The following is a 105,326-nucleotide window of genomic DNA, read 5'->3' as shown; positions in this document are numbered from 1 at the left end:
CTCACAGAACGACATGGCTACGTCCGACTTCTCCGCGACGGCGGCGGGCGAGCGTCCCCGCCCTGCGGACCCGCGGGGCGTACCGGGCGGGGCCGCCCTGCGGCGCCCGCCGGCTCCGGCCGGGTGCCCGCTGCCGCCCGCAGGGCGGCGTCGGCGCACCCGCCCCCGGACGCGTTCCGTAGCCGCCGCCGATCGCGGGCCCGGCATTTTTTGCGCTTTCTTAGCGCCCGCGCGCGTTAGAAACCGGCCGAAGGACCTCGGTCGTGCTGGACGGCCGCCGGGGGACCCGGCACGGGGTCTCCCACCGGCGCCGCACGCCGCACCCCGGCGGAAAACCCGACAGGACCGCCCGCAGGAGAGCGCCCCCGCCCCGGTCCCGGCCACGCGGCCCGCGGGGCCCCGGAGCCGCCCGCACCGATCAGGCCGCGGGGCCGCGCCCGGCCCCGGCCTCAGGCGACTCCCCCGCCGCGGCCGAACCGGAGTCCGGCGCCGCGGTCGCGGTCTTGCCGGGCGGCGCGTCGGGCGCCTCCCCGGGAGCGGCCTGCGCCGCTTCGCCCTTCACGGCCGGCTCTGCGCCCTCAGCGGCCTCTCCCGCCGGGTCTGCGCCGGCCTCGGGGCTCCCGGCGCTCTCCCCCGGCTCGGCGCCCGAGGACTCCTCAGCGCCGTCCTGGGCGGCCTCGTCGCCCGTCTCACCACTGGCCGTGGAGCGCCGCTTGGGTACGCCGATCACGGTGCCGCAGACCGCGCGCAGTCGCTGCACGGAGATCGCGCCGTCGCGCAGTACGCGCGGAACGGCGTAGGTCAGGTCGACGATCGTCGAGGGGACGTCGTCCTCGCACGCACCGCCGTCGAGGTAGGCCGCGGCGGCGTCGCCGAGCTGCTTCTCGGCCTCCTGCGCCGTCGTGGCGGCCGGGTTCCCCGACAGGTTGGCGCTGCTCACCGCCATGGGGCCGACCTCCTTCAGCAGTTCGAGGGCGACCGGGTGCATCGGCATGCGCACGGCCACGGTCCCCTTGGTGTCGCCGAGGTCCCACGAGAGGCTCGGGGCGGCGGCGCAGACGATGGTCAGCGGCCCGGGCCAGAACTCCTCGATGAGGTCCTGGCCGTAGTTGCCCAGGTCCTCGATGAGCGCCTGGGCGGCGCGCACGGAGCCCACGAGCACGGGCGGCGGCATGTCGCGTCCGCGCCCCTTGGCGTCCAGCAGCGCCGATACGGCCGCCGGACTGAACGCGTCGGCGCCGATGCCGTACACCGTGTCGGTGGGCAGCACCACCAGCTCGCCCCGGCGGACGCTCGACGCCGCGTCGGCGATGCCGTCCTTGCGCCCCTGCGCGTCGGCGCAGTCGTAACTGCGGCTCACCTGAGGTCACCTCTTCTCTCGTCGGCGCCCGGACGGGCGCGCTGACCGCCTGCCTGTCACGTCGTGAGAACCGCGGAGCGCGCCGCCGGCACCGCCGTCAGTCCTCGGCCCTGCGCATGACCACGAACCGGTCCCGGTGGGCCAGGTCCTTGCGGTTGCGCACGTCGCGCCATCCCCGCTCCTCGGGGAAGAGCCGCGGGATGTCGATGCCCTGGCCGTCGCCGTGCTCCAGGGCCATGGCCCCGCCCGGCCGCAGCAGCCGGCGCCCCACCGCCTCCAGGTCGCGGATGGCGTCCAGGCCGTCGTCGCCGGCCCACAGCGCGGGGCCGGGGTCGTGGTTGGCGACCTCCGGGGGTATCAGCGCCGCCTCGGCGGTGGGCACGTAGGGCGGGTTGGAGATCACCAGGTCCAGCCGCCCGTCGAGGTCGGCCGGCGCCGAGCGCATGTCGGCCTGGTGGGCGGTGATGCGGTCGGCGTGGCCGCTGGCGTCGATGTTGCGCTTGGCCCAGCCCAGCGCGTCGGGGTCGAACTCGACCGCGTGCACGCGCGAGCGCGGGACCTCCTGGGCGATGGAGATGGCGATGGCGCCCGAACCGGTGCCCAGGTCGGCGACCAGCGGGTCGGCCACGTCCATGGCGCGCAGGGTGTCGATCGCCCAACCGACCATGATCTCGGTTTCGGGCCTGGGCACGAACACTCCGGGCCCCACCTGGAGTTCCAGGTAGCGGAAGTAGGCGCGCCCGGTGATGTGTTGGAGCGGCTCCCGCGCGGCGCGGCGGGCGACGCACTCCCAGTAGAGCGCGTCGAAGTCGGAGTCGGCGACTTCGTGCAGCCGTCCTCGACGAACGCCGTGCACGAACGCCGCGAGCTCCTCGGCGTCGGTGCGGGGCGAGGGGACGCCCGCTTCGGCCAGCCGCAGCGTGGCCCGGGCGACCTCGTCGAGCAGGAAGTTCATGACTCGGCCTGCTCCAGCCTTTCCTTGGTGTCGGCGTCGATGAGCGCCTGCAGGACACCGCCCAGGTCGCCGTCGAGGACCTGGTCGAGGTTGTAGGCCTTGTAGCCGACACGGTGATCGGAGATGCGGTTCTCCGGGAAATTGTAGGTCCGCACGCGCTCGGAGCGGTCGACCGTGCGCACCTGGCTCCGGCGTTCGGCGGCGGCCTCGGCGTCGGCGCTGGCCTGGGCCTCGGCCAGGAGCCGGGAGCGCAGGATGCGCATGGCCTGCTCCTTGTTCTGCAGCTGGCTCTTCTCGTTCTGGCAGGACACCACTATCCCGGTGGGCGCGTGGGTGATGCGCACCGCGGAGTCGGTGGTGTTGACGCTCTGGCCGCCGGGGCCCGAGGAGCGGAAGACGTCCACGCGCAGGTCGTTGTCGTTGATCTCGACCTCGACCTCCTCCGCCTCGGGCACCACGAGGACGCCGGCGGCCGAGGTGTGGATGCGCCCCTGGGACTCGGTGACCGGTACCCGCTGCACGCGGTGCACGCCGCCCTCGAACTTCAGCTGGGGCCACACGCCCTGGCCGGGCTGGGGCGCGCCCTTGTTCTTGAAGGCGATGGTGATGTCCTTGTAGCCGCCGAGCTCGGAGGGCGTGGAGTCGATGACCTCGGTCTTCCAGCCGTGCCGCTCGGCGTAGCGCAGGTACATGCGCACGAGGTCGCCCGCGAAGAGCGCGGACTCCTCGCCGCCCTCGCCGGCCTTGACCTCCATGATGAGGTTCTTCTCGTCGGCGGGGTCGCGCGGGATGAGCAGGTGGTGCAGGCGGTCGACGAGCTCCTCGCGGCTCTTCTCCAGCTGCCGGGCCTCGTCGGCGAAGGCCGGGTCCTCGGCCGAGAGCTCCTTGGCGGTTTCGAGGTCGGACTCGACCCGGGTCAGCTCGCGGTAGGCGGAGATGATCGGCGTGAGCTGGGAGTAGCGCTTACTCAGAGCGCGCGCCTGCGACTGGTCGGCGTGCACGGCCGGGTCGGCGAGCTGCTGCTCCAGCTCGTAGTACTCGCCCAGGAGGTCGTCCAGCTTCACGTTTGGTATCCAGCTTCCGTGGGTGGCGTGGTGGTCGGGCGCGCGGGGCCGGCGAACGCCGCCGGCCGCGGGTGTGCCCGCGCGGCCCGCGAGGGCCTGCCTACGAACAGCGGCGCCGGCCGCGCGGCCCGGAATCGGGACCGCGCGCTCCGGCGCCGCCTGCGGAGCTACTTGTTGGAGCGCTTGCCGAAGCGCTTCTCGAAGCGGGCGACCCGGCCGCCGGTGTCCATGATCTTCTGCTTGCCGGTGTAGAACGGGTGGCAGGCGGAGCAGATGTCGGCCCGGATCTCACCCGTCGATGCGGTGCTGCGGGTGGTGAAGGTGTTCCCGCAGGTGCAGGTGACCTGGGTTACGACGTACTCGGGGTGGATGTCGGCTTTCACGTGGATCTCCTCGCTAGTGGCGGTCGCCGGGCGCACTGGGCAGGGCGCGCACTGCTGCGCGCCGCATCGCTGCCTACGACGGCGTGAACCGGTACCGCGGCGGTCGATATACCAGTTTGCCAGACCTTCGAACAAGAACCGACCAGCGGCTATTCCCCACGGCGCGGACACCGGGGCGCACGCTCGCGGCCCGCGCCTGCGCGCCCTCTCCGGTGCCCGCGCGGCCGCCGCTGCCGGGGCCGCGTCCGACCGCCGCGAAAGCGGGCGGACGCCCCGCCCCTCCCATGCACGGGGGCGTCCGCCCGGCTCGTCCGGCGTCAGCGGACGTCGGTGCCGGTGGGCGTGCGCCCCCGCCCCGGGGCGCCGCCGCGCGGCGTGCGCCGGATCAGCACCACCAGGGCCGCCAGAGCGCCCAGGATCAGCGCGAGCATCAGCAGCCCCGCGTTGAGGCCCAGGCCGTAGGCCATCAGGTAGGTCAGCGCGCCTGCCGTCAGCAGGTAGTAGGTCATCGGGATGAAGGTCTGGCGGATCAGGTCCCCTTCGCGCCCGACCAGGCCGACGACCGCCGACGCCGCGACGACGTTGTGCACGGTGATCATGTTCCCGGCGGCGCCGCCGACCGCCTGCCCGGCCACCACGGTCTCGGGCGCCACACCGATGTGCTCGCCGGTGGAGAACTGGAACAGCGAGAACATCAGGTTGGAGACGGTGTTGCTGCCGGCGACGAACGCGCCGAGCGCGCCGATCCACGGGGCGAGGATCGGCCAGGAGCCGCCCGCGGCGGCCGCCGCGCCCTGCGCCAGGGTGAGCGGCATGCTGTCCAGTCCGCCGGCGCTGAACTCCGACCCGGAGTTGATGAAGACCCGCACCAGCGGGACCGCGAACAGCAGGGCCACCGCGGCGCCGGCGAGCTGGCCCCCGGCCATGCGCCAGGACGCGGCGATCTGGGTGCCGCTCATCCGGTGCAGCGCGTAGGTGACCAGGCACGCCAGGATGAAGACCGCACCGGGCGAGTACAGCGGCTGCACGGCGTCGCCGATCGACGTGCCGAACAGCTCGCTCGCGCCCAGCTCGAACGACTGCAGCCACTCCGGCACACCGGGCAGCACCCGGGTGGCCACCAGGACCCCCGCGACCAGCAGGTAGGGCGACCACGCGCGCAGCAGCCCGATGGACGGCGCGCCTCCGCCGGAGGTTTCGGGACCGTCGCCGTCGCCGGGGCTGAGCCGGCCGGTCCAGCGGGCCGGCCAGCTCTCGCGCGGCCCGAAGTCCCAGGTGGTCTTGGGCAGCAGGAAGCCGCGGCGGGCGGCGGCGACCACGATCAGCAGCCCGGTGAGGCCGCCCAGCAGCGACGTGAACTCCACACCGAGGAAGGCGTTGTAGAGCACGGAGGGGATGGTCATGGAGAAGGCGGCGAACAGGGCGAAGGGCCAGACCTGCAGGCCGTCGGCGAAGCGGCGGCGCTCGCCGTAGAAGCCGCAGAGCAGGCAGCACAGGAAGAGCGGGATGAGCGTGCCGGTGATGCCGTGCACGATCGCGGTCTGCAGCCCGATGCGCTCGACGAGCTCGGGCACGGCCAGCCCCAGCTCCTGCGCCCGCTGCTGCACCGCCTCCGAGCCGGCGAGCCCGCCGTCGACGCCGACCAGGATGGGAGTTCCCACGGCGCCGAAGCTGACCGGTGTGCTCTGGATGACCAGGCCGACCATGACGGCCGCCATCGCGGGAAAGCCCAGCGCCAGCAGCAGCGGGGCGACGATGGCGGCGGGGGTGCCGAATCCCGAGGCGCCCTCGATGAAGCTGCCGAAGAGCCAGCCGATGATGATCGCCTGGACGCGGCGGTCGGCGCTGATGCCGGTGAAGGTGGCGCGGATCGTGTGGATGGCCCCGCTCTTGGTGAGCGTGGCCAGCAGCAGGAGGGCGCCGAAGATGATGTAGAGGAGTCCGACGGCGAGGATGAGGCCCTGCACCGTGGAGGCGGCCACCGCGGTCCACTCGATCTGCCACACGGTCAGGGCGACGAGCACGACCACGGCGTAGCCGGCGGGCATCGCGTACTTGGCGGGTAGGCGGAATCCGACGAGCAGGACGCCGACCACCAGGATCGGCGCGATGGCGAACAGGCTGAGGACGGGGAGGCTGTCCATCCGCTTCACTCCCGGGGGTGGAGTAGTACACGGTATGCAGTACGCGCCGTACGCCGTGAACCTTAGATCACATGATCCCATCGGGTAAAGGCCGAAAGTCCGCGGAATCCGCACATCCACAGGTCATCCGGATCACACGGATTCACAGCGGATACACGCCCGCACCGGGCGGGCTCCGCGCGCCTGCGGCGGACGCTCGGGCGGGGAGGAGTACGCAGGAGCGTCCGACGTCCGCGGCGGCCCCGAGCGGGCGCGAAAAAGCGCGGCGCCGCGTCCCGGCCCGGGACGCGGCGCCGCGCTCACACGTGCGACGGTGCGCGGCGGCCGGTTGCGGGCCGCCGCGCACCGTCAGTGCTCGTTGGGTCCGCCCACCGTGGTCTTCTGCACCTGCAGGAGGAACTCGGTGTTGCTCTTGGTTTCCTTCATCCGCTCCAGCAGCAGCTCCAGCGCCTGCTGGATGTCGAGGGCGTGCAGCACGCGGCGGAGCTTCCAGATGATGTTGAGCTCCTCGCCCGACATCAGGATCTCCTCCTTGCGGGTGCTGGAGGAGACGACGTCGACCGCGGGGAAGATCCGCTTGTCCGACAGGGACCGGTTGAGCTTGAGCTCCATGTTGCCGGTGCCCTTGAACTCCTCGAAGATGACCTCGTCCATCCGCGAGCCGGTGTCGACCAGCGCGGTGGCCAGGATCGTCAGCGAGCCGCCGTTCTCGATGTTGCGGGCGGCGCCGAAGAACCGCTTGGGCGGGTACAGCGCCGTGGAGTCGACACCGCCGGAGAGGATGCGCCCGCTCGCCGGCGCGGCGAGGTTGTAGGCGCGGCCGAGCCGGGTGATGGAGTCGAGCAGCACCACCACGTCCAGGCCCATCTCGACCAGGCGCTTGGCGCGGTCGATGGCGAGCTCGGCGACGGTGGTGTGGTCCTCGGCCGGGCGGTCGAAGGTCGAGTGGATGACCTCGCCCTTGACCGTGCGCTGCATGTCGGTGACCTCTTCCGGCCGCTCGTCGACGAGCACGACCATCAGATGGGTCTCCGGGTTGTTCTCGGTGATCGCGTTGGCGATCGACTGCAGCACCATGGTCTTGCCGGCCTTGGGCGGCGAGACGATGAGGCCGCGCTGGCCCTTGCCGATGGGCGCCACGAGGTCGATGATCCGCGTGGTCAGGATGCCGGGCTCGGTTTCGAGCCGCAGGCGGTCCTGCGGGTACAGCGGCACCAGCTTGGAGAACTCCGGGCGGTTGCGCGCCTGCTCCGGGGTCATCCCGTTGATGGTGTCCAGGCGCACCAGCGCGTTGAACTTCTCGCGGCGCTCGCCCTCGCGCGGCTGGCGCACCGCGCCGGTGATGGCGTCGCCCTTGCGCAGACCGTTCTTGCGCACCTGGGCCAGGGAGACGTAGACGTCGTTGGCGCCGGGCAGGTAGCCGGTGGTGCGGACGAACGCGTAGTTGTCCAGGATGTCCAGTATCCCGGCGACCGGAAGCAGCACGTCGTCGTCGCTGATCACGGGCTCGGGGTCCTGGCGGTCGCGGCGCCGGTCGCGGCGGTCCCGGCGGCGCCCGCGCCGGCGCCCGCCGGCGAAGTCGTCGTCGCCTCCGCCTCCGCCGCGGTTGTTACCGCCCTGCTGCTGGCCGGAGTCCTGGCTCTGCTGCTGGCCGTCGCCGCCGGAGTCGTCGCGGTTGCCGCGGTTGCGCCGGTTGCGCTGGCGCTCGCGACCGCCGCCCTGCTGGCCGCCTTGGCCGCCGCCCTGCCCGGACTGGCCGCCCTGGGAGTCGGTCTTCTGGGAATTGGATGTCTTCGTCACGCTGCTCGCGGGGGTAGAGGGATCGGTACCGTCCGAGTGCCGGTTCTGGTCTGCGGAGTCCTCACCGCGCTTGCGCGGGGACCGGCGGCTGCGGGCCGGCTTCTCGGAGCGGTCGGCCTGCGCGGACTCGGAGCCGCGCCCGCCCGATTCGGCCTTGGCCGAGCGGGCCTCGGCCGCGGGGGCGCTCTGCCCTGCGTCCTGCCTGTTGTCCTGCTGCTCGGGGGCGGGCTGCGCGGCAGCCTGCTGCCCGGTGGTGGCGCCGCCCTGCTGCCCGGCGCTCTGGTCAGGACGGTCCGCGGCCGGCTTGGCCGCGCCGTCGGCCTGCGGCGCCGAGACCGGGCCGCCCTGCTTCGCCTCGATGGCGGCGATGATGTCGTTCTTGCGCATCCGCCCCGTGCCCGTGATACCGAGACTCGACGCCAGGCGCTGGAGTTCGGTCAGCTTCAGCGCCGACAGCCCGGTTCCGCCGGACCGCGACCGGGACGACGTGCTCTTTCTGGACGAGGTCGCGGCGTCGCCGGCGTCCGCAGCGGACGCGGTCGTCTCTTGCTGCTTGCTGACCGCCGCGTCCGTGTGGAGTTCGGTGGTGTCGCTCACTAAGGGTCCTTCCCAAGGAGCGGGCTCAGGCCGTCATCGTGTCGCTAACGGCCGGCCCGGTGGTGCGAACCGGCGGGGGCCGGGTCGGGCATGCCCCACGCGGATGTGTCGGGAACCGTCGATCCCCTACCCGATCGCGGCGGGCTCTGGGTACAGCCAGGCGTGAGGGCGATGAGTCCGGTAGTGCCGCCCGTGACCCGTTCTGCCGCCCTCGTCGGGCGAGCCGGCGACACAGTCAGGGTGGACGGATTCACGGGTGCGCCGCGAACTCAACACAGTGGTAACCGTGCGCAGTGATCGCATGGCCAAGACCACGTACACCTTGGACGCGGAAAACACTGTGGCGGATGAGCACACGCCCCGCATCGGGGCATCTGGTGCTTCACCCAGCCTAACATCACCGGAGCCCACAGCTATTCCTTGACACAGGTCTATGAACGGGGAGTTTCGATCCACGCTCCTGCCGGATCGATGGCTAAGGGGCGTATGTGCCAATGCTTACCCGTCCGGTGCCGAATCGAATCAACCAGGTCGTCACTGATTTGCGGGACATCCGCCGCTTCCGGCGATGCGGGGCCGTGTGCGTCGGGCCCCCCGTCGACCAGCACGAGGACGGTGGGCCCGGCCCCGGAGACCACCGCCGCGAGCCCGTCGAGTTCACGCAGCTCACGGGCGATGCGCAGAGTCTCGGGCATCGCCGGGCGCCGGTACTGCTCGTGCAGCCGGTCCTCGGTGGCGTCCAGCAGCAACTCGGGGTGGCCGGAAACGGCCGCCACCAGCAGCGCGGCGCGCCCCGCCGTGAACGCCGCGTCGGCGTGGGGCACCGTGTCGGGCAGCAGACCGCGCGCCTCCTCGGTGGAGAGCCGGTCCTCGGGCACGCACACCACGGGCCGCAGGCGCGCCGACGGCGCCACCCCTGTCGCGCGCCACTCCCCGGCGCCGCGCCAGGCGACGGTGAACCCGCCGTAGACGCACGGCGCCACGTTGTCGGGGTGTCCCTCGATTTCGGCGGCCAGCCGGAACACGCGGTCGCGGTCCAGGCGCCCCAGCGCCGGATCCGCGCCGCTGAGCAGCGCGGTCGCCGCGCACACGCCCGTGACGATGGCCGCGGCCGACGAGCCCAGTCCGCGCCCGTGCGGAATGCGGTTGGTGCAGCGCAGGTGAAGTCCGGGCAGCGGCTCCCCCGCCTCATCGAAGACCGCCCGCATCGCCCGCACCACGAGGTGGGTGCCGTCGCGCGGCACGTCGGCCGCGCCCTCGCCCTCGACGTCGACCACCAGCCGGCCGTCATCGGTCAGGCGGACGTCGGCCTCGTCGTAGAGGCGCAGGGCGAGCCCGAGCGCGTCGAATCCGGGACCGAGGTTCGCGCAGGTGGCGGGGGTGCGGACGTGCACCCCGGTGGGGCGCGTCTGGAGCATGCGTACGCTCTTCCGTGGGTCGGGGGTCTCGTGGGGGGCGCGTCGCGGCCGGTGCGGCCGCGGTCCGCGGCGGGCGGAGCCGCGCCGGCTCAGGCCAGGCCGAGGGCCGAGGCCGCCGCGTGCGCGTCGACGGGCACCGTCGTTGCCGTGGAGGCACCGGCCAGCGCCCAGTCGGGGTCCTTGAGGCCGTTGCCGGTCACCGTGCACACCACGCGGGTGCCGCGCGCGATGTGGCCCGCCTCGACCGACTGGATGAGCCCCGCGACGCTCGCGGCCGAGGCCAGCTCGACGAACACGCCCTCCTCGGCGGCCAGCATCCGGTAGGCGGCCAGGATCTTGCGGTCGGTGACCGAGTCGATGCGCCCGCCGGACTCGTCGCGCGCCCGCTCGGCGTAGAGCCAGGAGGCCGGGTTGCCGATGCGGATGGCGGTGGCGATGGTGCGCGGCTGCTCGACGGGAGCGCCCGAGACGATCGGGGCCGACCCGCTGGCCTGGAAACCGAACATGCGCGGGGCGGAGGTGGCGGCCCCGGAGTCGGCGTACTCGCTGTAGCCCATCCAGTAGGCGCTGATGTTGCCGGCGTTGCCCACCGGCAGGCAGTGCACCGCGGGCGCGTCGCCCAGCGCGTCGACGATCTCGAAGGCCGCGGTCTTCTGGCCCTGCAGCCGGTAGGGGTTCACCGAGTTCACCAGCGCGACCGGGTAGTCCACCGACAGTTTGCGGGCGAGCTCCAGGCAGTCGTCGAAGTTGCCGTCGACCTGCAGCAGCTTGGCGCCGTGCACCAGCGCCTGGGCGAGCTTGCCCATGGCGATCTTGCCCTGGGGCACCAGCACCGCGCACGTCATCCCGGCGCGCACGGCATAGGCGGCGGCACTGGCGCTGGTGTTGCCGGTCGACGCGCAGATGACGGCCTTGGCGCCCTCCTCGGCGGCCTTGGTGATCGCCATCGTCATGCCGCGGTCCTTGAAGGACCCGGTGGGATTGAGGCCCTCGACCTTGAGGAACACCTCGCACCCCGTCAGCTCGGAGACGCGTGCGGCGGGAACCAGGGGGGTCCCGCCCTCCAGCAGGGTGACGACCGAGGTGTTCGCAGTGACCGGGAGATGGTCGCGGTACTCCTCGACGACCCCCCGCCATGCCCGTGCCATGCTCACGACAGGGCCCTTTCGAAAAGGAACGGATGGAAAAGCGTATTCGCAAAGCGGCCGTGCCGCGGATGGGAGCACGCCCGCTCGCGCGGCGTGCCCCGGCGGATGTGCGCGGCAGTTGCGGCGGACGCCGACGGGCGCCCCCGCGGCCGTGTATCCGCCTCCGAGTCTAGAGCCCGAAAGGCGTGGCGCGTGCATCCCGCGTCCCTCGTCTCAGCAGTTGGGACGGTGTTTTCGCGCGGTGCGCGCCCGTCCGGGCGCCGCCGCGCCCGCGGGCGTCACGCGTCCTCGGAGAACGCTTCGACGCGCATCACGCTGGCCACCGACCGCACCATGTCCAGCCCGCGCAGCCGCTCGACGGTCTCGGCCAAGGCGGAGTCGGGCGCGATGTGGCTGACCAGCACCAGCTGCGCGTCCTCGCCGGAGCCCTCCTGGCGCACGTTCTTGATGGACACGCCCATCTCGGAGAAGACCTCGGCGACGCGGGCGAGCACGCCGGGGCGGTCGGCGACGTCCAGCGAGATGTGGTACCGCGTGACCGTCTCGCCCATGGGGTGCACCGGCAGCCCGGTGTCGTGGCCGCCCTCACCCGCGGAGGTCCCGGCGAGCCGGTTGCGCGCCACCGCGACCAGGTCGCCCAGCACGGCGCCGGCGGTGGGCACCCCCCCGGCGCCGGGGCCGTAGAACATCAGCCGGCCGGCCGACTCCGCCTCGACGAACACGGCGTTGTAGGCCTCGGTGACCGCGGCGAGCGGGTGCTCGCGCGGCAGCATCACGGGGTGGACGCGCACACCCACCGAGTCGCCGTCGGGGGTGCGCTGGCAGATCGCCAGCAGCTTGACCACGCAGCCCATCTCCCTGGCGCTGGCGATGTCGCCGGCCGAGACCTCGGTGATGCCCTCGCGGTGCACGTCGGCCGCTGTGACGTGCTGGGTGTGGAACGCGAGCCGGGCCAGGATCGCCGCCTTGGCGGCCGCGTCGAACCCCTCGACGTCGGCGGTGGGGTCGGCCTCGGCGTAGCCGAGCGTCTGCGCCTCTTCCAGCGACTCGGCGAACCCGGCCCCCTGGCTGTCCATCCGGTCCAGGATGAAGTTGGTGGTGCCGTTGACGATGCCCAGCACCCGGTTGACCCGGTCGCCGGCCAGCGAGTCGCGCAGCGGGCGCAGCAGCGGTATGGCCCCGGCGACCGCGGCCTCGTAGTAGATGTCGACGCCGGCCTCGCGCGCGGCGCTCAGCAGCGTCGCACCGTCCTCGGCCAGCAGCGCCTTGTTGGCGGTGACCACGGACTTGCCGGCCTTGACCGCCTCCAGGATCAGCGAGCGGGCGGGCTCGATTCCGCCGATGACCTCGATTACGAGGTCGATGTCGGGCCGTGTCACCAGCTCCGTGGCGTCGGTGGTGAACAGCTGGGGGTCGACTCCGGTGCCGCGGTCGCGCCCCAGGCGCCGCACGGCGATCCCGCCGATCTCCAGGGGTGTTCCCACCCGTGCGGCGAGTTCGGACGCCTGCTGGTCGACCAGCCGCACCACTTCCGCACCCACAACGCCGCATCCCAGCAGCGCCACCTTCATCGCCATAAGAGGAGTGACTCCCACTTCTGTCACGTCGTGCCGTCCACTTCGTCCGCCGCCGGAGGCGCGCAAGTCAGCCTACGTCCAAGCGGAGGAGGTCCTCCTCGGTCTCCCGGCGAACCAGCGTGCGCGGGACGCCCTCGCGCACCGCGACCAGGGCGGGGCGGGGAAGGTGGTTGTAGTTGCTGGCCATCGAGAAGCAGTAGGCGCCGGTCGCGGCGACGGCGACGAGGTCGCCGGGGCGCACGTCGGAGGGCAGGTAGAGGTCGTGCACGATGATGTCGCCGCTCTCGCAGTGCTTGCCGACCAGGCGGGAGAGCACCGGCTCGGCGCCGCCGGCGCGCGAGACGAGCGCGCAGGTGTACTCGGCGCCGTAGAGCGCGGTGCGGATGTTGTCGCTCATGCCGCCGTCGACGCTGACGTAGGTGCGGATGCCCTCGACGTCCTTGACCGTGCCGACCTCGTAGACCGTGATCCCGGCCGGCCCCGAGAGGGCGCGGCCCGGCTCGACCGCGATGCGCGGCATCGGCAGGCCGTGGGAGTCGCACTCGCGCTGCACGATGCTCAGCAGGCTCTTGGCGATCGCCTCGGGCTCCAGCGGGGTGTCGTCGGAGACGTAGGCGATGCCCAGGCCGCCGCCCAGGTCCAGCTCGGCCAGCTCGGCGCCGGTCTCGCGGTGGACGCGGGTGAGGAACTCGGTGACGCGGCGCGCGGCCACCTCGAACCCGGCCGTGTCGAAGATCTGCGATCCGATGTGCGAGTGCAGGCCGACCAGCTCGACGTGCTCGCAGGCCAGGACCCGCCGGACCGCCTCGGCCGCGGCGCCGGTGCTCAGCGCGAGGCCGAACTTCTGGTCGTCGTGGGCGGTGGCGACGAACTCGTGCGTGTGGGCCTCGACGCCGGTGGTCACGCGCACCAGGACCTTGGGGACGCGGCCGCGCTCGGCGGAGATGCGCTCCAGGCGCTCGATCTCCTCGAAGGAGTCGACGATGATGCGCCCCACCCCGGCCTCGACGGCGCGGGCCAGCTCGGCCTCGGACTTGTTGTTGCCGTGCATGCCGATGCGCTCGGGCGGCATGCCCCCGGCCAGGGCGACGGTCAGCTCGCCGCCGCTGCACACGTCGAGCTTGAGCCCTTCCTCGTGCACCCAGCGGACGAGGGCCTTGGTGAGCAGCGCCTTGCCCGCGTAGTAGACGTCGGCCTCGGCGTCGCTGAAGGCCTCGCGGTAGGCGCGGGCGCGGCGGCGGAAGTCCTCCTCGTCGAGCACGAACAGCGGCGTGCCGTACTCGGCGGCCAGCCGGCGCACGCCCACGCCCCCGACGGCCAGCTCGCCGTCGGCGCCGCCGCGCCCGGCGGTGGCGGGCCACACGCGCGGGTCCAGGCGCGCCAGGTCGCGCGGCGGGCTCGGGGGGTTCTCCTCGGGCAGCACCTCCGCGTGGCGCGGACCCGCGGGGTGGGCGTAACGGCTCATCAGTGTGCACTCTCGACGTGTGGGCGGGTGTTCGTGCCGGCCGGTCCGGGGCGGTCCGGCGTGGTCGGGACCGGCCGAACCGGGTGCGGTGCGGGGCGCGGGGACCGGCGTGCGAGCGGCAGGCGTGCCCCCGGCGTCGGCGTCGGCGTCGGGTGCCGATCCTCGGGCCGGCCCGCGGCGCTGCGGGCACGGTCGGCGGGCGTCCCGGTCGGGCCGAAGCGCCCGCACCGCCCCCGCTGCCGTGGCGTTGACGGGGCGTCCCCGGGGACCGGAGCGGGTGCGGACGGTTCTCGCCTTCGGAGTGCTCACAGCCTTGTGGGCGCGGACACGCCGAGCAGGGACAGGCCCGCGCTCAGGACCTCGGCCGCCGCGGCGCACAGCCGCAGCCGACCGAACGCGGACACGGGTTCCCCATCCGCGGGGCCGCCGGCGGCCTCGACGATCAGTCCGCCGCAGGAACCCCGCCAATCATGGTAGGCAGCCGCGAGACCTTCGAGGTATCTGACCAGCATATGGGGTTCGCTACGTCTCCGTGCCGCGTGGAGCACCAGGGGTCCGTCATACAGCGCTCCGGCGAGCTCGGCGGCGGCGGGCGCCTGCAGAGCGGCGGCGAGGGCGGCGCCGGCGCGTTCTGCGGCCGGATCGGAGGATCCGCGGGCCTCGGGCGCCCGCGCCGCGCGGGCCTCGTGCGCCTCCCGCGCCCAGCGCAGGGTCGAGGCGGCGTGGGCGTGGGCGTAGCGGACGGCGAAGGCGGGGTTGGCCGCGGTGCCGAGCGCCCAGGCTCCGGGATGCTCGGCGGTCGGCACCGCGGGCAGGCCCGGCCCGGTCTCCTCGCCCGGTCGCGGCCGGTCGGCGGCCGAGCGGCAGAAGGCGACGCGCGCGCTCGCCTCGCCGACGGCAGCGAGCAGCCGTGCAGCGGGGGTCGCCGCGCCTCCCCCGCCGTCGATCCGGGGGTCGCGCCAGGAGACGTCGCGGGCGGGCGCGGTCCGGCCGCCGCCTCCCGGACCGGTCCGGGAGGCGGCGCGCATCCGCCGGAGGGCGTCGCCGCGCGCCAGGCGGCGGAGGTCCTCGACGCCGGCGGCCTCGTCGAGCGGTTCGACGGAGTGCCGCTCGCCCGCTGCCGCGGCGACGGTGGGCGAAGGGGCGGAGGGCGCGGCACCTGCGCGGTCCGGGCCGGGGGGGTCGCCGAGGTGGCCGATGCCCTCCAGGTAGTGCAGGTAGCCGCGCAGGAACCGGTCGCCGTCGGCGGCCGCGGCGCGCACCATCGCGGCGCGCGCCTCGGGGGTCGCGTCGAGGGCGACGAACCCGCCTCGCTCGACCCCGGCGTCGGCGACCCCGGGGCAGTCGAGCAGCGATTCGACCGCGCGCTCGGCCAGCCGGGACACGTTCAGCCCGAGCGGGCGGGCGGTCCGCAGCGGCAGCGCGGTCGAGCAGCGAAAGGACCCCGGCGGTGCGCCGCGCCGCGGCTCGGCCGGGGGGACGTCCTCCGGCGGGCATGCCGCCGCCCGGGCCACGGCGCCGCGCAGCAGGGCGTCCACACGCCACGGGGCGGCGCCGTCCGGTCGCCACCACAGGCCCGGTCCCTCGGGACGGTCGGCGGCCACGGATCAGCCGGCCCGCTCGGCCCGGTTGCCCGCCGCGAGCTCGCGGACCAGGCGGATGAGCTCCGTGGGGTCGAAGGGCTTGGTCAGGTAGGCGTCGACGCCGATCTCCTTCCCGCGGCGCACGTCGTCCTCCTGGGCGCGGGCGGTGATCAGCAGGACGCGCATGCCGCGCGTGGCCGCGTCCTCGCGCAGGCGCGAGGCCGTCACCCATCCGTCGAGCCTGGGCATCATGATGTCCAGGGTGATCACGTCGGGCTGGACCTCGCCCACACGGGCGAGGCAGTCCTCGCCGTCAACAGCGGTGTGCACCTCGAAGCCTTCGAGCTGCAGGTTGACGGCGATCAGCTGCCTGATCACCTCGTTGTCGTCGACCACCAGTACCCGTGCCAGAGCATCACCCACGGGCGCGAGAATAACGCTCCGCCCCCCGCCTCCGCTGGCGATCCGCCAAGCCCGCGGACATTGCGCGATCCACCCCTCGGCGCCTGCTATTCTTGATCTCGCAAAGCGCCCCCTTAGCTCAGGGGATAGAGCAACGGCCTCCGGAGCCGTGTGCGGAGGTTCGAATCCTCCAGGGGGCACCGCACCGAGAGCACCGGCTCTCACCGATGACCAGCGGAGACGCACCTGCGCCCGCTGGTTTTCCTTTTCCCGGGCCCCCGGTACCGGCCCCGCCCGCAACCGCGCGAGCGCGCGGCCGGGCCGCTTCGAGCCGAGGACGAGCGGAGTTTCCAGGCCGCCCGGCCGCCCACCCGCCTCCGCACGCCGCATATGTGATCTACGCCACACAACCCCCAAACCCGGCGCCCTGCAAGCGCGCCCCGCGGGCGGGCGTGGGGTCGATGGGGCGGGGGGCGCCGAGCCGCAGGGGTGGGCGAGGGGGCGCGGGATAGACTGCGGAACTCGTGACCAACGGATGCCTTCGACTCGGGACGGCGTAGGGCTGTGCGGCAGAACCTCGGCAGCATCGCCCGGCGCAAAATGGCTTTCGCCCGGACCCGGTTCGACGGATGGCGCCCGCTTCGCGGACTGCTGGTGCGCCTCCAACACCCGTCGGTGATCGTGGTGGGCAGCTTCGCCGCCGTGGTCCTCGCGGGCACGGCGGTGCTGATGACACCGTGGGCCTCCCGCGAGGGCACCGCCACCGGGTTCGAGAACGCGCTGTTCACCGCCACCTCCGCGGTGTGCGTGACCGGGCTGATCGTCCTCGACACCGCCTCCTACTGGTCGGGCCTGGGCATCGTGGTCATCGGCGCACTGATCCAGATCGGCGGCTTCGGCATCATGGCCCTGGTCTCGGTCGTGGTCCTGCTCCTGGCCCACCGCTTCGGACTGCGCATGCAGCTCAGCGCCCAGATGGAGACCAAGTCGCTGTCGATCGGCGAGGTGCGCCGCGTCGTGCAGGGCGTCTTTCTGGTCAGTGTCAGCGTCGAGGCGGTCCTCGCGCTCGTCCTGGTGCTGCGCCTGGCCCTGCACCACGGCTACTCCTGGCCGCGGGCGCTGGAGTACGGCGTGTTCCACGCGGTCTCGGCGTTCAACAACGCCGGCTTCGCGCTCTACACCGACAGCCTGGTCCGCTTCGAGTCCGACCCGTGGATCCTGGTGCCCGTCGCCCTCGCGGTCATCGCCGGCGGACTCGGGTTCCCCGTGTGGTTCGAGCTGTGGCGGCACGCGCGGCACAGCGGCCGGCGCCAGTGGTCGCTGCACTTCAAGATCACCGCCGGGACGACCGTCCTGCTGCTCGCGGCGGGAACGGCGCTGATCACTCTGCTGGAGTGGCGCAACCCCGCGACGCTGGGCACCTACACCACCGCCGGAAAGCTGCTCAACGGCTTCTTCCACGGCGTCATGCCGCGCACCGCCGGGTTCAACAGCCTGGACGTCGGCGAGATGCGGCCCTCCACCCTGCTGGTGACCGATGTGCTGATGTTCATCGGGGGCGGCAGCGCCGGCACCGCCGGCGGCATCAAGGTGACCACCTTCGCCCTGGTGGGCTTCGTGCTCTGGGCGATCGTGCGCGGCGAGCCCAGCGTGCACGTGATGGGGCGCCGCCTGGATACCGGCGCGCAGCAGCAGGCGCTTGCCGTCGCGCTGCTGAGCATCGGCGGCGTCATGGTCTGCACGCTCATCCTGCTGTCCACGACCCGGTTCAGTCTGGACCAGGTCCTGTTCGAGACGGTGTCGGCGTTCGGCACGGTGGGTCTGTCCACCGGCATCACGGCCGAACTCCCCACGCTGGGCCACCTGCTGATCACGCTGCTGATGTTCGTGGGCCGCCTCGGACCGATCACGCTGGCCACCGCGCTGGCGCTGCGCACCACGGGCCGCCGATACGAACTGCCCGAGGAGCGCCCGATCGTCGGCTGAGCCGCGGGGCGGCCGGAGCGGCGCCGGACCGCGACGGCCGGGACGCCGCGTCCCGCTCAGCGGGGGTGCGGCGGCCCGGCCGTTCGCATCGGGTTTCCGCGGACTAGGCCGCGGCGTCGGGTTGGCCCGGACGCTCGAGCGCGTACCGGAGGAGGATCTTCAAAACATTGCCCGCCGAGTTGCGGTCGCGGGCGTCGAAGTCGACGATCGGCACGTGCGGGGCGATCTCCAGCGCCTCGCGGATCTGGTCGACGGTGTAGGGCAGGTCGTCGTCGAACCGGTTGACGGCGACGATGTAGGGCACGCCCTGCGTCGTCTCGAAGTAGTCGATCGCGTCGAAGCAGTCCGCCAGCCGGCGGGAGTCGACGACGATGACCGCACCGATGGCGCCGCGGACGATGTCGTTCCACATGAACCAGAACCGCGCCTGCCCCGGCGTGCCGAACATGTACATGATCAGCTCTTGTTCGAGGGTCAGCCGGCCGAAGTCCATGGCCACTGTGGTGGTGACCTTCTCCGGAGTGGAGGAGAGGTCGTCGTGCTTCTCGCTTGCTTCGGTCATGACGGCCTCGGTCGAGACCGGGGGGATCTCCGATACCGAGCCGACCAGCGTGGTCTTTCCCGCACCGAATCCGCCGGCGACGACCACCTTGGCGGAGACGAGCGACCGACCCGTTGCGCTGGAGCTACTGGAAGAGACGTTCGAGTCCACGAAGCGCCCTTTCAAGAACTTGGTTTTCCGACGGGCTGTGGCCGGTGATTGTTGGGTGGATGTAGACGAGCTCCTGGTCGGCGAGATCGCTGAGCAGGACCTGCGTTACACCCAACGGAATCTTCAGCGCCGCGGAGAGCTCGGCGACCGAGCGCGTCTCGCGGCACATCTCGTAGATGCGCTGTGCCTCGGGAGGCAGGTTGGACGGGGTCTCGGTGCCCGCGTCGGCAGCGGAGACGAGTGTCTGCACCAGCAGCGGGTGGCGGGAGCGCGTGCGACCGCCGGTGAAGGTGTAGGGGCGGATGCGCCCGCGCCTGCTCCTGCGGTTCCTCATTCGGCTGCCACCCTCTTCGTCCCCGCCGTTGCGCACGGGCGTTCGTTGACTGGCAATGGTTCCCTCACGGTGACACGACCCCGCGCAGCTGTGAGCGGAGCTGCGGGGTGAGCGCGTGCCCGGCGCTCTCCACCAGCTTGGTCATCTGGTAGGCGACGACCTTCATGTCGGCGTTGGGTGCGCTGAGCACCGCAAGGCACGAACCGTCGCTGATCGACATCACGAACAGGTGACCGCGCTGCATGCGCACGATCAGCTGCTCGCACTCGCCCTTGCCGAACATCTTCGCCCCGCCCAGCGCCAGGCTGTGCATGCCGCTGGCGATGGCGGCCAACTGCTCGGCGTACTGCTCGGGGAAGTCGCGAGACGCGGTCAGCAGCAGGCCGTCGGAAGAGACCACGATGGCGTGCTCGACGCCGGGGACGTCGTCGACGAAGTTGGAGATCAGCCAGGTGAAGTTCTCCGCGTCGGCACTCTCACTCAAGCGGTTGTCCATTTCGGTCCAGCTTCTTCAGTGGTTCGGGTGGTGGTCCTGAGCCGATCACGGCGGTCAGACATCCTCGTCGCCCCGCGCGGCCTGCTCGCCCTCGACGAATCCGGCGAGGTCGTCGCGGATGCGCTCGGCTCTGTTGTCGGACTCCGCCTCGTCGGACTCCTCGGCCTGCGCCTCGGACTCCCACGTCTCTGCGGTCGGCAACGGCGACGTGGTGCGGTGTGCGCTGCGGCGCGGCAGGCCGGCGGGGGTGACCGACGAGGAGGAATCCATGGCGCTGCGCTCCTCTTGCGCATTCTGGACAGGAGCCGCTGCCCTCGGGGACTCGGGGGCCGGACGGCGCGGGGCCGGGGGAGCCGCCGGGAGCGGGGGTGCGGGGGCGGGAGCGGGAGGCTGGGGACCCGTCTTGCTGACCAGGTCGGAACCGACCATCACGTGTGCGCTGATCCCGCGGAAGGCGCGCGCCTCCAGCTGCACCTCCATGCCGTGGCGGTGGGCGATGTTGCTGACCACGTACAAGCCCATGTGCCGCATGACCTGCTCGTCGAGCACGGGTTCACCGCGCAGGCGCTCGTTCAGGTCGGCGATCTGGTCGTCCGGGATGCCGATGCCCTCGTCCTGGACGGTGATCAGCAGGCGCTCGCCGTCGACCATGTACTGGCCGCTGACGACCACCTGGGCGTGCTCGGGCGACTTGCCCGTCGCGTTGTCCATCAGCTCGGCGAGGAGGTGGCTGAGGTCGTCGGCGGCGGTGCCCGCGACGAAGATCTGCGGCAGCCGCCCCACCTGGACGCGCTGGTAGTCCTTGATCTCCGAGATCGCGGCGCGCGCCACGTCGAGCATCGGCACGGGCTCGGCCGAGGGGTCGCCGGTGTCCTGGTCGGCGAGCACCAGCAGGTTCTCGCTGTTGCGTCGCATCCGCGTGGCGAGGTTGTCGATCTTGAACAGGCTGTCCAGCAGCTCGGGATCCTCGCTGCTGTCCTCCAGTTCCTCGACCACCTCGATCAGCGAGTCGACCAGGGCCAGGTCGCGCATCGCCAGTCCGGCCAGGGTGCTGGTCACCAGCTTCACCGACGCCTGCTCGCCGGCGGCGGCCGCCTTCGCGGAGGCGCCGGCCGATGCGGCCGAGTCGCCCTGGCCGACCGGCTCCGCGGGCGCGGCGGGTTCAACCGGCTGCGGTGGTGCGGCCTGCGGGAGCGGCTCGCCCGGGGTGGGGTGCCACTGGTAGCCGCCCTGCGGCGGCGCCTGGCCGGGCTGCTGGTAGGCCTCGGGCTGGGGAGGGCTCCCCGGAGCCGGAGGCGGCGGGTACTGCGGCCAGGCCGCCTGGGGCTGCCCGGGGTACTGGGCATGGCCCGCGCCGTTGGGCACCGGCCGACCGTTGAACTGCTGGTTCAGCGCCTGCTGCTGGGCGGCGAACAGGTCGTTGGCGGTCATCCCCTGCTGCGCCGACCCGCGTCTGCCGATGCCGAGCCGTCTCAGCATCCGCTTCCAGCGGCCTTCGGGCTGGGGCGCCGGCCACATGGGCGGCGGGGGGTTCTGATGTGTGACCGGCGGCTGCGCCGGGGGCGGATTCCCCTGGCCGGCCGATGACGACGCCTGCGCCACGGCACACCTCCTCTTATGCGGGAACGGGTGAGCGGCGGCCGGTTCGCCGAGTCCCGCGAGCCGGAGCAGCGTGGGGCGCAGCTCCGAGCGGTCACCCGGGTCCGCGCCGCGGGCAGAGCCAGGCGCACTCCGCGAAAGATCGCTCCCGAATTCCTGCACCGGGCACGATCCCATTGCAGCAAGCGCCTGGAATCCGACGAATCGGCGGTTACGCTAGCACAGGAAAGCTGTTCCGTAGAGATATCGCCCGACAGCGCACACCCCAGAAAAACGCCACACGAGGCCTGCGGCTCACCCAGCCGCCACAGATACCCGCGAATCAGACATTTAGTGCGGCAGAATTCCGGGGCGGCCGACCGATCTCAAACCTACCGCCACGGCGGCGCTCCGGACTCCCGGCCCTCGATGCGCAATACGCATGACGGCCGGGCACACCTTTGCCGACCGCGCCGAATATGGCACTGACCTGGACCGGGCTTCCGCAGAGGCGAGAATCCGCATACCGGCTCGCGCACCCGGACAGAAAACGCAACCCGTGAGCAAGATCACGTTCGCCGCCGATGCATGCGCCGAGCCTGATTCCGGGTGAATCGGACACTACCGCCCCGGAGACCGTGAACGGGACGGCGGCGCTGCCCGCTGCCCGCTGCCCGCTGCCCGCTGCCCGCTGCCCCGGCGATTCTGCCACCCTCCTTCCCCCGGAGTCCCCCGAGCACCGGCCCGCCGCGCCGGCGGGCGCGCCGCGGGCCGCCGCAGCGCTCCCCGTCCGTCGCCGCGCCCGCCCTTACGCGCCCGCCAACCGGGAGCGCAGCGCCCTCTTGTCGATCTTGCCGACGGCACTGCGCGGCAGCTCGCCGCCGTAGGAGAAGGCGGCCGGGATCTTGTAGCGCGCCAGGCGCTCGGCGAGGAAGCCGCGCAGCTCCTCGGCCTCGGGCCGGCGGCCCGGCACGGGCACGACCAGCGCGGCGCCGGACTCGCCCCACGTGTCGTCGGGCACACCGACGACCGCGCATTCCAGCACGTCGGGGTGGGCCGCCAGGGCCGCCTCGACCTCCGCCGGGTAGACGTTCTCCCCGCCGGAGACGTACATGTCCTTCACCCGGTCCACGATGCGGAAGTAGCCGTCGGCGTCGACCTCGGCGGCGTCGCCGGTGTGCAGCCACCCGTCACGCAGCGCCGCCGCGGTCTCGTCGGGGCGGTTCCAGTAGCCCGGGGTGACGTTGGGCCCCTCCACCAGCACCTCCGAGGGCCCCGGTCCGGGCTCGGCGGTGCGCACGTCGGTGAAGAACGCGGGTACGCCGGCGCTGCCGGCCTTGCCGGCGCAGTCGGCCACCGGCAGCAGCAGCGCGCCCGGCGCCGCCTCGGTCAACCCGTAGCCCTGGACGAACGCCAGGCCGCGCCGCATGTAGCTCTCGATGAGGGGCGGCGGCACCGGCGCGCCCCCGCACAGCAGGAGGCGCAGCCCGGACAGGTCGGCGCCGGGCCACCGGGGCGAGCGGGCGATGCGCTCGTACATGGTGGGCACGCCGAAGGTCACGGTCACGCCCTCGCGCTCGATGAGGTCGACGGTGCGCTCGGGGTCGAACCGCTCCTCCAGCAGCAGGCGGCCGCCCTTGAGCAGGACCGGCAGGCACAGCATGTTCAGCGCCGCCGTATGGAACATCGGTGCGCTGACCAGGGCGGTGTCGGTGCCGGCCAGGTCGGTGTCGACGATGGAGTTGAGGCAGTTCCAGGTGACGTTGCCGTGGGTCAGCACCACTCCCTTGGGCCGGCCGGTCGATCCGGAGGTGTAGAGCAGCAGGAACGGGTCGTCGTGCTCGACGGGCCGGTCGAGTGCCCCGCTCGGCGCGGCCGCGACCGCGGGCTCCAGGGCCCGGGGCCCGTGCTCTCCGCCCGCCGCTGTGCCGACGGTGAGATAGCCGCCCACCAGGCCGGCGCGGTGGAGCGCCTCAGCGTCGGCGCCGCGGTCGGCGTCGGCCAGGAGGAGGGCGGGCGCGCTGTCGGCCGCGAGGACCTCCAGTTCGGCGCGCGCCAGGCGGGTGTTGAAGGGGGTGAACACCGCGCCCAGCAGCGCGGCGCCGAACATCGCCTCCAGGAACTCGGGCCGGTTGGCGCCGAGGTAGGCGACGCGGTCGCCGCGCCGCACCCCGTGCTCCTCCAGGACGCGGGCCACCCGGGTGGCGCGCTCGTCGAGCTCGCGGTAGGTGGCCGAGCGCCCCTCGTGCACGACGGCGGCGCGCGCACCTGCCGCGCGGCTTCTCCGGGCGGGCCAGGATCCGATGCCGTGGTTGAGCATTGCGGTCTCCGTGCGAATCGCGGATGGGCACAGTCGGTGGGCGGATGCGCGGGGCGCGGCCTTCGGGGATCGCAGCGGGCGGGTCAGATCCGCCGCAGGTCGCGTGCGGAGGTCTCGGGAGTCAGCAGCACGGCCAGGGTCGCCAGCAGCGCCATCCCGGCGAGGTAGAGGCCCACGGCGGCGGATCCGCCCTGGGCGGCGAACAGAGCCGTGGCGGCGATGGGCGCCAGGCCGCCGCCGACCACGTTGCCCAGCTGGTACCCCGCGGAGATGCCGCTGTAGCGCACCCGGGTGGGGAACAGCTCGGCGAGCAGCGCGGGCAGCGGGCCGTACTGGGCGGACACCACGATGACGGCGAGGGTGCAGGCCAGCAGCGCCCAGGCCAGGCTCTCCCGGTCGAACATCGGGAAGAAGAGCAGGGCCAGCGCGATCTGGGCGAGGCCGCCGCCGATGAAGACGCTGCGCCGACCCACCCGGTCGCTCAGCGCCGACCAGCCCACGATGGCGGCCAACTGCACGCCGCTGGCGATGGTGACCACGGCCAGCAGCGCGTCGCGCGAGTAGGACAGCTCGGTGGTGCCGTAGGAGAGCGTGTAGACCAGGACGATGTAGCCCAGGCCGGTGGAGGCCGCCGTCGCGAACACGGCGCGCAGGACGCCCAGCGGGTAGCGGCGCACGACCTCGGCCAGCGGCGGAGAGCTCGGGGCTTCCGCGGCCCCCTCCGCGCGCTTGCGCCGCTCCTCCTCGAACAGCGGGCTCTCGCTGATGCGCCGGCGGATCACGTAGCCGACCGCGATGAGCACGACGCTGGCCAGGAAGCCGATCCGCCATCCCCATTCGGCGAAGGCCTCGGCGGTCATGGTCGAGGCGCCGAGCATGACGAGGTTCGCGGTGATCGCACCGGCGGGCACGCCGAGCTGCGGTGCGGCGCCGTAGAGCCCGCGGCGGCCGGCGGGCGCGTGCTCGACGGCCATGAGGGCGGCCCCGCCCCATTCGGCGCCCACGCCGAGCCCTTGGGCGAGCCGCAGGACCACCAGCAGGATCGGCGCGGCCACACCGATCTGGGCGTAGTTGGGCAGCAGGCCGACCAGGACCGTCGCGCATCCCATGACCAGCAGCGACACGACGAGCATCCGCTTGCGGCCGATGACGCGGTCGCCCAGGTGGCCCGCGATGATCCCGCCGAGCGGGCGTGCGACGAACCCGACGGCGAACGTGGACAGCGCGGCGAGCTGGCTGGCGAGCGGGTTGTCGGAGGGGAAGAACTGGGGGCCGAAGACGAGAGCGGCGGCGGCTCCGTACAGGAAGAAGTCGTACCACTCGATACTGGTTCCGACGAAGCTGGCCAGGGCGATCTTGCGGGCTTCGCGCTGCTGGGACGCTGCGGTGGGGGGCACAGAGCTGGTCACGTCGGTCTCCGTTGCAGAGGGGGGATCGCCCCGGTTCCTGGCCGTGGCGGGGGGCGGAGCCGGGGCCCGCTGCGCCCCCCGGGCCTGTCGGCGGGGGGTCAGCCGCGCGCGTAGCGGCCGAGGCCGGGCCGGTAGCTCTTGGAGTCGAGGAACTGCTCCAAGCCCTGGCTTCGCCCCTGCTCGGGGTCGAGGAACTGCGACTGCTCCAGCTTGGCGTAGAGGTAGTCCTCGGCCTGGTCCCAGGACATCTCGGCGGCGAGCTTGTAGCCGGTTTTCGCGGCCCGCAGCACCGCCGGGTTCATGGCGGCCAGCCGCTGGGCGAGCTCGCGGGTGCGGGCCCGCAGGTTCGCGGCCGGGACCGCCTCGTTGACGAGGCGCATGCGCTCGGCCTCGCGGCCGTCGAAGGCCTCGCCGGTCATGATGTGGTACAGCGCGTCGCGCCGGGGAACGGCGGCCGCCAGCGCCCGGCTGACCACCCCGCCGGGCGGGATTCCCCAGTTGATCTCGGAGAGGCCGAAGCGGGCGTCCTCGTCGGCCACCGCCAGGTCGCAGGCGACCAGCGGAGTGAACGCGCCGCCGAAGCACCAGCCGTTGACCATGGCCACGGTGGGCTTGGCGTAGGTCGACAGCCGCCGCCACTGCCACTCGGCCGCGGTGCGGCGCACCCGGTTCTGCAGTGCGGGATCGCCGGAGGCGTCGACGTCGCGGAAGTACTCCTTGAGGTCCATGCCGGCGCTCCAGGACTCCCCCGCGCCGGTGAGCGCCAGGACGCGGCAGCGCTCGTCGCCCTCCAGCGCGTCGAGGGCGGCGACCATCTCCTCGTTGAGCGAGGGGTTCATGGCGTTGCGCTTCTCGGGCCGGTTGAGCGTCACCCAGGCGACGCCCTCGTCGAAGTCGACGAGGACCGACTCCCCCCAGGGCTCGGCCGGGGCGCTCGTCGCCGCTCCACCCTCTGACTCCATGTCAAACTCCTTGATATCAGGGACCTTGATGAAGGTGTTTAACAAGAACCTTGATAATGTGTCAATCATGATCACTCCAGCCGGTGCCGACGACACCGCCGAGTCCCCTGAGCCGCGCATCATCTACCTGGTCAAACGCGTGGAGCTCATCGCCCGCGCGCAGCTGGACGCAATCACCCGCGAGTACGGGCTGACCACGCTGCAGTACACGGCCTTGAGCGTGCTGCGCGCCCAGCCCGGGCTGTCGGCCGCCCAGCTGGCCCGGCGGTCCTTCGTCAGTCCGCAGGCGACGACCGAGATGGTCGGCACGCTGGAGGCCAAGGGGATGATCCGCCGCGAGCCCGACCCCGGGAACCGCCGCGTGCTGCGCACGCACCTGACCGATGCGGGCCGCGCGGCGCTGGAGGCCTGCGACCGCGCGGCCGACCTGCTGGAGGAGCGCATGCTGCGCGACGTCGCGCCGCACGACGCGGCCGCCCTGCGGCGCGCCCTCACCGCCTGCGCCTCGGGGCTGGGCGCGTTCACCGGAGCCGAGGCGGCCCGCGCCTGAGCCCTTCGGCGGCGCCCGCCGCGCCCGGGATGGAGCGCCCCCGCGCGCCGCCCGCCTTCGGGGCACCGGCCCGACGGGGGCCGCGCGCCGCGTCCTCGCTGACAGCGGCGCCGTCCGCCGAGCGTGTGGCGGTCTTGTCCCGGACCGCGGGCGCACCGTATTTTCGTTGCACCCAGGTACCGGGGACGATCCGCTCGCCGCCGTCACGGAGAGAAGGCGCCATGGAAACCGCCCTTAGCCCACTGGAGTTCGCCCGGCGCACGCGCAGGCTGCACCCGCGGCGCGAGGCGGTCGTCGACCAGGACCTGCGGCTGACCTACGAGGAGTTCTTCGACCGCTGCGACCGCTGGTCGGCCGCCCTGCAGGGGATGGGCGTGGCCAAGGGCGACCGCGTCGCCTACATCGCGCCCAACACCCACGCGCAGTTGGAGTCCTTCTACGCCGTGCCGCAGTTGGGCGCGGTCCTGGTGCCGATCAACTACCGGCTGTCCCCCGAGGACTTCGTCTACATCGCCAACCACTCCGGCGCCACGGTGCTGTGCGCGCACGCCGACCAGCTCGCGGCCGTCGACGGGGTGCGCGACCGGATGCCCGGCGTGGAGCGCTTCGTCGCGCTGGAGGGCTCCGCCGAGGGGTGGGAGGACTACGAGTCCCTGGTCGCGGGAGCCGACCCGGACTTCACCCGGCCCGAGATCGCCGAGACGGACCTGCTGACGATCAACTACACCAGCGGCACCACCGCCCGGCCCAAGGGGGTGATGATCACCCACCGCAACGCCTACATGAACGTGGTGGGCACGCTCCTGCACCTGCGCGTCGGGGTCGGCGAGCGCTATCTGTGGACGCTGCCGATGTTCCACGCCAACGGCTGGACCTACACCTGGACCGTCACCGCGGCGGCCGCCGCCCACGTCTGCCTGCGCGCCGTCGACCCTGCGCGCGTGTTCGACCTGATCCGCGACGAGAAGGTCTCCTGGCTGTGCGCGGCGCCGACGGTGCTGATCACCCTGGCCAACACGCCCGAGGACGTCCGCGGCCAGGTGCCGCCCGGCGTGCACGTCGTCACCGCGGGGGCCTCGCCCGCCGCCGACACCATCGAGCGGCTGGAGGGCACCTTCGGCTGGTCGGTCACCCACGTCTACGGGCTCACCGAGACCACGCCCTTCATCACCGTGTGCGAGCCCTGGCCCGAGCACGCCGGCCTCGTGGGCGCCGAGCGCGCCGCGGTCAAGGCGCGCCAGGGCGTCGAGCTGATCACCTCCGGCGAGCTGAAGGTCCTCGGCCCGGGCGGCGACGAGGTCCCCTGGGACGGTGAGACGGTCGGCGAGATCGCGGTGCGCGGCAACGTGGTGATGGCCGGCTACTACAACGACCCCGAGGCCACCGAGAAGGTCATGGGCGACGGCTGGTTCCGCACCGGCGACGCGGCGGTCACCCACCCCGACGGGTTCGTCGAGATCCAGGACCGCATCAAGGACGTGATCATCTCCGGCGGCGAGAACATCTCCTCGATCGAGGTCGAGGGGGTGCTGCTGCGCCACTCGTCGGTCCAGGAGGTCGCGATCGTCGGCGTTCCGCACGAGCGCTGGGGCGAGACCCCCAAGGCATCTGTGGTGCTGCGCGAAGGGGCCTCGGCCACCGAGGACGAGCTGATCGCCTTCGCGCGGGACAACCTCGCGCACTTCAAGGCGCCCACACGGGTGGAATTCGTGGACCAGCTGCCCAAGACCGCCACCGGCAAGATCCAGAAGTACGTGCTGCGCGACGGCGCCTCCGCGGTCTCGCGCCAGTAGCGTGCCGCCGAGGGCGCGGGGCGGCGGAGGACCTTCTGTGGAAATTCTCGCTGAGACGTGTCGAGAACGCCGCGCCGGCGTCGACCTACCCGTGACAGCGCCGCGGGACCGCCGCGGCGATCGCCGGTAGGCACGCGAGAGGACACGGCCATGAAGTACATGCTGCTGATGCAGTTCGGCGCCCAGAGCGACCTGGCGCCCATGCACACCTGGGCTCCCGAGGAGGTCACCGCGCATCTCGACTTCATGAAGGAGTTCCACGCCGAGCTCACCGAGGAGGGCGAGCTGGTGGGCGGCGAAGGGCTGGCCGACCCGGGGCAAGCCAGGACGGTGCGGGCCGGGAGCAACGGCGCGCCCGTGGTCACCGACGGCCCCTACCCGGAGACCAAGGAGTTCCTCATGGGCTACTGGATCGTCGACTGCGAGACCGAGCAGCGCGCACACGAGCTGGCGGCCCGCGCGTCGGCGGCCCCCGGCCCCGGCGGCAGGCCCGCCAACATGCCCATCGAGGTGCGCCAGGTGATGTCGGCGCCGCCCGCCGACCTGTAGGCACCGGGAGAGGCCCTGGACGGCAAGCAGAGCGCCCCCGGCGTCGACGACCTGCTGCGCCCGCTGGTGCCGCAGGTCGTCGGCGTGCTCACGCGGCGCTTCGGCGACTTCGACGCCGCCGAGGACGCGGTCCAGGCCGCACTGGCGGACAGCGCGGAGCAGTGGCCCCGGCAGGGCGTGCCGGACAACCCGCGGGGGTGGCTGGTCCACGTCGCGTCCCGCCGGATGGCCGAGCAGGTCCGCAGCGAGCAGGCGCGGCGCCGGCGCGAGGAGGCCGCGGCCGCGCGCGAGCCCGCCGACCGCCACCTCGCGCCGCCCGCCGACGAGGGCATCGGCGGCGAAGGGCCGAGCGGCCGCGACGACACCCTGGCGATGCTGTTCATGTGCTGCCATCCGGCGCTGACCCGGCCCTCGGCGATCGCGCTGACGCTGCGCTCGGTCGGCGGGCTCACCACTGCCGAGATCGCGAGCGCGTTCATGGTGCCCGAGCCCACGATGGCCCAGCGCATCAGCCGCGCCAAGCAGCGCATCTCCGCTTCGCAGACCGGTTTGGCCCTACCCGGGCCGGCGGAGCGAAACCGCAGGCTCGCCTCCGTGCTGCACGTCATCTATCTGGTCTTCAACGAGGGCTACACCGTCAGCGCCGGGCCGCGGCTGCAGCGCGTGGAGCTGTCCCGCGAGGCGATCCGGCTCGGCCGGTTGCTGCACGGACTGCTGCCCGAGGAGTGCGAGACCGCCGGGCTGCTCGCCCTCATGCTGCTCACCGACGCCCGCCGCAGCGCCCGCATGGGCCCGGGGGGCATCCCGGTCCCGCTCGCCGAGCAGGACCGGTCGCTGTGGGACGCGGAGGCGATCCGCGAGGGCGTCGACCTGGTCACGGCCGCGCTGGCCAAGGGTTCGGTCGGCCCCTACCAGCTCCAGGCGGCCGTGGCGGCGCTGCACGACGAGGCCGCCACGGCAGAGGAGACGGACTGGCCCCAGATCCTCGCGCTGTACGGGCTGCTGGAGCGGATGACGGACAACCCGGTTGTCTCGCTGAACCGGGCGGTGGCGGCGGCGATGGCGCAGGGCCCCGAGGCGGGCCTGGCCATGCTGTCCGATCTGGCCGGCGACGAGCGGGTCTCCGACCACCACCGCTTCTTCGCCGCCCGCGCCCATCTGCGGGAGATGGCGGGCGAGCTCGGCGCCGCTCGGGCCGACTACCGGGCCGCGGCCGCCCGCACCGCCAACGGCCCCGAACGCGACCACCTCATCACCCGGGCCGCCCGCATCGCCTCGGCCGACCTCCCGGAGTGACATGCGCGCGGCGGGGCCGGCGGCGCCCCGACTCCTACGCACCCGGCACCCGGCACCCGGCACCCGGCACCCGGCACCCGGCACCCGGCACCGAGGAGCTTCCCCCGGAGCCGCCGCAGGCCGAGCGGCGGGCGGGCCGCGTCCATCGCCGTGCTCAGGCCTCCCCCGCCACGTCGACGACGAGCTTGCCGGTGGTGCGGCCGGTCTCGCCGACGCGGTGGGCGTCGGCGATGCGCTCCAGCGGGAAGACCTCACTGACGTGCGGGCGCAGCCGACCCGACTCCACGAGATCGGCGATCGCCGCCATCCCCGCCTGGTCGGCCTCCACCAGCATGGGCGCGGCCCGCACGCCGCGCTGCTCGGCCTCGTCGAGCAGGCCCTCGGGCGGCACCGGCAGGATCGTGACGAGCGTTCCGCCGGCACGCAGCACGCCCAGCGAACGGAAGGCGTTGTCGCCGCCGATGGTGTCGAGGACCACGTCGGCGTCGGCGACCGCATCGGCGAAGTCGGTCTCGCGGTAGTCGATCGGCTCGTCGACCCCGATCCCGCGCAGGAAGTCGTGCTTGCCCGCACTGGCGGTGCCGAACACGTAGGCGCCGCGGGACTTGGCCACCTGCACCGCGAGGTGGCCCACTCCGCCCGCCGCGGCGTGCACGAGCACCCGCTGGCCCGCTTCCAGTCCGGCCGTGTCCACCAGCGCCTGCCAGGCGGTCAGCGCGGCGAGCGGCAGGGCGCCGGCCTCGACGTGGGTGGTCCCCCGCGGCTTGCGGGTGAGGGAGCGCGCGGGCGCGGTGACGTACTCGGCGAAGGAACCCGCCCCGTCGGGGTAGGGCAGCATGCCGAAGACCTCGTCGCCGGGCCGGTGGACGGTCACCCCGATCCCCACCTCCTCGACGACGCCGGAGACGTCCCACCCCAGCACGTAGGGCGGGTCGCCGAGGAAGAGGCGGGCGGCCCGGTGCTTCCAGTCGGTGGGGTTGACCCCGGCCGCGTGCACCCGCACCAGTACCCGGGAGGGCCCGGGCCGGGGCACGTCGAGCTCCACCTCGCGGAGGACCTCGGGGCCGCCGTGGACGTCCTGGGATACGGCCCGCATCGCCGTCGCCGCCATTTCCTCACCTCTCGTGTGCAGGCTCGGCGGGCGGTCGGCGGGCGGAGCCCGCCGCTGCGGCCGCCGCGCCGGCTGCGCTCCTGCGGGGCGGTCGCCCCCCACGCGCCCCCGGAGCACGGTGCGGACGACGGTCCCCGGCGCTGTCGGTCTCGGTCCACCCGGGGGTATCGGCGCCCCAGCCTACAGTCGGCCGGGGCGGCGGCCGGTGCGCCTCGTCCCCGCCTGCGCCCGGCGTCGGCCGGGCCCGGCGGGGACGGCCGTCACGCCTCGCCGCTGCTGCCCGCGAGCGAGAACTCGCGCAGGTCCTCGGGCATGCCTTCGCGGACCTTGCCCATCACGTCGCCGGTGGTCGCCTCGTCCAGCATCTCGAAGACCACCCGGGCGGCGTAGGCGGCCTGCGCCCCGTCGGCGTGGGCGCGCTCGGCCACGCGGCGGACGAACTCCTCCTGGCCGAACCGCTGGGTGGGGACCCACTGGTCGGTGACCCGCCGGACGTTCTCCCCGATCTCCTGCGGGAGCTGGGCGGCGAGGTCGTCGGCGAGGTCCGGGTTGATCCGCTCCGCGACGGTCTCCAGGGTCGCCCGGGTGAAGGCCTCGGCGGCGCCGCGGCTGTCGAGGCGGGCGCGGTCCTGCACCTGACCGATGAACGCGTCGTGCTGCATGTCCCCCTCCTATGGGTCGTGGCAGCGGGACCGAGCGGTCCGGCGCTGCCCGCCGGACGGTCGTGCACAGGTCCGCTACCACCGGGGACGGCCCCTATGCACGACGCCGGGCGGAGCACGGCACCGCGGCTGCGCACCGCCCCACACGCCGCCCCCGAGCCCCCCACCTGCGTTTTCACGCCGCCGCGGCCCGGTTTCACCGGCCACGCACAGGTTAGTCGGCCCAACCAGCCGGAGTCCGGCGCCGATCGGGCGCCGGCTCCGGCCACCTGCAGCCGAATCGGGAGGTGTGCCATGGTCGCGCATCAGCAGCTCGTGGAACGGGTGGCAGCGCACGGCGAGGTGGGCGACACCGACCGGGCGGGACGCGCCATCCGCGCGGTCGTCCCCTCGATCGCGCGGCGTCTGGACGAGGACACCCGGCGCGAGCTCCACGACAGCCTGCCCGACTCCCTGTGGGTCGAGCCGCCGCACGCGCATGACCCCGAGATCGAGCGCGTCGAGCGCGCGAGCGGGACGAGCGGGATCGCCCAGCAGGTCGCGGGCGAGCTCGGCTGCGTGCCGGAGGAGGGGCTGCACCTCGCGCGGGTCGTCCTCGCGGAGATCGCCCGTTCGGAGCCGGGCGTCTCCGCCGGCCTCGCCGCGGCGCTGCCCGAGGACCTGGCGCTGTGGGCCGCCGACCCCGCCGGCGCCCAGGGGAGCGCCGACACCGGGATCACCGGCGGGCCGAGCAGGCTGGACAAGGAGACGCTCGACGCCGCTCTGGGGCGCCTGCCCGAATGGGAGGGCGGCACCGAGGGGCTGTCGCGGACCGTGCGGATCCCCGCCGACAGGCTCCCGCCTCTGCTCTCCCGGATCGACCGGATCAGCGGCCAGACCGGGCACCGGGCCCACCACTCGCGCACCGCCGACGGCATCCGGTTCACCGTGCGCACGGCGTCGGTGGACGCGGTGACCACGGCCGACATCGACCTGGCCGAGCGCATCGACCAGGCGGTGGCGGAGGTGGGGTCCGGCGGCTGAGGCGGCCGCGCGCCGGCGCCGCCGGGACGACGGTGCCCTTCCGGCGCCCGTTCGGCCGCCGGAAGGGCCCGGCGAGTGGAGACCGGCCCGGTTCCCGGCCGGACCGGCCCCCGTGTCTGGCGTCCGCTCGCCTCACCCCCGCGTTGCGGGGGCGGTAGCCAACGTAGGGGCGGGCGGGGACATTTCCGCTCCGGTGGCCGCTGCCGCTACGGTCTCCCCCGCTGCGCGGGCGACGGCGCCGTCCTCCGCCGCCCGCTCTTCCACGGCCGGTTTCCGGGGGCGGAGCCGGCGCACTCGGGTACAGCACCGGGTTTTGGCGGTACCGTGCCTTCAACCGGGCAGGACCCGGCGCGCCGTACCGGCCGGCCCGGGGCACGGCGAGGTCGCGGCGGCGCGCTCGATCGAATCCCGCTGTTCGCCCAGGGTTCGCCTGCCGCTCGCCCCTCGCCGGTAGCTTCTGCGCGCAGTACCTAGGGAGTGGAGTATTCGGTGGCAGAGCGGCTTGTCTTGCACATCGGGGTGCAGAAATCCGGAACGACCTATCTGCAGCAGATGATGCAGGACCGCACCAGGGAGCTCGCCGCGATCGGTGCGCTCTATCCGGTTCCCCCGCGGCGGCGCCCAGGCGCGACCCGGGTCAACTACCACGAGACCGCCAGCTATGCACTGCTGCGCGGCGAGTACGCGTGGGTGACCGAGGCGCGCGCCGCCAAGGAGCAGGCCTGGTGGGAGAACCTGCAGAAGCAGATCCGGTCGTGGGAGGGCACGGCGGTCGTCTCGGCCGAGGCGCTGTCGGTCGTGCGCTCCGACGCGGCCCGCAAGACGATCGAGGCCCTGGGCTCCCCCGACACGCGCGTGTTCATCACCGCGCGCGGGCTGGGCAAGCTGCTGCCGTCGGTGTGGCAGCAGCACATCCGCAACGGCAAGTCCTCCAGCTTCCACTCCTACCTGCGCCAGCTGCAGCGCCAGCGCGAGGCCGGCTGGGAGGCGGTGGAGAGTGACGAGAAGGCGCACCTGTGGCGCGCGTTCGCGCTGGGCAGGCTCGCGCGCCGGTGGGCCTCGATCGTGGGCACCGGGAAGGTGACGCTCATCACCAACCCCGGCTCGCCCGCCGATCGGCTGTGGCACCGGTTCCTGGAGGCGGTGGAGCTCGGCGACACGTCGGGCGTCTCGGCGCCGGACGGCTCCACCACCGTGCACAGCGGGGTCACGGCGCCTGAGGCCGAGGTGCTGCGGACGCTCAACTCGAACCTGGTCGCGGCCGAGTGGCCCGCGGACGACGCCCGGCGGCTGCGGGCGCGGATCATAGAGGGGTTCGCCAAGCGCTCGTCGCGCGGTCCGCGGCTGGGCATCCCGGCGGCGTACCGCGAGACCGTGGACGCCTGGAGCCGGGACGACGTCGACGACCTGCGGGACTCGGGCGTGCGCATCGTCGGCGACGCCGACGAGCTGCGCTACTCCTCGGACGCCGAGCCGCCGGAGCACACGGTGTCGGACGTCGCCGAGGCCGCCGGAAGCGCCGCGGCCACCGCAGCCGCCTGGTCCCCGGGGCTGAAGAACCCGCTCGCCAAAGGCGACTGAGGCGGCCGAGACTGAGCCGCGGGGCCCGCCGCGCTCGTGCGCACTGCGGACCCCGCGGCGAAGCGGAGGACTCAGGCGCGCAGCTGCAGCGGCTCGCCCGCGGGCACCTGCTGGTAGGCGTCGGTGATCTTGTTGATGTTGCTCTGGAAGTAGATCACGTGGGTGCCGAGCAGGAAGCACAGCAGGATGGCGACCCCGCCGCCGCACGAGGGGGTCAGTCCGGCGGCGCGCTGGGCGTTGGCGATCCGGCCGGCGGTGCCGGCGATGTTGATCAGCGTCCAGATCCCCAGTGTCAAGCCGCCGAAGAGCTGCGAGCACACCGCGCCGGCCGGGGAGCTGCCCGCGTAGCGGGGGTCGAACTCGCCGAGCTCGCGGTGGATCTTGGCGTACCAGACGAAGTAGTAGATCCCGAGGGTGATCAGCGGCAGGCCGATCCACGACGCGGCGGGGCTGCGCCGCTTCATCTGGTGGCCGGTGGCGGCCCGGGACGGGGCCTGGGGGTCGACGGTCATGGCATCTTCCTGGTTCTTCGGGGGACAGGGGACAGCTTCTTCAGGAGACGGACCGATAGAGCGGGGGTACGGCTGCGCGTCGGCAGGGCCGCGGCGGCGACGCCGCCGCTTCGGCCACTGGAGACGACCGGTCGGCGCGGTTTTCGCGCAGAATCGCCACCCGCGGGGCGCATGCCGAGGTCGGGTCGTGGACCCTGGAACCGGGCGCGGCACGCGGCCGCCGCAAAGGTGGACCGATGGTAACAGGGGTGAGGGCACCCAATTTTGCGCGCGAAGTCGCGATCCCGTCGCGGTTCGGTCTCCGCCGGGCCCCGCGCGCCGCCCGCCGCCGGTCGGGAGCACCCCGGCGACCTGGTCCGACGCCCTTCCGGAGGTCGGCGGGGGCTTCGAAGGCAGGCGCCGCGGCAGGGGCGGGGCCGCAAGCGGACAGGGCGCATGCCCCGCGCTCTCCCCGCGCAGCTCCCCGCGGACTCCCGGCAGTCGGGCGCGGCCGCCGGACCCGCGCCCCTACTCCGCGGCGACGGCCTCGACCAGGACGGCCTGGGCCGGGAAGAGCCGCGGCATCGGCACGCCCAGGCGCGCCAGGGCCGCACCGGTCAGCACCGGCGCGGCGGCGTCGGCGCGCATCCACGCGGGCGCCCCGGCGGCTCCCCGGGTAGGGTCGCCCAGCTCGGTCCGGTAGCGCAGGGTGTAGCGCCGCTCGGGATCGAGCCCGGGCAGCGGCGTGCGCCCGGGCTGCTCGGCCGGCGCGGTCTCCAGTTGGGCGAAGCAGTAGAGCGCGCGCTCGCCCGACGGCGAGACGATCCCGTGCAGCACCGCGTCGGGACCGGTGTCGTCGCTGCGCACGGTGCGGCCGGTGTGCAGCAGCGGCCGGAACTCGCGCACCAGCGCCGTCCAGGCGGTCAGCGCCGCGAGGTCGCGCTCCGAGCAGGCGGTGAGGTCCCATTCGATGCCGGCATGGCCGAACAGCGAGGTGGCCAGCCGGAACGCGGTCTCGGTGCGGCGGTGCGTGGTGTGGGCGACCGGGGGCCCCACGTGCGAACCGACGAGTTCGGGCGGCAGCAGCAGGCCGGTCCAGCGCTGGATCCCCTGGCGCTCCACCGGGTCGTTGCAGTCGGAGGCCCAGACCCGCTCGGTGCGCTCCAGGATGCCCAGGTCCACGCGCGCGCCGCCGCTGGAGCAGGACTCGAACTCCACGTGGGGGTGGCGTTCGCGCAGCGAGTCGAGCAGGGCGTAGAGGGCGCGGGTCTGGCGGTGGACTCCGGGCACGCGGTCGGCGCCCGCCGCGGCGGAGCCGCCGGGGGCGTGCACCGCCTCGTACAGGTCGCGGTTGTGGTCCCATTTCACGTATCGGACGGGGTAGCGCCGCAGGAGGGCGTCGAGCCGGTCGTGGATGTGGCGCCAGGTGTCGGGCCGCGCGATGTCCAGCACGTACTGGTGGCGCCAGGAGCGGCCGGGCTCGCCCTCGGGGTGCAGCAGGCGGCCGGGATCGGTGCGGGCGAGATCGGAGTCGAGGTTGACCATCTCCGGCTCCACCCACAGGCCGAAGTCCATGCCCAGCGCCTGCACGTGCTCGATGATCGGGTCGAGGCCGCGCGGCCAGGTGTCGGGATCGACGGTCCAGTCGCCCAGGCCGGCCCGGGCGTTGCGCCGGCCCTGGAACCAGCCGTCGTCGAGGACGAAGCGCTCGACCCCCACGGCCGCCGCCCGGTCCGCCAGCGCGCGCAGGCGGTCGAGGTCGTGGTCGAAGTACACGGCCTCCCAGGTGTTGAGGACGATCGGGCGCGGCTCGGCCGGATGCTCGGGGCGGGCGCGCAGGGCGGCGTGCAGGCGCTCCGAGACGCCGTCGAGGCCGCCGGTGGAGTGGGCGAAGACGATCTCGGGGCCCTCGTAGGCGTCGCCGGGCCCCAGGCGGATCTCGCCCGGGCGCAGCGCCTCGGCGCCGCCGAGCACGGCCGCGTGCGCGCCCGCGCCCTCGGGCAGCCGCTCGACGAGGTACTCCTGGTCGCCGCTCCAGGCCACATGGGCGGCCCAGACCTCGCCCGAGCGGAACCCGAACCCGCGGGTGCCCGCGGCCGCCAGCAGCGGGCTGTCGTGGCCGGGACGGCCGCGCAGGGCGCGCCGCAGTACGGTGCCGTCGGCCATGTCGCGGCGCTGGGGACTGCGCTCGCGGACCCACCGCCCGGTCAGGTCGACGACCTCGGCGGCGCGTGCGGGCAGCGGGAGGAGCACGCGCAGCGCGGCGAGGTCGTAGGCCGTGTCGGAGCCGGGGGGCGCGGCGGGGTCCGCCGCGGCGCTCGCCGCCACGCGCAGCACTCCCCAGGCGTCGAGCCGGTAGCGCAGGCGCACGGCGAGGCCGAGGCCGGGGTCGTGCAGGTCCAGGAGCAGGGTGTCGGCCGCGTCGTCGGAGGAGGCGCGGTGGTCGCGCAGCTTGAGGCGCGGCGCGGTGGCCGTTCCCGCGCGGTGGCCGCTGAGCGCGGGCGTACCGGCCCACGCGTCGGCCTCGGTGGCCAGCACCGTGAACCCGCGGGGCGCATCGGGCGCGCTGTGGGGCACCGCGGGCACCGAGGTGGTGCGCAGGTGCTCGGCGAGCTCCGGCGTGAGCGCACCGGTGTCGGCGCCCCAGTGCAGCACCTCGGGAAGCCCGCCCCCCGCTCGGGGAGCGAGGTCGACGACCAGAGCCGTGCCGGCCCTGCGCAGCGCGACGACGGGCTCGTGCGGTCCCGCCGCATCGTTCGGTGCGTTCACTTGGCGCCTCCAGGGGTTTCAGGTCGGTGCCGACCGGACGCCCCAAGGCTAGAAGAGCCGGTGGGGGACGTGCGGCAGGCGTCCACAGGCCGGAGCGGCGCCTGTGCGAGCAGGCCGAGCAGGCGGCTCCGGCGGCGGTTCCCGCGAGCCTTTCAGGCGGACTCGCGGACGATCAGCTCCCAGCGCGCCGCCATCACCTCGCCCGGCAGCGGGGCGGCGGCGTCGAGCCGCTCGAAGAGGCGGGCGACCTGGGCGGAGAAGTCGAACTCGCGCGCGCCCACGGTGGTCAGGGAGGGCTTGATCACCAGGCCCTCGGGGATGTTGCCGATGCCGGTGACGGCCAGCCCCCCGGGCACCGCCGTGCCGTGGTCCCGCGCCGCCCACACGGCGTCGATGGCGGCGCGGTCGGTGGCCGAGACGACCGCGGTGGGCGGCTCGGCGCGGCGCAGCAGTTCGCGCACGGCGGCGTAGGCGTCGGGGCGGGAGTCGGCGACCGGCAGCACGAGGTCGGGCGCGGCGCCGATGCCGTGCTGCTGCAGCACCTGCCGGTAGCTGCGCAGCTTGACCGACCGGGCGCTGCGCCAGCGGTCCTCTCCGGGGTGGCCCAGATAGGCGATCCTGCGGTGGCCCGCGGCCACCAGGTGTTCGACCGCCTCCCGGCAGGCGCGGCCGCGGTCCTGGCGCACCACGTCGAAGCCGTCGGGGTCGAGGTCGTCGTCGAAGACCACCAGCGACAGGCCCTGGCGGGCGAGCACGGCGATCTCGTCCGGGTCGACCGGGCAGTCGGGCAGCAGGACCGCGCCGTCGACGTAGCGCTCCCGCAGCACGCGCAGCAGCGCCTCGCCCGCGGCGGAGTCGCTCATCGGCAGGGCCACCACGCCCAGGCCGCGCTCGGCGGCCGCCTCCTGCATCTGCTCGGCGAGCCGGTCCGACCACGGGCTGGAGGGAGCCGGGTACATCAGGGCGACGAGGTCGCTGCGGCGGCGGCGCAGGCTGCGCCCGGCGTGGTCGACCTGGTAGCCGACCTCGGCGACGGCGCGCATCACCCGCTGCCGGGTCTCCTCGGGCGGCGGCTTCGCGCCGCCGCGGCGCCCGCTGAGGACGTAGGAGACCGTGGCGGTGGAGACCCCTGCTCGGCGCGCGATGTCGCGCTGGGTCGGTCGTTCGGGAGGCTCTGTCACTGCCACAACCCGCAGACTAGTCGGCCGCCCGGGGGCCCCGGCGGGCCGTGCGGGCGGCGCGCGGCGCGACGCTGGACGACGCGGGCAGGAGCGATGTAACGTGCGTCATGTTAATCGAATAACACGACCGCCGCAGCACACTCCGCAACATCGGCGCGGCGGGCGGCCGCCCGCGGTCGCACCCGCCGGCGCCCCGTCCGGACCGCCGCGCTTCGGTACGCCCTCGGACGCGCTCCGGGGCACCCGCCCGGTCCCGACCGCGATCCGAACGCGCCATCCGCCAACGAAGAAGGCTGTCATGACAAGCCCGAGCGAAACCCCACGCCAACCCATGTCCAAGGTCATCGCGGCCAGCCTCTCCGGCGCCCTGCTGGAGTGGTACGACTTCAACCTCTACGGGCTCTCGGCCGCGCTGGTCTTCAACGAGCTGTTCTTCCCCGACGCCGATCCGCTGATCGGCACGCTCGCCTCGCTGGCGACCTTCGGCGTCGGCTTCGTCTCCCGGCCCATCGGCGCGCTGCTGTTCGGCCACCTCGGCGACCGGGTCGGGCGCAAGCAGGTCCTGGTGGCGACCATGCTGATCATCGGCGGCGCGACCTTCCTCATCGGGCTGCTGCCCGACTTCGCCACCATCGGCGTATGGGCGCCGATCCTGCTGGTCACCCTGCGCCTGGTGCAGGGTTTGGGGCTGGGCGGCGAGTTCGGCGGGGCGTCGCTGCTCACGGTGGAGCACGCGCCGCGCGCCCGCCGGGGCTTCTGGGGAAGTCTGCCGCAGACCGGCGGCCCGATCGGCTACCTCATCGCCGTGTCGGTGGTCAGCCTCTTCGCCATGATGCCCGACGACGCCTTTTTGACCTGGGGCTGGCGCATTCCCTTCCTGCTCAGTGCGGTGCTGCTGGCGGTCGGGCTGATCGTCCGGCTCAAGATCGAGGAGACCCCGGCCTTCGACCGCGTCAAGAAGGCCGAGGCCCAGGAGACCATCCCGCTGTGGACGGCGCTGAAGCGCCACCCGCGCAGCATCGTCGTCGGGTTCGGCGCCCGCCTCGGCGAGGCCGGGACCTCCCAGATCTACCAGCCCTTCGCCATCAGCTACCTGACCACCTCGCTCGGGTTCGCCCAGGGCGTGGCGCTGACCGGGATCGTGGTCTACAACGTGATCGGCCTGGCGCTGATGCCGGTGGCCGGTGCGATCTCCGACCGGATCGGGCGGCGCCCGCTCTACCTGGCCGGCGGTGTGCTGGTGGCGCTGACCGCCTTCCCCTACTTCTGGCTGCTGGAGCAGGGCAGCACGTGGTGGGCCTGGACCGCGATGGGGCTGGCCGCCATCGGCGGCGCGGTGTGCATGTCGAGCCTGCAGGCCACCCTGTTCACCGAGATGTTCAGCGTGAAGGTCCGCTACTCCGGCATGTCGTTCGCCTACCAGTCCTCGGCGATGGTCGCGGGCTTCGTGCCCGCCATCGCCACCTCGCTGCTGATCGCCGGGGGCGAGGCGAGCTGGCCGGTGGCGCTGCTCGTCGTCGGCCTGGGCGCGGTATCGGTGGTGTCGACTCTGTTCATGCGCGAGACACGGCACGTGGACACGGCCGAGCGCGAACAGGAGGCCGCCCTCTCCAGCCCGGCGCAGAACTGACGGCGAGGACGGGACACCGGCCCGGCCCCGCTGCGGCGGGGCCGGGCACACGACGCAAAGGCAGGCGCGGCGGCCCGGGGGCTCGCCGCGCCACGGTGCGAAGACGAGGAATCCGACAGTGAGCAGCACGCCCGGAGGCGGCCGCGACCGCAAGAACGTCATCGTGTTCTTCACCGACCAGCAGCGGTGGGACACGGCGGGGGCGCACGGCAACCCCCTCGACCTGACCCCGAACTTCGACCGGATGGCCGCGGAGGGGGTGCACGTGCGCAACTCCTTCACCTGCCAGCCGGTGTGCGCGCCCTCCCGGGCCTCGCTGCAGACGGGGCGCTACCCCGCCCAGCTGGGCTGCTTCCGCAACAACATCCCGCTGCCCGAGGACGCGCCCACCGTCGCCGACCGCTTCGCCGCCGCCGGATACGACACCGGCTACATCGGCAAGTGGCACCTCGGCGACACCGGTACCGCCGGCCCGGTGCGGCCCGAGCAGCGCGGCGGCTACCGCGACTGGCTCGCCGCCAACCTGCTGGAGTTCACCTCCGACGCCTACGAGACCACCCTCTACGACGGCGAGGGCCGGGCGCACGAGCTGCCCGGCTACCGCGCCGACGCGCTCACCGACGCCGCCGTCGACTACATCGCCCGCGAGCGCGAGGCGCCGTTCTTCCTGTTCCTGTCGTTCCTGGAGCCCCATCACCAGAACGAGCGGGACGACTACCCGGCCCCCGAGGGCTACGGCGAGCGCTATGCCGGCGCCTGGGCGCCCGGGGACCTGGCGGCCCTGGGCGGCAGCTCCGCCGAGCACCTCGGCGGCTACCTCGGGATGGTCAAGCGGCTGGACGAGTGCCTGGGCCGGGTGCTGGCGGCGGTGCGGGAGCACGGGCTCGCCGACGACACGATCGTGCTGTTCACCTCCGACCACGGGTGCCATTTCAAGACCCGCAACGCCGAGTACAAGCGCAGCTGCCACGACGCCTCCATCCGGGTGCCGACCGCGCTGCTCGGTCCGGGCCTGGACACCGGCCGCCCTCTGGAGCGGCTGGTCAGCCACATCGACCTGCCGCCGACCCTGCTGGACGCGGCCGGCCTCGGCGCCCCCGAGGACATGGACGGGCGCTCGCTGCTGCCGCTGGTGCGCGGCGCCGCCGACGACCGGCCCGACGACGTGCTGGTGCAGATCAGCGAGGCGGAGCTGGGCCGGGCGCTGCGGACGCCGCGCTGGAAGTACGGGGTGGTGGCCCCCGGCGCCGACGCCTGGAACACCCCGGCGGCGGACCGCTACGTCGACGCCTACCTCTACGACCTGGAGGACGACCCGCACGAGCTGCACAACCTCATAGCGGACCCGTCCGCAGCCGAGTCGGCGGAGGAGGCGGTGGGGCCGCTGCGCAAGCGCCTGCTCCAGCGCCTGGCGGAGACGGGTGAGCACCCGGTGATCGATCCGGCGCGCTGAGAGGCGCGGTCGGGGCGGCCCGCCGGCACCGGCGGGCCGCGCCGGCGCTACGGCGCCGCCGCGGAGCCGCGGAGCCGCAGGTCCTTCGGGAAGGGCGCCAGATAGGTCTGCTCCCCGACCCAGACGGCCCCCGCGGCGTCGGCGTGGTGGCGGATCAGGGCGATCGGCGCGCAGAGGGGGACGAGGCCCCGGCGGTAGCGCTCGACGCAGTCGAGCAGGTCGCGCCGGCGCTCGCGGTCGAGCAGGTCGCCGATCATGCCGAACGCGTGCTGAAGCGCATCGACGTTGCGGCCCGGGCTCGCCCGCACGGCCAGCGTCCGCGTGAAGGCCGCGGTGTAGTCGCGCCGCACCTCCTGCGGCGGCCGCGTCCCGGCCTCGGCGACGATGCGGCCGATCGCGCGGTAGTCCTCGGGCGAATGCGCCATCAGCTGCAGCTTGTGCCGGGTGTGGAAGGCGACGAGGTCGCGCGGGCGCCAGCGGACCTCCGCCGCGGCCGCGCCGCCGGCCCCGCTCCCCGGCTCGCGGGTGTCGGCGGCGTCGGCGGCGGGGCCGTCGAACAGCGTCCGCAGCCGGGCGTGGGCGAACACGCGCTCGACGAACCGCTCGCGGAGAACGGGGTCGCCGAGTCGGCCCTGCTCCTCGACGGGCAGATCGGGGCGGATCTCGGTCAGCCGGGCCGCGAACGCGCCCCGCCCCTCGGCGCCGACCCGGTCCCCGTCCTCGACGACCGGCAGGCCGAACAGCCCGCAGCTGGGCGACGCATCCTTCAGCACGTAGCCGTCCAGCCGGTCCAGCCCCGCGGAGCGGCGGTCGGCCACCGCGCGCAACTCGTCGGTGCGGTCGGCGCGACTGCTGCCCGCCACGGCCCGGTCGCCGCCCTCTCCCCGCTCCAGCCGCAGCGGCTCGCGCGGGACGCCCAGTCCGATCTCGACCTCGGGGCAGACCGCAACCCAGTCGACGTACCGGTCGAGCACGTCGGCGAGGAACGGACTGCGGCAGTGGCCGCCGTCGTATCGCACCGCCGCCCCGAGCAGGCAGCTCGACGCGCCCACCCGGGGACGTGCGCCGGCCTGCGGTTCAGCGTCCGTCGCCATGCTCTCGCGCTACCCGGGGCGGACGCTCGCGAACCGGCAGCCACCGTGCGTAGTATGCCCAGCACACTCCGAGGGAAGGACACCGGTGCCGGACCGGCCCACCATCGTGCTGTTCACCCGCGACCTGCGCGTGAGCGATCACCCCGCACTGGCGGCGGCGGCGCGCTCCGGGCGCCCCGTCGTGTGCCTGTTCGTCCTCGACCGCGCGATCCGGGACGGCGCGGCGCGCAACCGCCTTTCGTATCTGGGCGATGCGCTTCGTGACCTGCGCGGCGGACTCCGCCGCCTGGGCGGGGACCTGGTGGTGCGCTCCGGCGACACGGTGACCGAGACGCTCAGGCTCGCCGCGGCGACCGGAGCCGACCGGGTGAACTTGAGCGCCGACGTGAGCGCCTTCGCCGCCCGCCGAGCCGCCCGCTTGCGCGAGGCCGGCGAAGAACAGCGGATCGGCGTATGCGCGTACCCCGGCGTGACGGTCGTGCCGCCGGGCGCAGTCGCTCCCGCCGACGGCGACCACTACAGGGTGTTCACCCCCTACTGGCGGGCCTGGGAGTCCGTACCCTGGCGCGTCCCCGTGCCGGCGCCGGCACGGCTCGACCCGCTGCCGGGGGTCGAGCCCGGTGCGGTCCCGCGGCGGCTCGCCGACTCGGGCGCCGGCCCGCTCTCACCGCGCCGCCAGCGGGGCGGCGAGGCCCGCGCGCGCCGGCGGATGGACGCCTGGCTCGCCGCCGCCTGCGCCGACTACGAGCGCGTCCACGACGAACTCGCGGCCGACGCCACCTCCCGCCTCAGCGCCGACCTGCGCTTCGGCTGCGTGTCGCCGCTGGAGCTGGCGGCCGCCGCCCGCGGACACCCCGCGTGCGCCTCGTTCGTCCGCCAACTCGCCTGGCGCGACTTCCACCACCAGGTCTGCGCCGCGTTCCCGGACCTCCCGAGGCGCGACTACCGGCGGCGCGACGCCGCCTGGCGCAGCGACGAGTCCGGATTCGCGGCCTGGCGCGAAGGGCGCACGGGCCTCCCGGTCGTGGACGCGGGCATGCGCCAGCTGCTGGACGAGGGCTTCATGCACAACCGCGCGCGGCTGCTCACCGCCGCGTTCCTGACCAGGCGGCTGCGCGTGCACTGGAAGCGCGGCGCCGACCACTTCCACGCGGCGCTGACCGACGGCGACATCGCCGACAACTACGGCAACTGGCAATGGGTGGGCGGCACCGGCAACGATACGCGCCCCAACCGCTCGTTCAACCTGCTGCGCCAGAGCCGCAGGTTCGACCCCGACGGCGCCTACATCCGGCGCTACGTACCCGAGCTCGCCGATCAGGCCGCGCCCGTCGTGCACGCCCCGTGGCAGGCGGAGCGGCCGGTGCCGGGCTATCCGGCCCCGCTGCTCGACGAGGGAGGCTGATCCCCGCGGCGCGCCGGCGCGGCGCGCACCGGCTCACGCCGGGGCCGCATCCGCTCCCGGCGCGGCCTCCCGCTCCCCCTGCGCCGCGATGCCGGCCGCCATCTGCCGGAACACGAGCCTGTGCACGGGCAGCAGCCCCCACCAGTAGAGGTGCCCGGCCAGGCCGCGGGGATGGAACAGCGCCCGCTGGTGCAGGACGGCGGCCCCGCCCTCGTCCTCCACGCGCAGCTCCAGCCAGGCCAGGCCGGGCAGCCGCATCTCGGCCCGCAGCCGCAGCAGAGCGCCCCGCTCGATCTCCTCGACCCGCCAGAAGTCCAGGGAGTCGCCCACCCGCAGGCGCCCGGGGTCGCGGCGGCCGCGGCGCAGCCCCACCCCGCCGGCGGCGCGGTCGATCAGTCCCCGGACGGCCCAGGCGGGCGGCCAGGAGTACCAGCCGCGGTCGCCGCCGATGCCCTCGACGACCGGCCACAGCGCGGAGGCGCGGGCATGCGCCCGGACGCTGCGTTGGTCGCAGTAGAGGGAGCCGCCGGCCCATCGGGGGTCGGTGGGCATCGGGTCGCTGGGCGCGCTGGGCCATGCGGCGGAGGACCAGCGCGTGGCCACCGCGGCCTCGCGGATGCGGCGCAGCGCGAGGCGGACGGCGTCGTCGAAGCCGAGGCGCTCGTGGTCGCCGAGCATGTCGGCCAGGTCGTCGTCGAGGCAGACGGCCTCGCTGCGCAGGGACTCCACCAGCGGCCGGGCGATCGCGCCGGGGACCGGGGTGACCAGGCCGACCCACAGGCTCGACAGGCCCGGGGTGAGGACCGGGACGGGGAGGATGAGGCGCCGCCCCACACCCGCGATCCGGGCGAAGCGGCGGATCATCTGCGCGTAGGTGAGGACCTCGGGTCCGCCGACGTCGAACCCGCGGTCGACCTCGCGCGGCAGCTCGGCCGCCCCGACCAGGAGGCGCAGGACGTCGCGCACGGCGATGGGCTGGACGCGGGTGCGCACCCAGCGCGGCGTGGTCATCACGGGCAGCCGCTCGGTGAGGTAGCGCAGCATCTCGAAGGAGGCGGAGCCGGAGCCGATGATCACGGCGGCGCGCAGCACGGCCGCTGGGACCGCCGAGTCGAGGAGGATGCCGGCGACCTCCTCGCGGGACGCCAGGTGCGAGGAGGAGCGGCCGCGGTCGGGCGCGTGTCCGCCGAGGTAGACGATCCGGGACAGGCCCGCCCGCTCGGCCGCGGCCGCGAAGTTGCGCGCGCCGCGGGCGTCGCGCTCGGCGAACGCGGCGCCGCCGCCCATGGAGTGGACCAGGTAGTAGGCGGCGTCGACGCCGTCCAGCGCCTCGTCCAGGCCGGCCGGGTCCAGCACGTCGCCGCCCACGGCCTCGACCTCGCCGCGCCAGGGGTGGTCGCGCAGCTTCTCCACCGACCGGGCCATGCACCGGACGGTGTGGCCCGCTTCGAGCAGCTCGGGCACCAGCCGGCCGCCGATGTAGCCGGTGGCTCCTGTCACCAGTACGCGCATGGCCGGCCCCCCGTCGCCGTATCGCGGTGACCTGCGGTCCCGCGGTAGCCTGCTGTCCCCCTGCCCGGTACCCGGGGCCGCGAACACGGCGGGCGGGGACGCCTCTGCGGCCCACTCGGGGCGCGGCACGGAACCGGCCGCCCTCGCCGGTGTCGCGTGTGTCTACCGCACCGCGGCGGTCCGGCGCGCACGCGCCCGGTGATCGCGGGTAGGGGGCCGCAGCGGCCGGTGCCGGGCGCCGCCGGCCCGCTTCGGGTCCCGCCCGCGGGGAGGGCGGCCCGCGCTCCCCCGCCGACCGGGGGTAGCGTTCGGCGTGGCGACCGGCGCGGCGGGTGCGCTCGGGCGCGTGGGCGCCCCGGCACGAGCCGCGCCGGCGCGCCGGGAGAGGAGGGGCGGCGACCGCCGTGTCAGCCGCTCCGGCGCCACTACCGGAACACCGCGAGGAGGGGGTTCGGATGGAACTCGACATGATCGTCGAGATCCCGCAGGGGTCGCAGAACAAGTACGAGATGGACCACAAGGCGGGCCGCATCCGGCTCGACCGGACGCTGTTCACCTCGACGCAGTACCCCGCGGACTACGGCTACATCCCGGGCACCCTCGCCGAGGACGGCGAGCCGCTGGACGCCATGGTCCCGCTGGAGAAGCGCTCCTTCCCGGGATGCGTCGTGCGGGTGCGGCCGGTCGCGGTGTTCTGGATGCAGGACGAGCGGGGACCCGACGCCAAGATCCTGTGCATGCCCGTAGGGGACCCGCGCCTGGACCACATCCGCGACCTGCGCAACATGCCGGAGTTCCAGCTCCAGGAGATCACGCACTTCTTCGACATCTACAAGCGGCTGGAGCCGGGCAAGAGCTCGGAGGTCCGCGGATGGCAGGACCGCGCCTCCGCCGAGGAGACCGTGGAGGCGGCCCAGCAGCGGGCGCGCGAGTCCGCCGAGGCCGTCGAGTCCGCCGAGGCCGAGACGCCCTCGCTCTAGGAGGGCGTGTCCGAGGGGTCGCCGTCCTCTCGCGCGGCGCACCGGCACCGCTCCGCTGCGTCCTCGCCGGTCGCCCAGGAGACCCGCCCTGTATCCCTCCCCGGGACTCGCGGGAGCGGCGCCGGTGACTGCCGCAGCGCCCCGCGCCCGACGAACGGCGCTTCGCGCCTCTGCCGCCGGTGGCGGGCGGCGCACCCGGGTGCGCCGCCCGCCACGGACCCGTCGAACACGCCCGAGCGGCCCGGCGGGACTCCGCCCACCGCTCCGCCGCTCCGCCGGCTAGTCGCGCAGCCCCTCCCACAGGCGGCGCGTCTCGGCGCCCGGGTCGTGGACCACCGCCGGCTCCGGGGCGTCGAAGCGCATGAACGGGCGCCGCTGCGCGTCCCACCGCGGCCAGTCGGCGTCGCCGGTGGAGGCGAAGCGGACCCAGGCCGAGTGCATGTCGGCGGCGAGCTGCCGGGGCTCGTCCGGTCCGGGGAGGTTGTCGAAGACGAACGGGACCTCAAGCCCGTGGCAGGCGCCCAGCCGTCCGCCGAAGCGGGGAGAGCGCCAGGCGAACTCGTAGCCGTAGGTGCGCCCGCCCCCGCCCGCCGCCGCGCGCGCCTCCAGGGCGCGGTAGGCGGGGATGCGGAAGACGGCGTCGGTACCGAGCTCCGCGTAGGCGTCACCCGGCGAGGGGGCGCGGCGCAGGTACTCCTCGGCGGCCCCCGGGGCCAGCCCGAGCCGGTCGGCCTGCGCGGTGACGTGCCTCTCGCGGAGGTGGTCGATCAGGCCGGGCGCGACGAGGAAGAGCCGGTGCTCCTCGGTGGTCGTGCCGATCAGCAGGTCCTTGTCGCCGCCCGCGCCCGCGCGCAGCGCGTCGACGGGCCGCTCGGCGAGCACCTCGCCGTCGACGGCGGGTGAGAACGGCAGTGTGCCCAGGACCGGCAGCCGCCCGCCCCACACGCGGGTGTCGACGTCGCCCCGCAGGTCGGCGGCGATGCGCGACTGCTCCTCGTGCAGGCGCTTCTGCGGCACGCCGACCAGGTCGGCGGCGGTCGGCCGCACGCCCAGGCGCTCGGCGAGCACCCGTGCCACGGTGGCGGCGTCCTCGGCGGAGACCGTGTTGTGGCCCGCGCCCGACTGGGCGACGGCGCGGCGGAACAGTGCGCGTGCACGCGGGATCGCCATGAGGGTGACCACGCTCATGGCGCCGGCGGACTCACCGAAGACGGTGACGCGGTCGGGATCGCCGCCGAACGCGGCGATGTTGTCGCGGACCCACTCCAGCGCCGCGATCTGGTCGAGCAGCCCGCGGTTGGCGGGTGCGCCCTCGACCAGGGCGAAGCCCTGGGCCCCCAGCCGGTAGTTCAGGGTGACCGCGACGACGCCGCTGCGGGCGAAGGCCCGCGCCTCGTAGGCGGGTTCGGCGCCGGACCCGTTGGTGAACGCGCCGCCGTGGACCCACACCATGACCGGCAGGCCGCGCTCCCCGGTGCCGGGGGTCCACACGTTGAGGTTGAGGCACTCGGGTCCGGGGATGTCGCGCTCGGGCAGCTCGTCGGCCATGCCGGCCTCGTAGGGCGGGTGGGGCGCGGTCGGCCCGTACTCGACCGCCTCGCGCACGCCCGCCCACGGCTCCGGCGGGCGCGGTGCCGCGAAGCACGCCTCCCCCACCGGGGGCGCCGCGTAGGGGATGCCGCGGAACACGCTCACACCGCTCTCGACGGCGCCGCTGACGCGCCCGGACGTGGTCGTGGCCGAAGCCTCCATGAGCGCTCCCGTTCGCGGTCGCCGGGCGGGCCGCCGACCGGCGCGCCGCCGTTGTCGTTCCTACGCAAACCGACCGGTCGGTGTCAACCCGTGGGGCGGTCTCGGCCCGCCGGGCGGCCCTGTCTAGCCTTGCGGGGCGGGCGCGGGTCCCGCGGCGTCCGCGCCCCGCCGGCGGCACCCGCACGCCCCGCCCGCCCCGACGAGATCAGGAGAGCGCCATGCCCGACGACGCACCGTCCCCCGAGCTCGCCCGTACCGCCTGGTCGGCCCTGGAGCCGATCCACATCCCCGTCTACTTCGCACCGGAGGCCCGGGAGCGCTATGCCGCGATCGGGCTGGACGACCGCGCCCTGGCCTACTTCGCCTCCCGGTCGGCGGCCATGGGCGCCGTGGACCCGGGCACGGTGACGGCGGCGTTCTACAGCTTCAGCCCCGCTCTCGTGGGCTCCGCCATCCCGAGGGCGTGGTCGCTGGCCGCGCCCGAGACCGTGCTTCGGACCCGACTCGACGTCGCCGACCAGGTCCTGCGCCGCGTCCTCGGCGAGGACGCCGCGGGCTCGGAGCGGATGAAGGAGGCCGCCGGGCTGGCCCGTACGGCCGCGGAGGCCGCAGCCGGCCTGACGCCCGGGCGCCCGCTCTTCGCCGGCCACGCCGGACTGGAGTGGCCCGGCGAGCCGCACACGGTGCTCTGGCACGCCGCCACCCTGCTGCGCGAGTTCCGCGGCGACGGCCACATCGCGACCCTCGTCGACGCGCGACTCGCACCGCTGGAGGCGCTGGCAACACACGCCGCCACGGGCGCGATGAAGACGTCGTTCCTGCGCAGGAGCCGCGGCTGGAGCGAGGAGGAGTGGGCCGAGGGCATCCGCGGCGCGGTCGGGCGCGGGCTGGTCACCGCCGACCCGGAGGGCGCGCTCGCGCTGACCGAGGCCGGGCGCACCCTGCGCGCGGATCTGGAGACGCGCACCGACGTCCTCTCCGCCGGGCCCTACGCGGCGATCGGGGCCCGGGGGTGCGAGCGCCTCGCGGAGCTCACCGCCCCCTTCGCCGAGGCTTTCCGGGCAGAGGGCCTCGTCCCGGGCTCCCGGAGCCGCACTTAGAAGGCCGCTGGAAAGGCGCTCCCCCTCCCGCGCGCCACCCCCGGCGCCACCCCCGGCGGGGCTCGCGGGCGGGTTCGGCGCGCGGCGCCGCGCGGTCGCGTCGCAGGCGTGGGGCGCGGCCCGCCGGTGTCTGTCCGGGAGCGGCCTCCGGGCGTCTCCTAGGCTGTTGAGGTGCGCATGAGCTTCGCGAGCGAGCAGGGGCAGGGCCCGGCCAACGAGGACCGGGTGTGCGCCGGCTCCGACTGGGCGCTGGTGATCGACGGCGCGACGGCACCGCCCGCCGTGGACTCCGGCTGCCGGCACGGCGTCTCCTGGCTGGTGGACCGGCTGTGCGGCGGGCTCGTCGCCGAGCTGTCCGCCGAGCGCCCCGCGCCGCTGGCCGACTGCCTGGCCGCCGCCATCGAGTCCGCGCGCCGCGCCCACGGCGGCACCTGCGACCTGGACAACCCCGACAGCCCGTCGGCCACCGTCGCCGTCGCGCGGCCCGAGCCCGGCGGCCCGGCCTCCGGTGCGCCGACCGGGGAGCGCCGGGTCGAGTACCTGGTGCTCGCCGACTGCACGGTGCTGCTGGCCGAGCGCAGCGGAGAGGTCGCCGCGGCCACCGACGACCGCGTGGAGCGCCTTCCCGGCGGCCGCCCCTACAGCGCCGGCCTGGTCCGCGCGCACCGCAACACCGAGGGCGGGTTCTGGGTGGCGGGCGCGGTACCCGAGGCGGCCTACCGCGCGGTCACCGGGGTGTCGCGTACCGCCGGTGCCGGGTTCGCGCTGATGACCGACGGCTGCGCCCGGCTGGCCGACCACTACGGGCACCCGTGGCGGCGGATCTGGCGCTTCCTGGAGGCGGAAGGCCCCGACTCCCTGGTCGCCTGGGTGCGCGCCGAGGAGGAGCGCCGCGGCGTCGCCCACGGCAAGCGCCACGACGACGCGACGGTGGTCGCCGGCGCGTTCGGCGCGCCCGCCGCGGAGCCGGTGTGAGATCGCGGCGCGGCACCCGGCCCGCGGCGGAAAGCTCAGGACACCGTTCGCGGGCACGCCGGGTTGTCCCAGCGGTCGATCACCGCGTCGGTGCCGTTCGTGCCCGGACTGCGCTTCTCCATGCCGCCGCTGTCGCACACGTGGGTGACGAAACTGCGGAACTCCTCGCACCCTTCGAGGTCGAGCGCGAGCACCCGGTAGCGGTCGGCCTGCCCGTCCAGCGTCTCGATCCGCAGCTCGGGCAGCCCGTGGCTGTTGAACCCGAACTCCAGCGACTGCGCGCTGCCGACGTGCATCCGCAGCTGGACGCTGGCGATCTCGTCCAGGTCGTAGCGGCGGCTCTCCGAGCGGTCCCCGCGCGCCCCGCGGCGGTAGTGCAGAGTGGTGCCGTCCAGGACGAAGCGCACGCGGCCGTAGGATACGCGGGTGCGCCAGGCCAGCAGGATCATCGCCGCCAGGCTCGCGACCGAGATCCCCGCACTGGACCACAGCACCGCGTCGTGGACGCCGAACACCCAGAAGCCGGTGAACAGCGCGGCACCCCCGAGCGCCACCTTGCCCAGCTGCAACCAGAACAGGCGCGTGTCGTCGGTGTAGATCCGTGTGCGCGCGAGTGCCACGGGACGGCTCCCTCACCGTGTGCTTCGACCCCGGGGCCGGTAGTGCCAAAGGGAATGTACCTGATTTGTCCGTGTTGCGGGAGTAACGAACCTCCGGTGCCCTGCCCGTAGGATCTGGCCGACCGGCGGTCCGGAGCCGGCCGCACCCCGACCGGTCGCGCCCCCGGCACGGCGACCGCAGCGACGAACGGGAGGACCGCGATGGCCCGCACCACCGACCAGCCCCCGCCCGAGGAGGCCGGCGCCCACCCCGCGCCCGTGCTGAGCGAACGCGACGGCGGCGTGCTGCTGCTGACCCTGAACCGTCCGGACCGGCTCAACGCCTGGACCCCCGGGATGGCCGAGCGGCTCTTCGCGCTGCTGCGCGAGGCCGACGACGACCCCGCGGTGCGGGCGATCGTCATCACCGGCGCCGGGCGGGCATTCTGCGCCGGAGCCGACATGGACACGCTCAGCGGTATCAGCGGCGCCCGGATCGAGGTCGACGGGCGGTCGATGGCCGCGCCGGCGAGACTGCGCAAACCGGTCGTCGCCGCCGTCAACGGCTCGGCCGCCGGGGTCGGGCTGGTGCTCGCGCTCTTCTGCGACGTCCGCTTCGCCGCAGACGACGCCAAGCTCACCACCTCCTTCAGCCGGCGCGGCCTGGTGGCCGAGTACGGGGCCGCCTGGCAGCTGCCGCGGCTGGTAGGCCAGGGCCGGGCGATGGACCTGCTGCTGTCCTCCCGCGTGGTGCTGGGCGCAGAGGCCCGCGGCATGGGGCTGGTGGACTTCTCCCCGCCGCGCGAGGACGTCCTCGCCGAGGCGCTGTCCTACGCCGGCGTGCTGGCGTCCGAGTGCTCGCCGCGCTCGATGGCCGCGGTCAAGGGCCAGGTCCTGCGCGCCCAGGAGGCCGGTTTCGACGACGCCGCCGACGAGTCCGCCGGGTTGATGGCCGACGCCTTCGCCGCCGAGGACTTCGCCGAGGGCATCGGCAGCTACCTGGAGAAGCGGCCGCCGAGGTTCCCCGGCCTCGGCGCGCGGGAGTGAGTCCCGACACGCCGCTGCCCCCCTTGGACCGAGCGGGCGAGGCGCACGACTAGGCTCGGCACATACCATCCGGTCGGTCTGTGGCGTGGCCGGCCCGTCGACACCACGTTGGGAGACAGCACCGCTATGCGAGCGATCCAGATCACCGAGTTCGGCGGCCCCGAGGTCCTGCGCCCCGCCGACCTCCCCGACCCGGTACCCGGCCCCGGCGACCTCCTCGTCGAGGTCGAGCGCTCCGGCGTCAACTACGCCGACACCCACCGCGTCGAGGACACCTACCTCTCCAGCAGCGCCCTGCCGCTGGTGCCCGGCAGCGAGGTCGTCGGGCGCACGCCCGACGGGCGCCGGGTGGTGGCCATGGTCGAGAGCGGGGGCTACGCGGAGCGGGCGGTGGCGCCCGCCGGCATGGCCGTCGACATCCCCGACGGGGTCGACGCGGGCACCGCGCTCGCGCTGCTCGTCCAGGGCTCCACCGCCTGGGTGCTGCTGCGGCGCAACGTGCACCTGGCCGAGGGCGAGTCCGTCGTCGTGCACGCCGGCGCGGGCGGCGTGGGCTCGATCGCGGTCCAGTTGGCCAGGACCTTCGGCGCCGGCCGGGTGATCGCCACCGCCGGCAGCGCCGACAAGCGCGAGCTGGCCCTGGAGCTGGGGGCCGACGCGGCGGTGGACTCCCGCGCCGAGGACATGACCACCGCCCTGGTCGAGGCCAACGAGGGCCGCCGCGTGGACGCGGTGCTGGACATGACCGGCGGCCGCGTCACCGACGAGAGCCTGCGCGCGCTGGCGCCGTTCGGCCGGCTCGCCTTCTACGGCATGGCCTCGCGCGAGGCGCCCAAACCGGTGCAGCTGCCCAACCTGATGCGCCACTCCGCGACGGTCAGCGGCATGTGGCTGCCGCACGCCTTCCAGCTGCCCGGCGACGTGGTCGGGCGCGCGATGGCCGAGATGTTCGACCTGGTGCGCGCGGGCCGCCTGCGCGCCGTGCTCGGCGGCGAGTACCCGCTCGGCGAGGCCCGCCGCGCGCACGAGGACCTGCGCTCGCGCGCCACCCGGGGCAAGCTGGTCCTGGACCCGACCCGCTAGCCGTACTGACCATCGAGGTCGTGAACGGCGCCCCCGGCACCGGCATGAGAGAGGGCCTCCGGTATTCGGTGTGGAGGTCGCGCGTCCCACCGGCCGGAATGCCCTCGACGCCCTGCGCTGTCCACTCCGACGCCGCGCTGACACCCGCCGGGCGGCCGCGGCGATGCCGTCGGGACCGCTGCGTGGGTGCGGCGGTGGTCCAGCACGGTCGGGCTGTGCCTTCGGCGTCGTAGCGGCGGAAAGGCGGTCAGGCGTGCGCCGGCGTGGGCCGTGACGGCCTCCAGTGGTGTGCAGACGGCTGTCTCCACCGCACTGGAGGCCGTCGCTATGGACCGACGGCCGGCGCCGGTGTCACCGACCCGAGGGCGGAGTACAGCTAGACGGTGCGCCCGGTGGCTGCGGCGCGGCCTTCGACCAGGCGGGCCATCCCGGTGACCGCCTCCACCTTCTCGCCGAGGCTCATCGCCGCCGTGCCGTGGAAGACGACCTGCACCATGAGGTTGCGGTCCCGGAACTGGGCGACGGCCCAGGTGTCGCCGCCGCCGGCGGCCTCCAGCATCGGCGCGTCCTCGGCGTCGGAGTAGGCGATCGAGAACCCCTCGTCGCCCGCGTCCAGCCGACGGACCTCGACGTCGGCGGCGCCCGCGAAGAAGTAGGTGTCGGCGGCGCGCCCGGTGGAGCCGACCTCGACGCCGCCGGCCAGCTCGACCCGCTCGCGGTCGAGCACGCGCCGCAGGACCGCGTAGTCGGCTTCCCGGGTCGCAGGGCGGAAGCGGCGCACGCCGACCCACATCGGGAAGCGGGCGGCCGGTTCGTCGGACTCCGAGCACCGCGCCTCCTGCACGACGTGCGGGTCGGAGTCCTCGATGCGCGCCCCGGTCACGACGACGCCGTTGAATGCGGCGCCGGTGATCCCGGGCACGTGGTCGGCGGCCCCGGCGGGAAGCAGGTCCTCGCACGCGGCGATGTCGGCGTAGGGCGGGTCGCCGCGCAGGGCGAACCACGCGGATCCGGCGACGACGGCGACCGAGACCGCGGCGTCGACCTCGGCGGCCAGGCGCGGCGCAGCCCGGCCAGGGCCGGCCGGCGCGGCGCCGTCCTGCTGCGGGCCCGGCGGACTCCCCGCCCCTGCGCCGCCCGGATCACCCGCCGGGCGCGCCGGCGTGCCCGGCCGCGGTCCGCCCGGGACGCGCGGCGGCAGCGGCCCGCCCGGCGGACCGGGGAAGGGAGAGTCCGCGCCGCCCGGCGGCGGCCCGTACCGCCCGCCCGGGTAGGAGGGCGGGAAGGGCGGCTCTGCGGCCATTGCGGCACCTCCGGGCCGAGGGATGGGCGCGTCCATTCTCCCGCCCCGCCGCCCGCGCCGGGATCGCCGCCCGCGACCGCCGTCCACAGGTTCCGGGAGGCGCTTCGCCCACCCGGCGGATTCGCCGCACAATGGAGTTGTGGCACGTGGCAAGCTCCGCATCTATCTGGGCGCCGCTCCCGGCGTCGGCAAGTCCTTCGCCGCGCTGGGCGAGGCGCACCGGCGCCGCGAGCGCGGCACCGACGTCGTGATCGGCCTGGTCGAGACCCGCGACCGCCCCCGCACGGCCGAGCTGCTCGACGGCCTGGAACAGCTGCCGCGCGCGGCGCAGCCCGGCGGCGGCCCCGGCGAGCTCGACCTCGACGCGCTGCTGCGGCGCGCGCCGCGGGTGGCGGTCGTCGACGACTTCGCCCACACCAACACCCCCGGCACCCGCAACGCCAAGCGGTGGCAGGACGTCGACGAGCTGCTCAACGCCGGCATCGACGTGATCACCACGCTGAACATCCAGCACGTCGAGTCCCTGAACGACGTCGTACGCCAGATCACCGGGGTGCGCCAGCACGAGACCATCCCCGACGAGATCGTCCGGCGCGCCGACCAGATCGAGCTGTGCGACATGTCCCCGCACGCGCTGCGCCGGCGGATGTCCCACGGCAACATCTATCCCGCCGAGAAGATCGACGCCGCCCTCTCCAGCTACTTCCGCGAGGGCAACCTGACCGCCCTGCGCGAGCTGGCGCTGCTGTGGGTCGCCGACCGCGTCGACGAGGGCCTGGCGCTCTACCGTGGCGAGCACAAGATCCGCCAGACCTGGGAGGCCCGCGAGCGGGTGGTGGTGGCGCTGACCGGCGGACCCGAGGGCGAGACCCTGATCCGCCGCGCCGCCCGCGTGGCCGCCCGCTCCCGCGGCGGACGGCCCCAGCCCAGCCACCTGATGGCCGTGCACGTGGTCGCCAGCGACGGCCTCGCCCATCCGCTGCCCGACGTCATCACCGGGCAGCGCAAGCTGCTCGCCGAGCTGGGCGGCACCTACCACCAGGTCATCGGCGACGACATCCCCACCGCGCTGCTGGAGTTCGCCCGCGGCGTCAACGCCACCCAGATCGTGCTGGGCTCCTCGCGCCGGCGCGCCTGGCAGTACATCTTCGGTCCCGGCGTGGGCGCCACGGTGGCCCGCGAGTCCGGCGACATCGACGTGCACATCGTCACCCACGAGGAGGTGGGGCGCGGGCGCAACCTGCTGCCGCCCCGCCCGGGCTCCCTGAGCCGCGCCCGGCAGGTCTGGGGCTGGATCATCGGCGTGCTCGGCCCGGTGCTCCTGGCCGCCGCCCTGCAGCTGCCGATGACCGCGGGGGCCGGGCTGACCACCCACGTCCTGCTGTTCCTGGTCTCCACCATCGCCGCGGCCATGACCGGAGGGCTGTGGCCGGCGCTGATGTGCGCGGTGTGGAGCACACTGCTGCTGGACCTCCTGTTCACACCCCCGCTGTACGGGCTGGCCATCGACCGCCCCGGCAACGGGATCGCGCTGGCCGTGTTCATCCTGGTCGGCGTGCTCGTCGCGTTCGTGGTCGACCTGGCCAAACGCCGCGCCATGCAGGCCAGCCGGTCCAAGGCCGAGGCGAGCACGCTCAGCCTGCTGGCCGGCAGCGTCATCGACGGCCAGGAACCGCTGCCGGCGCTGCTGCGCCGCATCCGCGAGACCTTCGGCCAGCGCTCGGTCACGCTCCTGCGCCAGGAGGACAGCGGCGGGTGGACCAACGTGGAGTCCGTGGGCGGGGCCCCGTGCGAGTCCCCCGACCAGGCCGACGCGCTGGTCTCGGTCAGCGACTCCCTCGCACTGGCCCTGCACGGGCACGTGCTTCCGGCCTCCGACCGGCGCATCCTCAGCGCCTTCGCCACCCACATCGGTATGGCGCTGGAGCGCCAGCGCCTGGCGCGCGACGCCGCCGAGGCCAAGCGCCAGGCCGCCCGCAACAAGATCCGCACCGCACTGCTCGCGGCCGTCTCCCACGACCTGCGCACTCCGCTCACCTCGATCAAGGCGAGCGTCTCCAGCCTGCGCTCCGTCGACATCGAGCTGGACGAGGACGACCGCGGCGAGCTGCTGGAGAACATCGAGGAGTCCACCGACCGGCTGAACAGCCTGGTCGACAACCTGCTGGACATGAGTCGGCTGCAGACCGACACCGTCCAGCCCAAGATCCGCGCGGTGGGCCTGGAGGAGGTCGTCCCGGCCACGCTGATCGGGATACCACCGCACACCGTGCACGTCGACGTGCCCGACAGCCTGCCCCGGGTGCGCGCCGACGCCGGGCTGCTGGAGCGCGCGGTGGCCAACGTGGTGCAGAACGCCGCGCGCCACAACCCGCCCGGCCGGCCGGCCATCCGCCTGTCGGCCAGCGCCCTGGGCGACACCGTCGAACTGCGGGTCGCCGACCACGGGACCGGGGTTCCCGACGAGCACAAGGACCGCATCTTCGAGGCCTTCCAGCGCCTCGGCGACGCTCCCCGGGGCACCGGGATCGGGCTGGGTCTGGCGGTCGCGCGCGGATTCACCGAGGCCATGGACGGCACGCTCACCGCCGAGGACACCCCGGGCGGCGGCCTGACCATGGTCTTCACGCTGCACAGCACCACGGCCGACCCCGCGCGCGGCGGCGCGCCGGTACCGCCCGCGGCGGCGGCCGCCGACCAGGGGCCCTCCGGCGGCTCCCCCACCGCGCCCGACGGCGCCTCCTCCGAAACGTAGGGTGTGACGAATGCGGATCCTGGTCGTCGACGACGACGCGCAGATCATCCGGGCCATGCGGATCAACATGCGGGCGCGCGGCTACGACGTCGACACCGCCTTCGACGGCGCCTCCGCGCTGCAGGCCGCGGCCAAGCACCCGCCCGACGTCGTACTGCTGGACCTGGGCCTGCCCGACATGGAGGGCGGCGAGGTCATCGAGGGTCTGCGCGCCTGGACCTCGGTGCCCATCATCGTGCTCTCGGCCCGCCACTCCTCCAGCGAGAAGGTGCGCTCCCTGGATGCCGGCGCCGACGACTACGTCACCAAGCCGTTCGGCATGGACGAGCTGATGGCCCGCATCCGCGCGGCGCAGCGCCGCTCCATGCACGTCGAGGAGGCGCCGGTGGTGACCACCGCCGCGTTCACCGTGGACCTCGGCGCCAAGCGCGTCACCCGCGGCGACGAGGAGGTGCGGCTGACCCCCACGGAGTGGCACATCCTGGAGGTGCTGGCACGCAACGCCGGGCGGCTGATCAGCCAACGCCAGCTGCTGCACGAGGTGTGGGGGCCCAACTACCAGAGCGAGACCAACTACCTGCGGGTCTACATGGCCCAGCTGCGCCGCAAGCTCGAACCCGACCCGGCACACCCGCTGTACCTCATCACCGAGGCGGGCATGGGCTACCGGTTCGAGAAGGGGTAGGGCGTGTCTGCCGGGTCGCTGTGCTCCTGCGCGCGGCGCCCCGGCACCACTCCCGCTGCGTTCTCGCCGGTCGACAGGGGACCCGCCCCGACATTCCTTCCTCAGCCGTGCGGGAGCGGCACCGGTCCCCAACGCTGCGCCCCGCGCGGAAGAGCGGCGCTGCGCGCCCCGGGCGCGGGGCACCCGAGTGCGCCACGGGCCGCAGGCACGCGGCGGTCGGCGGCCGCGGCCTTCAGCCCGCGGCCAGCCGCATCAGCATCGCGAAGTGGGGCGTGTCGGCGCGCCCCCGGTTGGCGGCGGCCACGGCGAACAGCGGGGCGCAGGCGCGGCACCAGGCCATCAGCCGCTCGCCGCGCACGCCGATGCCCGCGGCCAGCACGGCCACCCGGCGGTCGACCTCCTCCAGGTCCTGGGCCTGCCACACCGCCCAGTCGACCGCGTCGGCGGCGCCGTCGCCGATGCAGGCGCGGGGGTCGACCGCGACGAAGCCGCGCTCGGGCCCGCCGTAGAGCACGTTGCCGGGGTGCAGGTCGCCGTGCAGCGGTACGGCGCCGCCGTCGTCCTCGTCCTCGGCATGGGAGAGGTCGCGGGCGCGGGCGTGGCCGCGGTGCATGGCCGACGGCGGGACGATCTCGGCGGCGCGCCCGTTCTGGCGCTCGCGCTCCCACATGTCGAAGATGAAGTTCATCCGGCTGTTCAGCGGATGCAGCTGGCCGAGGTCGTTGCAGGGCACGTTCACCGAGTGCAGGTCCGAGATCAGCGCGGCGATCTCGGCCATGTCCGGGACCTCACCCACCAGCGCGACCGTGCGCCCCTTGCCTACGGCCTCCAGCAGTACGGCGCTGCGCTCGGGGTCGACCTCCCAGACGGCCGGTACCCGGCCGGTGCCCTGCCACAGCCGCAGCACGCGGGCCTCGGAGGTGCCCAGTGCGGGGTCGGGCGAGACCTTGAGGATCGCGGGGGTGCCGTCGGCGCGGCGGCAGAACAGCACCACCGAGGTGCGCCCGTGCGGTGCGGGCCCTTGGACGGTGAGGTCCCACTGCGCGGCCAGTTCGTCGACCAGGGCGGGCAGGTCGGCCAGCCAGGCGATGGCGCCGGTCCCGAACCTGCGGACCAGCCGCTGCTTCTGCTGCTCGTCGACAAGCTGCTGTGTTATGTCGTTCATCTGCCCACCTTGTGCATCGGCCTGCCCCTGGGCATGGCTGCGCTACCGGACTGCGACCACCCCGAGTCGTCGGTGCGCGGCTAAAGGCGCGGGACGCACCCGCGGACCTACCCACTCGCGGGCCTCTCCTCCCTTTCCCTGGTCGGGGGAGGAACGGCGGCCCGATCGGCGATCGCGAGGCGGCACGTGACGCCCGGACGGCGGGGCAGCGGGGCGGGCCGGGCCGCCTGCCCGGAAGCCCGGAGGAGCACGACGCCGCGCATCCGGCTGGTCACCTCCTGCGGCGGCTCCGGGGATCGAGCGTCGGCTTGGCGCCGAACCCGGCGGGGTTACGGTCGGCAGCGGAACGATCACGCTACCGCATCACCGCGCGGCGTCGGCTCCCGAGCCGGTCGGCCCGCGACAGGCCTGCGGGCGGGAGCGGATCCCGGTCGGCGCTGCCCGGAACCCGCTCCCGCCCGCACCTCCCGTGCCCGCGGCCGCCGAGGCGAAGGCGGCTCAGGCCGCCAGGCGCGCCTTGGCCGCACGATGCTGGGCCAGCAGACTGTCGACGACGATCTCGGAGGGCCACAGCGGGGCGGTGACCGAGGTCGCGCCCATCTCGTGCAGCCGCTCGTAGTCGCGCCCCTCGACCAGGCGCCAGGCCGCGACGGCGACCCGGTCGCGCCCGTTGCGCCGCAACCGCTCGACCGCGTCGCCGACCGAAGGCGCCCAGGAGTTCAGATAGCCCACCTGGACCGGCGAGCCGAGCCGACGGCTGAGCATGCGGGCGACGTCGGTGACGCTCTGGCGCTCCTCCTGACCGGTGCTTCCGTCGGCTGCGAGCACGACCCCGTCGCCGGAGGACCATCCGGACTCGACGAGCCGCCCCGCCAGATCCGCCACGATCGAGGGCACCGCACCGAGCGGCGCGGTCGGGCAGGCGTCGAAGCGGCCTTCGAGGTCGAGATCGGAGAACACCAGGGAACTGGCGAAGTCGCCGCCCGCAACAAAGGCCGGCACGACCACCATCGGCCCCTCGACGGAGTCGACGGCCCGGCGCACATCGCCGCCGGAGCCGAACGCCGGAACAACCGGGGCCTCGCCCCGTTGCGCGACGGCGTCAGCCAGGCCCTGCAGGGCCTCCTTGCGGTCGGTGTCCTGAGAATCGTCCGCGACGAGCACCATGGTGGGCACCATATCCATCTCCTTGAAATCGCCGGGAACGCCGATCCTGGTGCGACAGCCTAGGACGCGGCCGTTTCGCCCGAATGACCTCGTGTTACGCATGCGAAAAATGATCACTGGCAGGTGAAGGACAACGGGATAGGGGGTCGAGTTCGAGAGCGGGACCGCTTGGAACGAAGTTTCACCGCAGTCGGGCTCGTCGAAACCACCCTGTTGTACGCTCGTACAACACGAGATGTTAACGGTTCGAGATCGGCATTTCCATAGCCGCCGGAGTCGCGCTCGTCACTTTCCCGATACGGGGCCCTGCAGCCGGATCGAGTCCCCCGATCAGTCGGAACAGGGCGTTTGCCCCGAAACCTCTCTGCAGATGCGGGGCGCCGGAGGAATGGAATCCCCCGGTGCACCTCGCACTTGATGCCGCACCGCATGTGCATTGACTCCGGGATTACTTTCCGCGCCCTTGCAAATGCAGGTGCAAACAATCGGCCACGTTCCCGGGACCGAGACGGGTTCCGGTACGGGCCGCGGCCGATGACGGGCCGCCCGGCGCGCAACCGCGCAGGAGTCAGGAGGCGACTGCGGGGCGCGCACCCGATGGCCCCTGAGATAGCCGGGATAACCGGCTGGGCCTCGCGCGGGCGCGAAACGGTGGGCGGGCCTCTACCACTACTCCCCGATCACGGACAAGGGGGTTGGCACCACTTCATCCTCTACCCTTGGCACCACCGGCGTGCGGGGGACTGGATGCGGATCCGGCGCCATCACTTGCCATGAGTCCGGTGCGCCTCTCAGACTGTGAAAACAGGGACACGACCTGGCCCTATGCTGCGCTGAGCACGAACGGACCGCTTCCGGGCCCGCGCCGCGGCGGCCGGATCCGGTCACCGTCCGCCGGCTTCGCACCCGGGCGGGGCCCGGACCGCCCGCGGCCGGCCGACGCCCCGACCGAGCACGACCACGACTGGAGACCACATGGCGACCCACCCGCGAGTGCAGAGCCTTGCCCAGGCCTTCCTTCGCAACGTGGACGACGAGGCGCCGGGACTGGTCCAGGGCCTGTACCTGGCGGGTTCGGTGGCCCTGGGCGACTTCCGGCCGCACGCCAGCGACGTCGACTTCGTGGTGGTCACCTCGCGCCGCGCCACCGGCGACGACAACGAGGCGCTGCGCCGGGCCCACGCGCGCACCCGCGCCGAAATCCCCCGCCCCCAGTTCAACGGCATCCACGTCACCTGGGACGACCTCGCCGACGACCCCGCCGACTGCGGCCCCGTCGCCTCGGTGCTGGGCGGCCGGTTCAAGACCCGCGCCAGTGCCGACGTCAACCCCGTGACCTGGCACGTCCTCGCCGAGCGCGGCGTGACCGTCCGCGGCCCGCTGCCGGTGGAGCTGGACGTGTGGGACAACCCGGCCAGCCTGCGCGCCTGGTCGCTGGGCAACCTCGACGAGCAGTGGCGCCGCTGGCGCGCCAAGGCCGGGCGCATGGTCAGCCCGCGCGGCCTTGCGGCGCTGGGCTCGCTCGCGCCGTCCTGGAGCGTGCTGAGTGTCAGCCGGCTGCACTTCACCCTGCGGACCGGCGAGATCACCTCCAAATCAGCGGCGGGCATGTACGCCCTCCACGCGTTCCCGGAGTGCTGGCAGCGCATCCTCAACGAGTGCCTGCGGGTCCGCCGCGACAGCCGCCTGCCCTCGCTGTACCAGAGCGCGCTGGGCCGCCGGCGGGCCGCGTTGGACTACATCGAGATGGTCCTGGACGACGCCCTGCGGCGGCAGCCGGCCTGAGCGCGCCCGCACGGCGCCGACGCGGCCCCCGCACCTTCGTACGGCCACGCGCGCGCCGTCCCGCACCCGCGCCCGGCTAACCTGGAGTTCATGAGCAAGCGCCCCATCGTCCTGTTCGGCGATCCCGTTCTCGTGACTCCCACCTCCCCTGTCACCTCGTTCGGCCGGCACACCGAGGCGCTGGTCCGCGACCTGCTCGACACCGTCGACGAGCCCGGCCACGCCGGCGTCGCGGCGACGCAGATCGGGTCGGGACTGCGTGTGTTCAGCTACAACGTCGACGGGCGGATCGGCTACGTGATCAACCCCGAGATCGCCGAGCTGTCCGAGGAGGTCCAGGACGGCGAGGAAGGCTGCCTGTCGCTGCCGGAGCTGGCGTTTCCGACCCGGCGGGCCGAGCGCGCCGTCGTCACCGGTGTAGACCTGCGCAACGAGCCGGTCACCCTCGAAGGCGAAGGCCTGATGGCGCGCTGTCTGCAGCATGAGACCGATCACCTCGACGGCCGGCTCTACATCGACCGCCTCGACCGCGACACCCGCCGCGAGGCCATGCGCGCGGTGCGGCGCTCCGCCTGGTTCCTGGGCGCCGATCCGGCGCCGCAGCCGAGTGCGCAGACCCTCCCCAGCGGCCTGGGCGGACCGGCCTGAGGGCGGCCGCGGCGGCCGGCGGGACGCCGTCGCACCGACCGCGCGCGGCGGGGTAGTGTCGGGCGACCGCTAGCCAGGTAACGTCACGGTCTCGTATCGTCTGCTTGAGCATCGCGCGGCCCCCCGCCCTCATCGTTCCCGCGCGCACCATTCGCCCCCGTGTGCCCCCTTCCGGCCGGTCCGCGACCGACATCAGGTGACATCCATGCACAGACCGAACCCACCCCTCCCCCGGCGCCGACGCGCTCTCCTGCTGCCCGGCCTCGCCGCCGCGGCCGCCCTGCTGCTCCCCGCCACCTCGTCCTATGCCGACCCCGAGGACGACGAGAAGCCGAGCCTGGAGGAGCTCAACGAGCGCGCCGACTCCCTTGAGGAGGAGTACGACACCGAGCTGGTGCAGTACGAAGACGCCAAGGACGACGCCGAGAAGGCCCAGAAGCGGCTGGAAAAGGTCGACGAGGAGCTCGGCAGGTACCGCGAGGACGTCGCCGGCCTGGCGGCCGCCCAGTACATGAGCAGCGGGCTCGACCCCACCGTCGAGGTGGTGATGAGCAGCGAACCGCAGAACATGCTCGACAACGCCGCCATGGCGAGCCAGGTCTCGGCCAACCACAGCGAGCGGGTCGCCGACCTCGTGGACCTGCGCGAGGAGCGCGCTGACGCCGTCGAGAAGGCCGACGGCAAGCTCAAAGACGCCGAAGAGCTGGTCGAGGACCTGGAGTCCCAGCGCGACGAGGTCCTGGCCAAGATCGAGAAGTACGAGGAGGAGCAGGTCCCCGACCCCGCCGGCGGGTCGTCGGGAGGCTCGGGAACGGGCAGCATCCCGGCGGGCGCGCAGGGCTGGGGCTGGGACGGCGCCACGCCGCGCATGGCCGCGATCCGCGACGAGATCGTCCGCGAGTTCGGCGCGCCCTACCCCGTCGGCTGCCTGCGCCCCGGCGACTCCGGCGACCACGGCTCCGGTCGCGCCTGCGACTTCATGATGAGCTCGGGCGGAGCGACCCCTTCGGCGGCCAACCAGCAGCTCGGCCAGCAGATCGCCGACTACGCCCAGGCCAACGCCGACCGGCTGGGTGTGATGTACATCATCTGGGAGCAGCGCATCTGGCACTCCGCCAACCCCGGTGCCGGCTGGGAGATGATGAACGACCGCGGCAGCATCACCGCCAACCACTACGACCACGTGCACATCTCCTCGTACTGACGCCGGCGGCGGTCACGGGAGGCGCACGCGGCGCTCCGGCCGGCATCGCGGGGTCGGCCGGTGGTGGCGGTGGGCCCGGACGGATGCCCGAGGGCCCGCCGCGGAGGCGGGCCCTCGGCCCCGGAACCCGGCGTCAGTCGAGCCGCCGCGCCAGGGCGAAGGCGGCGGGCAGGCAGGCGGCAAGCACCGCTCCCATGGCGGCGAACGCGGGGCCGTAGCCGGCGGCCTGGATCGCCACGCCCAGGGCGAAGGAGCCCAGGCCCGTCCCGGCGTCGTAGCCGATGTTCCACACCGCGCTGGCCGTGCCGTAGGCGCGGGCCCCGGCGCGGCGGAACATGATGACGATCGTGTCGTTCTGCACGGCGCCGAACCCCGCGCCGAACAGCCCGGCGCCCGCGACGGCGGCGGCCGCTCCCCAGGCGCCCGGTCCCGACCAGCCGTCCCCGGCCCCCCACAGGGCCGCCGCCGAGAAGGCCATGCCGGCGACCGCGGCGACGCTGCCGTAGGCGAGCAGGACGGGACGCCGGTGCCGGTCGCTGAGCGTGCCCGCCGCCCATCGGCCGCACACCGACAGCACACCGAAGGCCAGCAGGGCGGCGAAGACCACGGTGGAGGCCTCGGACAGCGGGATGGACAGGAACGTCACGATCGCGCTGGAGGCGATCGCCGGCATCAGCATCGCCAGCAGCGGCACGCCGAGCCGCCGATAGAGCCGCGGGCCGCCGGGCGCCTCCCCCGTCTCCGCTGCGGTGTCCTGCCCGCTCGCGGCGCCGCGGCGGCCCGCGCCGTCGCCGGCAAGGAGCCAGATGCCGGCCGCGGCGGCCGCTCCCGCCAGCGGACCGAGGGCGGCGGCCCAGAACACGGTTGCGAATCCGAGGTTGAGCGCCGCCCACACCCCGGTCGACAGGAAGAACACGTTGGGCAGGCCCACCGCGAGGCCGTAGTAGCCGGCGGCCCGGCCGAGCTGCTCGGACGGCACCAGGCGGGCCGCCAGCGCGGAGCCGGATACCGTCGCCATGCCGAACCCGACGCCCCGAACGGCCGAGACCGCCAGGAGCGGCGCCAGGTCGGCGGTCGCAAGCAGCAGCGGCGCCGGCACGCCCATCAGCAGCGCACCCACCGGGAAGGTCCACCGATAGCCGCCGCGGTCCAGCAGCCAGGGCATGGCGAGCTGGGTGAGGACCGTGGTGAGCATGAAGACCGACGTGGCGGCCCCTGCGCCCAACTCGCCCGCGCCGCCGCGGGTGGCCCACAGCGGGACGACGGGCAGCAGCAGCACGAAGCCGGCGAACGTCAGCGCGGTCGCCAGGACCAGCAGCCGGAACGCCCAGCCGTGCAGCCCGAGATGCGACGGCCTTGCGGGCGGATTCATCCGGACATCGGAGGAGTTCACCATGACTCTCTTTGTACCTCAGCGGTATCCGGGTGCCGCCCGCCTGGCCGCGGCCCCGCCTCAGGTCCCGCGCTCCCCGTCCTCCCCTCCGCTCCGCCCGCCCATGCGGCGGGCCAGCCACAGCGCCATGCGCTCGGCCCGCTCGGGCGTCATCGCGCGCTCGGCGTGGCCCATACCCGGCTCGATCCACAGGTCCTTGGGCTCGGGTGCGGCGGCGTACAGCCGCTCCGCGTGCTCGATCGGGAAGTAGCTGTCGGCGTCGCCGTGCACGACGAGCAGCGGCGCGGCGAGGTCGGGGGCCGCCTGGGCCGGGTCGGGCGGCACCGGGTCCCACCCGGTGTCGATGACGCGCACGCGGCGGGCCACGCGCAGGAACCAGCGGCCGAACGCCTGCTCGACGCCGAAGTGCAGCAGCCGCATCCGCCGTGAGCCGCGGTAGTACCACATGCTCGGCCCGCTGACGGCGACCACGGCGCCGACGCCGCCGAACATCGCGGCGTGGCGCACGGCCACGGCCGCTCCCATGGAGAACCCCACCGAGGCGACGGAGGTGTAGCCCAGCCCGCGCAGGTGCGCGCAGACGGCCTCCAGGTCGTGCACCTCCAGGTTGCCGACGGTGCACAGCCCGCCGGAGTCGCGGTGGCCGCGGAAGTCGAAGGTCATCACGTCGCCGATCGGCAGCAGGCGCTCGGCGATCGAGCGCGTGCCGGGGCTGCGCCAGGTGCCGGTGAAGCCGTTCGCCAGCACGACGGCGGCGGTTCGGTCGGTGCCGCCGCGCAACAGCGCGGTGTCGAGGTCGATCCCGTCGGAAGTGGTGAGCCGCCGCCGCTCGGGGGCGGACAGCGGAGCGGAGCGGTACAGCGCATCAGTCACCGAACCATCGTGCCCGATCGCCTCGCGCCACAGCAGGACGGCTGGCGCGAACACGCAGGGGGTGCTGGCACCACCCCGCGCGGGTCGGCCTCACTCCGGGCCCGGGCGGCGATGGCGGTCCCGGCGACGGCCGTGCAGGTCGCCGGGCGCGGCGCCGCCGCACGCCTGTTGCGGCATCCCCTTGATCACGGCGGGACAGCAGGCGGCCGGAGCCAGCCGGCTCACCGGGCAGGTTCTCGACGCCACCGGCGGCTCGCACCCGTGACCCGGCCGTGAGCAGGCCGCCGCCGGCTCGCCGGTGCGCCTAGAGCGCGCGGGCGCGGTGGCGGCGGCCGCTGCCCGACAGCAGCAGGGAGCGCATCTCCAGCGCGATGTGCACGGCGATGGGGATCAGCAGGCTGCCGGTACCCAGGTAGACCACCATGAACAGAGCGCCCAGGAGCCCCGGGCCCACCAGCCCCCACCAGCCCTGGTAGAGGTGGGCCAGCGCGAACAGCACACAGGCCGCGATCGCGGCCAGCCACACCGGCGCGCCCAGCGCCGTGCCGAAGGCCACCAGCAGGCCCCGGTAGAGCAGCTCCTCGCCGACCCCGGCCGTCACCGCGACCGCGGCGGCCGTCCGCCGCTCCCGCGACCCGCGCGGCGCCAGCACGCCGAGCGCCTGGCCGGGGTCGGGAAGCGGAGGCAGCGGGGGGCTCCCGGTCTCCGGCGCGGACCGGCCCCGGTCGCGGGTGATCAGCCAGATGATGAGCAGGGCCGCGCCGAACCCGAACACGGCCGCCAGCAGCGGAAGCCATGCCTGGGGAGCGCGCAGGCCCAGGTGGGCGGCGTCGACGCCGGGGGCGAGCAGCACGATGAGGGCGATGGCCACCGTCCAGGCGAGGTGCACGCCCATCGCCAGGCGGTAGAACCGGACCAGGGCGCGGGGGTCGCTCCCGCGTGTGCGCTGCAGCCTCGTGAAGGCGCGCCGGCCCAGCAGCGGCTCGCCCACGGCGGCGTAGACGACCAGCAGCGACGCCAAGGCACCGGCGACGACGCCGAACTGGGGAACGCTCTCGGTCCAAGGCACGGCCACACACTAAGAGATCCGCACGGCCGAATCCGCCTATTGCGGGTGACCTCTCCACGCTCCGCAGGTGTGCGCCGGGCGCGCGCCCGGCGCACACCGCGGGCTTTCCCGCGCACCCCGGCCCCGGAACCCCGCGAACCCGCCCCCGGGGTGTCAGCGAAAACGCCCCTTGTGATATCGACCGCAACGGGTGACGGTAGAGAGTGTCCCGCGTCACATCCGGCGCGGACTCGGCGTCCACCCGCGCGGCCGCCCCGACGGGGCGCCGGCATCCGCCGGCGGGCCGCGCGGCCCGGGCCGACGGGAACCGCGGCCCGGTCGACGAAGGAAGGTGGCAGAGCATGGCGGACAAATCCGGTCCAGCGACCACCGGCAGGGCTCCCAGGGCCGACCACCCGGCGCAGATTCGCAACGTCGTGCTGGTCGGCCCGTCCGGAGCCGGAAAGACCACACTGATCGAGGCCCTGCTGCACGAGTCCGGTGCCACGTCCCGGCTGGGCCGCGTCGAGGACGGCACCACGGTCAGCGACTACGACGAGGTCGAGGTGCGCCAGAAGCGCTCGGTCAACCTCACCGTGGCCCCGGTGGTCTCAGCGGGCATCAAGGTGAACCTGCTGGACACCCCGGGCTACGCCGACTTCGTCGGCGACCTGCGCGCCGGGCTGCGCGCCGCAGACGCCGCGCTGTTCGTCGTCTCGGCGGTCGACGGCATCGACGGGCGCACCCGGCTGCTGTGGGAGGAGTGCGCGGCCATCGGCATCCCGCGCGCCGTGGCGGTCACCAAGATCGACCACCACCGCGCCGATGTCGACGCCGTCGTCGAGCAGTGCCGCGAGGCCTTCGGCGAGAACGTGCTGCCCGCCTACGTGCCCGAGTACTCCGGCGAGGGCGACTCCCGCACGGTGCGCGGCCTGATGGGCCTCATCTCCGGCCGCTACCACGACTACTCCACCGGCACCCGCACCGAGGCCGAGCCGCCCGAGGGCCTGGCCGAACGGGCCGCGCCGATGCGCGACGCGCTGATCGAGGGGGTGATCCAGGAGAGCGAGGACGAGACCCTGATGGACCGCTACATGGAGGGCGAGGATCTCGACCCCTCCATGCTGATCGCCGACCTGGAGGCGGCGGTCGCGCGGGCGGGCTTCTACCCGGTGCTGGCAGTCTCCGCGCTGCGCGGCGCGGGCGTGCCCGAACTGCTGGAGGAGCTGCCCCGGGCCACCCCGGCGCCGACCGAGCGCCCGCTGCCCGACGTCGCCACCGCCTCCGGCGGTCCGGTCGACGGGCTCGCCAGCGATCCCGGCGGGCCGCTGCTGGCCGAGGTCGTCAAGACCATCAGCGACCCCTACGTGGGCCGGGTCAGCCTCGTCCGGGTCTTCAGCGGCACCCTGCTCCCCGACACCGTGGTGCACGTGTGCGGGCAGGGCCTCGCCGACCGCGGCCACGAGGACCACGACGTCGACGAGCGCATCGGCGCGCTGCTGGCCCCCGTGGGCAAGCACAGCGAGCCGGTGGGCGAGGTGGTGGCCGGCGACGTGTGCGCCGTCGCCAAGCTGACCCGCGCCGAGACCGGCGACACGCTCTCGGCCAAGGAGCGCCCGCTGCGGATGCCGCCGTGGACGTTCCCCGACCCGCTGCTGCCGGTGGCGCTGCGCGCGTCGTCCAAGTCCGACGAGGACAAGCTCGCCCAGGCGCTCAACCGGCTGGCCTCCGAGGACGTCACGCTGCGCGTGGAGGTCAACCCCGAGACGCACCAGCTGGTGCTGTGGTGCATGGGCGAGGCGCATCTGGACGTCGCGCTGGACCGGCTCTCCTCGCGCCACGGGGTCGCCGTCGAGACCGACGAGCTGCGCGTGCCGCTGCGCGAGACCTTCGCCGAGCCGGCCGAGGGCATGGGCCGCAACGTCAAGCAGAGCGGCGGCCACGGCGAGTACGGCATCTGCCGGATCCAGGTGGAGCCGCTGCCGTCGGGGTCGGGGCTGGAGTTCGTCGACCGGATCGTGGGCGGCGTCGTGCCGCGCCAGTTCATCCCGTCGGTGGAGAAGGGCATCCGCTCGCAGATGGAGAGCGGCGTGCAGTCGGGCTATCCGATGGTGGACATCCGCGTCACCCTCTACGACGGCAAGGCCCACTCGGTGGACTCCTCCGACATGGCCTTCCAGAAGGCGGGGCGGCTGGCGCTGAAGGACGCCGCGGAGAAGTGCCGGCTGTCGATGCTGGAGCCCTTCGACGAGCTGGCGGTGCTCGTCGCCGACGAGTACATGGGCGCGGTGATGAGCGACCTGTCGGCGCGCCGGGGGCGGGTGATCGGCACCGAGCCGATGGCCAACGGGCGCACGCTGATCCGGGCCGAGGTACCGCAGCTGGAGATCGTCCGCTACGCGGTCGACCTGCGCTCGCTGTCGCACGGCACCGGCACGTTCACGCGGTCCTACCTGCGCCACGAGCCGCTGCCGTCCCAGCTCGTCGACAAGTACGCACGGGAGCTGGCCGGCTCGGCCTGACGGGCGGGCGGCCGCGGGTGCGGAGCGGTCCGGACCGGCCGGGGAGGGGCCGGACCGGACCGCCTCCGGCGCCGGGGCCGGAAGCGGTCGCAGCGGTCACAGCAGGCGGCCGGGCCGCGAGCGGTCGGTGAGCGCCTGGAACCGCCAGGTGTTCACGGGATGGCTCGACAGCAGGTTCACCAGCATCACGAACAGGCCCTGGTCGGTGTGGGCGCGCGCCGCGATGTCGGCGAAGTCGACCTCGCGGTAGAGGTACTTGCCGGCGGCGAGCACCCGCAGGCCCTCCTTGCCCTCCGGGCAGAACTCGTGCGCGTGGTTGTCGGCGGTGTACTCCTGGGCGCGGCTCAGCGTGGCGCCGATCCCGGGGATGATGTCGGCCACCGAGACGCCGAACTGGCGCCAGTAGGAGACGTGGCCGGCGGCGATGTGGCCGACCTCGTGGCCGATGATGAAGCGCAGCGCCTCGGGGTCGGCCAGGCGCCCGCCGATCTCGAACAGGTCGCTGTGCAGCGCGATGAACCGGCGCGCGCCGTGGCCGGAGGCGAAGGCGTTGATGTGGCCGTTGCCCAGCACCACGTAGGCGTCGGGTACCTGCGGCAGGTCGAAGGCCCGCGCGGCCTCGACCACCATCCGGTGCGCCTCGGGGAACTGGGTCTCGGAGATGCGCACCCCGTTGACGCGCTGGCGCGCGTACAGCTGCCCGCGCACGAAGAACACCAGAGCGGGGATGGCGAGCACCACCAGCGGCTGTCCGGACTCGCCGTCCAGGGCGCGGTTGAGGGCGCCGACGACCGCGAGCGCGGTGACCACCAGGCAGACCAGAAGCGCGGTGTTCTCCCGCGGGTGGCGCAGCGCGCGGGCGCGCCGGGGGTCGCCCCAGCGTCCCAGCAGCGTGCCGCGGCGCGGCGGCCGAAGCGCCCGCTTCTGCGGTGACAGACGCGTCGACCGATCCATACGCCACGCACCGCCCAGCCGCCGACGCCCGCTGTGTCCAGCTTTACGTTACAGGCGGTAAGTGGGGCCCTGCGGCGGTTCCTGGCCGTTGTCGCCGGATCGGTCGTGGTCGTCCTGCTGCTCGGGTCCGCCGTACTGCACCGGCTGCTGCGCGTCGGGCTGCTCCGGTCCGGGATACCGGGGATCGGAGAACCGGGGATCGGGAAGCGGCCGGCCGTAGGGATCGGCCGGGTAGCCGCCCGAGGGGTGGCCGCCGGGGTAGGCGCCCGGAGGCTGCCCGTCCCCGGGGTAGGCGACCGGAGGCGGTCCCTCGGCGGGGTGGCCGCCGACCGGATGGCCCCCCTGCGGATGGTCCTCCGCCGGGTAGCCGCCCGGAGGACGGCCCTCCGCCGGATACCCGCCCGACGGATAGCCGTTCGCGGGGTAGCCGCCGGAGGGCGCGTTGCCGACCGGGTGGCCGCCCGGCTCGGGTGCCCCCTCGGTCGAGTACGGCACCGCTCCCGGGGGCGGCGGCGGGGCCGCGACGGGCGGGCCCTGCGGCGGGGGCGCCGCGATGGGCGGGCCCTGCGGCGGCGGCGCCATCGGGGCCCCCGACGGCGGCGGCCCGTAGTCCGGCGCCGCGTTCTCGTCGTCGTCCAGGTAGGGGTCCATGTCGGTGTAGGCCGTGGGCTCGCCCTGCTCCTCCTCGCCTTCGGCCGCGGCCGGGGCGGGCTCACCGGGGTAGACCGCGGTCGGCGGCACCGGCGGCGGGTAGTCGGGGGCCGGGGCCGCGGCGTCGCCCTCGGGCGCGACCGCACCGGGGAACCCGCTCTCGGCGGGACCCGCGACCGCGGGCGCCGGTGCCGGCTCGTCCGGGCGCACGGGCCCGGCGGCCTCGCCGGGGCCCGGGCCGGCGCTCATGGAGGCCTGCCCGCCGGTGGCCGCACCCGCGGGCGCCCCCGGGGTGCCCAGGTAGGTGAGGGCGCCCAGCGACATCGCCGCCAGGCCGGCCCGCAGGGTGGACTCGCGGTCGGGCGCGAAGAAGGGCGAGTGCGTCGCCGGCACGCCCATCAGCTTCTCGTAGGGGGTCTCGCCGGGCGCCGCCTCCCACACGTCGTGCGGGGTGGAGCCCAGGAACCAGTAGACGTAGGGCACCGGCGCAGGGTCGCCCGGCAGCCCGAAGGCGGAGAAGTCCTCGCTGCCGGTGGTCGGCTCGGGCAGCTCCACCACGCGGTCGTCGCCGAAGTAGGCGCGGTGGGCCGCGACGACCTCGGCGGTGGCCTCGGGCTCGTTGGCGGTCACCCCGGTCTCGCGCGCCACCGAGATCTCCGGGTCGCGCTGGGCGCCGGAGGCGGCGGCCTCGGCGCGGACGATGCGGTCGATGGCGCTGTGCAGGCGATCGGCCACGGCCGGGTTCAGAGCGCGGGTGTCGATCTCCAGGTACGCCTCTTCGGGGATCACGTTGGCCTTGGTGCCGGCGCGCAGCACGCCCACGGTGACCACCGCCATCTCGCTCGGGCTGATCTCGCGGGCCACGATGGTCTGCAGCCGGTTGACGATGTTGGCGGCGATCAGCACCGGGTCGACGGTGTTCTCCGGGCGCGCGGCGTGTCCGCCGGAGCCGAACACCCGCACCCGCAGGTTGGTCGTGGCGGCCATGATGGTGCCGGCGCGGTGGGCCACCATGCCCGCGGGCTGGGGCCCCAGATGCTGGGCGAGGACGACGTCGGGCCGGCCGAAGCGGGTGTAGAGGCCGTCGCGCAGCATGGCCGTGGCCCCGTCGAGGGTCTCCTCACCTGGCTGGGCGACGACCATGAGGGTGCCGTGCCACTCGTCGCGGGCCTCGGCGAGCAGGTCGGCGGTACCGACCAGGCACGCCGTGTGCGCGTCGTGGCCGCAGGCGTGCATGATCGGCACGTCCTGGCCGTCGTCGTCGCGACCGCGGGCGGTGCTGGCGTAGGGCAGTCCGGTGCGCTCCTGGACCGGCAGCGCGTCCATGTCGCCGCGCAGCAGCACGGTGGGGCCCTCGCCGTTGCGCAGCACGCCCACCACGCCCGTGCCCCCGACACCGGTCTCGACGTCGAAGCCCGCGCGGGTCAGCCATTCGGCCACGGCGCCCGCGGTGCGGTGCTCCTGGTTCGAGAGTTCGGGATTCTTGTGCAGGTCGACGTAGAACCCTTCGACCAGCGGGAAGATCTCGTCGACGAGCCGCATCACCGCACCTCCGTGCTCAGCGACACGCTGGGGATCGACCGCGTGCGGCACCGCTTCCACCGCCTTCGTCTGAGATGGACTGGGAGCGACCTCCCAGTCGGCCATTCGCCACCGGCGTGCGACCGCAGCGCCGATTGTCCCGCTCGCCCCTGCGAATCTCAAACGTCGCCCGGACGGCGAGCGCCCCGCTTACGAGCCTATCCCCGCCACTGAGGAGGGGATGTCCCAGCCCCGGCGAACTGCGCGCCCCGGTCCCCGGCCGCCGACCGCCGTGCCCCGGCGCCCTGCCCGCGGCGTGCGGAGCGGCGTGTGCCCGCCGCCGCAGGAGCGTGCCGCCCCAGGATTCTCAGCTTATTCACAGTTTACGCGGGCGGCATGTTACCTTTTCGAGATCGTGGAACCCCTCCGGTTCCTGGGATTGTCACACAGGACCACCGGGCGCCCACTCTGTGGCGCCGACGTGGCGGCACCCGAGCGGCACCGGCTCACAGCATTCACAGCCGATTCCCAGGATCGGACCCGCGCGCGCCGTCCCACCGTCCCCCAGCGGCGGTCGGCCGTACCCGCTGCCCGCGAACGGTTACTCGGAGACCCATTGGCCACGACCATCGATCGTCCGCACGACGTCCGCGCCGACCGCGCACCCGGCCCGCAGCGCGACGCCCTGCTCGACAACGCCAAGTTCCTGCTGATCGTGCTCGTGGTCGTCGGCCACGCCATCGAGCCGATGACCGACGACACCCGCCTGGCCGACGCCCTGTACTACTGGGTCTACCTGTTCCACATGCCGGCGTTCGTGCTGATCAGCGGCTACCTCTCGAAGTCCTTCGACGCCTCGGGGCGGCGCATCGACAAGCTGCTCACCACCGTCGCGGCGCCCTACCTGCTCTTCTGGGGCCTCTACGCGCTCGTGTCGCTGTCCACGGGGCGCGACCTGCCCGACAGCCCGCTGGAGCCGCTGTGGCTGACCTGGTTCCTGGCGGCGCTGTTCGTATGGCGGATGACCGTCCCGCTGTGGAACCGCATCCGCCGGCCGTTCGCGGTCTCGGTGGCGGTCTCCCTGCTCGGCGGCGCGGTCACCACCGGCGACGTCCTGGACGTCTCGCGCATCGTCAGCCTGCTGCCGTTCTTCGTGGCCGGGCTGGTGCTGCAGCCCCACCACCTTGACCTGCTCAAGCAGACCTGGGTGCGGGTGTGGAGCGCCGGCGTCGTCACCGTCACCGCGGCGATGTGCTGGATCCACTTGGAGACCCTCAGCCGCGAGTGGGTCTACTGGCGCCAGAGCATCGTCGACCGCGACATGGAGTTCCTGCCGGTGGGCCTTCCGGGCCGGCTGATGTTCATGGTGCTGGCCTTCGCGCTGACCGCGGCCGTGCTCTCGCTCACGCCGCGCCGCACCACGCACTTCACCCGCCTGGGCGCGCTGACGATGTACGTCTTCCTGCTGCACGGCCTGCTGGTGCGCGGCGCCGACGCGCTCGGCTGGTACGACTTCGCCGGGCCCGCGCTGGGCGACTACGCCGCCCTGGGCATCACCGCCCTACTGGCCGTGGCTGCGTCCTATCTGCTGTGCACGCCGTGGGTCCGCCGCGCCACCGCCTGGGCCGTGGAGCCCCGCGTGCGCTGGGCGCTGCGCGACCGCGGCGCCGCCTCCGCGCCCGCCGCGGCCACCGCCGCCCCCGCGGAAGCGGGACCGGTGCCCGCCGGGCGGTAGCCGGCGGGCGGCCGTCCTCCCGGCCGGGGCCGGGGGACGAGGCCGCTCACGGCGGAGGCCGCGAGGGCGACCCCCGCGGCCTCCGCCGTCGTCCGTCCTCCGGTAGCGCCGGCGGACTCAGTCCTCGCCGCGCAGCCGGGCCATCTCGACGCCGAAGTCGCGGGTGGCCAGCCACAGCTTGTAGACGATGAGGGCCTCGAAGGCGGCCAGGGCGACGCAGGAGAACACGACCACGGGCACCAGCAGGGTCGCGCCCGGCACCACCGCCGAGGCCAGCGCTGTCAGGGGCGCCACGACGCACACGAACATCTCGAACTCGATGCCGCTGAAGAGGTGCGGCCGCACGCGCCCGCGCAGCAGCGCCGAACGCAGCCGCCCGTACCAGCCGAACTTGCGGGTGAACCCCTGGTGCACGTCGATGACCCGGGTGCCGGCCTCGGCGGAGCGCTCACGCGCCTGCTCGTGGTCCAGCTCGGGGTTCTCGCGCAGCACCTCCTCGACGAAGACGACCTCGGCGCCGGCCCCCGCCTCGTCGGCGTCCGCGCCGCCGTCCCGGTCGGCCTCGGGTCCACCGTCGGGCTCGGTGTTCTCCGGGTCCTCTTCGGCGGGGGCCCGGGTGTCGCCCTCGGCGGCGGCGCGCAGCTGGGCGCGCATGCTCTGGCGCGTCTTGCCGACCTGGGAGCCGTTGAGATAGCGCACCAGGTCCAGGAAGGTCACCACCGGCGCCAGCAGCAGGAACAGCACTTCGCCGGTGAGCGCCCACTGGCCGATCAGCAGAGCCAGCATGCAGCCGAAGAAGCGGATGCGGTCGAAGATGAAGTCGACCCACGCGCCGAAGACCGACCCGTTGCCCTTCAGCCGGGCGATCTTGCCGTCCATGCAGTCGAGCACGAAGCTGAGGTGGAACAGCAGCGCGCCGGCGACGAGCCAGGGCCACGTGCCCAGCGCGAAGCACACCGCCGAGCCCGCGCCCAGCACCCCCGCCCCGAAGGTGATCTGGTTGGGCGTGATGGAGGTGCGGTTCGCCACCCACACGACCAGCCGCGCCGCCAGCGGGTCGACGAGGAAGACCGTCCACCAGGCGTCGCGGCGTTTGTAGGTGCGCTCGCGGACGTCCGCGAGGGTGAAGCTCGTCATCTCATCTCCTGCAGGGCTTCCCCCGGCGCCGAACGGCCGCGCCCGGCGTCGCGGGCGCCGCGCTGTCGGTGGTCATCGCGCGGCCGGGCGGGAAGGGAGGGTGGGTCGGCCGCAGAATAATGGCAGACCGCGCCTCGCCCGGGCCAATCGGCACGGTGCCGGCGGTGATAATTGTCGAGTAAGGGGGCTGCGGCCGGCCCGGTCGCCGGCGGCCGAGGCCGCGCGCCGCCCCGCAACGGCTCCGACCGAGGTAGAGGCGTGCGTTTTCTCAACGACCAGGTTCCCGGCCACGACCTGACCTACAGCGACGTGTTCATGGTGCCGCGGCACTCGGCCGTGGGATCACGGCTGGACGTCGATCTGCGGACCCACGACGGCACCGGGACGACGATGCCCATCGTAGTCGCGAACATGACCGCCGTCGCCGGGCGGCGGATGGCCGAGACCATCGCCCGGCGCGGCGGCATCGCGGTGCTGCCCCAGGACATCCCCCTCGACGTCGTCGCAGAGGTGGTCTCGTGGGTCAAGCGCCGCGACCTGCTCTACGACACCGCCATCACGCTGACTCCCGAGAGCACGGTCGGCGAAGCGCTGAACCTGCTGCCCAAGCGGGCGCACGACGCAGTGATCGTCGTGGACGGCGGGCGGCGCCCCGTCGGCGTGGTCACCGACGCCGACTGCGCCGGGGTGGACCGCTTCACCCAGGTCCACGAGGTGATGTCGCGCGACCTGCTGACCATTCCCGCGGGCACCGACCCCAAGGAGGCGTTCGGGTCGCTGCACGACTTCCGGCACCGCCTGGCGCCGGTCGTCGACGCCGACGGCGCCCTGGTGGGGGTGCTCACCCGCACCGGCGCACTGCGGGCCACGCTCTACGAGCCGGCGACCGACGCCCGGGGCCGACTGCGGATCGGCGCGGCGGTGGGCGTCAACGGCGACGTGGCCGCCAGGGCCGCCGAGCTGATCGCGGCGGGCGTGGACGTGCTCGTCATCGACACCGCCCACGGGCACCAGGAGAAGATGCTCGCCGCCCTGCGCAAGGTGCGCGCGCTGGATCCGGCGGTCCCGCTGGTGGCGGGCAACGTCGTCTCGTCCGAGGGCACCCGCGACCTGATCGGGGCCGGCGCCGACATCGTCAAGGTCGGCGTGGGGCCGGGCGCCATGTGCACCACCCGGATGATGACCGCGGTGGGCCGCCCGCAGTTCTCCGCCGTGCTGGAGTGCGCGGCCACCGCGCGCGAACTCGGGGCGTCGGTGTGGGCCGACGGGGGTGTCCGCCACCCCCGCGACGTCGCGCTGGCGCTGGCCGCGGGCGCCTCCAACGTGATGATCGGCTCCTGGTTCGCCGGCACCTACGAGTCGCCGGGTGACGTGGTGCGCGACGCGCAGGGGCGGATGTACAAGGAGAGCTTCGGCATGGCCTCGGCGCGTGCGGTGCGGCTGCGCACCTCCGACGACTCCCCGTTCGAGCGGGCGCGCAAGGCGCTGTTCGAGGAGGGGATCTCCACCGCGCGGATGTATCTGGACGAGGAGCGCCCGGGCGTGGAGGACCTCGTCGACGAGATCGTGGCCGGCGTGCGCAGCTCCATGACCTACGCGGGGGCGGCCACGCTGGAGGAGTTCCACGAGCGGGCCACGGTGGGAGTGCAGAGCAGCGCCGGCTACAACGAGGGCCGGCCGGTACCCACCAGCTGGTAGCGGTGCGCCGCCGAGGCGGAAGGCGGGGGGCTGGAGCGCGCCCAGCCCAGCCCCCCGATCCCACTGTCCGCCCGGAGCCGCATCCCGTACCTCGTGCCGCTCCGACCGTGCACTGCGAGAGTAGGTGTGGCGGGGGCGGCGGGTCATCGCCCAGGCGAGGTATTCGCCGCTCCCCCGGAAGGCGGTGGCGGGGTCCTCCTCCGGTCGTAGCCGCCTGCGCCCCCGGACGCAGGCGGGCACGCCGACCTGCGCCGCGCGCCCGGCGCGCACAGCCGGGCGGGTCGGATACGGTATCGCCATCGCCGCCGGGCGGTCCGCGGCACCCGGCACCGGGCGCGCGCGGTGCCCGGGCGGCGCTCGCCCGTTGTGCACACAGGGAGTCGAACCGACCGTGGCATACGTCTATCCCCTGCTGCCGATCGGCGCCGGAGTGGTGATGCTCTGGTTCCTCCTCCGCCACCTGCGCTTCTCGGCGTTCTTGGCCCTTTACGGCGTGCGGGCCGAGGGCGAGGTCGTGGGCTACCGCGAGACCGCCACCTCGGCGTCGATGGTCGTGCGCTTCAGCACGCCCGACGGCCGCGAGGTGCACGCGGCGCACGAGAACACCGGGTGGACCGCCTCACGCAGCGGCGACATCGTCACGGTCTCCTACGACCCCGGCGACCCCGAGCGCGCCCGCATCGTCGCCGCGCCCTGGCTGAGCAACTGGGTGCTGATCATGATGGGCGTGCTCGGGTTCCTGCTGGTCGTCATCGGGCTCGTGCTGGGCTGGCTGGCCTGGTCCGACCCGCTCCTGGACGGTTGAGGGCCGAGCGCTCAGCGCTGGGCGGGGACGGCTCCCGCCGGCGCCGGCGGGGGTGCCTCGCCGGGCGGCGAGAAGCGCATCAAATCGTCGGGCATCCCGCCGGCGACCCAGGTGCGGGTGGTCGTGCGGGTGCGGGCGATCAGGTCGAACAGCCCGGCCCGGTCGCGGCGCACCAGCGCGGTGGAGGCGTGCAGGGCCGGCACGAGCAGCGCCCACCAGCCCAGGCCGGTCGCCAGCAGCGCGGTCACCGGAACGAACAGCAGCGCGCTGCGCACCAGCGCGCGCCCACGCGGCGCCGGGCGCGGCGGCCCGGCTGCCGCGAGCGCGAGGTAGGAGGCGGCCTGGCCCGGAGTGGCCCGGTCGCGCCGGAGCACCGGTACCACCGCGCCGAACACCGCCGCGAACGCCACCAGGGCGGCGGCGCGCAACCCCTCCTCGGAGACCGCGATACCGGCGGCCCGCGCGGCCGCCGCCGCGGCGGCGGCCGCGCAAGCGCCGAACCAGCACACGGCGAGGTCGAGCAGGCGGGCGAGCACGCGGCGCAGCGCACTCGGCGGCAGCAGGTCGCCCGCGGCCCCCGGCCAGGCGCGGGGGAGCATCCGCTTGGCCGCGGCGCCCAGCGACCAGCCGGCCAGGCCGCCGCAGGCGCCCAGCAGCACGTCGTCGACCGCGGCCACCCGGTAGGGGCAGGGGTAGGCGCCCAGCAGGCCTGTGTACTGGAGCGCCTCGACGCCCCCCGCGATCAGCGCGGAGGCCGCGACGGCCGCCACCGCACCGCGGCGGTGGCGGTAGGCCAGCAGCAGTCCCGCAGGCAGCAGGGCGCCCGCGGTCCAGGCCGCGTGCACCGCGGCGGCGGGGCGGTCGAGGGCGCCGAGGAGCATGAGCGGCTCCGGCGCGGGCGCTGCTCCGCCGCCCGCGCAGATGTCCGCGGCGGGCGCCGGAAGCGGATACACGGCGAAGGCCGCGAGGGCGGTCCCGGCGGCGAGCACCGCCATCGTGACCCGCCCCGGCCAGCCGGCCAGGCGGCCGAAGCGCCGGTGCTGGCGGCGCAGGAATCCCATGGCGCCGATCGACACGGCCAGCGCCACGCCGTAGGCCGCTCCGTGCACTGCGGCGTCGGCCGCGAATAGCCCTCCCATAGCTCCGCAAGGCTAGCGGCCGGCCGCCGCGCGCCGCAGGAGAACGCCGGATCCGCCCCGGACGGGGCGGGCGGGGCGGGCGGGGCGGGTGGGATCCGCCTCCGGGATACCGGGGCAGGTCGTCCGCCGTACCTCGACGAAATCCGGACACGGAACCACAAAACCTGCAAATCACCGTTGCTGGACGATGTTGTCGCAGAGAAACAGCCCGAGGCGGATCGCCGAGCAAAGGGCCGACACGCTATCGTGTTCGGGCAATTGACGCTTAGCGCTTGCCTGTGTGCAAAGCAGTACCGTGATCGCAATCTGCGTCTCGACGGGGAATGTGCCCGTGACCCTTCACTGAGCATGCGAAGACCCCGGTGAACCGCCTTCCGTGCTCGGGACTCGTGGATCCCTCCAGGACGCGGACCGGCGACGGGCTGCGGACACCGCGCAGCCGCCGCCTCCCGGCGAACCGCCGGCCGCGCGGCCCGCGCCGCAGCCCCGCCCCCCTGATTCGCCACTAGGAGTACCGTGCAGTCAGCGAAGAGTAAGCGGACGCCCACCATCCGGCGGCGTCTGCGCAGGGCGGTGCTGCTGCCGAGCGCCGCCTTCATCGCGCTGTGGCTCGCCATCAGCGGCTACCTCGGCTGGGAGGCGGTCGAGACCGCGGCGTCGGCCCAGGCGACCAGCGAGCTGTCCACGCCCGCCGCCGTCTCGCTGACCGCCGTGATGGACGAGCGGTCCCAGACCGTGGCCTACCTGGAGCGGCCCGAGGATGCCCGCGACGAGCTGGTCGAGGCGCGGCAGGCCTCCGACAAGCACACCCGCAAGGTGTTCGACCGCTTCGAGACCTACCGCGACTACGCCCCCGACGCCATCCGGGAGCGCATGGCCGAGTTCGAGAAGCAGTACCGCACCATCGACGACATCCGCGAGGAGGTCGACGAGGGCACCGCCTCGCGGGAGAAGGTCCTCGACGACTACAACCGGGTGATGACCGCCGCCGCCGACCTCTTCGACGAGCAGTCCCGCGGCAGCCCGCAGAACGCCGCGATCGGCTCCGGCATGAGCGCGACCGACACCTTCCGCGTCGTCGACCTGCTGGCACTGAGCGACGCCCGGCTGACCCGCAGCTTCACCAACGGCAAGCTCACCCACGACGACCAGCAGGAGTTCACCAGGCTGACCAGCTCCTACCACAGCACGCTGGAGCACGTGCGCGGCTTCCTCAGCCCCGAGCAGGGCCGCAAGCTCGAACGGCTGATGAACAGCGACGAGTACAAGCGCCTGGTCGACATGGAGAGCCGCATCGTCGACCACGACCCGCACATCCTCATGGACCCGGTGACCGGCGAGCACAGCCGCGACACCACGGTCCCGATGGAGGAGCAGGAGTGGAGGTCGGCGTACACGCCGGTCAAGGAGACGCTGACCGAGATCGGCGCGGCCGAGGCCCGCCACGCCGCGGGGATCCAGGCCGACGCCGCGGCCCGGGCGACGCTGATCGCCGGAGCGGGCTCGGTCGGCGTCGCGCTGGTGGGCTTCTTGGCGATCAGCTCGGGCGTGCGCACGACCCACCGGGTCGTGGGGCGCCTGGGCCAGCTGCGCGACGAGACCGACCGGCGCGCCAACGACCTGCTGCCCGACCTCGTCGGCCGCCTGCGCAACAACGAGCCGATCGACTCGGCTTCGGCGATCCCGCAGCTGACCACCGGCGACGACGAGATCGGCAAGGTCGCCTCCTCCTTCCAGAAGGCCCAGCACTTCGCCGTCGACGCCGCCGTCCGCCAGTCGGAGCTGGCCCACGGCATCAACCGGGTGTTCCTCAACATCGCGCACCGCAGCCAGACCCTCATCCACCGGCAGCTGCGGCTGCTGGACCGCATGGAGCGCGAGCAGGAGGACCCCGACCAGCTCACCGACCTGTTCAAGCTCGACCACCTGGCCACCCGCTCGCGCCGCAACGCCGAGAACCTGCTGATCCTCGGCGGCGAGAACCCCGGCCGCACCTTCCACAAGCCGATGCCGCTGGTGGACGTACTGCGCGGCGCGATCTCGGAGTCCGGCGACTACACCCGCGTCGACCGCCGGCGCGTCGCGCGGGTGGCGCTGAAGGGCCCGGCGGTGGCCGACGTCATCCACCTGGTCGCCGAGCTGGTCGACAACGCCACGACGTTCTCGCCGCCGCAGACCAAGGTCCGGCTCAGCAGCGAGCAGGTGCCCAACGGCGTCGTCGTCGAGATCGAGGACCGCGGCCTGGGCATGCAGGACGACGAGCTGGCCGCGGCCAACGAGATCCTGGCCAACCCGCCCGAGTTCGACGTGATGCGGCTCAACGACAAGATGCGCCTGGGCCTGTTCGTCGTCTCGCGGCTGGCCCAGCGGCACGAGATCGGCGTGCGGCTGCGCACCTCGCCCTACGGCGGCGTGGAAGCGATCGTGCTGCTGCCCTCGGTGCTGATCGCCGACGCGGAGCTGCCCGACTCCGCCTTCGACACGACCGGCGAGCGGTCGCGGGCGATACTGCCGAAGCGGCCCGGCGAATCCGGGGCCGGTTCCGCCTCCGACGGCGCGGACGGCAACGGGCAGGAGGCCCCGGCCGAGGACGCCGGTGCCGCACCGGCCGGCGACGGCGACGTGCTCGCGGCCGGGACCGCCGCCCCGGCGCAGCAGGACGGCGACGCCGACCCCGGCGCCGAGCAGGACCGCACCGCGTCGGGCCTGCCCCGCCGCAGCCGGCCCGGCGCGCCGGGCGCGGCCGGCCCGGCCCGCGGCGGGGACGGCGCCGCGGCGCCCGCCGCCACCACCGCCCCGGCCGGGCAGAGCGGCAACGGCGGCGCCCCGGCGAACGGGGCCGCCGGAACCGGCGACGCACCGACCGCGCCGCCCCCGCCACCCGGCGGCGGCGCAGACCCCGAGGCACCGGACCCGGCGGGCGCCCCGCGGGCCGACGCCGACGGGCGCCCTCCGCTGCCCAAGCGCCGGCCCCAGGAGAATCTGGCGCCCCAGCTCCACGAGAACCCCTCGGCCTCGGCCTTCGGCTCCTCGCAACCCGCGGAGGAGGGCGAGGACCGCTCGGCCCGGCTGCGCCGCAACATGTCGGCGTTCCAGCAGGGCACCCGTCGCGGACGCGACGAGGCCGGCAGCGCCGGAACGACACGTGAGAAGGATTCCCGACCGTGACGAACAACGCCGCCAAGGACCTGAACTGGCTGCTCGACGAGCTCGTGGAACGGGCCGTCGGCGCCAGATACGCCATCGTCCTCTCCGCCGACGGCCTGCTCATGGGCCGCTCCGAGGCGCTGGGCACCGACGACGCCGAGCACCTCTCCGCGGTGGCCTCCGCGTTCCAGAGCCTGGCACGCGGCACCGGCCGCCAGTTCGACGGCGGCACGGTGCTGCAGACGGTCGTGGAGATGGAGCACGCCTACCTCTTCGTCACCGGCTCCGGCAGCGGCGCCTGCCTCGCGGTGATCGCCGACGAGGGCTCCGACGTCGGCCTCATCGCCTACGAGATGAACGTGCTCGTGGAGCAGGTCGGCCGGTTCCTCGACGCGTCACCGCGCCACGTGGGAACCGCCGCGGCGCCCGGCGACGCAACCCCCGGCGATTCAGCCGGATAGGAGCGACGGCCATGGCAGAGCACCAGGAACCGGGCTACGACGCGGAAGGGACGGACCCCCTCGTCCGGCCCTACGTCATCACGCAGGGGCGGCAGCACTCCGACGCCGTCCAGCTGGACATGATCAGCGTGGTCATCGCGGCGCGGGCCGAGGTGGACGAGGCGGCGCTGGAACCCGAGCAGCTGCGCATCCTCGAACTGTGCCGGCGCCCCCAGTCGGTGGCGGAGGTGTCGGCCCACCTCGACATGCCCGTCGCCGTGGTCAAGGTCCTGCTCGGCGACCTCATCGGCCGGGGCTACGTCCTGGCCCGCGCCCCCTACACCCAGCAGAGCCCGGTGCACCGGGACATACTCCAGGCGGTACTTGATGGCATCCAACGACTCTGAGCATCCCGGCGACGTCATCCCCTCGGGGATCAAGATTCTGGTCGCGGGCGGGTTCGGCGCCGGAAAGACGACACTGGTCGCCTCCGTGAGCGAGATCGAACCGCTGAGCACCGAGGAGGTGATGACCGAGGCCAGCGTGGGAGTGGACGACCTCCAGGGGGTCGAGCAGAAGGTGAGCACGACCGTCGCGCTGGACTTCGGGCGCATCACGATCAGCGACGAGCTGGTGCTCTACCTGTTCGGCACCCCCGGCCAGCAGCGCTTCTGGTTCATGTGGGAGGAGCTGGCCCACGGCGCGCTGGGCGCGGTGGTGCTGGCCGACACCCGGCGGCTGGACACCTCCTTCCCCGCGGTGGACTTCTTCGAGCGCCGCAGCGTCCCGTTCGTGGTGGCGGTGAACTGCTTCGACGACGCCTACCGCTACAGCGAGCGGGAAGTCACCGAGGCCCTCACACTCGACGAGCGGGTGCCGGTGCTGCTGTGCGACGCGCGCAGCCGCGAGTCGGCCAAAACGGTGCTGGAGACCCTCGTCAGGCACGTCGCCGCAACGGCCGCCGCGCCCGCCTAGAACGCCTGCCGACCGGCCGGCGTCAGCGCGGCAGGCGGCGCCAGAGGGGGCGCGGCAGCGCCCGCATCCCCGCGAAGAGCAGGCGCAGGCGGCGCGGGACCCACACGGTCTCGGCGCCGGTCCGCAGGCCCTCGGCCACCGCTTCGGCCACCTGCTCGGCCGTGGCGGGAAACGGTGCGGGCGGCACGTGGGCCGACATCCGCGTGGACACGTAGCCGGGCCGCACGAGCAGCACGCGGGCTCCACTGCCGTGCAGCGCGTCGCCGAGGCCCTGGGCGAACCCGTCCAGGCCCGCCTTGGCCGAGCCGTAGACGAAGTTGGCGCGGCGCACCCGGACGCCGGCGACCGAGGAGAGCACCACGAGCGTGCCGTGGCCCTGCTCGCGCAGCCGCCGGGCCACCGCGAGCCCGGCCGAGACGTGCCCGGTGTAGTTCGCGGCGGCGGCCTCGGCGGCCGCCGCCGGGTCGTCCTCGAACGCCGCCTGGTCTCCGAGCGCCCCGAACGCGTCGACGACGGCGTCGAGGTCGCCGACCAGATCTACGGCCCTGTCGACGACGGCGGCGTGCGTGTCGGGTCGGGCGGCGTCGAACCGCAGCGAATGCACCTCGCCGGCGCCCGCGGTGCGCAGCCGCCGGGCGACCCCGTCGGTGCCGGCGTCGCCGCGCGCGGCCAGCACCACGCGGCGGGCGCCGCCGCGCACCAGCCGCTCGACCACCGCGGCGCCGATCTCGCTGCGTCCGCCGAGCAGCAGCACCGAACCCACGGCGCCTACAGCGTCGCGCATGGCTCCTCCCCTCTCGTAGGTGCCGGGCGCCGCGCGCGCCGGCGGTCGGGCGGTCCCGCCGGGGCGGGTGCGGCCTGCCCGGCGCTACCGGCGCCGGTGGCCGCGCGCATAGCGGATCCGCAGCGCACCGGTGTAGGTCTCGCCGGAGAGCACGAAGTGCGGCGCCTGCGGCGTGCGCACGGCCGGGACGCGGGAGCGGTGCGAGGCGTGCCCGGTGTGCAGCCTGTCCAGGTCGGCGGTCGCGCCGTCGGGCAGCACGAGGACGGTGGAACCGCTGAGGACGGACAGCTCGATGTCCACGACGGGATGCGGGATGCGGGCCCGGGACATGTCCAGCCGCACCGAGCCGGCCAGCGAGCGGATGCGCAGCACGCGCGGCACCGTCCACTCGCCGCGGCGCCGGAGGGTGCCGCTTTCGCTGGTCAGCTCGACGGCCTCCGCCGCCTGCGCCGGCTGCGGCGCGGGCACCGCCACGGTCTCTCCCGGCGCGGGGAGGTCGGCGACCAGGGCGAGCAGCTCGTCGTCGAAGACGGCGCCGTAGGCGGCCGAGCTGCGCCGGTCGAACTCCTCCAGGCCGAGCCGGCCCTCCGCGTAGGCGTCGCCCAGGCGGGCGGAGATCTGTTCGCGCTCGGCGTCGGAAACCCGTTTGCGCGGAGCGGGGGGCGGTGTCGGCTCCATGGGCGCTGATCCTATCCCGCGCCTGCCCGGGCCCCCGGAGCGCTCACAGCTCAAGGCGGCGCGCCAGATCGGAGGTGAGGACGCCGTCGGGATCGGCGCGGGCGCGCACCGCGCGCCACTCCTCCAGCCGCGGGTACATCGCCTGCATTGTGTCGGGCCGGGCCCGGCTGTCCTTGGCGAGGTAGAGGCGCCCGCCCGCCGCGAGCACCCGCTCGTCCAGCCGCAGCAGCAGGGGGGCGAGGCCCGGCAGGTCGCCCGGGAGGTCCAGCGCCAGGGTCCATCCCGGCAGGGGGAACGACAGGGGCGCGGGGGTGCCGTTGCCCAGTCGCTTGAGGACGGCGAGGAAGGACGGCGCCCTGGCCGCCGCGAGGTCGGCGACGATGCGGCGCAGCTCCTCCTCGGCGCCCAGGGGGACCGCGAACTGGTACTGCACCAGCCCGTGCGGACCGTAGAGGCGGTTCCAGTCGCGCACGGCGTCCAGGGGGTGGAAGAACGACGCCAGCGGCCGCACGGCGCCCCTGCCCCGACGGGGCGCCCGGGCGTAGTAGGCGGCGTTGAACGCGCGCACGCTGGAGGAGTTGAGCAGCCGGGGCGGCACGAGCGGCGGTGCGGCCGCCGCGGGGCGCGGGGCGTAGGCCAGCGGGTTGCGGCGGCGTGCGGGTGCCAGCTCGCCGACGCGGGCGTGGCGGGCGCGGGTGACCACGCCGCGGCCGAGCGCGGCGCCGCGGGCGAGCAGGTCGATCCAGCAGGCCGCATACGGGTGGGGGTGCTCGCCGTCCCCGGCGTCCATCAGCGCCATGGCGGCGTCGAGGTCGGGCACGCGGTCGGTGTCCACCCGCATCGCGGAGGTCTCGACCGCGTCGACGGCGAACGTGGCCTCGGTGACGATCCCCGTCAGCCCCATGCCCCCCACCGTCGCCCAGAACAGGTCGGGGTCGGAGCCGGGCGAGAGCGCGCGGTGCTCGCCGTCGGGGGTGAGCAGGCGCAGCGAGCGCACGTGGGCGCCGAAGGAGGAGGCGGCGCGGTGGTTCTTGCCGTGGATGTCGGCGCCGATCGCGCCGCCGACGGTGACGTGCCGGGTGCCGGGAACGACCGGCGGGAAGCGGCCGTGCGGCAGCAGGCGGCCGATGAGCTCGGCCAGGCCGGTGCCCGCCGAGGCGGTGACCTCCGCGCGGCCGGGGTCGAGCCGGAAGCCGGGGGCCAGGTCGGCGCAGTCGATCACGGTGCCGCCCGCGCACTGGGCGGCGTCGCCGTAGGAGCGGCCGAGCCCGCGGGCGATCGCGCCGCGCCGCCGGGTGGGCGGCTGCTCCGCGGCCGCGCGCAGCAGCTCGGCGGCCTCCTCGGGGGTGCGCGGGCGCCGCACGGTGGCCGCTGTGGGCGCGGTGCGCCCCCAGCCGGTCAGCAGCGCCGCGCGTGCGGCCGTGTCCGCCATCGCGGTGTCCTCCCCTTCCGCCCCGTCCTTGCCCACCTGTTGTCCCGGCGTGCCCGCGGGCGCGGCTAGGCCAGGTAGACCCCGAAGCCCACCAGCGCCAGCAGCGCGGCGCCGCACAGCTGCAGTGGGCGGTCGCGCAGTGCGATCTCCTCGGGCTCCTCGCCCACGCCCCGGTCGACCAGCAGGTGGTAGCGCAGCACGACGAGGATGAACGGCACGATGCTGGCGCCGTGGACCACCGACGCGGGCGTGGTCGCCGGGTCCTCCAGCGCCCACAGGCAGTAGGTCACGATCATCGCCGCCGACGCCATGGTGCGCACCTGCGTGAGGTAGCTCAGACTGTAGCGGCCCAGCGCGTCGCGGGTGCGGGCGGCGCCGGGGGTGCGCAGCTCGGCCTCGCGCTTGCCGGTGACCACCAGCAGTGCGCCCAGGCAGACGACGATCAGGAACCAGCGCGTCAGCGGGACGCCGATGGCGGCGCCGCCGGCGACGGCGCGCAGCACGTGGCAGCCGGCCACCGCGACCAGGTCCAGGACCGCGACATTCTTCAGCACGAGCGTGTAGGCGGTGGTCAGCACCAGGTAGCCGGCGAGGACGGCCAGCAGCGGCCAGTTGCCGGTCGGCACGGCGGCCGCCGGGGCGGCAAGCAGCAGTACGGCTCCCGTGCCCGCCGCGACCGAGGGGGAAAGCTCGCCGGCCGCCACGGGGCGGGTGCGCTTGCGCTCGTGCAGCCGGTCGCGGGGGGCGTCGCGGACGTCGTTGAGCAGGTAGGTGCCGCTGGAGGCGGCGCAGAACAGCACGAAGGCGGCGGCACTCCACGCGAGGACGACGGGGTCGCCGAGCAGGCCGGCGGTCCCGGGCGCGGCGAAGACCAGCAGGTTCTTCAGCCACTGCTTCGGGCGCACCGCGCGCAGCAGCGCCCCGGCCGCGATACGGCCGCCGCGCGCCCGCGGCGGCGCGCCCGCAGGGCCGGGCCCGGTCGGCGCACCGTCCGGGGAGGCGGCCGCATCGCCGCGCGGTGCGGCCGAGCTCGCGTCGCTCATCCGGCGGTGAGGTCAGTGCCCGTTGCCGCGGATTCCGGTGCCGATCAGCAGCACGCCGCCGACGGCGACGAACACCACGCCCGCGACCAGGCAGATGATCGGGATGACCGTGCGCACGAGCGGGAGCACGAGCATGCCCTGCTCCGCGCTCTCGATCTGGCCGTCGATGGTCTCGTCGTCCCAGACCATGGTGCCGTCGAAGAGCACCAGACGCTCCTCGCCGTCGACGGAGACTCCCCGGTGCTGCTCCTCGCTGAGGCCGATGGGCACGCCGGTGGTCGGCTCGATCCAGTAGGTGCGGGTGATGCTGTACATCTCGTCGCCGGTGACGTCACCCTCGTCGTCCATGCCCAGCAGGCTCGCGGGCAGGGTGCGCTCGCCGATCTTCACCGAGTCGATGACCTGCTCGTACCGGTAGACGTCGACACCGTGGTACTCCTCCTCGCCCTCGAAGGTGATGGGGCGCGTGGTCCTGCTGGTCGTGTCGAAGAAGGTGTAGTCGCGCTTCTCGGTGAGGAACGGGAACTTGAAGATCTGGCCGTTCTGCTCGACCTCCTCGTCGTTGACCGAGGCGTCGCAGCAGTCCACACCCCGCCCGGTGAAGCGGTCGTGGCCGGCGCGGCGGTAGGTCGAGGAGATCGCGAAGTCGCGCTCGACGTCCTTGACCCAGGTGAACTGATCCCAGACCGCGGTCTGCTCGTCGCTCGCGGCGACGTCGCCGCGCACGGTGGTGTAGGCCTCCACCGTCGCGCCTTCGATCAGCTCCATCTCCTCGGCGCTGAAGTAGGTGACGTCCTCACCGCGGTTGGTGGCCTTGTTGTAGTAGTCCAGGGGGGCCTTCATCAAGCTGTCGGCCGTCCAGAACCGCAGCATGGGGGCCAGAGCCAGCAGGCAGACTCCCAACGCGATGCAGACGACCGCGACAGTACGACGCATTAGCCCTCCTGGGCGAAACGGGGCGGGGCGGATACCGGGGGCGGGGAAGGCAAAGCTGGAACTCGCTTCATTTTCGGGTAGAGTACTGCTCCACAGCGGACAACGTCACCACGGCGTGGCTGAATATTTATAACCGGTTCTAGTGTGGTGGCAAGGGGATGAGGCGCCCGGCTGCATCCCGTTCTCCCGGGGCGCGCGGCGGCGCGCCCCGCCCCTCCGGCGGCCCCGCCCACCGCCTACCGCGACGCACACGACACGGGAGGGTCGGCCTGTGAGCGGTCCCAGCGAGGACCCGTCGGCGCCGGCCGCGGCCCCGGACTCCCCTCCGCCCGCAGGCCGCGCGCGCACGCCGCACGCCCCCTCGGCGGGGCTGCCCCAGGTGCGCGGGCACAACGAGGCGCTCGACGGCGTGCGCGCGATCGCCGCGCTGATGGTGCTCGTCTTCCACGTGGGCGTCGAGAGCGGCGCCGCGCTGGCGCCCGGCGTCGCCGGGGCGCTGCTGGCGACCGGCGAGATGGGCGTCCCGCTCTTCTTCGCGCTTTCGGGACTGCTGCTGTACCGCCCCTGGGTGCGCGCCGCGCTCGACCAGGCGGCCGTCCCCCCGATCGGCCCGTACCTGTGGCGGCGGGCGCTGCGAATCATGCCCCCCTACTGGATCGTGGCCTTGGCCGCGCTACTGCTGTGGTCGCGCGAGCACCTCGACTCCGTATGGGCGTGGGTCGGGGTGATGACGCTGACCTTCGTGTTCGACACCGACCCCTGGTGGCTGGGCACCGGCCCCTACGGCCTCGGGCAGATGTGGAGCCTGTCGGTCGAGGTGTGCTTCTACGCGCTGCTACCGGTGATCGGGCTACTGGCCGCCCGCGCCGCCGGCCGTGCCGGGACCGATCCCGGCGCCCGCGCGCGCCGGCTGCTGGTGTGCCTGTCCGGGATGACCGCGGTGGCGGTGCTGGCGCTGGTGGCGCAGTACTATCCCGAACCCCGGCCCTACATGTACTCCTGGCTGCCCCGCTGTCTGGGCATGTTCGCGGTGGGCATGGCGCTCGCCGTGCTCGGCGAGTGGGCCTGGCGCGAAAGCGGCCCCGACGGACCGGTGCGGCGGCTGTGCCGGACGCTGCCGCGCAACGCGACGCTGTGCTGGGCGCTCGCCGGGATCTGCTACCTGATCGCCGCCACTCCGGCGGCCGGCCCCCGGTTCGTCGGCTCCACCGGGTTCTGGATCTCGCTGGTGAGCATGGCCGTGGCGATGGGGTTCGCGTTCTTCGCCGTCGCGCCGGTGGCCCTGCGCCCCGAACGCCCCGGCGGTCCGCCCCCGTTCCGCGCCGGGGGCGGCGCCTGGCTTGAGGCGTTCCTCGCCCACCGCGTGATGCGCTACCTGGGCCGCATCTCCTACGGGATCTTCCTGTGGCAGTTCGTCGTGCTCTACCTGTGGCGCGAGTTCACCGGCGAGGACATCTTCACCGGGTCGTTCTGGATGGACCTCGTCCCGGTGGCCGCGGGCACGGTGCTGATGGCCGACCTCACCCACCGCTTCGTCGAGCGGCCCGTGCGCCGCTGGTACGGCTCCGCCGGCGCCTGGCGCCGGGCGCGCCCGGAGGCACTCCGACGCACCCCGGTCAACTAGCGGGCGCCCGGCGCCGGCGCCCCGCCGGTCGCCGCTCGGACCGCCGCAGGATGTCGGCGCCGCCTGCCACGCTGCGGAGCATGGAGTCATCAGTGGACCACGCGCGACCGGTCGGGGAGTCCTGGGACCGCATCGAGACCTGGCCGGGCGCGCACGCGCCGGTCACGTTCGCCGCGCTGGCGCCTCCGGCGGAGCGGGCCGGCATCGCCGCGGCGGAGGAGGCGGTCGGCTCGGCCTTCCCGGAGCCGCTGCGCGAGTCGCTGCTGCGGCTCGACGGCACGGGAGGCCGCGTCCTGCCGCCGCCGTTCTGGGAACTGCTCGGCGCGGCGGACATAGCGAACGCCTGGCGGTTGCGGACCAGCATCGAGGAGCGGTCGCCGTGGTCCTCAGACGGCGCCGAGGCCGACGCGGACGCCGACGCCGGGCCGTGGTGGTGGCACCGGCTGTGGATCCCCGTCGCCGCCGACGGCAGCGGCGACTACCCGGTGGTCGACCAGCGCCCGTCCGCCCTGCGCGGCCGGATCGGCGTCGCCGACCACGAGGAGGGCTGCCGCTTTTCCCAGCACCCTGCGTGGGCGTCGGTGCCTGCGCTGCTCAGCACGACAAGCACGGCCCTGGAGACCGGCGGGGAGTTGGACGGCTGCGCGCCCTTCGTCGACTCCGGCGAACTGGACTGGGACATCCGCTAGATCGTTGATGGGAGTTGTTGTGTGTCCCGGTCAGTGGTCGTAGGCGATCAGTGACCGCTTGACCGGGGCGCCGATCAGCCAGTTGTGCCAGATCGCGGCGTTGAGCGCGCAGATGCGCTGGCACACCCGCGCCCACAGCCCCTCGGTGGTGCGCGCGGCGTGGCGCTCCAGCCCGAGCTGGTTCTTCAACGTCCAGATCACCGCCTCGATGCGCTGACGCAGCCACCCCGGAAACCTCGGGTCCGCAGGCTCGTCCGCGCGGGCCGGGCGCACCAGCACGTGGCCCAGATCAGCGGCCGCGGCCTCGATCCCGGCGCCGGCGAAGCCCTTGTCGCACACGATCGGGCACCGGCCCGGCGCGCACCGATGCGCATGGAGCAGGTGCAGCGCCTGCTTGCGCTCGTCCAACTCCTTGGGGTGGGCCAGGCTGAACGCACACACCGCCCCCTCGGCCGTGGTGACCAGCATCAGCTTGGCGCCCCAGTAGAACGCGTGGTGGGACTTGTCCATCCCGTAGCCGGCGATCTCGCCCAGCGCGGAGCGGTTGACCGTGACCCGGGAGGCGCCGCAGCGCACCGGTGTGCCGTCCATCAGCCGCAGCGGCTCCTCCCAGGTCGGGACCTGGCGGGCCAGCCACATCCCCGCGGCGAGCAGGGCCGGGCCCGCATCGCGCAGGTGGCGGTTGTACTCGGACTGGCCCGGCAGGCGGGGGAAGAGATGGCCGATCCGGGTCGGGGCCGATCGCAGCCATCGGCGCTCGTCGTCGCAGCGCAGCAGGGCCTGAGCCACGGCCACGCAGACGAGTTCGGCGTCGGTGAGCAGCCGTTTCGGGCCGCGTTTGCGCGGTTGTCGGGCCGAAGGTAGGACGTGGTCGTCCAGGTGGACATAGAGTGCGGTGAGAAGGGCGTCGAGGTTTGTCTTCACACACTGATCTTCGGCGCCCTTCGCCATGCCCGCAGCCGGTTCGGGAAACTCCCATCAACGATCTAGCTCCGCCGCGCGCGATGACCCGGCCGCGGTCAGTCGCCGCGCTGCCCGCCGCCGGAGCCGCCCGTGCCGCCGTCCGAACCGCCGCCGGAGCCGTCCTCGGCCTCTCCACCGCCGTCACCGTCCTCGGCCTTGCCGCCGTCGGTGTCCTCCTCCTGCTTCCCCCCGCCGTCCTCCGACCAGGGATCGCCGTCGGTGACGGGCTCCAGCTCGCCGAAGGTCACCCACTCCATGCACAGCTCGTCGGCGTTGGTGTGCAGGGTCAGCTCGGTGCCGGCGCCGTCCACCGGGAGGTACCAGACACCGCCCTTCGGCGCAGCGGGCAGCCGGGTCGTCACCCAGGCGTCGCCCAGCACCGCGCCCAGCTCGGTCGGCTTCTCGGCGGTGTAGGCGAGGGACAGCACCAGCCGGGGCCCGCCCAGCGACTCCACCGGCCAGCGCACCTGGCCGCCGAACGTGGCCACGCACTCCTCGTCCTCCGGCGGCCCGAAGAACGCGCTGCCCTCGGCCGGCTCGGCCGGGACCAGGAAGCCGGCGTCGTTGAACACCAGCGCGGAGTTGGCCGGCTCGGGCTCGCGGATGCGCTCGGCCACCCCCGGCTCGGCCAGCGGGCTGAGCACGTGCGAGGTCAGCCGCCGGGGGCCGTTCCACGGCAGGACGATGTCCTCGGGCACCGGCCGCGGGTAGATCCCGGCTTCAGCGGGCACCTCGCGCACCGACTGCCGCACCGTGTCGAGGTACCACCGCACCCGCTCGCCGCTGAGGGTGTCGGTGAAGGCGTAGGTGGAGTAGGCCCCGGCGGCGGTCATCACGGCGGTGGCCGCGGCCGCCGCCGACCGCGCCGCCCGCCGCGGAGGGCGCAGCCGCCCGGTCCGCAGCGCATCCTGCTCGTTGCGGACCGGCAGGTAGGCCAGTGCCAGGCAGAGGACGAACACCAGCGCGGCGTCGGCCACGTAGCGGGGATCGTAGCCCACCATGGACTCGTAGCGCCCGCGGGCGATGACGGTCGGCACGGCGTCGACGACGACCAGGTAGCCGGCCAGCAGCGCCCACGCGCGCCAGGCCCGGCGGCGCACCAGCAGGCTCCCCAGAACGACCAGCGCCAGTCCCGCCCACGCCGCGGCGACCGCCGCCGTCGAGGGCTCCAGCAGCCCGCCGCTGGGGGTGACCGGCCCCCATTCGCCGGGACCGCCCATCGCGCCGACCGGGAACGTCTCGCCCAGCATGCGCCGCACCATGGCCCCGGCGACGCCGGGGTCGGGAATCCCGGCGCCCTCGCCCTCGGCCGTGTCCTGCCGGGACAGGTACAGCAGGCCGTAGGCCGCCGACATCAGCGCCGTGCCCGCCCAGAACGGCAGGTCGCGGTCCGCCGTGCGCCAGAGCACCCGCGGCAGGGGGCCGGGGACCAGGAACAGCGCCGCCACGGCGAACAGCAGCACGGGCAGGAACACCGCCTTGACGGAGAAGGCCATGCCCAGCAGCACCGCGCCCGCAGTCAGCCACCCGTAGCGGCCCTCGCCGGTGCGCAGGTAGCGCACCGCCCACAGCAGGGCCAGGGCCGTCGCCAGCTGGAAGGGCACCGCGTTGAGGGCGGCCGACCACCAGGCCAGCACCGGGACCGTCAGCGGGGCGGCGAGGTAGAGGGCCAGTGGCGCGATGACGGCCCACCGCCGCCCGAAGACCTCCCACAGCAGGGCGAACACCGCGACGCACGCCGCCGCCTGGGTCGCCAGCATGGCGCCCGCGGCCGCCGCCCAGCTGTAGGGCGCGGTGCCCGCCTGGATGTAGGCCAGCAGCAGGGCGCCCGGCATCATGTGGCCCTTGTGCAGGTCGGTCAGGTAGTCGAGAGTGAGGTCGGTGGCGGCGGCGTCGCCGATGAACAGGAAGTCGTCCTCGACGAAGTACGCCGCCTGGAGCACGTGGATCTTGAGCGCGAGCGAGGCGATGATCAGCGCCGCGCCGGCCAGCACGATCGGGTCGCGCAGCGCCCGGTTCGCCAGCGCGGCGGCGCGGGCGCCGGGGCGCGCGGCCGACGCGGCGCGTTCGGGGGCACCGCTGTCCGCGGGCTCCGGCTCCTGGGGCGTGTGCCCGCTCTCGGCGGTCGCCCCGGACGCGGGTGCGGGGGCATCGGCGTCGTTCATGCCGCTCCAAAACTCCAGACGTGTCCGGTCCGGTTGACGCCCCCCGCTGCGGGGGTGCCAGAATACAACACGTTCCAGCTTGATCGGCGATCGTCGCCCGATGTCTGTTAGAGCAGCGATAACGAAACGAGAACCCGGTTCACTCCGGTTCTCCGGCAGCGCCGAGGAGTGGCCCGTGGGACTCGACGAGGTACGCGCGGACTGGACCCGCCTGGGTGCGGTCGAGCCGCTGTGGGCGGTGTGCGTCGACCCGGCCAAGCGCGGCGGCGGGTGGGACGACGACGAGTTCCTCGCCTCGGGGAGCGCGGAGATCGACGCGGCGCTGCGCCACCTGGACGAGCTGGGGCTGCGGCCCGGCCGCGAGCGCGCGCTGGACTTCGGGTGCGGCGCCGGCCGGCTCTCCAACGCGCTGGCCGCCCGCTTCGAGCGGGTCGTGGGCGTGGACATCGCCGAGCCGATGCTGGCCGAGGCGCGCCGCCTCGACCGCAGCGGCGGGCGCATCGACTTCCGGCTGAACGACCGGCCGGACCTGGCCGCGTTCGGCGACGACTCCTTCGACCTGGTCTACACCGACCTGGTCCTGCAGCACCTGCCGCCGGAACTGGCCGAAGGCTACCTGCGCGAGTTCGCGCGGGTGCTGCGGCCCGGCGGGGCGATGGTGGTCGGGGTGCCCGACCGGGAGCGGCCCACGTTCAAGGGGCTGGCCTTCCGGTTCGCGCCGTGGCCGCTGATCCGGGTCGCCCAGCGGCGCCTGCTGGGCTACCCCGCGCCGATGCGCATGCACCCGCTCCCGCGCGCCCGGCTCGCGGCGGTGCTGGCAAAGAGCGGCGCGCGCGTGGCCGACTCGGTGGAGTACTGGGGCGGCGACCACTGGCTCCACCTGCGCCACTACGTGCGGATGCCCAGCGCGGAGGACGCGTGAACGGCGAGCACGGCCGCGACGCGGGGGCCGACGCGGGCGCGGGCCGAGGCGCCGCCGGCGAGCCGTTCCGGGCGACGCTGGCGCGGTCCGCGGCGCTATTCGCGGCCTTCCGCCAGGAGCAGGCCGATCCCGACCGCTTCTACGGCACCCTGGCGCGCGACACGGTCGCCCAGCTTCGGTCCTACACCCGTCTGGAGGGCGCGGTGGTGGTCGACGTCGGCGGCGGGCCGGGCTACTTCGCCGACGAACTGCGCGCGGCCGGGGCCCGCAGCGTATGCGTGGATCCCGACCCCGCCGAACTGCGGCTGCGCGACGGCCGGCTGCCCCAGTCCGCCGTCATGGGCAGCGCGCTGCGGCTGCCGGTGCGCACCGGGGCGGCCGACGTGTGCTTCTCCTCCAACGTGCTGGAGCACGTGCCCGACCCGCCCGGCATGGCCGCCGAGATGGTGCGCGCCACCCGCCCGGGCGGCCTGGTCTACCTCTCCTACACCCTGTGGCTGTCACCGTGGGGCGGCCACGAGACCTCACCCTGGCACTACTTGGGCGGCCGCTACGCCGCGGAGCGGTTCGCGCGGCGCGCCGGCCGCCGCCCCAAGAACGACTTCGGCCGCACCATGTTCGCGGTCTCGGCGGCGGAGATGATCCGCTGGGTGCGGGCCCGACCCGACGCCGAGGTCGTCGACATGCTGCCGCGCTACCTCCCCCGCTGGGCCAAGCCCGTGGTGCGCGTTCCGCTAGTGCGCGAGGTGGTCACCTGGAACCTTCTGCTGGTGCTGCGGAAGCGCTCGTAGGGCGCGTTCGACGGGTCCGTCCCCAGCGCGCGGCGCACCCGGGTCCGCCCCCGCCCCAGGCGCGAAGCGCCGTCCCTCCGCCACGGAGCACCGCGACAGGCAACGGCGCCGCTCCCCCACGGCCGGGGAAGAAGCCGGGGCGGGTCTGTGCGGCCGACGAGAAACGCGGCGGGAGCGGCGCGGGGGCGCCGCGCAGGAGCACGGAGCGACCCACCGCACACACCCCGGCCCGCAGAACCGGCCGCCTCGGCCAGCGCGGAAAGACCGGCAACACGCGGCGCGAACGCCCTCACGCGGCGCGCCCGTGCACGTCGGGAGCGTCGGGGTTCAGGTGCCAGCTGATGATGCGGCGCGGGTGGACGCGGATCACCTCGCGGCTGAACGCACCGGGGGCGATGGGCGGGTCGGTGTCGGTGAGCAGCTCGGCACCGCCGCGGATCTCCACTCCCCTGCCCCATCCGGGCGCGATGGCGCCGGGCTGCTCGGGCTCCAGGTCGTCGACGAGGAAGGAGACCTCACTGCCGGGCCGCTCCTCGATGTTGCGGTACTTGCGGGTGGTCGACAGCGCGATCCCGCCGATGTCGACCGTGCCGTCGTCGTTGAGCACGAACCCCACGGGCCGGGTGTGCGGACCGCGGGGGCCGGCGGTCGACAGCCGCCCGATGTGCTGGGAGTCCAGGTAGGCGCGCTCGTGTTCGGTGAATGGCATGGCGCCGCGTCTCCTTGCGTATCGCGGGGCGTCCCGGCGCTGCGGGACCGGTCTACCGCGAACCTAGACTCTCAACCTTACTTGAGGTCAACGCCGCCGCCGTCCTCCGCCGCCGGCGCGGTGCGGCGGGCGCGCAGCTCGCGGACGGCGGCCGCCAGGAACAGCAGTCCGCCCGCCGTGCCCAGTCCGACCGGAAGCCAGGTGCGCACCGCCCGCAGCAGGGTGCGCAGCTCCTCGGCCTCGCGGACCCGGGCCTCCACCAGCTCCTCGGCCATCCGCAGGTCGGCGTCGAGCAGCACCCTGCTCCCGCCGCCGTTCTCCGGCCGCAGCGTCTCGCGGCGCACCTCGCGGGCGTCGACCACGCGGCCGGTCACCGGCTCGACCCAGTAGGTCCGCTCCAGCTCCAGCCAGCGGTTGGCCTGGACGGTGCCCGGCTCCTCCAAGCCCAGGGCCCGCGCGGGCACGGGGCTGGAGGAGTCGGGAAGCTGCGTGGCGTCGAAGCGCTGCACGTAGCGGCGCACGGCCAGCCCGCCGACCCGGTCGCGCCCGTCGAGGATCATAGGAGGCGCCGCCCGGATGTCGGCGTCGTAGAAGGGGTACTCCTTCCAGCCGCCGCCCGCCGGCCACAGCAGCACCAGCCCGGCCTGGCGGACGGCCCGGTCGCCGTCGACGTGCTCGCCGCAGCAGTTGACCGCCGTGCCCGTGTCGCGGTCCACGATGACGCGGCGGTCGCCGTGGGACAGCGTCGTCCCGCGGGCGGCCGTCGACGTCGACATGCTCCAGGTGGTCCAGTCGGGGTTGCCGGGCGCGAAGCCGCCCTCCACCCGGGTCGTGCGCTCCACCTCGGCGCCGCGCACCGTCTCCCAGGTGCCGGTGTCGAGATAGGCGGCGGAGTCGTCGGCCAGCCGCATGGTCAGATCGATCCGGGCGGGGATGCGCTCCAGCTCCCCGGCGACGTAGAACCGCAGCATCAGCGCGACGGTGAGCAGGAACGCCGCCGCTGCCACGGCGACCGGCCGCGCGTTGCGCGCGAGCACCGCCGAGACGCGGCGGCCCCTGCCGCGCACACCCGGGCCGCGCCCGGGTGCGGCCTCTGCGGGCTGTGGACCGGTGGACTCGGCCACGGCGCCGCCGGCGGGCCCGCTCACGTGCGCACCTCCTCGGCGGCGCCCTCCCGCTCGCCGGCCGGCTCCGGAGCACCGCGGTAGGCGCCGCCGCCGGACGCGCCCGCATCGTCGGAGCCGTCCGCGCCGGTCGCGGCGCCCGCGTGCGGCGCTTCCCGCGCGGTCTCGCGGGCCGGGCCGAGCAGGTCGCCCAGCGCGATCACCAGCCGCGCGAGCGCGGGCAGGCACAGCGCCTGGGGCGCCCATTCGCGCAGCGGTTCGCTCAGCAGGTCGCTGAGGTCGTGGAAGGGCATCTGGTGCGCCAGGTAGGTGCCCGCGCCCAGGCACACGCCGGCGCCGGCCATGCACACCACCACGATCCAAGGGCCCGCCAGGACCTGCAGCAGCCGTCCGCCCAGCGCCGGGCGCTCGGGCTTGGCGTGGCGCAGGGACCGCGACGGGGTCCGGCCCAGCCACCACACCAGCAGGAGCGCGCCGCCCACGGCGCAGGCACCGGCGGCGCCGCCCACCCACAGCCCGTAGACCACGCCGAGAGGCACGAGTGCGGGGCGCGGCAGACGACCGGCGACCGCCGCCGGCAGCGCGGCCGCGCGGCCCGGGACCCGCCCGCCTTCGGGCGCGGGCTCGACGCCGGCGACGCGGCGCGCGCGAAGCCGGGCGCGGGCCGCGCTCCGTTCGCCGACGGGGCGCCGAAGCGCGAGCACCGCCACCGCCAGGGCGAACACGGCGCCGAGCGCCAGCGCCGCATGGTAGAGGCCGTCGGGGGTGTAGCTCAGGGTCACCTGGCCGGAGGTTCCCGCGGGCAGCCGCCAGGCCTGCTTCCAGCCGTCCAGGCGCACCGGCTCCAGCGGCGCCGCGCGCCCTTCGAGGGTCGCCCGCCAGCCCTCGTTGAAGTTCTCGTTGACGACGAGGAAGCTGTCCTCGCCCACGTCGACGGTGACGCGGCGCTCGCTGTTGCCCCAGCCCGACACCGACGCGACGTCGGCCGTCTCGACTTCGCCGGAGCCGCCCTCACCCGATCCGCCGTCGCCGTCACCGGAGTCCTGCCGGTGCGCGGCGGGCAGAGCGGGGTCCGTCCCGCTCAGCACCGCCGAGCGCACCCGGTACTGGTCGCCGGGTTCGACCACGAGGCGGTTTCCGCCCTCGCGCACCGGCACGTCCGAGCAGCTCTCGTAGCGCAGCGGCCGTCCTGCGGCCCGGTCCTCCAGCGTGCCCGACACGATTCGGGTCTCCACCCGCTCCTCGTTGACCCGCAGCACGGGGCCCAGCCCGCAGGGAGTGGCGGCGTCGCCCCCCTCGACGGGCGGCAGGGCCTCCACGTCGGGCAGCGCGACGCGGCCCACCTCCAGCGGCTGCCCCTCGGGCGGGTCGAAGGAGATGCGCAGCCGGTCGGCGGTGACGGGCTCGAAGCCCAGCGACCCGCTGCCGTCCAGCCATCCGCTGCGGACGGTGCCTCCGGCCTCGACGGTGACCTCGACCGGCGCGGCGGCGCCGCCCGGGAAGTCCACCCGCAGCCCGCCGATCTCGGTGCGCTCCTTCAACTCCACGTCGAGCCAGGGCTCGTCCTCGTCGGGGTCGGGATACCACACGGTGGCGGCGTCGTCGTCGAAGGCGTTGCGGCCCATCGCGGCGGGGTGGTCCACGGAGGTGGAGGACGAGGTCACCTTGGGGTAGCCGCCGGCGCGGTTGGCGGCGTTCTCCACGTCGTGGGGGTCGGTGGCCACGGCCCGCCCGGTGACGGTGTGCTCGCCGTCCGCAGCCGGGCCGGTCATCGTGAAGCTCCGGTCGAAGGTGTAGGCGCCCTCGCCCTGGACCGCCAGTTCGGGGTTGCACACCCACACCCGCGAGCCCTCCATGCAGCCGGGCACGGTGCCGGTGGAGCCGGTGAACAGGAACGTGTCGGCGCCATCGACACCGGGCACGCTCAACGTGCGCTCGGCCTCCAGGCCGGGCATCGTCACGCTGGTGATGCCGACCCGGGTGCCGAACCGGTACTCCGGCTCCCAGGCGAGCTCGTCGACGCGGATGCGCAGCGTGGAGGTCTCGCCGGCGGGTGCGGTGAACTCCTGCGGGTCCTCGGTGGGTGCGACGGGGGCGCTGGTGCGGTCGTCGTCGGTGATCAGGCTGATGCGGGCCGGAGGCGGCTCGCCGGACAGCCGCTCGAAGGCGATGGACAGCTCGCCGACCTCGCGCGGCTCCTCGAACTCGATCTCCAGCCACTGGCCCACCGCTCCGGCGAACGCGCTGGAGCGCCACGAGGTGTCCAGGGCGTCGTCCAGCGCGGCGAAGGGCATCCGGCCGGGGTCGCGGGCGGAGGGCAGGGCGCCGGAGCCGGCCTCGGAGGAGGAGGCGGAGACGTCGGCGACGCCCTCGTAGCGCGCGGCCGTGGTGTAGCCGTTCCAGGCGGGGTCGGCGATGTCGGGCGCCGGGGCTTCGCGCCGGTCCTGCTCGGCGGTCAGGGTGTTGCCGACGTTGCGTCGCACGTCGGAGTAGACGACCTCCCGGCGGCGGGCGGTGTCGGTGACCACCGTGTCCTCGGGTGCGATGTCCTCGGCTCCGGGGTCGTCGCCGACGATCACCGGGCGGTCGCCGGGGAGCATGCCCTGCTCGGCGAGATCGAGCAGCGCCTCGGGGCCGCCGGCCACCCGCACCGCCTCGTCGGCGGGGACCGTCCCCACGCGGGGTGCGGCGCCGTCGACGGTGTAGACGTCCAGGGCCCGGTAGGGCTGGTCGTACCACCGCGAGGCCTGGCCGCTGTCGGCGGAGCCGACCTCGGGGCCGAACGAGACCGCGCGCGTGATGCCCGGCGAGTCGGCCAGCGCCTGGTGCACGCGGGCGGGCCAGCCTCCGTTGAGGCTCTCGCGCTCCAAATCGTTGCGCACCAGCAGGTGGGTGACGCCCATGCGGGCCAGGGTGGCGGTGAGCCCGGCCGAACCGCGGCCGGAGGAGATGCGCTGGTCGATCTCCTGGTTGAGCCGGGAGACGCCGGCCGACCCCCACGGGATGATCTGGTGGTTGGCCCAGGCCGTCTCCATCAGGGGCTGCATCGGCTCGTCCATCGGTCGGCCCCACACGTACTCGCCGCGGGCGGAGCCGGGGACCGCCATGGTCGTGCCGGAGCGGTTGTGGGAGTCCAGCCAGCGCGCGGCCTCGTACCAGTAACCGGGGATGCGCTCGAACCCGCCGGGGGTGGCGACGCCGACCGTGGCCACGGGGGTCAGCGTCGCGGCCAGCGCCAGCGCGCACACGGCGGCCGAGGCGCGGTACACGGTGCCGGGCGGGGGGTCGGGGGCGGTGCCCGCGCCGTTCACGTCGCCGCGGGCTCCGGCCAGGAGGCGCGCCGCGAGCCCCGCGCGCGCCGGGGCGGACTCGGCGGAGGAGCGCCGCGCCCGGCGGTCGGCTGTGTCGCGGGCGAGCACGAGGGGCAGATGGGCCAGGCCGAGCACGACGGGCAGCCGGATGAGCGCGTCGAACTTGTGGATGTTGCGGAACGGGCTGAGCGGGCCGTTGAGCAGGTCGCGCATCGTCTCGGCGAAGGGGCCCGTCAGTGCGCCGGTGTAGCCCGCCACGACGATCGCGGTACCGGTGAGCAGCGAGGTGATCAGGAAGAGCCGCTCGGGCGTGCCCCGGTTGACCAGCCCGGCCAGGCCGAGGCCGGCGACCAGGGCGGTGGCCGCGACCATCCAGGGGTCGGTGGACAGCTCGGCGCCGGCCGGCAGCGCGGGCTGACCGGGCACGGGCACGTAGCCCATCCAGTTGTCGGCGCCGCGCAGGGCATTGGTCAGCGTGGTGACGCCGGTGGTGGTGGCCGCGTCCTCGGTGTAGGGCATGAACGAGAACACGTAGCGGCCCATGAGCAGCAGCGGGACCATCCACCAGAACGACGCCAGAAACAGCGCCGTCAGCCACCAGGCCAGCAGCCGCCGCTTGCGCGGCCCGCGGGCGCGGGTGAGCAGGTAGACCAAGGGCACCACGAGCACGGCCAGCTCGGATGCGGCGTTGGTGCCGCCGCAGAACAGGAAGGCCAGGGCCGACAGCATCGCCATGCGCATCGGCGGTCGGCCGTGGCGGGTGCCGTACACCAGCGGGAGCACGATCCACGGCAGCAGCATCATCGGCTGCAGCTCGGCGGAGTTGTAGGACAGCAGGGTCAGCACACGCGGGGCCAGGGCGTAGGCGGCGCCCGCCAGGATGCGGGTGTGCAGGGAGCCGATGCCCAGGGCTTCGGCGAGCTTGACGACGCCCAGGAACGCCGCGCACAGCAGCACCGACATCCACACGCGCTGGACCAGCCATTCGGGCATGTCCAGGGCGATGAGCAGCGCGTGGAAGGGGCCGTTGGGGAAGAAATAGCCGTAGGCCTGGTTCTGCAGCTGGCCGAAGTAGGAGGGGTCCCACAGATGGAGGGCGCGCTGCAGGAAGCCGAAGGGGTTGATCGTCAGGTCGATCTTGGTGTCGCCGACGATCTTCGCTGGGTCGAGGCTCAGCGCGATCCCGCACAGCAGCAGGCTCGCACCCAGCAGCTTGAGGCGGCGCAGCAGCGCGGTGTCGTCGGCGGTGGACTCGGCGGGCGTCTCGGGCTCGGCGCGGACGGCGCCGGGTGCGCCGGGGCGGGCGCCGGCGGGGTCGCCGTCGGGTGCGGGCTCGGCGCGGACGTCGGTGGAGGGGCTCGCGGCTCCGTCCGCCCCGGCGCGGTCCGGCGCCTGTTCCGCGTCAGGCTCGTCGTCGCGCCGCGCCCCGGGTCGGGCGTCGGTCACCGGGCGGCCTTCGCGGGGCGGGTCGCGGGGCCGGTGCCGGGGCGGGCGGCCGCGGTGTCCGCGCCCACCCGGTCGCGGCGGACACGGGCGGCGGCCGCAGGGGCGGGCGGCCGGGGGCCGTCCTGCCCCGCGGCGCGGGTGTCGGCGGGCTCGCCGGTGACGAGCCGGGCCATGGCCGCGCCACTGCCCTCCCAGGTGAAGCGGGCGGCCCACTCGCGGCAGGCGCGGCGGATCCGGGCGGCGCGCACGGGGTCGCTCAGCTCCCGCAGCGCCGCGGCGACGACGTCGCTCAGTTCCTCCCCCTCACGTACCAGCCAGCCGGTCTCGCCATGGCGCACCGAATCGCGGAGGCCGTCGACATCGTAGGCGACCGTGGGAACGCCCAGTCCGGCCGCCTCGATCACGGTCAGACCCCAGCCCTCGAACTCCGAGGCCGTGACGTGCAGCAGCGACCCCGCCAGGACGGCGTTCTTCTGCTCTTCGGGCAGGTAGCCGTGCAGCCGGACGTGGTCGTGCAGCCCGTCGTGCTCGACCTGCTCGGCCAGCGTCGCGCTCTCGGGGCCGCGGCCGACGACGTGCACGCGCAGCTGGGGGTAGGAGCCGCGCAGGTCGCGCGCGATGTCCACGATGCGCGAGACGCGCTTCTGCACCACGAGCCGGCCCAGGCTGACGATGGCGGGCGAACCGGTCTCGGCCTCACTGAGGAAGCGGTCGGGGGCCACCGGCTGGCGCGGCGGGCTCCCGTTGTGCACGACCGTGATGGGGGCGCGCCAGCGCAGCTTCTCGCGCATCGCGCGGCGGGAGGACTCCGAGACCGTCACGGTGGGGCAGTTGCGGTAGACCCGGCTGGCGACGGCGCTCTCGACGAACCTGCCGAACCAGGCCAGCGGGCGGCTGAAGTAGGCGTCGAACTGGAGGTCGTGGACGTGGTGCACGACGCTGATCACCCGGGTGCGGCGCGGCAGGACCAGGCGGGAGAAGAAGGGGATGCCGTTCATGCAGTCGAGGGCGGCGTGGAACTCGCGGCGCCACAGCAGCAGCCAGAGCATCACCAGCGGGTAGACGGTGAACTTGCCGCCCATGCGGCGGATGACGATGCCCTCGCGGGTCTCGACGCGGGCCTGTCCGGGCTCGCGGCTGGTGAGGAAGGCGACCACGGCGCCGCGGGCGGCGAGGTGGCGGCTGATCCGCCAGGCGTACTCCTCGGCGCCGCCGGCGGCCGCCTGCCAGGGGTCGCGCCAGTTGATCATGACGGCGCGCACGCCGTCCAGCCGCGGGCCCGCCGCCTCCTGCGCGGATCCGGTCGAAGACGCGGCCGGTCCGGCGTCCCGGGCCGGTGCGGGGACGTCCGCGTCCTCGGCGGAGCCCGTCTCGGCCGCGGCGACCGGAGCCGCCCGCAGGCGCCCTGGGCCGACCTCGGGGTACTCCGGGAAGAGGGGGATCTGCTGGAACGCCACATGCTCTCCTGTTCCGCCCGTTGCACCCGGTCATCCGGCGGGCGGGCGGCCGCCGGATGCGGCGCCCGGACGACGGGGCGGAAGGCGGCGCACGGCCGGGGCGGGGTCGGTGTGGACCGCGCAGGGGGATGCGGGCGACTTTCGGCGCGGCGGACGCGCCCGCCGTCCTGGGGCCGGGGCCGCCAGGGGCGGGCGGTCCGGTCGATCGGCCCGGGCGGGGGCTCGGCCGGGGGTGGAGGCGCGCCGGGTCAGCGGTCGCCGTAGTTGTACAGCGACTGGTTCACCGGCTCCGCCGACGACGAGGTCTCGGTGGCGACTGTGGTGCCGATGAAGGCCAGTCCACCGGCCAGGGCCGCTCCGATGACACAGGCGGCGACGATTTTGATCACGTGGGGTTCTCCTTCCGCGATACCGCGCCTTTGAGCGGTCCGGTACGCCTGGAAACGAGACTAGAACCTGATACACCTAACGACCAGATAAGTGCCCCAACTGTAACGAACCATGTCGAGGCTTCCAAGCCCGTTAGCGCGTCGTCTGCCGGATCCACATGCTTATCCGGCACTTCGAGCAGCAGCAGGCCGTCGCCGCTGTGCACGGCGACCGGACCGCCCGAGCGAGGCGAGAACCTGTTATCGACCGCGAGGGGGCCGAGGGCGGCGGCCGCGCCGGCGCCGTCGAGCCGCCGCGCAGCGGGGAGCTCGACGAGGACGTACCGGATGCCGAGTTCGCCGAGGGACGCGGTGTAGGCGCGGACTCCCGGGCGGGCGTCGTGCAGCCGGCCGACCCGGCGGGCGAGCGGGTCCTCGCCCTCGGCGAGGCGGACTCCGCCGGCGCCGCCGACCCGCAGGTCGTCGTTCCAGACGGTGCGGCGCTCGAACAGCTTGGTGGCGGGGTCGAGTACGACGACCCTACGTCCGTCGCCGCGCCAGTCAAGACCGCGGTAGGCGCTCCAGGGCAGCACCAGCACCCGGCCGGGGCGCGGGTCGCCGTCGACCAGGCGCTGCACGCGGTGCCATTCGGCCGGGTAGTCGACCGGTTCGAGCCGACCGGCCGCGCCCCACAGCAGGCCGGGCAGCAGCGCCACGGAGGCCAGTGCCAGCACGGCGCCCACGGCCGCACCGGCGCGCTCGCCCGCCCGCGCGCCGCCGGCCGAGCGCGCCGGGCGCGCGCTCG

Annotated in this window: 82 protein-coding genes, 1 tRNA gene and 1 pseudogene; 33 read left to right on the top strand and 51 right to left on the bottom strand. The window is 74.3% G+C overall.

Translation table 11 applies throughout. From position 1 onward, the window contains the following. Window positions 1-418: 418 nt before the first annotated feature. From ABEA15_RS18000 to ABEA15_RS17945, 12 genes are all read right to left on the bottom strand, one after another. A complete protein-coding gene (locus ABEA15_RS18000) occupies window positions 419-1,360 on the bottom strand; it encodes an L-threonylcarbamoyladenylate synthase (protein WP_345557705.1) in 942 nt (313 codons plus the stop codon). 97 nt (window positions 1,361-1,457) lie between these two features. Next, window positions 1,458-2,315 carry a peptide chain release factor N(5)-glutamine methyltransferase gene (gene prmC / locus ABEA15_RS17995; protein ID WP_344141510.1) on the bottom strand — a complete coding sequence of 286 codons (858 nt, stop codon included), beginning with the start codon at window positions 2,313-2,315 and terminating at the stop codon, window positions 1,458-1,460. Then, window positions 2,312-3,379 carry a peptide chain release factor 1 gene (prfA, locus tag ABEA15_RS17990; protein WP_344141512.1) on the bottom strand — a complete coding sequence of 356 codons (1,068 nt, stop codon included), beginning with the start codon at window positions 3,377-3,379 and terminating at the stop codon, window positions 2,312-2,314. Before prfA ends, prmC begins: the two co-directional genes overlap by 4 nt. 167 nt (window positions 3,380-3,546) lie before the next feature. Continuing rightward, a complete protein-coding gene (rpmE, locus tag ABEA15_RS17985) occupies window positions 3,547-3,762 on the bottom strand; it encodes a 50S ribosomal protein L31 (RefSeq protein WP_344141513.1) in 216 nt (71 codons plus the stop codon). A 317-nt stretch (window positions 3,763-4,079) separates the two neighbouring features. Next, window positions 4,080-5,906: an L-lactate permease gene (locus ABEA15_RS17980; RefSeq protein WP_345557702.1), complete on the bottom strand. Its 1,827-nt coding sequence runs from the start codon at window positions 5,904-5,906 to the stop codon at window positions 4,080-4,082. Window positions 5,907-6,254: 348 nt separating this feature from the next. Further along, window positions 6,255-8,303, bottom strand: a complete 2,049-nt coding sequence (gene rho / locus ABEA15_RS17975) for a transcription termination factor Rho (protein WP_345557701.1) — start codon at window positions 8,301-8,303, stop codon at window positions 6,255-6,257. A gap of 431 nt (window positions 8,304-8,734) precedes the next feature. Next, complete coding sequence (gene thrB, locus ABEA15_RS17970; RefSeq protein ID WP_344141517.1) at window positions 8,735-9,721, bottom strand: homoserine kinase; 987 nt, start codon at window positions 9,719-9,721, stop codon at window positions 8,735-8,737. 89 nt (window positions 9,722-9,810) lie between these two features. Continuing rightward, window positions 9,811-10,869, bottom strand: coding sequence for a threonine synthase (gene thrC, locus ABEA15_RS17965; protein WP_344142003.1), 1,059 nt, complete (start codon window positions 10,867-10,869; stop codon window positions 9,811-9,813). A gap of 278 nt (window positions 10,870-11,147) precedes the next feature. After that, window positions 11,148-12,446 carry a homoserine dehydrogenase gene (locus ABEA15_RS17960; RefSeq protein WP_344141518.1) on the bottom strand — a complete coding sequence of 433 codons (1,299 nt, stop codon included), beginning with the start codon at window positions 12,444-12,446 and terminating at the stop codon, window positions 11,148-11,150. Window positions 12,447-12,513: 67 nt separating this feature from the next. After that, the gene (gene lysA / locus ABEA15_RS17955) at window positions 12,514-13,911 is read right to left on the bottom strand and encodes a diaminopimelate decarboxylase (protein WP_344141519.1); all 1,398 of its coding nucleotides are present in this window, start codon (window positions 13,909-13,911) and stop codon (window positions 12,514-12,516) included. Between the two features lie 305 nt (window positions 13,912-14,216). Continuing rightward, window positions 14,217-15,515 carry a DALR anticodon-binding domain-containing protein gene (locus ABEA15_RS17950; protein WP_345557698.1) on the bottom strand — a complete coding sequence of 433 codons (1,299 nt, stop codon included), beginning with the start codon at window positions 15,513-15,515 and terminating at the stop codon, window positions 14,217-14,219. 3 nt (window positions 15,516-15,518) lie between these two features. After that, window positions 15,519-15,917 (bottom strand): response regulator transcription factor, encoded by a 399-nt coding sequence (locus tag ABEA15_RS17945; protein ID WP_344141521.1) that lies wholly within the window; start codon window positions 15,915-15,917, stop codon window positions 15,519-15,521. Between the two features lie 107 nt (window positions 15,918-16,024). On the opposite strand from ABEA15_RS17945, the gene ABEA15_RS17940 reads away from it, so the two are divergent. Next, window positions 16,025-16,096: transfer RNA gene (locus ABEA15_RS17940), tRNA-Arg, on the top strand. Window positions 16,097-16,496: 400 nt separating this feature from the next. Further along, window positions 16,497-17,882, top strand: a complete 1,386-nt coding sequence (locus ABEA15_RS17935; protein ID WP_345557696.1) for a TrkH family potassium uptake protein — start codon at window positions 16,497-16,499, stop codon at window positions 17,880-17,882. A 103-nt stretch (window positions 17,883-17,985) separates the two neighbouring features. Here the strand turns inward: ABEA15_RS17935 and ABEA15_RS17930 are convergent, their stop codons facing one another. The 7 genes from ABEA15_RS17930 to ABEA15_RS17900 all read right to left on the bottom strand — a co-directional run bounded on the left by ABEA15_RS17930 (window position 17,986) and on the right by ABEA15_RS17900 (window position 25,693). Continuing rightward, complete coding sequence (locus ABEA15_RS17930; RefSeq protein WP_344141523.1) at window positions 17,986-18,594, bottom strand: GTP-binding protein; 609 nt, start codon at window positions 18,592-18,594, stop codon at window positions 17,986-17,988. Continuing rightward, window positions 18,569-18,928, bottom strand: coding sequence for a DUF742 domain-containing protein (locus tag ABEA15_RS17925; protein ID WP_311544153.1), 360 nt, complete (start codon window positions 18,926-18,928; stop codon window positions 18,569-18,571). Before ABEA15_RS17925 ends, ABEA15_RS17930 begins: the two co-directional genes overlap by 26 nt. Window positions 18,929-18,992: 64 nt before the next feature. Then, a complete protein-coding gene (locus tag ABEA15_RS17920; RefSeq protein ID WP_344141524.1) occupies window positions 18,993-19,424 on the bottom strand; it encodes a roadblock/LC7 domain-containing protein in 432 nt (143 codons plus the stop codon). A 54-nt stretch (window positions 19,425-19,478) separates the two neighbouring features. Then, window positions 19,479-20,903 carry a sensor histidine kinase gene (locus ABEA15_RS17915; RefSeq protein WP_344141525.1) on the bottom strand — a complete coding sequence of 475 codons (1,425 nt, stop codon included), beginning with the start codon at window positions 20,901-20,903 and terminating at the stop codon, window positions 19,479-19,481. A gap of 907 nt (window positions 20,904-21,810) precedes the next feature. Next, a complete protein-coding gene (locus ABEA15_RS17910; RefSeq protein WP_344141526.1) occupies window positions 21,811-23,322 on the bottom strand; it encodes an acyl-CoA synthetase in 1,512 nt (503 codons plus the stop codon). An 83-nt stretch (window positions 23,323-23,405) separates the two neighbouring features. Next, window positions 23,406-24,731 carry an MFS transporter gene (locus ABEA15_RS17905; RefSeq protein WP_344141527.1) on the bottom strand — a complete coding sequence of 442 codons (1,326 nt, stop codon included), beginning with the start codon at window positions 24,729-24,731 and terminating at the stop codon, window positions 23,406-23,408. A gap of 98 nt (window positions 24,732-24,829) precedes the next feature. Then, on the bottom strand, window positions 24,830-25,693 hold the full coding sequence (locus tag ABEA15_RS17900) for a p-hydroxycinnamoyl CoA hydratase/lyase (RefSeq protein WP_345557695.1): 864 nt from the start codon (window positions 25,691-25,693) through the stop codon (window positions 24,830-24,832). A 67-nt stretch (window positions 25,694-25,760) separates the two neighbouring features. Here ABEA15_RS17900 and ABEA15_RS17895 point away from each other — a divergent pair, with 67 nt between their 5' ends. The 4 genes from ABEA15_RS17895 (at window position 25,761) to ABEA15_RS17880 (ending at window position 29,881) form a co-directional block, all read left to right on the top strand. Next, window positions 25,761-26,243 carry a MarR family winged helix-turn-helix transcriptional regulator gene (locus ABEA15_RS17895; protein WP_345557694.1) on the top strand — a complete coding sequence of 161 codons (483 nt, stop codon included), beginning with the start codon at window positions 25,761-25,763 and terminating at the stop codon, window positions 26,241-26,243. A 221-nt stretch (window positions 26,244-26,464) separates the two neighbouring features. Then, a complete protein-coding gene (locus ABEA15_RS17890) occupies window positions 26,465-28,036 on the top strand; it encodes a long-chain-fatty-acid--CoA ligase (protein ID WP_345557693.1) in 1,572 nt (523 codons plus the stop codon). Between the two features lie 150 nt (window positions 28,037-28,186). Continuing rightward, on the top strand, window positions 28,187-28,585 hold the full coding sequence (locus ABEA15_RS17885; RefSeq protein ID WP_345557692.1) for a YciI family protein: 399 nt from the start codon (window positions 28,187-28,189) through the stop codon (window positions 28,583-28,585). A gap of 66 nt (window positions 28,586-28,651) precedes the next feature. Beyond that, complete coding sequence (locus ABEA15_RS17880; protein WP_345557691.1) at window positions 28,652-29,881, top strand: RNA polymerase sigma factor; 1,230 nt, start codon at window positions 28,652-28,654, stop codon at window positions 29,879-29,881. Between the two features lie 154 nt (window positions 29,882-30,035). On the opposite strand, the gene ABEA15_RS17875 is transcribed toward ABEA15_RS17880, so the two are convergent. Both ABEA15_RS17875 and ABEA15_RS17870 read right to left on the bottom strand, forming a co-directional pair. Continuing rightward, window positions 30,036-30,992 carry an NADP-dependent oxidoreductase gene (locus ABEA15_RS17875; RefSeq protein ID WP_344141535.1) on the bottom strand — a complete coding sequence of 319 codons (957 nt, stop codon included), beginning with the start codon at window positions 30,990-30,992 and terminating at the stop codon, window positions 30,036-30,038. Window positions 30,993-31,252: 260 nt separating this feature from the next. After that, window positions 31,253-31,654 (bottom strand): DUF2267 domain-containing protein, encoded by a 402-nt coding sequence (locus ABEA15_RS17870; protein ID WP_345557689.1) that lies wholly within the window; start codon window positions 31,652-31,654, stop codon window positions 31,253-31,255. A gap of 294 nt (window positions 31,655-31,948) precedes the next feature. On the opposite strand from ABEA15_RS17870, the gene ABEA15_RS17865 reads away from it, so the two are divergent. Beyond that, on the top strand, window positions 31,949-32,677 hold the full coding sequence (locus tag ABEA15_RS17865) for a DUF2267 domain-containing protein (protein WP_345557686.1): 729 nt from the start codon (window positions 31,949-31,951) through the stop codon (window positions 32,675-32,677). A 489-nt stretch (window positions 32,678-33,166) separates the two neighbouring features. Then, the gene (locus tag ABEA15_RS17860; RefSeq protein ID WP_344141539.1) at window positions 33,167-34,258 is read left to right on the top strand and encodes a hypothetical protein; all 1,092 of its coding nucleotides are present in this window, start codon (window positions 33,167-33,169) and stop codon (window positions 34,256-34,258) included. A gap of 71 nt (window positions 34,259-34,329) precedes the next feature. Here the strand turns inward: ABEA15_RS17860 and ABEA15_RS17855 are convergent, their stop codons facing one another. The 3 genes from ABEA15_RS17855 to ABEA15_RS17845 all read right to left on the bottom strand — a co-directional run bounded on the left by ABEA15_RS17855 (window position 34,330) and on the right by ABEA15_RS17845 (window position 38,705). Continuing rightward, window positions 34,330-34,770: a DUF4234 domain-containing protein gene (locus tag ABEA15_RS17855; RefSeq protein WP_344141540.1), complete on the bottom strand. Its 441-nt coding sequence runs from the start codon at window positions 34,768-34,770 to the stop codon at window positions 34,330-34,332. A 507-nt stretch (window positions 34,771-35,277) separates the two neighbouring features. After that, a complete protein-coding gene (locus ABEA15_RS17850) occupies window positions 35,278-37,518 on the bottom strand; it encodes an alpha-galactosidase (protein ID WP_344141541.1) in 2,241 nt (746 codons plus the stop codon). 152 nt (window positions 37,519-37,670) lie between these two features. Next, window positions 37,671-38,705, bottom strand: coding sequence for a LacI family DNA-binding transcriptional regulator (locus ABEA15_RS17845; RefSeq protein WP_344141542.1), 1,035 nt, complete (start codon window positions 38,703-38,705; stop codon window positions 37,671-37,673). A 292-nt stretch (window positions 38,706-38,997) separates the two neighbouring features. On the opposite strand from ABEA15_RS17845, the gene ABEA15_RS17840 reads away from it, so the two are divergent. Together ABEA15_RS17840 and ABEA15_RS17835 are read left to right on the top strand one after the other, a co-directional pair. Next, window positions 38,998-40,329: an MFS transporter gene (locus ABEA15_RS17840; protein ID WP_344141544.1), complete on the top strand. Its 1,332-nt coding sequence runs from the start codon at window positions 38,998-39,000 to the stop codon at window positions 40,327-40,329. A gap of 118 nt (window positions 40,330-40,447) precedes the next feature. After that, on the top strand, window positions 40,448-41,782 hold the full coding sequence (locus ABEA15_RS17835; protein WP_345557683.1) for a sulfatase family protein: 1,335 nt from the start codon (window positions 40,448-40,450) through the stop codon (window positions 41,780-41,782). Between the two features lie 47 nt (window positions 41,783-41,829). On the opposite strand, the gene ABEA15_RS17830 is transcribed toward ABEA15_RS17835, so the two are convergent. Continuing rightward, window positions 41,830-42,876 carry a YbgA family protein gene (locus tag ABEA15_RS17830; RefSeq protein WP_345557681.1) on the bottom strand — a complete coding sequence of 349 codons (1,047 nt, stop codon included), beginning with the start codon at window positions 42,874-42,876 and terminating at the stop codon, window positions 41,830-41,832. An 85-nt stretch (window positions 42,877-42,961) separates the two neighbouring features. Between ABEA15_RS17830 and ABEA15_RS17825 the strand changes: the two genes are divergently transcribed. Beyond that, window positions 42,962-44,281 carry a cryptochrome/photolyase family protein gene (locus ABEA15_RS17825; protein WP_345557679.1) on the top strand — a complete coding sequence of 440 codons (1,320 nt, stop codon included), beginning with the start codon at window positions 42,962-42,964 and terminating at the stop codon, window positions 44,279-44,281. A 33-nt stretch (window positions 44,282-44,314) separates the two neighbouring features. Here the strand turns inward: ABEA15_RS17825 and ABEA15_RS17820 are convergent, their stop codons facing one another. After that, window positions 44,315-45,793, bottom strand: coding sequence for an SDR family oxidoreductase (locus ABEA15_RS17820; RefSeq protein ID WP_345557677.1), 1,479 nt, complete (start codon window positions 45,791-45,793; stop codon window positions 44,315-44,317). A 455-nt stretch (window positions 45,794-46,248) separates the two neighbouring features. On the opposite strand from ABEA15_RS17820, the gene ABEA15_RS17815 reads away from it, so the two are divergent. Beyond that, window positions 46,249-46,773: an inorganic diphosphatase gene (locus ABEA15_RS17815; protein ID WP_345557675.1), complete on the top strand. Its 525-nt coding sequence runs from the start codon at window positions 46,249-46,251 to the stop codon at window positions 46,771-46,773. A gap of 279 nt (window positions 46,774-47,052) precedes the next feature. Here ABEA15_RS17815 and ABEA15_RS17810 read toward each other — a convergent pair whose 3' ends face one another. Beyond that, a complete protein-coding gene (locus tag ABEA15_RS17810) occupies window positions 47,053-48,525 on the bottom strand; it encodes a carboxylesterase/lipase family protein (RefSeq protein WP_345557674.1) in 1,473 nt (490 codons plus the stop codon). 218 nt (window positions 48,526-48,743) lie between these two features. Here ABEA15_RS17810 and ABEA15_RS17805 point away from each other — a divergent pair, with 218 nt between their 5' ends. Then, entirely contained in the window at window positions 48,744-49,625 is an 882-nt protein-coding gene (locus tag ABEA15_RS17805) for an SCO6745 family protein (RefSeq protein WP_345557673.1), read from the top strand. A gap of 177 nt (window positions 49,626-49,802) precedes the next feature. After that, window positions 49,803-50,600, top strand: a complete 798-nt coding sequence (locus ABEA15_RS17800; protein ID WP_345557672.1) for a protein phosphatase 2C domain-containing protein — start codon at window positions 49,803-49,805, stop codon at window positions 50,598-50,600. A gap of 35 nt (window positions 50,601-50,635) precedes the next feature. On the opposite strand, the gene ABEA15_RS17795 is transcribed toward ABEA15_RS17800, so the two are convergent. Further along, window positions 50,636-51,220, bottom strand: coding sequence for a hypothetical protein (locus tag ABEA15_RS17795; RefSeq protein ID WP_345557671.1), 585 nt, complete (start codon window positions 51,218-51,220; stop codon window positions 50,636-50,638). A gap of 201 nt (window positions 51,221-51,421) precedes the next feature. Between ABEA15_RS17795 and ABEA15_RS17790 the strand changes: the two genes are divergently transcribed. Next, entirely contained in the window at window positions 51,422-52,246 is an 825-nt protein-coding gene (locus ABEA15_RS17790) for an enoyl-CoA hydratase-related protein (RefSeq protein WP_345557670.1), read from the top strand. A 126-nt stretch (window positions 52,247-52,372) separates the two neighbouring features. Further along, window positions 52,373-53,329 (top strand): quinone oxidoreductase family protein, encoded by a 957-nt coding sequence (locus ABEA15_RS17785; RefSeq protein WP_345557668.1) that lies wholly within the window; start codon window positions 52,373-52,375, stop codon window positions 53,327-53,329. 376 nt (window positions 53,330-53,705) lie between these two features. On the opposite strand, the gene ABEA15_RS17780 is transcribed toward ABEA15_RS17785, so the two are convergent. Beyond that, entirely contained in the window at window positions 53,706-54,632 is a 927-nt protein-coding gene (locus ABEA15_RS17780; RefSeq protein ID WP_345557666.1) for a hypothetical protein, read from the bottom strand. Between the two features lie 139 nt (window positions 54,633-54,771). Here ABEA15_RS17780 and ABEA15_RS17775 point away from each other — a divergent pair, with 139 nt between their 5' ends. Then, the gene (locus ABEA15_RS17775) at window positions 54,772-57,387 is read left to right on the top strand and encodes an ATP-binding protein (protein WP_345557664.1); all 2,616 of its coding nucleotides are present in this window, start codon (window positions 54,772-54,774) and stop codon (window positions 57,385-57,387) included. A gap of 10 nt (window positions 57,388-57,397) precedes the next feature. Then, on the top strand, window positions 57,398-58,072 hold the full coding sequence (locus ABEA15_RS17770; protein ID WP_344141563.1) for a response regulator: 675 nt from the start codon (window positions 57,398-57,400) through the stop codon (window positions 58,070-58,072). A gap of 232 nt (window positions 58,073-58,304) precedes the next feature. On the opposite strand, the gene ABEA15_RS17765 is transcribed toward ABEA15_RS17770, so the two are convergent. Both ABEA15_RS17765 and ABEA15_RS17760 read right to left on the bottom strand, forming a co-directional pair. Beyond that, window positions 58,305-59,237, bottom strand: a complete 933-nt coding sequence (locus ABEA15_RS17765) for an aminoglycoside phosphotransferase family protein (protein ID WP_344141564.1) — start codon at window positions 59,235-59,237, stop codon at window positions 58,305-58,307. A gap of 498 nt (window positions 59,238-59,735) precedes the next feature. Continuing rightward, on the bottom strand, window positions 59,736-60,416 hold the full coding sequence (locus ABEA15_RS17760) for a sirohydrochlorin chelatase (RefSeq protein WP_344141566.1): 681 nt from the start codon (window positions 60,414-60,416) through the stop codon (window positions 59,736-59,738). A gap of 963 nt (window positions 60,417-61,379) precedes the next feature. Between ABEA15_RS17760 and ABEA15_RS17755 the strand changes: the two genes are divergently transcribed. From ABEA15_RS17755 to ABEA15_RS17745, 3 genes are all read left to right on the top strand, one after another. Beyond that, window positions 61,380-62,189, top strand: coding sequence for a nucleotidyltransferase domain-containing protein (locus tag ABEA15_RS17755; RefSeq protein ID WP_345557662.1), 810 nt, complete (start codon window positions 61,380-61,382; stop codon window positions 62,187-62,189). 90 nt (window positions 62,190-62,279) lie between these two features. After that, a complete protein-coding gene (gene def, locus ABEA15_RS17750) occupies window positions 62,280-62,837 on the top strand; it encodes a peptide deformylase (protein WP_345557660.1) in 558 nt (185 codons plus the stop codon). Window positions 62,838-63,042: 205 nt separating this feature from the next. Continuing rightward, on the top strand, window positions 63,043-64,041 hold the full coding sequence (locus ABEA15_RS17745; protein ID WP_344141569.1) for a coiled-coil domain-containing protein: 999 nt from the start codon (window positions 63,043-63,045) through the stop codon (window positions 64,039-64,041). Between the two features lie 133 nt (window positions 64,042-64,174). Here the strand turns inward: ABEA15_RS17745 and ABEA15_RS17740 are convergent, their stop codons facing one another. The 3 genes from ABEA15_RS17740 to ABEA15_RS17730 all read right to left on the bottom strand — a co-directional run bounded on the left by ABEA15_RS17740 (window position 64,175) and on the right by ABEA15_RS17730 (window position 67,376). Next, window positions 64,175-65,437, bottom strand: coding sequence for an MFS transporter (locus ABEA15_RS17740; RefSeq protein ID WP_345557658.1), 1,263 nt, complete (start codon window positions 65,435-65,437; stop codon window positions 64,175-64,177). Between the two features lie 57 nt (window positions 65,438-65,494). Then, entirely contained in the window at window positions 65,495-66,307 is an 813-nt protein-coding gene (locus ABEA15_RS17735; protein ID WP_345557656.1) for an alpha/beta hydrolase, read from the bottom strand. Between the two features lie 304 nt (window positions 66,308-66,611). Then, the gene (locus ABEA15_RS17730) at window positions 66,612-67,376 is read right to left on the bottom strand and encodes a CPBP family intramembrane glutamic endopeptidase (RefSeq protein ID WP_345557654.1); all 765 of its coding nucleotides are present in this window, start codon (window positions 67,374-67,376) and stop codon (window positions 66,612-66,614) included. 341 nt (window positions 67,377-67,717) lie between these two features. On the opposite strand from ABEA15_RS17730, the gene ABEA15_RS17725 reads away from it, so the two are divergent. Beyond that, window positions 67,718-69,877 (top strand): elongation factor G-like protein EF-G2, encoded by a 2,160-nt coding sequence (locus ABEA15_RS17725; RefSeq protein ID WP_345557652.1) that lies wholly within the window; start codon window positions 67,718-67,720, stop codon window positions 69,875-69,877. 96 nt (window positions 69,878-69,973) lie between these two features. Here the strand turns inward: ABEA15_RS17725 and ABEA15_RS17720 are convergent, their stop codons facing one another. Then, window positions 69,974-70,699, bottom strand: a complete 726-nt coding sequence (locus tag ABEA15_RS17720) for a M48 family metallopeptidase (protein WP_344142005.1) — start codon at window positions 70,697-70,699, stop codon at window positions 69,974-69,976. A gap of 180 nt (window positions 70,700-70,879) precedes the next feature. Continuing rightward, the gene (locus ABEA15_RS17715) at window positions 70,880-73,129 is read right to left on the bottom strand and encodes an amidohydrolase (RefSeq protein WP_425579409.1); all 2,250 of its coding nucleotides are present in this window, start codon (window positions 73,127-73,129) and stop codon (window positions 70,880-70,882) included. Window positions 73,130-73,619: 490 nt separating this feature from the next. Between ABEA15_RS17715 and ABEA15_RS17710 the strand changes: the two genes are divergently transcribed. Further along, a complete protein-coding gene (locus tag ABEA15_RS17710) occupies window positions 73,620-74,738 on the top strand; it encodes an acyltransferase family protein (protein WP_344141578.1) in 1,119 nt (372 codons plus the stop codon). Between the two features lie 117 nt (window positions 74,739-74,855). Here ABEA15_RS17710 and ABEA15_RS17705 read toward each other — a convergent pair whose 3' ends face one another. Further along, window positions 74,856-75,875 carry a CDP-alcohol phosphatidyltransferase family protein gene (locus tag ABEA15_RS17705; RefSeq protein ID WP_345557650.1) on the bottom strand — a complete coding sequence of 340 codons (1,020 nt, stop codon included), beginning with the start codon at window positions 75,873-75,875 and terminating at the stop codon, window positions 74,856-74,858. Between the two features lie 258 nt (window positions 75,876-76,133). On the opposite strand from ABEA15_RS17705, the gene ABEA15_RS17700 reads away from it, so the two are divergent. After that, window positions 76,134-77,573 (top strand): GuaB1 family IMP dehydrogenase-related protein, encoded by a 1,440-nt coding sequence (locus ABEA15_RS17700; RefSeq protein WP_345557648.1) that lies wholly within the window; start codon window positions 76,134-76,136, stop codon window positions 77,571-77,573. A gap of 391 nt (window positions 77,574-77,964) precedes the next feature. Continuing rightward, window positions 77,965-78,378: a DUF3592 domain-containing protein gene (locus ABEA15_RS17695; RefSeq protein WP_344141583.1), complete on the top strand. Its 414-nt coding sequence runs from the start codon at window positions 77,965-77,967 to the stop codon at window positions 78,376-78,378. Between the two features lie 11 nt (window positions 78,379-78,389). On the opposite strand, the gene ABEA15_RS17690 is transcribed toward ABEA15_RS17695, so the two are convergent. After that, the gene (locus ABEA15_RS17690; RefSeq protein ID WP_345557646.1) at window positions 78,390-79,517 is read right to left on the bottom strand and encodes a VanZ family protein; all 1,128 of its coding nucleotides are present in this window, start codon (window positions 79,515-79,517) and stop codon (window positions 78,390-78,392) included. Window positions 79,518-80,033: 516 nt separating this feature from the next. Here ABEA15_RS17690 and ABEA15_RS17685 point away from each other — a divergent pair. From ABEA15_RS17685 to ABEA15_RS17670, 4 genes are read left to right on the top strand one after another with little or no spacing between them, the layout of a single operon-like run. Further along, on the top strand, window positions 80,034-82,685 hold the full coding sequence (locus ABEA15_RS17685) for a sensor histidine kinase (RefSeq protein ID WP_345557644.1): 2,652 nt from the start codon (window positions 80,034-80,036) through the stop codon (window positions 82,683-82,685). Further along, window positions 82,682-83,125, top strand: a complete 444-nt coding sequence (locus ABEA15_RS17680) for a roadblock/LC7 domain-containing protein (RefSeq protein WP_344141588.1) — start codon at window positions 82,682-82,684, stop codon at window positions 83,123-83,125. Before ABEA15_RS17685 ends, ABEA15_RS17680 begins: the two co-directional genes overlap by 4 nt. Before the next feature lie 11 nt (window positions 83,126-83,136). Then, on the top strand, window positions 83,137-83,511 hold the full coding sequence (locus ABEA15_RS17675) for a DUF742 domain-containing protein (protein WP_344141590.1): 375 nt from the start codon (window positions 83,137-83,139) through the stop codon (window positions 83,509-83,511). Then, window positions 83,492-84,079 (top strand): GTP-binding protein, encoded by a 588-nt coding sequence (locus ABEA15_RS17670; protein ID WP_345557642.1) that lies wholly within the window; start codon window positions 83,492-83,494, stop codon window positions 84,077-84,079. The genes ABEA15_RS17675 and ABEA15_RS17670 overlap by 20 nt, the downstream gene beginning before the upstream one ends. Before the next feature lie 22 nt (window positions 84,080-84,101). On the opposite strand, the gene dprE2 is transcribed toward ABEA15_RS17670, so the two are convergent. The 5 genes from dprE2 to pgfA (ABEA15_RS17645) all read right to left on the bottom strand — a co-directional run bounded on the left by dprE2 (window position 84,102) and on the right by pgfA (ABEA15_RS17645) (window position 88,952). After that, window positions 84,102-84,863 (bottom strand): decaprenylphospho-beta-D-erythro-pentofuranosid-2-ulose 2-reductase, encoded by a 762-nt coding sequence (gene dprE2 / locus ABEA15_RS17665; RefSeq protein WP_345557640.1) that lies wholly within the window; start codon window positions 84,861-84,863, stop codon window positions 84,102-84,104. 84 nt (window positions 84,864-84,947) lie between these two features. Further along, the gene (locus ABEA15_RS17660; protein ID WP_344141593.1) at window positions 84,948-85,541 is read right to left on the bottom strand and encodes a DUF1707 SHOCT-like domain-containing protein; all 594 of its coding nucleotides are present in this window, start codon (window positions 85,539-85,541) and stop codon (window positions 84,948-84,950) included. Between the two features lie 43 nt (window positions 85,542-85,584). Beyond that, on the bottom strand, window positions 85,585-86,973 hold the full coding sequence (gene dprE1 / locus ABEA15_RS17655) for an FAD-binding oxidoreductase (RefSeq protein WP_345557638.1): 1,389 nt from the start codon (window positions 86,971-86,973) through the stop codon (window positions 85,585-85,587). Between the two features lie 65 nt (window positions 86,974-87,038). Next, entirely contained in the window at window positions 87,039-88,016 is a 978-nt protein-coding gene (locus ABEA15_RS17650) for a decaprenyl-phosphate phosphoribosyltransferase (RefSeq protein ID WP_345557636.1), read from the bottom strand. 12 nt (window positions 88,017-88,028) lie between these two features. After that, window positions 88,029-88,952, bottom strand: coding sequence for a cell envelope lipid trafficking protein PgfA (pgfA, locus tag ABEA15_RS17645; protein WP_344141596.1), 924 nt, complete (start codon window positions 88,950-88,952; stop codon window positions 88,029-88,031). A 271-nt stretch (window positions 88,953-89,223) separates the two neighbouring features. Here pgfA (ABEA15_RS17645) and ABEA15_RS17640 point away from each other — a divergent pair, with 271 nt between their 5' ends. Continuing rightward, the gene (locus ABEA15_RS17640; protein WP_425579408.1) at window positions 89,224-90,576 is read left to right on the top strand and encodes an acyltransferase family protein; all 1,353 of its coding nucleotides are present in this window, start codon (window positions 89,224-89,226) and stop codon (window positions 90,574-90,576) included. Window positions 90,577-90,656: 80 nt separating this feature from the next. Then, window positions 90,657-91,265 (top strand): SMI1/KNR4 family protein, encoded by a 609-nt coding sequence (locus tag ABEA15_RS17635; RefSeq protein WP_345557634.1) that lies wholly within the window; start codon window positions 90,657-90,659, stop codon window positions 91,263-91,265. 30 nt (window positions 91,266-91,295) lie between these two features. On the opposite strand, the gene ABEA15_RS17630 is transcribed toward ABEA15_RS17635, so the two are convergent. Next, entirely contained in the window at window positions 91,296-92,189 is an 894-nt protein-coding gene (locus ABEA15_RS17630; RefSeq protein WP_345557632.1) for a hypothetical protein, read from the bottom strand. Between the two features lie 95 nt (window positions 92,190-92,284). After that, a complete protein-coding gene (locus tag ABEA15_RS17625) occupies window positions 92,285-94,393 on the bottom strand; it encodes a hypothetical protein (RefSeq protein WP_345557630.1) in 2,109 nt (702 codons plus the stop codon). Window positions 94,394-94,568: 175 nt separating this feature from the next. On the opposite strand from ABEA15_RS17625, the gene ABEA15_RS17620 reads away from it, so the two are divergent. Further along, window positions 94,569-95,315 (top strand): class I SAM-dependent methyltransferase, encoded by a 747-nt coding sequence (locus ABEA15_RS17620; RefSeq protein WP_345557628.1) that lies wholly within the window; start codon window positions 94,569-94,571, stop codon window positions 95,313-95,315. Between the two features lie 77 nt (window positions 95,316-95,392). Beyond that, on the top strand, window positions 95,393-96,106 hold the full coding sequence (locus ABEA15_RS17615; protein WP_344142006.1) for a class I SAM-dependent methyltransferase: 714 nt from the start codon (window positions 95,393-95,395) through the stop codon (window positions 96,104-96,106). Window positions 96,107-96,395: 289 nt separating this feature from the next. Here the strand turns inward: ABEA15_RS17615 and ABEA15_RS17610 are convergent, their stop codons facing one another. The 6 genes and pseudogenes from ABEA15_RS17610 to ABEA15_RS17585 form a co-directional block, all read right to left on the bottom strand. Further along, window positions 96,396-96,815, bottom strand: coding sequence for a PPOX class F420-dependent oxidoreductase (locus tag ABEA15_RS17610; protein ID WP_345557626.1), 420 nt, complete (start codon window positions 96,813-96,815; stop codon window positions 96,396-96,398). A gap of 77 nt (window positions 96,816-96,892) precedes the next feature. Next, the gene (gene pgfA, locus ABEA15_RS17605) at window positions 96,893-97,963 is read right to left on the bottom strand and encodes a cell envelope lipid trafficking protein PgfA (RefSeq protein ID WP_345557623.1); all 1,071 of its coding nucleotides are present in this window, start codon (window positions 97,961-97,963) and stop codon (window positions 96,893-96,895) included. Beyond that, the gene (locus ABEA15_RS17600; RefSeq protein ID WP_425579407.1) at window positions 97,960-102,696 is read right to left on the bottom strand and encodes an alpha-(1->3)-arabinofuranosyltransferase; all 4,737 of its coding nucleotides are present in this window, start codon (window positions 102,694-102,696) and stop codon (window positions 97,960-97,962) included. Before ABEA15_RS17600 ends, pgfA (ABEA15_RS17605) begins: the two co-directional genes overlap by 4 nt. Then, window positions 102,693-104,153 carry a glycosyltransferase family 4 protein gene (locus tag ABEA15_RS17595; RefSeq protein ID WP_345557621.1) on the bottom strand — a complete coding sequence of 487 codons (1,461 nt, stop codon included), beginning with the start codon at window positions 104,151-104,153 and terminating at the stop codon, window positions 102,693-102,695. Before ABEA15_RS17595 ends, ABEA15_RS17600 begins: the two co-directional genes overlap by 4 nt. 248 nt (window positions 104,154-104,401) lie before the next feature. Beyond that, window positions 104,402-104,542, bottom strand: coding sequence for a hypothetical protein (locus ABEA15_RS17590; RefSeq protein ID WP_311544088.1), 141 nt, complete (start codon window positions 104,540-104,542; stop codon window positions 104,402-104,404). Continuing rightward, window positions 104,539-105,326 (bottom strand): annotated as a pseudogene (locus ABEA15_RS17585) (hypothetical protein); the annotation flags it as partial. The pseudogene ABEA15_RS17585 and the gene ABEA15_RS17590, both read right to left, overlap by 4 nt.

It is taken from the genome of Streptomonospora halophila (assembly GCF_039542725.1).
GTDB classification, from domain to species: Bacteria; Actinomycetota; Actinomycetes; order Streptosporangiales; family Streptosporangiaceae; genus Streptomonospora; species Streptomonospora halophila.
The sequence above is the reverse complement of the archived record's forward strand: the minus strand, read 5'-3'. Positions and strand labels throughout refer to the sequence as shown.

Excerpts from the sequence above, each read along its gene's own strand:
- prmC (WP_344141510.1), bottom strand. The coding sequence starts at position 2,315 with ATGAACTTCCTGCTCGACGAGGTCGCCCGGGCCACGCTGCGGCTGGCC.
- ABEA15_RS17980 (WP_345557702.1), bottom strand. The coding sequence starts at position 5,906 with ATGGACAGCCTCCCCGTCCTCAGCCTGTTCGCCATCGCGCCGATCCTG.
- thrB (WP_344141517.1), bottom strand. The coding sequence starts at position 9,721 with ATGCTCCAGACGCGCCCCACCGGGGTGCACGTCCGCACCCCCGCCACC.
- thrC (WP_344142003.1), bottom strand. The coding sequence starts at position 10,869 with ATGGCACGGGCATGGCGGGGGGTCGTCGAGGAGTACCGCGACCATCTC.
- ABEA15_RS17960 (WP_344141518.1), bottom strand. The coding sequence starts at position 12,446 with ATGGCGATGAAGGTGGCGCTGCTGGGATGCGGCGTTGTGGGTGCGGAA.
- lysA (WP_344141519.1), bottom strand. The coding sequence starts at position 13,911 with ATGAGCCGTTACGCCCACCCCGCGGGTCCGCGCCACGCGGAGGTGCTG.
- ABEA15_RS17935 (WP_345557696.1), top strand. The coding sequence starts at position 16,497 with ATGGCTTTCGCCCGGACCCGGTTCGACGGATGGCGCCCGCTTCGCGGA.
- ABEA15_RS17925 (WP_311544153.1), bottom strand. The coding sequence starts at position 18,928 with ATGAGGAACCGCAGGAGCAGGCGCGGGCGCATCCGCCCCTACACCTTC.
- ABEA15_RS17920 (WP_344141524.1), bottom strand. The coding sequence starts at position 19,424 with ATGGACAACCGCTTGAGTGAGAGTGCCGACGCGGAGAACTTCACCTGG.
- ABEA15_RS17915 (WP_344141525.1), bottom strand. The coding sequence starts at position 20,903 with ATGCTGAGACGGCTCGGCATCGGCAGACGCGGGTCGGCGCAGCAGGGG.
- ABEA15_RS17910 (WP_344141526.1), bottom strand. The coding sequence starts at position 23,322 with ATGCTCAACCACGGCATCGGATCCTGGCCCGCCCGGAGAAGCCGCGCG.
- ABEA15_RS17900 (WP_345557695.1), bottom strand. The coding sequence starts at position 25,693 with ATGGAGTCAGAGGGTGGAGCGGCGACGAGCGCCCCGGCCGAGCCCTGG.
- ABEA15_RS17895 (WP_345557694.1), top strand. The coding sequence starts at position 25,761 with ATGATCACTCCAGCCGGTGCCGACGACACCGCCGAGTCCCCTGAGCCG.
- ABEA15_RS17890 (WP_345557693.1), top strand. The coding sequence starts at position 26,465 with ATGGAAACCGCCCTTAGCCCACTGGAGTTCGCCCGGCGCACGCGCAGG.
- ABEA15_RS17885 (WP_345557692.1), top strand. The coding sequence starts at position 28,187 with ATGAAGTACATGCTGCTGATGCAGTTCGGCGCCCAGAGCGACCTGGCG.
- ABEA15_RS17875 (WP_344141535.1), bottom strand. The coding sequence starts at position 30,992 with ATGGCGGCGACGGCGATGCGGGCCGTATCCCAGGACGTCCACGGCGGC.
- ABEA15_RS17870 (WP_345557689.1), bottom strand. The coding sequence starts at position 31,654 with ATGCAGCACGACGCGTTCATCGGTCAGGTGCAGGACCGCGCCCGCCTC.
- ABEA15_RS17865 (WP_345557686.1), top strand. The coding sequence starts at position 31,949 with ATGGTCGCGCATCAGCAGCTCGTGGAACGGGTGGCAGCGCACGGCGAG.
- ABEA15_RS17855 (WP_344141540.1), bottom strand. The coding sequence starts at position 34,770 with ATGACCGTCGACCCCCAGGCCCCGTCCCGGGCCGCCACCGGCCACCAG.
- ABEA15_RS17840 (WP_344141544.1), top strand. The coding sequence starts at position 38,998 with ATGACAAGCCCGAGCGAAACCCCACGCCAACCCATGTCCAAGGTCATC.
- ABEA15_RS17830 (WP_345557681.1), bottom strand. The coding sequence starts at position 42,876 with ATGGCGACGGACGCTGAACCGCAGGCCGGCGCACGTCCCCGGGTGGGC.
- ABEA15_RS17820 (WP_345557677.1), bottom strand. The coding sequence starts at position 45,793 with ATGCGCGTACTGGTGACAGGAGCCACCGGCTACATCGGCGGCCGGCTG.
- ABEA15_RS17815 (WP_345557675.1), top strand. The coding sequence starts at position 46,249 with ATGGAACTCGACATGATCGTCGAGATCCCGCAGGGGTCGCAGAACAAG.
- ABEA15_RS17810 (WP_345557674.1), bottom strand. The coding sequence starts at position 48,525 with ATGGAGGCTTCGGCCACGACCACGTCCGGGCGCGTCAGCGGCGCCGTC.
- ABEA15_RS17805 (WP_345557673.1), top strand. The coding sequence starts at position 48,744 with ATGCCCGACGACGCACCGTCCCCCGAGCTCGCCCGTACCGCCTGGTCG.
- ABEA15_RS17800 (WP_345557672.1), top strand. The coding sequence starts at position 49,803 with ATGAGCTTCGCGAGCGAGCAGGGGCAGGGCCCGGCCAACGAGGACCGG.
- ABEA15_RS17790 (WP_345557670.1), top strand. The coding sequence starts at position 51,422 with ATGGCCCGCACCACCGACCAGCCCCCGCCCGAGGAGGCCGGCGCCCAC.
- ABEA15_RS17785 (WP_345557668.1), top strand. The coding sequence starts at position 52,373 with ATGCGAGCGATCCAGATCACCGAGTTCGGCGGCCCCGAGGTCCTGCGC.
- ABEA15_RS17780 (WP_345557666.1), bottom strand. The coding sequence starts at position 54,632 with ATGGCCGCAGAGCCGCCCTTCCCGCCCTCCTACCCGGGCGGGCGGTAC.
- ABEA15_RS17770 (WP_344141563.1), top strand. The coding sequence starts at position 57,398 with ATGCGGATCCTGGTCGTCGACGACGACGCGCAGATCATCCGGGCCATG.
- ABEA15_RS17765 (WP_344141564.1), bottom strand. The coding sequence starts at position 59,237 with ATGAACGACATAACACAGCAGCTTGTCGACGAGCAGCAGAAGCAGCGG.
- ABEA15_RS17760 (WP_344141566.1), bottom strand. The coding sequence starts at position 60,416 with ATGGTGCCCACCATGGTGCTCGTCGCGGACGATTCTCAGGACACCGAC.
- ABEA15_RS17755 (WP_345557662.1), top strand. The coding sequence starts at position 61,380 with ATGGCGACCCACCCGCGAGTGCAGAGCCTTGCCCAGGCCTTCCTTCGC.
- def (WP_345557660.1), top strand. The coding sequence starts at position 62,280 with ATGAGCAAGCGCCCCATCGTCCTGTTCGGCGATCCCGTTCTCGTGACT.
- ABEA15_RS17745 (WP_344141569.1), top strand. The coding sequence starts at position 63,043 with ATGCACAGACCGAACCCACCCCTCCCCCGGCGCCGACGCGCTCTCCTG.
- ABEA15_RS17740 (WP_345557658.1), bottom strand. The coding sequence starts at position 65,437 with ATGGTGAACTCCTCCGATGTCCGGATGAATCCGCCCGCAAGGCCGTCG.
- ABEA15_RS17725 (WP_345557652.1), top strand. The coding sequence starts at position 67,718 with ATGGCGGACAAATCCGGTCCAGCGACCACCGGCAGGGCTCCCAGGGCC.
- ABEA15_RS17715 (WP_425579409.1), bottom strand. The coding sequence starts at position 73,129 with ATGGCCGACTGGGAGGTCGCTCCCAGTCCATCTCAGACGAAGGCGGTG.
- ABEA15_RS17705 (WP_345557650.1), bottom strand. The coding sequence starts at position 75,875 with ATGACGAGCTTCACCCTCGCGGACGTCCGCGAGCGCACCTACAAACGC.
- ABEA15_RS17690 (WP_345557646.1), bottom strand. The coding sequence starts at position 79,517 with ATGGGAGGGCTATTCGCGGCCGACGCCGCAGTGCACGGAGCGGCCTAC.
- ABEA15_RS17675 (WP_344141590.1), top strand. The coding sequence starts at position 83,137 with ATGGCAGAGCACCAGGAACCGGGCTACGACGCGGAAGGGACGGACCCC.
- ABEA15_RS17670 (WP_345557642.1), top strand. The coding sequence starts at position 83,492 with ATGGCATCCAACGACTCTGAGCATCCCGGCGACGTCATCCCCTCGGGG.
- dprE2 (WP_345557640.1), bottom strand. The coding sequence starts at position 84,863 with ATGCGCGACGCTGTAGGCGCCGTGGGTTCGGTGCTGCTGCTCGGCGGA.
- ABEA15_RS17660 (WP_344141593.1), bottom strand. The coding sequence starts at position 85,541 with ATGGAGCCGACACCGCCCCCCGCTCCGCGCAAACGGGTTTCCGACGCC.
- dprE1 (WP_345557638.1), bottom strand. The coding sequence starts at position 86,973 with ATGGCGGACACGGCCGCACGCGCGGCGCTGCTGACCGGCTGGGGGCGC.
- ABEA15_RS17650 (WP_345557636.1), bottom strand. The coding sequence starts at position 88,016 with ATGAGCGACGCGAGCTCGGCCGCACCGCGCGGCGATGCGGCCGCCTCC.
- pgfA (WP_344141596.1), bottom strand. The coding sequence starts at position 88,952 with ATGCGTCGTACTGTCGCGGTCGTCTGCATCGCGTTGGGAGTCTGCCTG.
- ABEA15_RS17635 (WP_345557634.1), top strand. The coding sequence starts at position 90,657 with ATGGAGTCATCAGTGGACCACGCGCGACCGGTCGGGGAGTCCTGGGAC.
- ABEA15_RS17625 (WP_345557630.1), bottom strand. The coding sequence starts at position 94,393 with ATGAACGACGCCGATGCCCCCGCACCCGCGTCCGGGGCGACCGCCGAG.
- ABEA15_RS17610 (WP_345557626.1), bottom strand. The coding sequence starts at position 96,815 with ATGCCATTCACCGAACACGAGCGCGCCTACCTGGACTCCCAGCACATC.